Origin of the sequence: Marinobacter sp. P4B1 (assembly GCF_001447135.1) — a bacterium.
Lineage (GTDB): Bacteria > Pseudomonadota > Gammaproteobacteria > Pseudomonadales > Oleiphilaceae > Marinobacter > Marinobacter vinifirmus.
Genome location: NZ_LLXM01000005.1, coordinates 342,781 through 456,021, shown reverse-complemented (window position 1 = coordinate 456,021; position 113,241 = coordinate 342,781). Strand labels below are relative to the sequence as shown.

Below are 113,241 nucleotides of genomic sequence, written 5' to 3'. Positions count from 1 at the left end.
CGGTTTCGATGTCGGATTGCAACTGGGCATCGTACTTCACGTGATAGGTGGCGTGGTCGCCGACAATGTTCACCACCGGCACCTTGCCTTTGCGGGCGTTGTGTAGGTTGGCCAGGCCATTGCCCAGGCCGCAGCCCAGGTGCAGCAGCGTTGCTGCGGGCTTGTCGGCCATGCGGGCGTAGCCGTCGGCGGCACCGGTGGCTACGCCTTCAAACAGGGCCAGTACGGCGCGCATTTTCGGCTCGCTGTCCAGGGCGGCCACAAAGTGCATCTCGCTGGTGCCGGGGTTGGTAAAGCAGACTTCAATGCCGGCATCGACCAGTGTTTTCATCAAGGCTTGGGCGCCGTTTGGCATGTTCTCTCTCCTGATCCTGTCGGATTCTTGTTTTCGCTTGATAGTCGGTTAGTTAACGGCCACTGACGATGGACCTTGCCGCCGCCCGGGCGGTCATGATGCAGCCGGGCAGGAAGGTGCCTTCCAGTGATCGCTTGCCGTTAGCGCCACCGCCACCAAAGCCTGCGGCTTCGCCGACACAGTAAAGCCCGCTGACCGGCTGGCCGCTGGCGTCCAGCACCCGGCTTTGCAGGTCGGTACGCAGGCCGCCCAGGCTTTTTCGGGTGGTCAGCTGCATGTGGATGGCAATAAACGGCCCCGCGCCGGGCTTCTGCAGGGGGGCCGGCTTGCAGGTGCGCAGCTTGTCTGGCCCCCACTGGCGGGCATGCAGGATTTTGCGGATTTGCGGGTCGTTATTCAGTTGGCTGCCCTTGCTGAAATTGGCGTCGAAGGCATCGGCGGTGGCTTTCAGGGTGGCCGGGTTGATGTCCAGCGAGCTGGTGAGCGCGTTCATTTTTTCTGCCAGTCCTTCCAGGGTGTCGTCCACCAGGAAGTGGGGGCTTTCGTGGGCCATCTGGTTGACCAGCGGTTTGTTGCCCAACAGCAGTTCTTTCAGGAACAGCGGGAACTGCTTGTCGCGGATGCGGGCGTTGTGTTCGGCACCGGAGATGGCAAATTCTTTCAGGGCAATGCGCCGGTTCAGCAGGTGCCAGGTCCAGGGTTTTTCCTGCTCCGCTACGCGCTGGCACAGCCAGTGGGTGTCGAAACCGGTCACCAGGGGCTCCGGCCCGATGCGCTCACCACGATGGTTCAGCCACAGGGCGGATTTGCACGGAATGGTCGACAGGCCATGGCCGGGGAAGTGCGGGTAGGGGTGGGGAAAGCCTGCCGCGTAGTTCCACATTTCGCCGGCGTGGGTGATTTTCGCGCCCAGGTGGTCTTCGGCCCAGTGGTGCAGCTTGCCGTCGGCAAAGGGGTGGGCGCCATTGAGCATGGTGGCCGGTTGTGGCCGGTGTTCGGGCCAGTTGGCACGGCATTCGGCATGGCTGCCGTTAATGCCACCCATGGCCAGTACCACGGTGGGTGCGCTCAGCCGGACTTCCTCGCCAGTGGATTCCTTGATGGCCAGGGCGCCGCCGATGTTGCCCGCCTGTTGCTCCAGGGCCGTTACCTTGTGGCCGTGCAGGATGGTCAGGCCATGTTGGGTGTCGGCGTTGTGCAGGGCATTGATCATGCGGCGGGTCAGTTCCCGGGACGTGCCCCAGACTATGTGGTAGCGGGGTACGGAGTTGCCGTCACCAAACCGGCCGCGTTCTACCCAGTTGACCGCCGGCATGAATTTCAGGCCTTCGTCGATCAGCCAGTCGTGCACCTCGGTGCGGGAGTTTTCCACGTAATAGCGGGCCCACTGCATGGGCCACTCGTCGGTCGGGTCCAGCTCTCCGAAGCTTATCCAGTCTTGCAGGGCCCGCTCCGGGGAATCGGCAATTTTCATGCGCCTTTGCAGGGGAGTTTCGATCAGCGCCATGCCGCCAAAGGCCCAGAGTGCAAGCCCGCCAAGGCGCTCCGGAGTGTCCCGGTCGACAATGGTCACGGTTTTGCCGGCCCGCACGGCTTCCAGGGCGGTGACAATGCCAGCCAGGCCGCCTCCGGCAATCACGATGTCTGAGGCTATGTGTCTGGCCATTAACGCTATCCCCTTTGTTTTTTGGTGTTTTTATAGAAGAGACAATATACCGCAAGACAGGATTCTGAATTGACCTTCGAGGCCAACATGGTTGGCCTCAAATGCCATGATCAGAGGTTGGCTTCAGCGAACTCCGCCAGTACCGAGCGCGGTACGCCCTGAAGGTGGATGTGGCCGCCATGGCGGAAGCCCTTGAAGCGTTCGGTCATGTAGGTCAGGCCGGAGCTCAGGGGGCTCAGGTACGGGGTGTCAATCTGCGCCAGGTTGCCCAGGCAGATCACCTTGGAGCCGTTACCGGCCCGGGTGATGATGGTCTTGATCTGGTGCGGGGTCAGGTTCTGGGATTCATCTATGATGATCAGGCTGTGCTGGAAGCTGCGGCCCCGGATGTAGTTCATGGACTTGAAGTGCAGGGGCACCTTGCTGAGGATGTAATCCACGCTGGCGGTCATGTTCTCGTCGTCTTCGTGCAGGGCTTCAAGGTTGTCCACGATGGCGCCCAGCCAGGGCTCCATTTTTTCCGCCTCGGTGCCCGGCAAAAAGCCGATATCTTCGTCCAGCCCTTGAGTAGAGCGTGTGGCGATGATGCGCTTGTACAGCTTGCTGGCCACGGTCATTTCAATGCAGGCCGCCAGGGCCAGGATGGTTTTACCGGAGCCGGCGGAACCGGTCAGGTTCACCAGGTGGATATCCGGGTCCAGCAGCAGATGCAGGGCCATGGCCTGGTAGATGTCCCTGGGTACCAGGCCCCAGACTTCTTCGTTCATCAGGTCGTGCTGGTGCAGGTCTTTGATCACCAGCTGGTCGTCCGAGATATCCACCACCTGGCCGATAAAGCCCCGCTCATCGATCACGAATTCGTTGATGTTCAGCCTGGCCAGTTCGCCTTCGCGCTTGAGCAGGTGTTCGGTTACCCCTTCCCGCTGTACGGTTTCCACCTTGGCGATGTTGTCCCAGAAGGAATCCGGAAATTCCTTGTAGCCCCTGGGCAGCAGGTCGATGTCATCCAGCAGCTGGTCGTTGTGGTAGTCCTGGGCTTCTACGCCAAAGCCCCGGGCTTTCAGCCGCATGTTGATGTCTTTGCTGACCAGGATGATGTCGCGGGATTTGTGCCGGGCCTGCAGGGCCGCCAGGGTGTTGATGATCTTGTTGTCGTTCAGGTGTTCGGGCAGCGAATGGGTGCCGGCACCCTCGGTACTCATGATGATCGACAGGCTACCCAGTGGATCCGCCTTTTTGCCGCGCAGAATGGGTACGCCTTTTTCAATGTCCTTCGGGCTGGCATCGCCCAGCAGTTTGTCGATGTTGCGAATGGCCTGGCGGCAGTCGGCAGCAACGGTCTGTTTGCCGGACTTCAGGCTGTCGAGTTCTTCGAGGACAGTCATCGGAATGATGACATCGTGTTCTTCAAAGTTCAGGAGGGCATTCGGATCGTGGATCAGGACATTGGTGTCGAGGACGTACATCTTCTTGCGAGCTTGCGGTGCTCTGGGCATAGGGTGAGTTACCTCTCTGGTGGCTCAGTCGTTCTCGGCGCAGCGCCGGCTCAGTTCCTGGTCGGAAACCAGCTTCAGCATGTCGTAGGTAGTAATGATGCCGGTAATTTTTGAATCCCGGGTGACAAAGATCCGGTGCAGGTGCTCGCGCATCATGATGTTGGCAATGTCTCGCACCGGGGTGTCCTCGTCAACCGAGAGTACGATCGGTGTCATGATATCGCGCACTTCTACCGGCACCTTACCCATTTCTTCGAAAATCACCATGCGCAGCCGCCGGGCTTCTTCCTGCTCTTCTTCGGTGAGCTTGGGCTGGTCTCCGGAGCGGGCAGCATTCCAGCGGAATTCGGTGATGTCTTTGAGGGTGGCAATGCCGATGATGTCGCCGTTGTCGTCGGTTACCGGGCTGCCGGTAATTTCGTTGTCGGTGAGGAATCGGGCCAGCCTGTCCATGGTCCAGTGGTGGGGGACGGCTTTGATGGTGGGGGTCATGATCTCATGGGCGAGAACAGTCATTGGCAGGCGTCTTCCATTTGCGGTGCTTTTGCTGAAGCTTAGTCGTTCCGTGGCCCGCAGTCACCCCTGTTTGTGCGCCGGTTAGCGGTTGTCAGGCACAACGCCTTGCAGGTTGCCGTCTTCGGCCCATTCCAGCCGGTAGCCCTGATACTTGTCAGACTGAGCCACTGCCTCCAGCGCCTGCATGGACTTGACGGGGATATCCACCAGGAGGTTGTTCACCAGCCAGCCGGGCAGGGAGCCGTTGGGCTCGGTGTGCTGTACCCACACCAGGTGGGTGCGCTCGCCCCGGGGCGTGAACTGGTAGAGGGTATTGGATACGTCAACCCGAACCCGGCTGCTGTACTCTGCCCGCATGCCTGGAGTGGCGTTCAGGTCCATGATGACCTGGCCGGTGTCGGCATCGCCCCGGGTGCGGATGCGCAGAACATAGTCCCGGTCGGTTACCGGCCAGGGCATGTCGTTTACCGAGTAGGCGTAGCGGTCGTGGAAATCTCCCTGGCCGAAGGCATAGGATTCCGAGCAGTTGAGCACCCATTCCTCGCAGGATTCCGGGTTGATCATGACCGCCATCAGGTTTTCGACGGGGGCGTCCAGTTCGGCTACGGCTTTGAAGGCCTGGAAGCCGGAACCGGGCTGGTCCATTGTGTAGATGCGGATGTTGTCGACTTCTTTCTGCAGGGCCCATTGCGCGGCGTCGATGGCCGGCAGGTTACCCGTTTCGGCGCCTGTGGCGGGGGCGGACAGGACAATGCCGGTAACAAGGCCGGCCAGACTGATCAAGGAGGCCCTGAAGCCAAGGGCTCTGGTAAACAGCATAAGCTACACTTTGATGAGGAAGTTGGCGGCAGTCTATCACGGAGCCCTCGCGGCCTTTGGTGCCGGAACAAGGGTTTGTGAACCAGGTAACTTACTGAATCGCCCGAGGGCGCAATTGGCCTGATCTGACGGAAAATATGACAAAACAAACACTGATCGATGCAAAGGGGCGGTTTACCCCCGGGGTCCTGGACCAGCCGGTGGAAACCATCAATTACCTGGATTACGACCTGCGTACGGTGATGGACAAGCCGCGGTCCCGGCTGGCGAAGCGCTGGCGGTTCAACCAGTTCCAGTTTGTCAGTGCCATGGCGCCGGGCTGGGTGTTCGGCATGGCGATTGTGGACCTGAAGCTGCTGGGCAGCGGGTTTTTCTACCTGTTCGATTTCGAGAGCGGGCAGATGTTCGAACAATCGTTCATGCAGCCGTTGGCCCGGCACACCGTGATCGAGCCTTTTCCGGAGCATGGCGCGTCCTGCTTTCGCAAGGGCGAGGTGAGCCTTGCCATCGAGCCGACGGAGGGCGGCCGCAAGGTACATGTGACAGCACCGGGAACAATCCGGGTAGACCTGACGCTGCAGGATACCGACCAGCCCCTGCGGCTGGTGTGCCCGGCCGGCTACAACGGCTGGGTGTTTACCCGGAAATCCGCCGGGCTGGCGGTGGATGGGGAGGTACGCTGGGGCGGGCAGGCGTGGCGCTGTGACGAGCAAACCCGGGCGTCCATCGACTGGAGTTGTGGGTTTATGCGCCGGGAAACTGCCTGGAACTGGGCCTGCCTGGCCGGTGTGGCCGAAGATGGCACATCCATCGGCCTGAACCTGGCTGCCGGGGTAAACGAAACCGGTATGACAGAAAACGCCCTGTGGCTGGATGGCCAGTGTATCAAGCTGGGGGCGGCCCGCTTTGTGTTCGACCGGTATCGGGCCGGTAGTGAATGGCGGGTAACCACCGGGGACGGCCGGGTAGACCTGGCCTTTGAGCCAGCCGGCGTGCGCAAGGAGCGGTTGAATGCCTGGGTGCTGGCGTCCAACTTCCGGCAGTTTGCCGGCACCTTTAGCGGTACGGTGACGGATGAGACGGGCAAAAAAATCCCCGTAGCCGGGCTACGGGGATTGGTGGAAGATCACTTCGCCCGCTGGTAACGCGGGCGCCGCCGTTATTTTTCCGGCAGGGTGACGTTCAGTTCCAGTACCGAACAGCTTTCGTTACGGTCCACATCTACCTGGACCATGTCGTCGCTGATCTGCACGTATTTGCGAATCACATCCAGCAGTTCCTGCTGCAGCTGTGGCAGGTAATCCGGCTGTTCACGCTGGCCCCGCTCATGGGCAACAATAATCTGCAGTCGCTCCTTGGCGACACTGGCGGTGCTGTTTTTCTTGCTTCTGAAGTAATCGAAAAAACTCATCCCTTACCCCCCTTTAAACATCCGTGAGAAGAAGCCTTTTTTCTGGGACGTCATGAAACGGTGTTCCCGTTCCTCACCCAGCAGCCTCGCAACGGCATCTTCATAGGCCAGGCCGGCATCGCTGTTTTCTTCCAGGATCACCGGAAGGCCCTGGTTGGAGGCGTTCAGTACCACCTGGCTTTCCGGGATAACGCCCAGCAGGGGGATGGCCAGGATTTCTTCAACGTCTTTTACCGACAGCATTTCGCCACGGTCTACCCGGTCCGGGTTGTAGCGGGTCAGCAGCAGGTGTTCTTTCACTGGGTCCTGGCCCATTTCGGCGCGGCGGGACTTGCTCTGCAGAATGCCCAGAATGCGGTCAGAATCCCGCACCGAGGACACTTCCGGGTTGGTAACCACGATGGCCTCATCGGCATAGTACAGGGCCATCTGGGCGCCGTGCTCGATGCCGGCCGGGGAGTCGCACACGATGTAATCGAAAGTCTGCGACAGCTCGTTGATGACCTTCTCTACGCCTTCCCGGGTGAGGGCTTCTTTTTCACGGGTCTGGGAAGCCGGCAGGATGTACAGGGTTTCTACCCGCTTATCCTTGATCAACGCCTGGTTCAGGGAGGCTTCGCCCTGGATCACGTTTACGAAGTCGTAAACCACCCGGCGCTCGCAGTTCATGATCAGGTCGAGGTTACGCAGGCCCACATCGAAGTCGATTACGACGGTCTTGTGGCCGCGCTTGGCAAGGCCGGTGCTGATTGAAGCGCTGGTGGTGGTTTTACCAACGCCGCCTTTTCCTGAGGTAACGACAATGATTCTAGCCAAGGTTCAATTCCTGTTTCGCAGTGGATTCGTCATGTCTTCATATGTTGTTTTTGGCTGTCACAACATCAGGCCTTGTCCAGTGGCGTTACCACCAGCAGGTAGTCCCTGAGCTGGATCTGCACAGCGCCTTTCCAGCCATTGTCCTGAAGATCTTCGGAGATTTTATAGTGTCCGGCGACGGACACAAGCTCCGCTTCAAGTGACTGGCAGAATACCCGGGCGCTCTCGGCACCGTGGATACCGGCCAGTGCCCGCCCTCGCAGGGGGCCGTACACGTGAATATTGCCTGCGGCCAGTACTTCGGCACCTGCCTGCACCGGCGCCAGGATAATCAGGTCTCCCTCCGGAGCATACACCTGCTGGCCGGAACGCACCGGCTGGCTGATGATGCGGGCCGGGGCCGGTTCTGCGGTTGACAGCGCAGCGGCCGGCGCTTCAGCTACCGGGGCCTCTTCGGCCGCGGCTTCCGGTTCCGGGGCTGCCGTTTGTGGCTTTTCGCGCACCGTTCCGCCTGGCAGCAGGGCCAGGGAAGCGCCCCGGGCCAGCCGGCGCTGGTCTTCATTGCCGGCACGAACACCAATCACGTGGATGTTGTGGCGGCGACAGGTACCGATGATCTTGAAGAAATCCAGTTCGCTGTCCAGGCCTTCGTATTTCTCCAGGCTGATGATCAGCGGGATGTCTTTGAAGAAACCCGGTGCCTGGCTGATCTTGTCCCGCAGGTTGGCTTCGAATTCTTCGTTGTCGAAGTAGTAAAGCTCCAGGGCCGTCAGTGAGACGTTTGCGCTTTTCAGCTGGAAACTCTGTTTTACCCCGGAGGTGGCGGTATCGCTCATGAATAGCAGTCTTCCCTGGTGTTTTACGAGTTGGTTTCGTTTCTCGGGCGCAATGGCTGGCCGTCAAAGCGGATTCCGGACCAGCCGGTGCTGATGAACTGGCGGATGTTGCCGTGGCTGTCGCCGGCCGGGTCGCCCAGTACCTGCTGGTAGTGCTGGGCAAACAGCTGCAGGGTATCGGCTTCGTTCAGGTTGCAGTACTGGCCCAGGGCAAACACCCGGCAGGAACCGGCGTTCTCGCCGGCCTCGTTACGCAGCGGACCGTTGTTGAATCCGGTGGGCTGGAACTCGAAGTGCTGGTCGATCAGTGCCAGGGTGTCGTCAAAACTGGCGTGGCCGCCCTGCAGGGAGGCCAGGTGAATGCGAACGGCTTCAGCAGCGTTCATTATTTGTGGTCCTGTTTCGGGCCGATCTGATACTTCGCTTTCCAGTCTTCGTAAGGCATGCCGTAGATTTCTTCACGGGCGGCCGGGTCTGTGATCTCGAACCCGCGTTCGGCGGCTTCGGCGCGGTACCACTTGGACAAGCAGTTGCGGCAGAAGCCGGACAGGTTCATCAGGTCGATGTTCTGTACGTCGGTGCGCTCGCGCAGGTGCGCAACCAGGCGGCGGAAGGCGGCCGCTTCGATTTCAGTGCGATCGTTCTCGGGGATGGGATTAGTCATGGAGCCTCACAGTGATGTACCGGGTTATGTTCTGGGTTTCCTGACATTCTCGGCATGTTACCGTAAGATACAAGGCTGTATAAACGTACAGATTGTTAACGTGAGCCTGCCTGTATGGCCCAGCGCAAGATCATCCATGTAGATTGCGACTGTTTTTACGCCGCTGTCGAGATGCGTGACGACCCGTCTTTGCGGGACGTTCCGCTGGCTGTGGGCGGCGCCGGCGGCCGTGGTGTGGTGACTACCTGCAATTATAAGGCCCGGGCTTTTGGCGTGCGCTCGGCCATGCCGGGCAGCGAGGCCCGGCGTCTGTGCCCCGGGCTGGTGATGGTGCCACCGGACCTGGGCAAGTACCGGGCGGTTTCCCAGCAGGTGATGGCCATTCTTCGTGATATGACCGACCTGGTGGAGCCGCTGTCGCTGGATGAAGCCTTCCTGGATGTCTCCGACATTACCGACCATAAAGGCAGTGCCACCCTGATGGCCCGGCACCTGCGGGAGCGGGTGAAGCGGGAGGTGGGCATCACCATTTCCGCCGGGGTGGCACCAAACAAGTTCCTGGCCAAGATTGCCAGCGACTGGCGCAAGCCCGACGGCCTGTTTGTGATCACGCCGGAGGAGGTGCAGGCGTTTGTAAAGGCGCTGCCGGTGGAAAAACTGTTTGGTGTGGGCCAGGTAACGGCAGGCAAGTTGCACGCGCTGGGGGTCGAAACCTGTGGTGATATGCAGGCTTTAGGCGCCGATGTGCTGATCGAGAAATTTGGCAAGCAGGGCTACCGGCTGTTCGAGATGGCCCATGGCCGGGATGAGCGCCCGGTGGTGGTGTCGCGGGTGGCGAAATCGGTCAGCGTAGAGCGCACCTTCTCCCAGGATTTGCCGGGCAAGGAGGCCTGTGAATCGGTGATGCCGGCGCTGGTGGCCGATCTCAACCTGCGCCTGGCCCGCAAGGGCCGGGACAAGCCCATCCACAAACTGTTCGTGAAAATCCGTTACAGCGATTTTTCGACTCACACCCTGGAGCGGGTGCGGGACACGGTGGCGGAACCGGCTCCGGAGGATTACCAGCCGTTGCTGGATGAACTGGTCAGCAACCGGGATCGTCCGGTGCGGTTGATGGGAGTAGGGGTGCGTTTTCGCAACGACGAAGCGCCGGTTACCCAGCTGCGACTGTTTGACTGAGCGGCAGCAGATCGCCGAACAGCTGTACTGAAGCCCAGCCCATCAGGCCGCCAATCAGGGCGCCGGCCGCCACGTCACTCGGATAGTGCAGCCCCAGCACCACCCTGGAAGCAGCTACAGACAGGGTAAACGGCAGGATGGCCCAGGCCAGCGCCGGAAGGGTGGCAAACAGCATGGCCTGGAAACACACCGCGTGCAGGGTGTGGCCCGACGGGAAGCTGTAGCGGTCCAGTGGGGGTGTAGCGCAGTTGATGGCCGGGAAAGAAATAAATGGCCGCTCGCGGATCAGCCAGTGCTTGAGGCCTTTATAGCTAATAGTGCAGGTCAGCCCGGTAAACGCCATCAGTACGGCGATGTTCTGGCCGTGGGCCGGTGCCATAAAGGGTATGGCAAGAATCAGTGCGTACCAGAGCCAGCCATCACCCAGCCGGCTGACCAGCTGGAAGTAGCCTTTTACCGGCCGGAAACGAGTGGTGCGGTTGATAGACTGGCACAGGGCGTATTCACGCTGGTCGGCCAGTTCAAAGAGTCTGGATGCTTTGCTTGTTGACGCCATGGTATCGGGCCTGTGCAGGTTGGTTGAGTACCAGTTGTTCGAATTGTTCTATCTGGCTGTGCCAGCTCAGCTCCAGTGCATCCAGCCGGGCCTGGGCCCGTATCCGTTGCAGCAGGCTGGGTTGGTCTGCCAGTCGCAGGGCGTTGTTGATAAAGCTTTCGTCTTCGGTGAGCGGCGCTTTCAGGCCGTTCTCCTCGTGCCGGATGTGTTCCGCCGCAGCGGCATCGTCAAACGCCACTACCGCCAGGCCGCTGGCCATGGCTTCCAGCACCACGTTGCCGAAGGTGTCGGTTTTGCTGGGGAACAGGAACAGGTCGCCGGAGGCATAGTGCCGGGCCAGGTCGTCGCCTTGCCGGGTACCACAGAAAATGTAGTCCGGGTGTCGCTCTTCCAGCTGACGCAGCAGTGGCCCATCGCCCACCAGGATAAACCGGGCGTTGGCATGCAGGCCTTTGATGCGCTCGAAGCAGGCCACGGCTTTGCGGATGTTTTTTTCCAGTGCCAGACGCCCCACATAGAGCACGGCTTTGTCGTTTTCGCCCAGGCCCCAGCCCTTGCGCAGGCCTGCATCACGCTTGTGGGGAGTAAAGCGCTGACAATCCACACCCCGGGCCCACAGGCCGGCGTTGGTGATGCCCATGCTGCGGGTAACCGCCTGCATTTTCCGGGTTGGCACCAGGGTCAGGGCCGTGCGGTTATGGAACCAGCGGCCGTAGGCGCACAGCAGGCGTTCCAGTGCGCCCACGCCGTAGTAATGGGAGTAGCTGTGAAAGTTGGTGTGGAAGCCAGAGATGACCGGGATCTGCAGTTTTCGTGCAGCAGACACAGCGGCAATCCCGAGGGGCCCCTGGGTTGCCACGTAAACGGCATCCGGCAGGCGGTTCTGCCACAAATTCTTCAGGGTGGCGGGGCGGGAGAGGCCGAACTGCAGGTCTTTGTAGCCGGGCAGGGGCAGGCCGGAAACAATCAGCTCCCGGGAACACAGGCCGTCGCCGTTACAGTCGAACAGGCCTTTGCCTTCCCGGCGCTGACCAGGGCGAACCACCGTAACCACATGCCCACGCTGCACCAGCCCCTGGCACAGGTGCTTCATGGTGTTGGCCACGCCATTGATTTCCGGCGGAAACGTCTCGGAAACAATGGTAATGTGGTGTGCGCGCCGGTCAGTTGGCGGGAGTTCTGTCACGGCTTGTCCTGAAGGTTTTTCTGTCATGCCTCCACTATGGAAACCGGCCATGACAGTAATGCGACAGCCCTGTGACAATCCCTTTACGTATTGTGGTTACTGATCTCTCATGCAAACGAGGAGAATTCATGCAAACGCGAAAACTTGGAAACACCGACATCGATGTCAGTCTGATTTGCCTGGGCACCATGACCTGGGGCGAACAGAATACCGAGCAGGAAGCGTTTGAGCAGCTGGACTACGCCACCGGCGCCGGCATCAACTTTATCGACGCCGCCGAGATGTACCCGGTGCCGCCCCGGGCTGAAACCCAGGGCCTGACCGAAACCTACCTGGGCAACTGGCTGGCCAGCCGGGGCAAGCGGGATGACCTGGTGATTGCCAGCAAGGTGGCAGGCCCCGGCAATGGCCTGGGTTACCTGCGTGGCGGCCCCAGGCTGACCCGGGATCACATCCGTGAAGCCTGCGAAAGCAGCTTGAAGCGCCTGCAAACGGATTATATCGATTTGTACCAGGTGCACTGGCCGGATCGCAGCGCCAATTTCTTCGGCAAGCTGGGTTATGTGCGCAACCCCAGTGAAACCATGACGCCCATCGAGGAAACCCTGGGTGCCCTGGACGAGCTGGTCAAAGAGGGCAAAATACGCCACGTGGGCCTGTCGAACGAGACGCCCTGGGGCACCATGGAATACCTGCGGCTGTCACGCGAGAATGGCTGGCCCCGGGTGGTGTCTATCCAGAACCCGTACAGCCTGCTGAACCGTTCGTTCGAATCCGGACTGGCGGAGTTTGCCCACCGTGAAGGCACCGGGCTGCTGGCGTATTCGCCGCTGGCCTTCGGCATGCTTACCGGCAAGTACCTGGGTGGCAAGTGGCCGGAAAAGGCGCGGCTGACCCTGTATGAGCGTTTCAGCCGGTACACCGGAGAGCATGCTGCCGACGCCACCCGGGCCTATTGCGAACTGGCGCACCAGAATGGCCTGTCGCCAGCGCAGATGGCGCTGGCCTGGGTAAACAGCCGGGAGTTTGTTACCAGTAATATCATCGGCGCCACCAGCATGGAGCAGCTGAAGGAGAACATCGGTTCTGCCGAGATTAACCTGAGCCAGGACCTGGTCGCTGCGATTGAGGCGATCCACGCCGAGTTCACCTACCCCTGCCCGTGATCGGTGTTGCCCGGGTAACCGGGCAAATGTTACAGAATGCAAAATAACTGATCATTTCTTGACAAAAAAGTGCCGTAAATGCGCCAGATTGCTGGCGCATTTGTGTGCAAATTCACATCAATTTCGTGGATAATCACTAGACTTTCGTACAGTAGCCTTTCGGCCAATTTAACGAACCCAGGTCTGTTGTGTTGTCATGATTATCCGCCTGTTTCTGATTCTTCTGGTGCTCAACCTGGTTGCCTTCGCGGTACGCGCAGAGGCGGCAGAACCGGTTTTATCCGAGCCCATGCTGTCGGAACGCATGATGGCCGAGCGTGATGGTGCCATGTCGCCCGAAGATATCTACGAATTCCAGGAATGGATGTCTGGGGATGTTGAAGAAGACCGCAGTGATGCCTTTGCAGCCATTGGCTCCAGGCTTCTGAGCCTCGGCCTTGTGCGCTCCCGCAATTCCGGTAAATCCTACGCATCTGACGGTGCCCAGGCTGACCACGGTATCGCCCTGCTCAATGAAGGTGCGTGCCTGAACCTGCGCTGGAATTTCTGATCCCCTTTTTTACCTCCGCTTTCTGCCGTTTCTCCTGACCTGACGCATTGTCAGCCTCGTTTGCTCGTGTGATCATCACGACTGTTGAGATTCTCATCGAACGAGGAGCCGGAAATGGCCGAGCAGAACGGAATCTATTCCGATAACGCAAATGACTGTGTAGACCGCGTGATCGAGCGGGTAGGCAAGCGGATTACCCTCGGGTTGCCGCTCGGGCTGGGCAAACCGGTGCGCTTTGTGAACGCCCTCTACCAGCGCGCCAAAGACGACCCGGAAATCCAGCTGCACATTGTCACCGCTTTGTCCCTGCTTGCCCCGGAAGGCAGCTCCTCCCTTGAAAAACGCTTTATGGGCCCGTTTGCACGGCGGCTTTACGGCAACATTCCCGAGCTGGCCTACGCCCGGGATGTGACCAACAACCGGTTGCCGGCAAACGTGACCGTGTCTGAATTCTTCTTCAAGGCCGGCAGTTACCTGAATAACCGGGACCAGCAGCGCAATTACGTATGCACCAACTACACCCATGCGGTGCGTGACCTGATGGCCCAGGGCATCAATGTGATCGGCCAGTTGATGTCGCCGGGCGCCGAACACGACCGGCCCGGCGAGTTGAGCTTCAGCTGTAACCCGGACCTGACGCTGGATATCCTGCCTTTGATGCGGGAGCGGGAAGCGCAGGGCACCCCGGTGGCCATCGTGGGCGAAGTAAACAGCAACCTGCCCTGGTTCGGCCACGACGCGGCGGTGCCCGAGAACCAGTTCGATGTGGTGCTGGCAGATTCCAGAACCGATTATCCCCTGTTTTCAGCACCCCAGATGGCGGTCAGCCCCGCCGACCATATGATCGGCTTTTACGCCAGCACATTGCTTAAAGATGGTGGCACGCTTCAGGTGGGCATCGGTTCCCTGGGGGCCGCGCTGGTGCACAATGCCATTCTGCGCCACCACAGCAATGACGCCTGGCAGGCGGTGTACAAACACCTGAACGTGGCGGAAGAGTTCCCGGTGGCCAGCGAGTCTGGCGGTACCGGCCGCTTTGACGAGGGACTGTACGGCTGCAGCGAAATGATGGTGGACGGCTTTCTGTACCTGATGCAGGAAGGCATCCTGGAGCGGGAGGTGTTCGACGACGCCCGCCTGCAAGAGCTGATCAATCAGGGCGATATCAGCGGGCAGCCTTCGCTGGATACGCTGGATGTGCTGCTCAAGGAAGGGCTTATCGAGTCACCCCTTCGGGCCCGGGACCTGCAGTGGCTGATCCGCTACGGGGTGATCCGAGCCGGTGTCGAATTGCGCGGCGGGCGCCTGGTTCTGGATGAACAGCTATCGGTTCAGGCCGACCTGGCCGATGCGGAAACCCGGCAGGCACTGGCAGAGCATGCCCTGGGGGACAAACTGGCGGGCGGCATTGTCATGCACGGCGGTTTCTATGTGGGCCCGGAGAAGTTCTACCAGGCCCTGAGGGAATTGCCCCCGGAGCAGCGGGACCGCGTATGCATGACCAGCGTGAACTATATCAACCACCTGTATGACCACCGCTTCGGTAACCAGCGGCTGAAGGCCGCCCAGCGGGTTCACAGCCGGTTTATCAATTCCGCGATGATGTACACACTGAACGGCGCGGCGGTGTCTGACGGCCTGGCCGATGGCCGCGTGGTCAGCGGTGTGGGTGGCCAGTACAACTTTGTCTCCATGGCCCATGAGTTGCCGGGTGCCCGGTCTATCCTGGCCCTGCGGGCAACCCGTGTATCCCGCGGCGAAACCGTTTCCAACATCGTCTATAACTACGCCCACTGCACCATTCCCCGGCACCTCCGGGACATTGTGATCACCGAATACGGCATTGCTGACCTGAGGGGCCAGAGCGACGAGCAGGTGATGCTGCGGCTGATCCGCATTGCAGATGCCCGTTTCCAGGAAGGGCTGCTGAAACAGGCCAAGCAGGCCGGCAAGGTGCGGGCTGACTTCAAGATACCGGCACACTGGAAAGACAACACGCCGGCGGCCGTGCGTAACGCCATGAATGCGGCGGGTGAGGGCGACTGGTTCCCGGCCTTCCCGTTCGGCCGGGATTTCACCGACGAAGAACTGACACTGGGGAAAGCCCTTAAGGGGCTGAAGGCCGCAACCGGCTCCCGTCGTGGTAAACTCGCCACCCTCTGGCAGGCCCTGCGGGCCGAGGATGAGGAAGGTCGCTACCAGGCGCTGCTTGAGCGCATGGGGCTGCAGCGGCCCTCCGGGTTGCGGGAAAAGCTGGACCGCAAGCTGGTCATCCACGGCCTTGAACGCCTGGAAACTCCGACACCGACAGGAAAGCCGAAAAACTGATGCAAGCACAAACCCCGCAAGAAAAGCCGGAAGTCTTTACCGTCCACTATGTGCTGAAAAACCGCATTGGCGAACTGGTGGATACCTCGGAAGGCAGCGAGCCGCTGCACTTTCTTTATGGTTCGCCAGAGATTATCGAAGGTATCCAGGAAGCGGTGAAAGACCGCAAGGTGGGAGACTGCCTGGAAGTGACGATTCCGCCGGAGATGGCCTACGGTGAATACCGGGACGAACTGGTACGCAAGGTGCCCCGCTCGCTGTTCGAAGGGGTGGAAAACCTGGATGTGGGTATGCGCTTCCAGACCAATTCCGGTGACGAAGCCCAGGTGGTCCAGGTGGTCGCGATTGACGGCAACCTGGTGAAGGTTGACGCCAACCACCCGTTGGCAGGATTCACCCTGTATTTTGACCTGGAAATCGTCGGTCGCCGCGAGGCTACGGAAGACGAGATAGCCCAGGGCCGGCCGCTGTTCTGACCGGCAGCGGTTCGCAGGTATCGAATTCGCCGGAATGAATCCGCTTCAGGCCGGCGCTGATCTCCTGGTGGATATGACGGCTAAGGTCGTTCACCGGCTGGTCTGCCGTGACCGGCGGGTGAAACACGATCTCGATGCAGGTTGGCGGCAGGCTGAGCAAGCGCACCAGGTGCCGCTGGAAGCTGTCGTCACCCACGAAGGGTGCAACCGGGTCTGGCCGCTGGTTACGCCGGTAACCGATGGTGACCGGCTGAACAGGAACCCCGGCGTCCCGCGCCGCAGTCAGCAATAACCCGTGCATCGGCAATACCGCAAGCCCGGAACTGGTGGTGCCTTCCGGGAACACCAGGACCGATTCCCCCGCCTGCAGGTGCTCCACCATTGTTTTCTTTATTCTCCGTGCCTGGCCGCCACCGCGCCTGATAAACAGGGTGCCGGCCTGTCGGGCCAGCCAGCCGATCACCGGCCAGCTGCCAACTTCAGCCTTCGACAGAAACCGCAACGGGGTGAGGCAGCCGAGTGCCGGAATGTCTGACCAGCTGATGTGATTGGCTACGTACAGGGCATTGCCGGAGGCGGGCTGGCCATGCACCTGTACCTGCCAGCCCAGGCACCGGCAAGCCTGCCGGAAACAGAAGGTGGCCCAGGCATTCTTGTCTGTGGGCTGCTTTCTGACCCGGTCGGCCGCTAACAAAGCCAGGGTCAGCACACAGGTGCCACACAGGAACACGGCAAAGGCCAGCAACCGGGTGACCAGTCGAATCCCGCTCATCGCGGCTCAGGCCGGTTTGCGCAGGAAGTGCCGGCTGTAGCGGCCGGCCAGGTTGCTGACTTCCAGCAGTACCAGCACATCCGCACAACGGAACTCCGGGTCCCAGCAAGGCTCGCCGCAGACCTTGGCGCCCAGGCGCATATAGGCCCGGATGAGCGCGGGGATGTCTTCGGCTTTATGGGTTTCCGGATGGGTCAGGTGGGGCAGGGGGCGCAGCGGAGTAACCCGGCACTCCGGCGCAGATAAATACTGCTGCTGCAGGTGTTGGGCAATGCGCCAGGCCCGGCCGCCACCGTCCGCCATGCTGATGCTGGCACAGCCGATCAGGTAGTCGACCTGTCTTTCGGTGAGGTACTCGGCAATGGCCGCCCACAACAAGGTTATGGTGCCGCCATTGCGGTAATCCGGGTGCACACAGGTACGGCCCAGCTCGGCCATGGTGCCGGGCAACTGGCCCAGGGCGGCCAGGTCAAACTCTCCGGCTGAGTAGAATCCGCCGATGGCGGCCGCGCTCTGCTGGTGCAGGATTCGTGTGGTGGCAACGGGTTCGCCGGTGTCTTCGTCCGTGACGATCAGGTGATCGCATACGGCGTCGTAGGCATCGGCATCCAGCCCCGGAACCGTGGCGCCCAGATCGCTGCCGTATTCCTCGGAAAACACCCGGTAACGCAGGCGCTGGGCGGCATCTACCTGGTCCGGGCTGCGGGTCAGGCTGATTTTCAGGTTACGGCCGCGGCGTGGTTGCGTGCGTACAGTTTGTGCGGTCATGGCGTTGCCTCATTGTTTCTTGTTCAGGTCAAGGCTATGAACCGCGTATGACAGACCGGTGACTTACCGGTGACGTGTCTGTGACAGCCGCAGGGGTGTGGCAAAAAGCGGAACTGTGTCACAAGCTGTAACCCCTTGCCGGTTCCATGTATATTTCTGAATAGCATGTATAATTGCTGTAACTGAACGTTGCCTGTATTGTCAGGGGCTGTAACCCCGAAAAACGATCACATAACAACAGAGATGGATGGCGTGGAGCAGACAAACGAGAGTTGGCAAATCCTGATCGTAGAGGATGATGAGCGGCTGGCGGATCTCACCCGCGAGTATCTTGAGACTAATGGCCTGACGGTCTCTCTGGAAACCCACGGTGGCGCCGCCGTTGAACGTATCCGCAATGAGCAGCCGGATCTTGTGGTACTGGACCTGATGCTGCCCGGAGAAGATGGCCTGTCGATCTGCCGGCGGGTTCGGCCTTACTATTCTGGCCCGATCATCATGCTGACTGCCCGCACTGACGACCTCGACCAGGTTCTGGGCCTTGAAATGGGCGCTGATGACTACATCGGCAAGCCTGTTCAGCCCCGGGTTCTGCTGGCCCGGATCCGGGCCATGCTGCGCCGGGTAGAGAACACCCCGATGGCGGCTGAGGAAAACTCCGGCGAAGAGCCAGTGCGCCTGCAGTTCAATGACCTGGTGGTGGACCGCTCCATGCGCGAAGCCTGGCTCAATGAACAGAGCATTGACCTGACCAGTGCAGAGTTCGACCTGCTTTGGCTGCTGGCCAGCAATGCCGGCCGGGTACTGAGCCGGGAAGAGATTTTCACCGCATTGCGCGGCATTGAATACGACGGCCAGGACCGCTCCATTGACGTTCGTGTGTCCCGCATTCGCCCGAAAATCGGTGATGACCCGATACACCCGCGCCGTATCAAGACTGTGCGCAGCAAAGGCTATCTGTTCGTTAAAGAAGCCTGATCGCCCCAGGCGCCGCCCGTTCGGGGCGGTGCCGGTTACCAGGGTTTGTTTCCATGTCCCTGAAGTTCTTCCTGAAAATCTACGCCCGACTGCTGGCCATCACCGCTGCAGTGCTGGTGCTGTGTGTGCTGTTGTTCAACGGCATCAATTCCGTACGGGGCCAGTACTGGCATGAGCAGGCCGCCGAGCCGCTGATGCGCTGGCTGGCGGCGGTTCCTGACCCGGCCTGGCAATACCACTGGATGCCTTCGCTGTTCGGCTTGCACACGCTGCTGCCAGAGCAGTTGCAAGACGCCCCGGTGCTGGCTGAGCGCCTGGCCTATGGCCAGGTGGTCGCGGAGCCGGCGGGCACCGGCTACCGGTTTTTTGTGCGTGCCGGCGACGGCAGCATTCTCAGCCTGTCGCTTGAGCAAACCTACCCTGAACTTACCCGTGCGCTGGCCCTGCTGGTGCGCTGGCACCTGGATACGGCTAATCCGCAGCAGCTGAACCATGTATCCGAAGAACTGGGGCAATCGCTGAATGTGTCTATCGGGCCGTTGCAGTCAGCGGATCAGTTACCGGACCAGGCGGTGTTGCAGGACCTGGGCGACCGCGGCTTTTCGGTGTTCCATGAGGGGCGCCGTGCCAGTGTGCTGCTCCGGTTGTCGGAGGGCGACCTGGTGCGAATGACCATGCCGGCGCCGTTCAATCCCTGGGGCTGGCCAATGCTGGTGCTGCTGGCTGCGGTGATTGGTGGTGTGCTGGCTCTGGGCCTGTATCTGGGATTACGTTTTGTGGATGGTCGCCTGCGCAAGGTCGAGGCGGTGGCCGTGCGTATTGCCCGGGGCGAGATGGGCGCCCGGGTGGAATCCGAGGCCGGTACGCTGGTGTCCCGCCTGGCCTCTTCGTTCAACGGCATGGCCGAGCATATCCAGCGCCTGGTGCAGGTGCAGCGGGAAATGATCCACGCGGTGTCCCACGAGCTGAGAACGCCGGTAGCACGCATCCGTTTTGGTGTGCAGATGATCGAATCGGCAAGTTCCCCCGAGACCATGGAAAAGCAGTTGTCCGGTATCGACGGTGATATTCAGGAGCTGGATGAGCTGATTGACGAGATTCTAACCTATGCCCGGCTGGAGCAGGGTGGGCCGGTGTTCAGCCTGCGGGAAGGCTCGGTTACCGATATTACCCGGCAGGTGGTGGAGGAGCAACGACAGATCCGCGAAGGCATCAACATTGAGTGCCGTATTGATAAGGCTTCTGAACGCTGGGCGCTGGCCGACATGGAGCCCCGCTATATTCACCGCGCCATCCAGAACCTGGTTGGCAATGCTGCCCGCTACGCCGACAGTCGCGTGGTGGTGAACTGCCAGCTGGATGAAAATACCTGCCGCATCGATGTAGAAGATGATGGCCCCGGCATTCCCGAACAGGATTGGGAGAAAGTCTTCACCGCCTTCGCCCGCCTGGATGACAGCCGTACCCGAACTTCCGGCGGTTATGGCCTGGGCTTGTCGATTGTTCGCCGCATACTTTACTGGCATGGCGGGCAGGCGTTTCTGGGCCGTAGCGACGAGCTGGGCGGAGCCCGGTTCAGCCTGGTCTGGCCCCGTCGTAAGCCGGTGGACTCAGTTTTGTGAACCAGTGCTCGCGGCCTCACCAGATGTAACAAACCTCTACAGAACCGCTACTGAACCCGTGGGGCGGCTGGTCAATAATCGAAAACGTAAGGGATGACTTTTGAGGTTGTAGTTCTTACGAACTTTCCTTGTTTCATTCGTCATTTGAGGGCCGGTCTTTTCCGGCCCTTTTTTTTGCTTCCGGGTTTTGTCCCTTGTATCTGTTCCCCTCCACACAGCCCCGGCTGGTAGAATCTCCTGAAAACAACAGGAGAGTTAGATGTCCCGTTATCTCTTAGCCATTGATCAGGGCACCACCAGTTCCAGAGCGATTGTCTTTAACGAAACCGGTAACCAGGTTGCCGTGGCCCAGCAGGAATTCCATCAATACTTTCCGAAAGATGGCTGGGTAGAACACGATGCCCGGGAAATCTGGGACAGCACGCTGACGGTTTGCCGCGGGGCGCTGGACAAAGCAGGCCTGCAGGCGTCAGACCTGGCGGGAATCGGCATTACCAATCAGCGGGAAACTACCATCATCTGGGACCGGGCGACCGGAGAGCCAATCCATCACGCCATTGTCTGGCAGGACCGGCGCACAGCCTCTTTATGCACCAAGTTGCGGACCGACGGCTACGAATCGCTGGTGGTGGACCGCACCGGATTGCTGATAGACCCTTACTTCTCTGCCACCAAGATTGCCTGGTTGCTGGATAACGTGGAAGGAGCCCGGCAAAAAGCAGAGGCAGGCGAGCTGGCGTTCGGTACGGTCGACAGCTGGCTTTTGTGGAACCTGACCCGGGGCGAAGCCCATCGCACAGATGCCACCAACGCTTCCCGGACTGCCCTGTTCAATATCCACAACCAGGATTGGGATGACGAGCTCCTGAAACTGTTCCGGGTGCCTGCTGCGTTGATGCCCGAAGTGCTCGACAGCGCGGATGACTATGGCCATACCGCCGAGGAATGGCTGGGGGCAGCGGTACCGGTTGCCGGTATTGCCGGTGACCAGCATGCCGCCCTGATTGGCCAGGCCTGTTTTGAGCCGGGCATGGCCAAGAGCACCTACGGCACCGGCTGCTTCCTGATGCTCAATACCGGCGACAAGGCCCTGCGCTCGGAGAACCGCCTGCTGACGACCATGGCTTACCGGCTCAACGGCAAGCCCTGCTACGCCATTGAAGGCAGTATCTTTGTGGCTGGTGCTGCCATGCAGTGGCTGCGGGACGGCTTACAGCTGATTGCCCATGCCAGCGAATCTACCAGCCACGCCGAGGCTGTGGGCGCCGACAATGCGGTGTACCTGGTGCCAGCCTTCACCGGGCTGGGTGCGCCTCATTGGGATCCGAATGCCCGCGGTGCCATTCTGGGACTGACCCGGGATACCGGCATTGCCGAAATCGTAACCGCTGGCCTGCAATCCGTCTGTTACCAGACCAAGGACCTTGTGCGGGCTATCCGTAACGACGGTGCCCGGCTGGAGTCCTTGCGGGTGGACGGTGGCATGGCGGTGAACGACTGGGTTATGCAGTTCCTGGCCGACATCCTGAATGTACCGGTAGACCGGCCCAGGGTGACCGAAACCACGGCACTGGGGGCGGCTTACCTGGCCGGATTGCAAACCGGTGTGTTCGAGAACCTGGAGCAGATTACCGGAATGTGGGAATGCGAGCGCCAGTTCCGGCCGGATATGAAACCGGCTTTGAGAGAATCCCTCTACGCCGGCTGGCTGGATGCTGTGGAGCGGGTGTGTAATAACTGAGCGCGACCGACTCAGGCGGTGCGCTCGAAGGCGATCAGGTGGTCGGCCTCGACCCGCACCGGCACCTGCTCGCCGATGTGGAAGTCCAGGTGGCTGCGGAACAGGGCTTCAAATTCGGTGTCTTCCGAGCACCGGAAGCGGTACAGGGTAGAGGTGCCGGCAAAGGTCTTTTCCACCACTTTGGGCTTGAGGTCGGAGTGTTCATCGTAAACGATGTCGTCGGGCCGGATCAGCACGTCTACCAGGGTTCCCTCTTGCCACTTGTATGCACGGTTACCATGAATAATGCCCAGTTCGGATTCGATGGTATCCGGCCCCAGGGCCTTGCCGGGGATGAAGCCGCCCTGGCCGACAAAGCTGGCCACAAAGCGGTTGGAGGGTTCATGGTACAGGTTGTAGGGCACGTCCCACTGCTGGATCTGTCCGCTTTGCAGCACGGCAATCTGGTCACACATGGCAAAGGCTTCCTGCTGGTCGTGGGTGACCAGGATGGCGCTGATGCCCAGTGTTTTCAGGATTTCCCGCACGTCCAGGCTTAGCCTGCGGCGCAGGTCGGTGTCCAGGTTGGAGAACGGCTCATCCAGCAGGATCAGGGTAGGTTCCGGAGCCAGGGCCCGGGCCAGGGCCACCCGCTGCTGCTGGCCGCCTGACAACTGGTGCGGGTAGCTGTCGGCAAGGTCCTGCAGGTGCACCAGGTTCAAAAGTTCCATGACCTTCTGGCGGCGTTCGGGCTTTTTCAGGTCTTTCAGGCCAAAGCCGACGTTATCGGCAATGGTCAGGTGCGGGAACAGGGCATAGTCCTGGAAGACCATGCCGATCTTGCGCTTTTCCGGCGCCAGCGTGCGGCCGGGCAGGCTGATGGCCTGGCCCTGCAGCTGGATCTCGCCATGGCTGATGGGCAGAAAGCCGGCCAGGGCCCGGAGAATGGTGCTTTTGCCGCAACCGCTGGGGCCAAGCAGGCAGCCGATATCGCCGTGGCTGAGGGCAAAGCTGACGTCCCGCACCACGGAATCGCCGCCGTAACCACAGGACAGGTTGTTCACTGCCAGTAACCAGCCGGAAGCCGGTGCCGGTGTATTGACCATGGATCAGTCCAGACGGTTCAGAATGAGGAATTCGAGCAGGGCTTTCTGAGCATGCAGGCGGTTTTCGGCCTCGTCCCATACCACAGAGCCGGGATGCTCCATCATGTCGGCGGAAATCTCTTCACCCCGGTGGGCCGGCAGGCAGTGCATGAACAGCGCATCCTTGTTGGCCTGGCTCATCAGTGCAGGGTTGATCTGGTAGTCCCGGAATGCCCGTTCCCGGGCCTTCTGTTCGCCTTCCTGGCCCATGGAGGCCCAGACGTCGGTTACCAGCAGGTCGGCGCCGGTGGCCGCTTCGCCCGGTGTGCGGTAAACCGTCACCCGGTCGGCGTGGTCGGCCAGCAGTTTCGCGTCCGGCTCGTAGCCTTCAGGGCAGGCTACGTTCAGGTGGAAATCAAACTGTGCTGCCGCGTTGATGTAGGAATGGCACATATTGTTGCCATCGCCAATCCAGGCCACGGTAGCACCCTTGATGCTGCCCCGGTGTTCCCGGTAGGTCTGCATGTCGGCCAGCAACTGGCAGGGGTGGAAATCGTCTGTCAGGGCATTGATGACCGGCTTGCTGGAGGCAGCGGAAAAACGCTCCACGGTTTCATGAGCGAATGTACGTATCATCACCGCATCCACCATGCTGGAGATCACGATGGCAGAGTCTTCGATCGGCTCGCCACGGCCCAGCTGTGTATCACGGGGTGACAGGAACATGGCAGAACCGCCCAGCTGGGCCATGCCCGCTTCGAAAGACACCCGGGTACGGGTGGATGATTTTTCGAAGATCATCGCCAGGACTTTGTTTTTAAGGGAATCTCTGACGTTGCCCGCACGCCAGTCCCGGCGCAGGCGGGAGGCATGGTCCAGCAGGTCTTCAAGTTCGCTGGTGGACATGTCATTCAGTGTCAGGAAATGTCTTACTGCCATGGAAGGCCCCTTCAAGGAAACTCCGGAACGGATTGGTTCTGAAAAGGGCATCAAGTCTAGCCCTTCGCAACCGCTATGACAACGCTGCCCGGCAGGGCTTGCTCCGGATCAACCGGAGCCGCTTGGTGTGCGCTCCGGCAGGTGTGTACAATAGCCAACCAGAGCCGGAATGCGGCGCCCCCTATTTTCAATCAGAGGTGTATGTTCATGGACATCAATGAAACCATTAAAAGCCAGCTGGAAGAGAACCCGGTCATTCTGTACATGAAGGGTACTCCCCAGGCTCCGCAGTGTGGCTTTTCTTCCCGTACCGTCCAGGCCCTGATGGCGTGTGGCGAGCGTTTTGCGTTTGTAAATATCCTGGACAACCAGGAACTGCGTGAAGCCCTGAAAATCTACTCCAGCTGGCCGACCTACCCGCAGCTATACATCAATGGCGAACTGCTCGGTGGCTGCGATATCGTCCTGGAGATGGCCGAAAGCGGTGAGCTGGCCAAGGTTGTTAAAGATGCGGTAAAGCAGGCCGAAGCCTGATCTGACCCTTCAGGTCCGTTTCGGGGTGAACACCAGTTTTACCTCGAAACGGTCCGATTCCTCTCCTTTCGGCTCCGGATAGGGGCTGGCGGCCAGCGCGGCCCGATAGGCGGCCTCGTCTATTCTTTGTATCCCCGTTGATCTGATTACCCGGGCCCGGGTCAGGGCACCGTTGGGCAGTAATGTCAGCTCAAGTTCCATACTTACCTGTTCCCCAAGCTGGGAGATTGCGGGTACCCGCTGCTGGTCCAGTTGTTCGGCCAGGTGGGTGGCCAGCAAAATCAGGTAGGGATCGCGCTCAGCGGGGGAGTCGGTGATCCGGGCAATGGTGTCGGCAGACTCCTGCTCGCCGGTGCGCGGGGCTGACTCGATGCTTGGCGTACTGGCCGGTGCTGGTGCCGGTTCCGGCCTTGGCGCGGGCTGGGGCGTTGGTTCGGGAGCTTCCAGGGCCGGCTCCGGGTCCGGTTTCGGATTCGCTGCTGGCCTGGAAGGCGCGGTAGTGGTGACGGCTTCGGGTGTGGCCGGTACTTCGAACTCGGGGTGGCGCGGCGGCTGGGCTGAGGAGCTGGCCGGGGTACTGGCCCGGGTGGCCTCAGAGGGTGAGCTGGCCAGACGGAAAACAACCCGGTGGCTGACCTCGCGGACTTCCTGCAAGGGGGCAGGAAGTCCGGCAAGCAACAGGGTGTGTGCCATAAAGGCCAGGGAGAGTGCCAGGGCCAGCCGGTAATGTGCCGGAATTGCCGGGGCGGGTGGTGCTTTCTCCGGCATTACGATCAGGCGGTCTTGGAGCGCAGGCTGCCAACCATTGCGTTAAGCGCGCGATCGATGAGGGCACCCTGTTCCAGCAGTGTCAGCCGGCCTCTGCGCATTTCATGTGCCAGCTCTACCCGGGTTTTCTCGATCACCTTCAGGCCCATGCGGTTCACGAACACAAAACAGTCGGCTTCATCAATGATGGCGGACAGTTTGCAGCGGAAGCTGGTGCCGTTCACCAGGCTGAACTCTACCCAGTGGCCGATTTCCAGCTTGTCGAGCTGGGTAACGAACTCGGCGATGGCTGCGTCGTCCAGATCCTGCTGGTACTCGGCCTTGGAGTGCAGTGACACGGTGTCTTCCTGCACCGGTTCCGGCTCCTTGCGGGCCTTGATGGACGAGTTGGTGCGGAAGGCATCTGCCAGTTCGTGCTTGAGCTGGCCCATCATCTGGTCGAGCCGGTTGGCGTTGTAAGACACTTCTTCGAGCCCGGCGCGCAGGGTTTTCAGCAGGCCAGGTACAACCCGTACCCACTGGTCGCGCTCTTCGTCTTCTTCGTGGGGATGCAGGCACCAGATCAGGTCGTCGACCACCTTGGCGGTTTCCTGCCAGCGGTGCTCGGCATCGTCCCGCAGGTAGGCCAGGAACATTACCCGGCTCCAGCCGTGTACCAGGATATCGTGTACGGATTCCGGCAGGTCGTAGCGGGCAACCTTTTCCTTCAGCAGGCGGTCGACCGCTTCCTGGGCTTTCTGGGATTTGATGCGGCCGCGTTCGGATTCCCGGGTACGCTGCTCAACCAGTGAGGCTTTGCGGTTTTCCCGCTCCAGAAACTGCTCGAACTCCTGGTTCAGGGTTTCAAACAGGCTGATGTCGCCATCGAACTCGTTGAGGATACGCTGCACCACGGTGTGGATCTGGTCGTACAGTTTGTCCCGGCTTTTCTCGTCGCTGCTGCTCCAGCCGATACCGGCGCGGGCCAGGGAGTTCAGGAGCTTGCGGGCCGGATGGGTGGCCTTGCTGAAGAAGCTCTTGTCCTTGATGACGACTTTCAGGATCGGGATCTGCAGGCGGCTGATCAGCACCTGCACCGGCGACGACAGGTTGTAGTCGTCCAGAATGAATTCGAACAGCATGGACACCAGGTTGATGAGGTCTTCATCCACCTCGCTCAGGGCGGCGGTTTTCTCGCCCTGGGCAGCATTTCGGGTAATCAGGCCCTGAATAACCTGGCGCAGGTCTACCGACACCGGTTCGCCACTGCTGAGATCGCCGGACTCCGGCCACATCTGCTGCGCCGGCAGGGCGCCGAGCAGGTTCATCAGTTCCTGGCCACCGATCACCCGCACTGATGGATCGGCACGGCGGATCGGCATGCCCGAGTTGGCCCGTTGCTGGGCGAGCATTTGACGGATCTGCTCAAACAGCGCGGAATCTTCTGCGCTGGGCTGGTAGCTGCTTTGTTGTTCCGGCGTGGCGCCCGACGGTTCCCCGGCCTTGGTGGTCGCGGCTTTCTGCTGGCCGGTTTTGCCGTGGTAGCGGAAATTGGGAATGATGCCCGCCTGAATCAGGATGCGGTTGGCTTCATCCAGCAGCATGCCCAGGTTGGATACCACGTAGCGGTCAAATTGCTTGAGCACAATCAGCCGTTCACGAATCTGGATTTCCAGGGTCTGGATGGCTTCGACAAAGGCGCTGCAAAGGTGTTCCGGAGCCATGGGGTTAACCGGCGCAGTTTCGCTGGCGCCCGGATAGACTTCGGTAAACCTGGCCTGAAGCTGTAGCAAGGGGCCTTGAAAGTGTGCCTTGGCCTTGCTGACCATGGCGTTCAGTGCCACCTGTTCTTCCAGGTCGTCGTCACCCACAAGGGACAGGCTGTCGGCATTTGTTGGCCGGGAAGCCTCTTCGGTGCGGACTTGACCGGTTACCGGTGGTGTCGCAAAGAACCGGGCAACGGCATTCTGGAAGTGGCGTTCGACGCCTTTACGCTTGATACGGATTTCCCGCATCGCCTCGAAGTAACGGTTTTGTTCATTGTTACTTCTGGAATTGTTTGCCAGCTCGAACAGGGAGTCGTCGACAGCATCGAACGCTCCCTGCAGTAAATCACCCAGCCCCGCGACAACGGTGTCACGGATACGGGCGACCTCCGGTGGAACCGGGCGGGTACTTGCCGCTTCCCTGTGTTCACGGAGGTAATGTATGCCGGACTGCTTTTTCATGGCCGACTCCTGTTTACGCCTTTAACCGGATACATGACCGAGCTGGGTTCTTGCCTGTTCTGATTTTGGTTAAATTTAGCGCATTTTACGCCGGAATGACATGATTAATCATCATTCCGGGTTCCGGTTACGAGCCGGTGCCGCGCTTCTTCTTTTTTCGCGGGTGGACAATGGCGGCCTTCACCACGTTGTCCTTGATTTGCAGGACCTCCACCCGGTGGCCGTCTACTTTCAGGCAGACGTTGGTGTCCGGGATGTTCTCGAGGGTTTCGGTGATCAGGCCGTTGAGGGTTTTAGGGCCATCGGTGGGCAGTTTCCAGCCCAGGGTTTTGTTGATCGACCGGACGGCGGCGCTGCCATCGATAATAAAGGTGCCGTTGTTCTGGGGAATGATGTCCATGGAGGTGGCTGCGAAGTCAGTGGTGAATTCGCCGACGATTTCCTCGAGGATGTCTTCCAGTGTGGCCAGCCCCAGTACGTCTCCGTACTCGTCCACGACAATGCCAAACCGGCGCCGGCCCTTCTGGAAATTCAGCAGCTGGGTGTTCAGCGGTGTGCTTTCCGGGATGAAGTAGGGTTCGGCGCACAGTTGCAGGACCATGTCTTTGTCGATGTCGTCCTGCTGCAGCAGGCGAGCGACGCTGCGCAGGTGCAGAATACCCTGGATGTTGTTGATGTCGCCGCTGAACACCGGAAGCCGGGTGTGCTGGCTGGTCTTGAGTTGCCGAAGGATGACATCGGTGTCGTCTTCCAGGTCGACACCGACCACTTCATTCCGGGGCACCATGATGTCGTTCACGGTGACGTTGTCCAGGTCCAGGATGCTCACCAGCATGTCTTTGTGCTTGGCAGGAATCAGGGCGCCCGCTTCATTCACCACGGTACGCAGTTCTTCCCGGCTCAGGTGATCCTCCGAAGCCTGGGCTGATGACACTCCGAGCAGTCGCAGGATTATGCCGGTAAACAGGTTGACGGCCCATACCAGCGGGTAAAGGATTTTCAGCAGCGGCCCCAGTACGTGGCTGGCCGGAAAGGCTATTTTCTCCGGGAACAGGGCCGCCAGGGTTTTCGGCGTGACCTCGGCGAAGATCAGGATAACGATGGTCAGCAGAACGGTGGCAATAGCGATGCCCGCATCGCCCCACACGCGAATGGCAATTACCGTGGCAATGGATGAGGCGAAGATGTTGACGAAGTTGTTGCCGATCAGGATAACGCCGATCAGCTGGTCGGTCCGGTTCAGCAGGTTCTGCGCCCGGCGTGCGCCCTTGTGTCCGCTTTTTACCATGTGTTTCAGGCGATAGCGGTTCAGGGACATCATCCCGGTTTCGGAGCTGGAAAAGAAGCCGGACAGAATGATCAGGCCGACGAGGAGGATGAACAGCGCCGTGAGCGATGTTTCGTTCAAAAGAGGAGCCCTTACGTTGACGACAAGTTGCGAAAATAGGGGGTGTGAAGCGCCGGTGTCAAGCGGTTTGCGGGATTACAGGCCCCGCTGAAACAGTACTTCCAGCACGAATTTGCTGCCGTAAAAGGCCATCATCAGCAGGGCGCAGCCGGCCAGGGTCCAGCGGCTTGCAGTCATGCCGCGCCAGCCCTTGGTGTAGCGGCCCACCAGCAGGCCGACAAATACGGCCAGGGAGAGCATGGAAAACAGGGTTTTGTGGGCCAGGTCCTGGGCAAACAGGTCTTCAATAAACATGGCGCCGGTAATAATGGCGAGGGTCAGCAGGACTACGCCCGCCCAGACCAGTTCGAACAATACCGATTCCATGGTTTGCAGTGGCGGCAGGTTGCGCACCAGCAGGCTGTTGTAGTTCTGCTTCAGCTGGCGGTTCTGGAAGTACAGCAGGGCGGCCTGGATGGCGGCCAGGGTAAACAGGCTGTATGCGGTGATCGACAGGGCGATGTGGGATAGCATGCCGTAGCTTTCATCCGGCAGCAGTCGCGACGGCGTATGGGTGATCAGCGCCATGACTATGGTGGCCGCCGCCAGCGGATAAGCACCCAGGAACAGGCTGCCCACCGGCTTGGAGAGATTCAGGCCCAGGAGCAGGAAAACGATCAGCCAGGCAATCAGTACCGAGCTTTTGAAGAAGCTGAAATCGAAGCCGCCATCCAGGTGGACCGTCTGGGCAATGAGCAGGCCGTGGCCTATCAGTGCAAGTACGCCAATCAGGGTGGTCAGTGCCAGGTTGCTTTGCACCTTGCCACGAAAATGGAGGGCCTGCAGGGCAGTGCCGACGCTGTACAGGAAAAGTGCGGTAACCGCGAGGATCAGCGTTCCCATGACGTCCTTTATGTTTGCCTTTTAACGTGAAAGCGGCGTGGAGTTGTTCAGAGGCTCCGTAGTCTGGGTATAATGTCGCGATTATGCAACAGGAATCAAGCGGCCGGCGCCGGCTTCTTGATTTGTGTGAACAATTTCTCCGGGGTACGGAAGAGCAACATGTTTGAGAATCTCCAGGACCGGCTATCCGGCAGCTTGCGCAAGATCTCTGGTCAGGCGCGCCTTACCGAAGACAATATCAAGGAAACCTTGCGTGAAGTGCGCATGGCCCTGCTGGAGGCAGACGTTGCGCTGCCGGTGGTCAAGGCGTTTATCGAAGGCGTGCGCGAGCGGGCCATCGGCCAGGAAGTGCAGCGCAGCCTGACGCCGGGCCAGGTATTTGTGAAAGTTGTCCAGCAAGAGCTGGAGCGGGTGATGGGCGAGGGCAACGAGTCCCTTAACCTGTCTACCCGGCCGCCTGCCGTCATTATGATGGCGGGTCTGCAGGGTGCGGGTAAAACCACCACCGTGGCCAAGCTGTCCCGCTTCCTTAAAGAGCGGCACAAGAAATCCGTGCTGGTGGTCAGTGCCGATATCTACCGCCCGGCGGCCATTCGTCAGCTGGAAACCCTGGCGGGTGAAGTGGGTGTCGAGTTTTTCCCCAGCACCACCGACCAGGACCCGGTCGACATCGCCAACGGCGCCATCGAAGCGGCGCGCCGTAAGCACATTGATGTGGTGATCCTGGATACCGCGGGCCGCCTGCACGTTGATGAAAATATGATGGGTGAGATTGGCCGCCTGCATAAGGCGGTGAATCCGGTGGAAACCCTGTTCGTGGTCGATTCCATGACCGGTCAGGACGCCGCCAACACGGCCAAGGCCTTTAATGATGCTTTGCCGCTCACCGGTGTGGTGCTGACCAAGACTGATGGTGATGCCCGCGGTGGCGCGGCCTTGTCGGTTCGCCACATTACCGGCAAGCCGATCAAGTTCCTGGGTGTGGGCGAGAAGTCCGATGCCCTGGAGCCTTTCTATCCGGATCGGGTGGCTTCCCGCATCCTGGGTATGGGTGATGTGCTCTCCCTTATAGAGGAAGCAGAGCGCAAGCTGGACAAGAAGAAGGCCGAGAAGCTCACCAAGAAGATCAAAAAAGGTAAGGGCTTTGATCTGGAGGACTTCCGGGACCAGCTTCAGCAGATGAAGAGTATGGGTGGTATCGGCGGCCTGCTGGACAAGCTGCCGGGCATGGGTCAGATGGCCCAGATGGCGCAGCAGCAGGTCAATGACAAGTCTGTAGGCCAGATGGAGGCGATCATCTGCTCCATGACGCCGAAAGAGCGCCGTTACCCGGATGTGATCAATAATTCCCGCAAGCGGCGCATTGCAGCCGGTTCGGGTACGCAGATCCAGGATGTGAACCGTCTGCTCAAGCAGCATAAGCAGATGTCGAAGATGATGAAGAAATTTGGCAAAAAAGGCGGAATGGCCAACATGATGCGCGGTCTTGGTGGTATGATGCCGCCCGGCGGCGGTGGTGGCATGCCCCCGTTTGGCCGTATGTAAAAAGCCTTACATATAAAATGGGGAAACCACGCGTTTCCCTGTTTTCATTGGCGCGTTTTTGGCATAGAATAGCGCCCCTTTCGAGTATGGGTCTTCTCGTCAGCCGTTCTCGGCATGACGTGAATCGTACAAAGTTCGTACAACAGAACAGGATATTGGTCGAAATGGTAACAATCCGTTTGGCTCGTGGCGGCTCCAAGAAGCGCCCGTTCTACCATCTGACAGTCACTGACAGCCGTAACTCCCGTGACGGCCGTTTCATTGAGCGTGTTGGTTTCTTCAACCCGGTTGCCCGCGGTCAGGAAGAGCGTCTGCGCGTCGACCGTGATCGCGTTGAGTTCTGGCTGGGCCAGGGTGCTCAAACCAGCGATCGCGTTGCCCAGCTGCTCAAGACTGCTGAGTAATTGCAATCTGATACCGGGGTCTGACAGGCATGGCACAGCATCCACAGGAAACTGTGATCGGCCGGATCACCTCGGTGTTCGGGGTCAAGGGTTGGCTTAAGGTCTTCTCTTATACAGATCCCAAAGAAGGAATACTGAACTACCGCGACTGGACCCTGGTTCTGGACGGCAAGCGTATTCCTGCAAAGCTTGAGGAGGGTCGCCGCCAAGGGCAGGGGATCGTCGTCAGGCTTAAAGGTATTGATGATCGTGAGCTGGCCCGCAGTTATGGCGGTGCCGAGATCCGGGTTCCGACCGAGTTGCTGCCGGAGCTTCCCGAAGGGGAGTTCTACTGGCATCAGCTGGAAGGCCTGGAAGTGTTCACGGTTGACGGTGAGTGCCTGGGTAAGGTGCATCACCTGCTGGAAACAGGCTCCAACGATGTCCTGGTGGTGCACGCGACAGCGGGCTCCATTGACCAGCGCGAACGGCTCATTCCCTATCTGCCGGATCAGGTAGTTCAGGGAGTGGATCTTGAAAGCTCGCGCATGGTGGTGGACTGGGATCCGGAGTTCTGACGGGTGTGGATTGGCGCAGTCAGTCTGTTTCCCGACATGTTTTCTGCGGTGACAGATTACGGGATTACCGGCAGGGCAGTTCGTGAAGGTCTTCTGACCTTTAACAGCTGGAACCCCCGGGACTTCACGCATGATCGTCACCGTACTGTGGATGACCGGCCTTATGGCGGCGGCCCCGGGATGCTGATGAAAATCCAGCCCCTGCGGGATGCTATCCATGCGGCCCGGACATCGGCACCCGGCAAGGCCTGTGTGGTCTATCTTTCGCCCCAGGGTGAAAGGCTGGATCAGTCGGTAGTGGAGTCCCTCGCTGCCGAACAACAGCTGATTCTCGTTGCCGGTCGTTACGAGGGCGTTGATGAACGCCTGATATCGGCGGAAGTCGACCGGGAAGTGTCCCTGGGTGATTTTGTGCTCTCAGGTGGCGAACTGGCGGCGATGGCTGTGATTGATGCGGTAACACGCCTCATCCCCGGAGCGCTGGGTCATGCGCAGTCAGCAGAGCAGGACTCCTTTGCTGACGGTTTGCTGGATTGTCCGCACTACACCCGGCCCGAGGTATACGAAGGTCAGGCGGTGCCGGAAGTTCTTTTGGGCGGTCACCATGAACAGATCCGGCGTTGGCGATTGAAAGAATCGTTGAGGCGAACCCGGGAGCGACGCCCCGACCTGCTGGAACAGCGGGTGCTTACGGAAGAAGAGCGTCAGCTTCTGGATGAAATTTTGAACGAACCGGGTGCCTCTGAATCATCAGGGCATTGAAAGATTGGGTATCAGGAGCATTACGATGAGCGGCAAGAACAACATCATCAGTCAACTTGAAGCAGAACAGATGACCAAGGAAATCCCTGCGTTCGCGCCGGGTGATACCGTGGTTGTACAGGTTCGCGTAACTGAAGGTAACCGTGAGCGTCTGCAGGCGTTCGAAGGCGTTGTTATCGGCAAGCGCAACCGTGGCATGAACTCTTCCTTCACTGTTCGTAAGATCTCTTACGGCGTGGGTGTTGAGCGTACTTTCCAGACTTTCTCCAAGTTGATCGACAGCGTAAGCGTGAAGCGTCGTGGTGACGTGCGTCAGGCCAAGCTGTACTACTTGCGCGACCTGTCTGGTAAGGCAGCTCGTATCAAGGAAAAGCTTAACTGAGTTTGGCCTTCCGGCCAGCCAGTTTGAAAAAAAGCAGCCTCAAGGGGCTGCTTTTTTTGTGCTTTAATGCTGCCCAGACAGACATTAATGAGGTAATACCTTGCCGCGGCCGGATGACGAGCAGCTGATCAGCCAATTCTCGGATGCCATATGGCTCGAGGATGGTCTGGGTGAGAAAACCCGCCAGGCCTATGCCAGTGACCTGGCCCGTCTTTCCGGATGGCTGGAGCAACAGCCCGGAGCGCCCAGCTTGCGGTCCGCTAAAAGGACCGATCTTCTGGCCTGGATGTCCCGTGGGCTGGCGGAGGGCCTGAAAACCAGTACGGCAGCCCGGCGGCTTTCCGGTATCCGGCGTTTTTACCGGTATTTACTGCGAGAAGGTCTCATCGCCGAAGATCCTACCTTGCGAATCGACAGCCCGAAGTTGCCCCGGCGTTTGCCGGATACCCTTACTGAAGCCGATGTCGAGGCCCTGCTGACTGAGCCGGATCCGGAAATACCGCTGGAGTTGCGGGACCGGGCCATGCTGGAAATCCTGTATGGTTGTGGGCTGCGGGTGTCGGAGCTCACCGGGCTGACCGTAGACCGGGTGAACCTGCGCCAGGGCGTAGTGCGTATCAGCGGTAAGGGCGGCAAAGACCGGTTGGTGCCGCTGGGTGAGGAGGCTATCGACTGGCTGCTAAGCTATATGAAGGAAGCCCGGCCGGAATTGCTCAAGGGCAAGAGCAGTGATGCCTTGTTCCCCGGTAACCGGGCCAGTGCCATGACTCGCCAGACCTTCTGGTACCGGATCAAGCACTACGCGGTGCGTGCCGGTATCCGCAAGCACCTGTCGCCCCACACCCTGCGCCACGCCTTTGCCACCCATTTGCTCAACCATGGTGCAGATTTACGGGTAGTGCAGATGTTGCTCGGGCATTCTGACCTTTCGACCACCCAGATCTATACCCATGTGGCCCGTCAACGTCTGCAGGATTTGCACCAGGCCCATCATCCCCGTGGTGGTGACTGATCTCGGGGTGAACTTTTGCCGGGGCGCCCTGTCGCAAGGTTCGGGAATGATGCCGGTAGTTGCGTATGAAGGCCCCGGGCAAGCAAAATGCCTGAATCTATTAACCGGAAAAGGTAGTTTCTGATCCATGAATCTTAAAATTGCGGCCGCGGTAACCGGCCTGATGATGTCCTTGCTGGCGGCGCCTGTTGTGTTGGCCGGTGAAACCGAAGACGCCATCGCCAAGCGGCTGACTGATGCGGTGCCGGGCCTGAAGATCAGTTCCGTGCAGAAGTCCGAAGCGGAAGGCCTGTACGAAGTGCTGAGCAGCAACGGCGACACCATTTATACCACGGCCGATGGCGCCTACCTGTTCACCGGCGACCTGCTCAAGATTACCGATACCGGTATTGCCAACGTAACCGAAGAGTCCCGGGCGACCAGTCGTCAGCAGCAGATGGCAGCCTTCGGTAAGGAAGGGTTGATCTCATACCCTGCCGACGGCGAAGAAAAAGCGGTTATCGACGTCTTTACCGATATCGACTGTCCGTACTGCCGCAAGCTGCATGACGAAGTTCCCCAGCTCAACAGCTATGGCATTACCGTCAACTATTACGCCTTCCCTCGATCCGGCCCCGGCACAGCGTCGTTCCGCAAATATGAGTCGGTATGGTGTTCGGACGACCAGCAGGCGGCCATGGATGCTGCCAAGGGTGGCAAAAACGTACCTCAGCAGAGTTGCGATAACCCGGTTGCAGACCAGTACCGCCTGGGTGGCCAGGTCGGTGTAACCGGTACCCCGGCAATTCTGCTGGAAGATGGCAACATGGTTCGCGGCTATGTGCCGGCCAGGAACCTGGCCGAAGGTCTGGGTTTGCTCTGACCCGTTATCGGAGCCGCAGCGCGGCTCCGGACTTCCTGTGTGACTTGTGACCGATTCAGGGCTTATTCAGCGGGCCCTGAACCGGTATACTATCCGGCCTTATTGCAACCCATCAGCACCCCGCATCGGGATCAGAGGTGAGAGCTTGAAAGACGTAAATGTCGGAATCTGCGGATTGGGAACCGTTGGCGGCGGTACATTCAATGTCCTGAAACGCAATGCAGCGATTATTGCCGGCCGTGCAGGCTGCAACATCCGTGTTGTCCGGGTAGCCAGTCGCCGCAGCCGGGATGACCTGGCGCTGGGTGATGTGCCCTTCAGTACCGACATTTTTGATGTGGTGAATGATCCTGCCGTTGATATTGTGGTTGAGCTGATTGGCGGCTATGACGCCGCAAAAGAGCTGGTACTGGCCGCTATTGCCAACGGCAAGCATGTGGTAACCGCCAACAAGGCGCTGATTGCCGTTCACGGCAACGAGATTTTCGAAGCCGCTGAAAAGGCCGGCGTGGTTGTTGCCTACGAAGCTGGCGTGGCCGGCGGTATCCCGGTCATCAAGGCCGTGCGCGAAGGCCTGGCGGCCAACCGCATCGACACCATTGCCGGCATTATCAATGGCACCGGTAACTACATCCTGACCGAAATGCGTGCCGGACGGCCCTTTGAAGAGGTGCTGAAAGAAGCGCAGGCGCTGGGTTACGCGGAAGCTGATCCGACCTTTGATGTGGAAGGCATCGACGCCGCCCACAAACTGACCATCCTGGCCGCGTCCGGTTTTGGTGTGCCCCTGCAATTCGACAAGGCTTTCACCGAAGGCATTTCTGCGCTGACCCCGAACGATATTGCCCACGCTGAACTGCTGGGTTACCGGGTAAAGCACCTGGGTATTGCCCGCCGCCGTGAAGACGGCATCGAGCTGCGTGTGCATCCGACCCTGGTGCCCAAGAGCCACCTGATTGCCCAGGTAGACGGTGTTCTGAACGCTGTTCTGGTGGATGGCGATGCAGTCGGCCAGACCATGTATTACGGCCCCGGTGCCGGTGACGAAGCCACGGCCTCTGCGGTGATTGCCGATGTGGTCGACGTTGCCCGTGCGGTAGCCAGCAACAGCCAGCAGCGAGTGCCTTATCTGGGCTTCAGCCCGGATGCATTGGAAGACCTGCCGGTATTGCCGATGGAAGATGTCCAGTCTGCCTACTACCTGCGCATCCAGGCCTTTGACCACCCGGGCGTGCTGGCCAAGGTGGCGTCGATTCTGAGTGAGCATGGCATCAACATCGAATCCATCATGCAGAAAGAATCCGAATTCAAGGATGGCCGTATTCCGGTCATCATCCTGACCCACACGGTTCAGGAGCGCCAGATGAACCTGGCCATCGAGGAAATGGAAGCCCTGGCCGACGTTGACGGCAAGGTTGTCCGCATCCGCGCTGAAAACTTTAACTGACAGGTACGCACGTGAGATACATCAGTACACGGGGTGAAGCTCCCGCTCTGGGCTTTGAAGACGTTCTTCTGACCGGACTGGCCACCGATGGCGGCCTGTATGTGCCGGAATCCCTTCCGCACTTCAGCCTGGAAGAAATCCGAAGCTGGCGTGGCCTGCCGTATGCCGAACTGGCCTACAAGGTCATGTATCCGTTCGTGGAAGATGCCATTCCGGCCGATGACTTCCGCAAGATGCTGGACGAAACCTACAGCGTGTTCACGCACCAGGCCGTCGCGCCGCTGGTTCAGCTGGATACCAACGAGTGGGTGATGGAACTGTTCCGTGGCCCCACGCTGGCGTTCAAGGACTTCGCCCTGCAGCTTCTGGGTCGCCTGCTCGACTATGTTCTGGAAAAGCGTAACCAGCACGTGGTGATCATGGGGGCTACCTCCGGTGATACCGGCTCGGCTGCTATTGAAGGCTGCCGTCGCTGCGAGCACGTGGATATCTTTATCCTGCATCCGCACCAGCGGGTGTCTGAGGTACAGCGCCGCCAGATGACCACGGTGCAGGGTGATAACATCCACAACATCGCAGTCAAAGGTAACTTCGACGACTGCCAGCGCATGGTGAAGGAGAGCTTCGGCAACCAGTCCTTCCTGGGCGGCAAAACCCAGCTGGCGGCGGTGAACTCCATCAACTGGGCGCGGATCATGGCCCAGATCGTATACTACTTCCAGGCATCCCTGGCCCTGGGTGGCCCGGACCGCAGCATGGCGTTCTCGGTGCCCACCGGTAACTTCGGCGATATCTTTGCGGGCTACCTGGCCAAAAAAATGGGCCTGCCCATCAGCCAGCTGGTGATTGCCACCAACCGCAACGACATCCTGCATCGCTTCATGAGCGGCAACAAGTATGAGCAGCACCAGCTGGAGCATACCCTGTCGCCGAGCATGGATATCATGGTGTCCAGCAACTTCGAGCGCTTGTTGTTTGACCTGCACGGCCGTGATGGCGCTGCCGTGAAAGACCTGCTGGAGCGTGCCGCCAAGGGCCCGGTCAGCATCGAAGACTATCGCTGGAAGCATGCCCGCAAGCTGTTCGACAGCGACGCGGTGGACGACAAGACCACCTGCGACACCATCCGGGAAATCTACGAGCAGAACGAATACCTGCTGGACCCGCACACCGCCATTGGCGTGCGTGCCGCTCGCAACTGCCGTCGTGACAGTGCCGTGCCCATGATCACCCTGGGTACCGCCCACCCGGCCAAGTTCCCGGACGCCATCGCCGAATCCGGCCTGAGCGTGAAGCCCGAGCTGCCGGCCCACATGGCCGACCTGTTCGAGCGGGAAGAGCGTTATACCGTTCTGGACAACAATGTGTCCGAGGTGCAGGGCTTTATTGCCAAGCATTGGAAGAACGCCTGATCCGGCATGACTCCTAAAAAGATCCTGCGTCGCCCCCAGCCGTCCGATGTGGCGGGCTGGGGGCAAAACCTGCCCCCCATCCTTCGCCGCCTGTACGCCGCCCGCGGTGTGCACTCCGACGAGCAGCTCCAGTACACCCTGAAACACCTGGCTTCGCCCCTGCAGCTTCGCGGCATTGATCGCGCGGTTGAACTGCTGGCCGAGGCCATTGTGCAAAAGCAGCGGGTGATGGTGCTTGGGGACTTCGATGCCGATGGCGCCACCAGTACCTCGGTGGCCATGTTGGGATTGTCCATGCTGGGCGTGGCAGCCATCGACTTCCGGGTGCCGAGCCGCTTCTCCGACGGTTACGGCCTGACGCCGGGTATCATTCACCGGTTACAGGAAGAAGGTGATCTACCGGATTTGCTCGTTACGGTCGATAACGGTATTTCGGCCATCGAAGGCGTGCGAGCGGCCCGGGAGCTGGGTATCAAAGTGGTCATCACCGACCACCACCTGGCCGGTGACGAACTGCCAGACGCCGATGCCATCGTGAACCCCAACCAGCCCGGCTGCCCGTTCCTGAGCAAGAATGCCGCCGGCGTGGGGGTGATGTTCTACGTACTGACGGCACTTCGCAAACACCTGCGAGACAACAACCTGTTGCCGGACCCGGAGCCCAACCTGGGCAGCCTGCTGGACCTGGTGGCACTGGGAACCGTGGCGGACGTAGTACCGCTGGACCACAACAACCGGATTTTCGTAGAGCAGGGCATCCGCCGAATCCGCAAGGGCGAAGCCCGACCGGGCATCCTGGCCCTGCTGGAAGTCGCGGGCCGCGACTACACCGAAATCAGCGCTACCGATCTCGGCTTTGTGGTTGGCCCGCGCCTGAACGCCGCCGGCCGGCTGGACGATATGAGCATCGGCATCGCCTGCCTGCTCGCCGACAGCCGCGACGAAGCCCTGCGCCTGGCCCGGGAACTGGACAACTTCAACCGTGAACGCCGCAGCATCGAAAAAGACATGAAAGCTCAGGCCCAGGACCTGCTGGCCTCCATGTCCCTCGACATCGAAGGCCTGCCCTGGGGCCTGGCCCTGTTCGACCAGGACTGGCACCAGGGTGTGATCGGCATCCTCGCCGCCAGAATCCGCGAACAGACCCATCGCCCCACCATCGCCTTCGCGCCCGATGATGACGGCGAGCACCTCAAAGGCTCCGCCCGCTCCATCCCGGGTTTACATATCCGTGATGCCCTGGCCGCGGTAGACGCAAAGAACCCGGGCCTGATGAAAAAATACGGCGGCCACGCCATGGCCGCCGGCATGACCATCGCCCGGGACGACCTGGAGCGTTTCAGCGAAGCCTTCGACCAGGCCGTGCGCGATACCTTAAAGGCGGAAGACCTGGAAGCCGCCATCACCACCGACGGCCCCCTGGCCCCGGAAGAGTTGAACCTCGACACCGCCTACCTGCTCAAGCGGGCCGGCCCCTGGGGCCAGCATTTTCCGGAGCCGGTATTTGACGGCGAATTCCGGGTGGTGAGCCAGCGCATTGTTGGCGAAAACCACCTGAAGCTGGTGCTGCAGCCGGTTGAGGGTGGGGGCATTATTGATGGCATTGCCTTCAATACCGGGCCTGAGGTGCCGGACTTTACCCGGAGCGGGGCGCGGGTGGTTTATAAGCCGGATGCTAATACGTTTCGGGGGCGGACCAATCTTCAGCTGCTGGTGGATTATCTGGAGCCTTTGTAGTGAATTTTTTGGCCACTAAATCCACGAAAGGGCACGAAAAAATAAGGGATTGAAAGATAAGATTTTTTGCCACGGAAGACACGGAAGGACACGGAAAGATATAAAGGGCAAAGAAGTAGCCGCAGACTCCCCGAACGCAGTCTGGGCGCAGGGTGGGTGGGAACCTTTCCGGGAGTATCGAAAACATGGATGTTTTCGTTAAGCGTACATGGACGTATTCACAGCGTCTCCCGGAAAGGTTCCCGCCCACCCTGTGCTTGCACCAGAGCCGAAGCCTCAGGGCCGGGCTCGGAACTCAGATACTCCGTACTTTCCGCTTGCTGATTTAACCCGCAAATTCCGGTAGAATCCGCCCTCTGTTTTTATCGCACCATTTTCCAAAGCGAGACAAGGTTTCATGGAAATTAATCCCATAGTGACGAAGATCAAAGAGCTTCGCGAGCGCACTGAAGCGCTGAGGGGGTATCTTTGACTACGATCAGCGCAGTGAACGCCTGACCGAAGTCGAGCGCGAACTCGAACAACCCACCGTCTGGGACGATCCCGAGCGGGCCCAGGCTCTGGGCAAAGAGCGCTCAGACCTTGAACTGATCGTCAAAACCATCGACAACCTCACCAACGGCTTGGCCGATGCAGAAAGCCTGCTGGATATGGCCGTGGAAGAGGATGACGAAGGTACCGTCCAGGAAATCGAAGCCGATCTCGAAGGCCTCGATAAAGAACTCGAGAAACTCGAATTCCGCCGCATGTTTTCCGGCGAAATGGACGCCAACAACGCCTACCTGGACATCCAGGCTGGTTCCGGCGGCACCGAAGCCCAGGACTGGGCCAATATGCTGCTGCGCATGTACCTGCGCTGGGCCGAGCGTCGTGGATTCAAATCCGAGATCGTTGAACTGCAGGAAGGTGAAGTGGCGGGCATCAAGAGTGCCACCATTCACATCCAGGGCGACTACGCCTACGGCTGGCTGCGCACGGAAACCGGCGTACACCGCCTGGTGCGTAAATCCCCGTTTGATTCCGGCAACCGTCGCCACACCTCTTTCTCTTCGGTATTTGTATCGCCGGAAGTGGACGACAGCTTCGAAATCGAGATCAACCCGGCGGATCTGCGGGTGGACGTTTACCGCGCCTCCGGTGCCGGTGGTCAGCACGTTAACCGGACCGAATCTGCGGTGCGACTGACCCACAACCCGACCGGGATTGTGGTGGCCTGCCAGGCCGGCCGAAGCCAGCACCAGAACAAAGACCAGGCCATGAAGCAGCTCAAGGCCAAGCTCTTTGAGCTGGAAATGCAGAAGCGCAACGAAGAGAAACAGAAAGCCGAAGACTCCAAGTCTGACATCGGCTGGGGTAGCCAGATCCGCTCTTACGTGCTGGATGACAGCCGTATCAAGGACCTGCGCACCAAGGTGGAAACCAGCAACACCCAGTCGGTGTTGGATGGTGACATCGACAAGTTTATTGAAGCCAGTCTGAAGATGGCGCTGTAATCAGCGCCATTCACCCACACCCGGACAATCCCGACTTCTTAGTGAGCCAAAATGACTGAACACACCCAGAACGCTGCACAGCCCGAGGACAACAAGCTGATTGCCGAGCGCCGCGCCAAACTGGCAAACATGCGTGAGCAGGGCAATCCGTTCCCGAACGACTTCCGTCGCGATGCCACCGCTGCCGAGCTGCAGGAAAAATACGGTGACAAATCCAAGGAAGAGCTGGAGTCCCTGGGCATCAAGGTGGCCATTGCCGGCCGCATGATGCTCGACCGCAAGGCGTTCAAGGTGGTTCAGGACATGACCGGCCGCATCCAGATCTATGCCTCCAAGGATGTCCAGAAAGACACCAAGCACTGGGATATGGGCGACATCGTGGGCGTGCGCGGTACCCTGTCGAAGTCTGGCAAGGGCGATCTGTACGTCACCATGGAAGACTACGTGCTGCTGACCAAGTCTCTGCGCCCGCTGCCGGAGAAGCACAAGGGCCTGACCGACACCGAAGCCCGCTACCGTCACCGGTATGTGGACCTGATGGTGAACGAAGACAGCCGCCGCGTGTTCCATGCCCGCTCGAAGATCATCAACACCATGCGCCAGTACTTCACCGACCGTGACTTCATGGAGGTGGAAACCCCCATGCTGCAGGTGATCCCCGGTGGTGCTACCGCCCGTCCGTTTGTGACCCATCACAACGCCCTGGGTATCGATATGTACCTGCGGATTGCACCGGAGCTGTTCCTCAAGCGCCTGGTCGTGGGCGGTTTCGAGCGGGTGTTCGAGATCAACCGTAACTTCCGTAACGAAGGGCTGTCGACCCGGCACAACCCCGAGTTCACCATGGTCGAGTTCTATCAGGCCTACGCCGATTACAACGACCTGATGGACCTGACCGAAGACATGCTGCGCACCATCGCGCAGAAAGTACTGGGCACCACCACCGTGGTGAACACCCGGGTACTGAACGATGGCAGCGAAGAAACCATCGAATACGATTTCGGCAAGCCGTTCGAGCGCCTGACCGTGGTAGACGCCATCCTGCGCTACAACCCGGACATCACCCGCGAGCAGCTGGCAGACGACGCCCAGGCCCGCGAAGTGGCGAAGAACCTGGGTATCCACGTGAAAGATATCTGGGGCCTGGGCAAGGTGCAGATCGAAATCTTCGAGGCCACCGCCGAGCATCGCCTGATGCAGCCGACGTTCATCACCGAGTACCCGAAAGAAGTGTCGCCCCTGGCACGTTGCAAGGACAGCGACCCGTTCGTGACCGAGCGTTTCGAGTTCTTCGTGGGCGGCCGCGAGATTGCCAACGGCTTCTCCGAGCTGAATGACGCCGAAGACCAGGCCGAGCGTTTCCAGGCCCAGGTGGCCGAGAAAGACGCCGGCGACGACGAAGCCATGTTCTACGATGACGACTACGTGATGGCGCTGGAATACGGCCTGCCGCCGACCGCCGGTGAAGGCATCGGTATCGATCGCCTGGCCATGCTGCTGACCGATTCGCCGTCCATCCGCGACGTTATCCTGTTCCCGGCCATGCGCCCGGAGCACAAGGCCGAGCAGAAGCCGGAAGGCGAGTAAAGCGATGCACCCTGCCGAGGCGCTGGCTCAGCAACTGAAGCCCGGTCGCGGCTGGGATGAGTGGCTGGCGGACGAGTTCCGTCAGCCCTACATGCGGCAACTGGCCGAGTTCCTGGCCGCCGAGGAACAGGCCGGAAAGGTTCTGTTTCCACCAAGACATCTGTGTTTCAACGCCCTGAACAGCACGCCACTGGATAAGGTGAGTGTGGTGATTCTGGGGCAGGATCCATACCACGGCCCCGGCCAGGCCCATGGCCTGTGTTTTTCGGTCCGGCCGGATGTGCCTCCGCCCCCGTCCCTGGTGAATATCTTCAAGGAAATTGAAGCGGATCTTGGCCATCCGCGGCCCGATCACGGCTGCCTGCAAACCTGGGCCGGGCAGGGTGTGCTTTTGCTGAATGCGGTACTGACCGTGGAGCAGGGCAATGCCGGCGCCCATCAGGGTAAGGGCTGGGAAACCTTTACCGATAAGGTGATCGAAACCATCAATCGCGAGCGCGACGATGTGGTGTTTCTGCTCTGGGGCAGCTACGCCCGCAAGAAAGGCCGGCATATCGATCGCAACCGTCACCTGGTGCTGGAAGGGCCGCATCCGTCGCCCCTGAGTGCCTACCGGGGCTTCTTCGGCTGCAGTCACTTCTCCCGGGCCAATGACTGGCTGCTCAGCCGGAACCGGCCTGCGATCGACTGGAGCCTGCCACCGAAGGCCGAATTGCTACAGCGTTACGGCAAGCAATAATCAGCTTGCCGGATCAGCTTCCCGCTCCGGTACCGGGTAGGGCAGGTCGAGCACTTCGAATTGGCAGGCGTCGTTACCTTCCAGGCTCAGTGCCGACTTGTCCGCATCATGGCGCAGAACGGCCAGCAGCTCGCCCCCGTTGTCTGAGGTCATCACCGCATTGACCACATCCCCGGCCTTTTTGTCGCCTGCCAGCAGGTTGCTGCCAGCTTCAGGCGCCTGGGTGCAGCCGGTAAAGGCTAGCCTGTACAGGCTCTTCTTCAGCTGGCCGAGGAAGTGCATGCGGGCGATCACTTCCTGCCCGGTATAGCAGCCTTTCTTGAAGTGGACGCCCTGAAGATGCTGCAGGTTCAGCATTTGCGGTACGTAGGCTTCCACGGTGGTTGGTGTCAGCCAGGGCACGCCGGCGGCGATGCTGGCGGCGTTCCAGTCGTTTATGGTCAGCTCGGGAAGCCCTTCGGGTAATTCGGCAGCACCTTCCGGTAGCCACCATTCGTATCGGGGTAAAGCCCCGGCGCTGTCCTCAATGCGGATCAGGTAGCCGTTCTCTGTAGCCACTACATCGCCCGGGCTGCCCAGTGTGGCGGCGTTGTCTCCGGCAACCGCCACGGCGGCCTCCTGGCCCATCAGGCCGATAATCCGGGCCTGTTCAATGACATCCATGCGGGTACCGCGGAACAGCATCAGATATTTCTTCAGCTGGCCCAGGGTGGCGTCTGACAGTTCCCGGTCCAGGTCCATCAGCAGGTCCTGCTGGTCCCGCACCAGGCGGGTCAGGCAGTAGGCGCGGCCTTTTGGCGTGCTGGCTGCGGCCCGGCGTGATTGTTGGGGGGTAACGTCGTCCACGTGCTGGGAAAACTGGCCCTGAACAAACTTGTCGGTGCCCGGGCCGCTGATGCGGACCATGACCCTGTGCTCAAGCACCGCGTAACCATGTTGGTTGGCGGTGGTGGGGCGGTTGTTCATAAAGCTCTCCGCAATAGGGTGGAAAATTCGTTAAGCCGTTGTTGGCCGGCCGGCTCTCAGCCACATCCGTAACCGGCGAAAATCGGTCTCCGGGGCGTTGGCGCCAAACAGGGAGTTGGCACCGAGAACCAGTACAAACATAGTTCTGGATGTGGTGTCTGCAGGGCGAAGTTTCAAGGCCAGGAAGGAGGCGCCGAGGCTGCTCGAACCGCAGATTCTTACAGTGCGGGTTTCCCCGTTTGCCAGCTGGCAGGTGAGGGTGTCGGCGTCAGATTGCAGGGCAACAATGGCGCCAGGGCCCTGTAACAGCCCACAACGCCGGAACTGGCGAACAGCCATGATCCCTGCAGGCGCCAGCAGCAACAGCAGCCAAAGACTGCTGGCCGGGGCTGCGACGAGGCTGAACACCATCAGTACCAGCCAGGGCAGGGCAGCCAGTATGCCGGCCGCCCGTGAAGGGGAAAGTCTCAGTTCAATCCGGCTGGACACGGTTCAGGATGATCTCCACGATCCGCTGCAGATCCGGGTCCTGCGGCTTGCTGCGCTGCATGAACCACTCGAACATGTCGGTGTCTTCGCAGCTCAGCAGCTTGCGATAGCGCTCCTGGTCTTCCGGATCGAGATCCCGGTAGGCTTCTTCCAGAAACGGCAGCAGCAGTACATCCAGCTCGAGCATGCCCCGGCGGCTGTGCCACCACAGGCGGTGAAAGTCGGTATGGTCGTTGGATGCGTTGGTGTCAGACATAGTCGATTGCCTTGAAAACAGAATGGAATCTCCCGGTCAGGGAGACAGCGTGCGATAGGTGGTGGGTACCAGGACCGTGTCTTGCGGATCGTTCAGCAGGCCCGGGTAGTCCAGTGTGTAGTGCAGGCCCCGGCTTTCCTTGCGTTGGAGGGCCGAGCAGATGATCAGGTCTGCTACGGTAACCAGGTTACGCAGCTCGATCAGGTCATTGGTTACCCGGTAATTGCTGTAGAACTCGCCGATTTCCCGGGACAGCAGGTCGACCCGGTGCTTGGCCCGCTGTAATCGCTTGGTGGTGCGTACAATGCCCACGTAGTCCCACATGAAGTGGCGAAGTTCGTCCCAGTTGTGGGAGATCACAACGTCTTCATCGGAATCCCGTACCTGGCTTTCATCCCAGTCCGGTGCCGCGGGTGGTGCCGGAATATCCGATTCCCGGCGGGTGATATCGGCAGCGGCAGCGCGGCCGTACACCAGGCACTCCAGCAGGGAGTTGCTGGCCATGCGGTTGGCCCCGTGCAGGCCGGTGAAGGCTGCTTCCCCCACCACATAGAGCTGGTTGATGTCGGTGCGGGCGCGTTCGTCGCTGACAATGCCGCCACAGGTGTAGTGGGCCGCAGGCACCACCGGAATAGGCTCCTTGGTGATGTCGATGCCAAAGCCCAGGCACTTCTCGTAAATGGTCGGGAAGTGGTGCTTGATGAAGTCTGCCGGTTTGTGGCTGATGTCCAGGTACAGGTGGTCTGCACCCAGGCGCTTCATTTCATGGTCGATGGCCCGGGCGACGATGTCCCGGGGCGCCAGCTCGGCGCGCTTGTCGAAACGGTCCATAAACCGGCTGCCGTCTGGCAGCTTCAGTACACCACCTTCACCGCGAACGGCTTCGGTAATCAGGAATGACTTGGCGTGCGGGTGGTACAGGCACGTAGGGTGGAACTGGTTGAATTCCATGTTGGCGACCCGGCAGCCGGCCCGCCAGGCCATGGCAATACCATCGCCGGAAGCACCGTCCGGGTTGGTGGTGTACCGGTAAGCCTTGGAGGAGCCGCCGGTGGCAATCACGGTAAACCGGGCCCGGAACAGTTCCACGTGGTTGTCTTCCAGGTTCAGGATGTAGGCGCCCACGCAGCGGTTGCCCGGCAAGGCCAGTTTACGGTTGGTGATCAGGTCTACCGCCACCCGGCCGGATTTCAGGTCGATATTCGGGCGCGCCGCAGCCTGGCTGGCCAGAGTGGTGGATACCGCATGGCCGGTGGCATCGGCGGCATGGATGATGCGCCGGTGGCTGTGCCCGCCTTCACGGGTCAGGTGGTAGTCAGCGCCATCGTCCTGGCGGGTGAACTCCACACCGGATTCAATCAGCCACTCGATGCTTTCCTTGCTGTGCTCCACGGTAAAGCGCACGGCGTCTTCGTGGCACAGGCCACCGCCGGCGTTAAGGGTGTCCTGTATGTGGTTTTCCACCGAGTCGGTATCGTCGAGCACCGCCGCAATGCCGCCCTGGGCCCAGAGTGTGGCGCCCGAACTGATGTCGGCCTTGCTGACCACGCACACCCTGAGGTGTTCCGGCAGGTTGAGCGCTACGGTCAGGCCGGCAGCGCCGCTGCCGATAATGAGAACGTCGTATTCGTAGGACTGTGGCATTGAGTCGATGTCGCGGGCCATAATGTGGACGTGTATTGAACTAAACTTTGCGCTTGCTGTCTATTTGGCCTGAACGAACGCAGGAAAATGCCCAATGACTCAAGCAAATCTTGCCAAGGCCAGAAAGCCAGTGGCCAGCAACAGGGGACACACTGCTGTTTCGTCCATGACACCTGATAAAGACTGGAATCCCGGTGAGCAGTCCGACAGCCAGACGGACCTGCAATTGGTACGCAAGGTCCGTAACGGCGACCGTGCGGCCTTCGACCTGCTGGTGGTGAAATACCAGTCGCGGGTGGCCTCTATTATCAGCCGCTATGTCTACGACAGCCAGGAAGTCATGGATCTGGCCCAGGAAACCTTTGTCAAAGCCTACCGGGCGATTGACCGTTTCCGGGGCGACAGTGCGTTCTATACCTGGTTGTACCGGATCGCTGTTAACACCGCCAAAAACTACCTTGAAGCCCGGGGGCGCAGACCTCAGGGCTCGGCCGATGCTGCCGAAGCCGAAAACTTTGATGATGGCAGTCGCCTGCGCGACGTCGCCTCGCCAGAGCGGCTGCTGCAGCGGGAGCAATTACAGAAAGCCCTGACTGAAGCCATTGCCGGTTTGCCGGAGGAACTTCGGTCTGCGTTTCTGCTCAGAGAGTATGACGGCCTGAGCTACGAAGACATTGCCCGGATTCTGGAGTGTCCGATAGGAACCGTTCGTTCCCGGATATTCAGGGCGCGGGATGCAGTGGATCGCCAGTTGGCGCCGCTGCTGAATCATTCAGAGATATAAACGAGGTTGCACCTGATGGATGATCGTCTCAGAGAGACCCTGTCAGCGATGATGGACGACGAAGCGGATGAACTGTCGGTTCGGCGCTTGTTGTCCCATGCCAACCAGGACGAAGTTCGGGATCAATGGCAGCGCTGGCAGCAGGTCCGGGATCTGATGCACGAAAACCACGGCCCGGCGGAAGGCCTGGATATCGCCTCTGCTGTGCGTGAGCAGCTTGATGGCCGGAGCCGCCGCGAGGTGGCTGCCAGTGAGGTTGCCCGGTCGCCGCGCCGGCGCTGGCACATGCCGGTCGCTGCCATGGTAGTGATGGCGCTGGTGGTCGGCTTTGGTGCCGGGGCCGGCTGGGATTCCCGACCGGGTGACGTTCCCGCAGCCATCGCCGGGCAGGGTGCGGTTGCACCGGTTGCCTTGCCATCGGCAGTGGAAGAGGTGGCCCTGCAACGCCTGGATGAAGAACAACTGCAGCAGATGCGCCAGTATCTGCTTGAGCATGCGCAGCACAACAGCGTGGGCGCCGGGCGCGGTTCGGTAGGCTATGCCCGCCTGGTCAGTGCCAGCGGCGGTTATTGAGTTTGGAGCAGTTTCAATGATGGTTCCGGTTGGCATGAATGTCAGGTTGGTGGGTACTGCGCTGGTGACAGTGCTGGTATGGCTTTTGGCCATGCAGCCGGTAAAGGCCGGCGAGTCGCCCGCTGATCCGGACCCGGCCATGGCCTGGCTGGAGCGCATGGGCCCGGCCCTGAATATGACGTCTTATCGCGGCGTGTTTGTTTATGCCCGGGGCGACCGGGTTCACTCCATGCGCATCGCCCACCGCTACCGCAACGGCCGGGTGGAAGAGCGCCTGGTGATGCAGGACGGTGGCAGCGGAGAGATTGTCCGCAAAGGCATGAATGTAGTCTGCGTGTTGCCGGATCGTGGCCGGATCAGCCTGGAAGAAGTCATTCCCTCCGGCCCCTTTGCCGAGGCCTTTACCAGCCAGTTGATGCCCTTCGGGCAATGGTATCAGCCGGAACTGATCGGTGAAGACCGGGTAGCGGGATACGATGTGGTTACCGTGGCCCTGACCGCCCGAGACAGCGATCGTTACAGCCACCGGCTGTGGCTGGAGAAAGAAACGGCCCTGCTGGTGAAAAGCCATGTGCGCAACGCTGACGGTGAGGTGCTGGAGCATTTCCAGTTCACCAACCTGGAGATAACCGGCGATATTCCCGACGAAGAGTTCGAAGTGCAGACCCGGGGCCGGGAAATTACCCGTACGCTCGACGACACCGGCCAACCCCGGCAATCGATGATAGCGCGCATGAACGGCTGGACCCTGAACTGGCGCCCCGAGGGCTTTGAGCCCGCAGCAGCGCCTCGTTCCGGCAAGGGCAAGGCAGTTGCTTTTTCTGATGGCCTGGCGGCATTTTCGGTATTTGTTGAACCCATGGGCCGGCTGAAAATGCCCACCGGGGCGTCCAGAATCGGTGCTACCACCGTATATATGCGTGAGGTGGCGGTAAATGAACGTGCGTTCCTGATCGCGGTGGTGGGAGAGATCCCGCCAGCCACGGCACGAAAGGTGGCCGATGGTGTGAAAGTTGACGGCGCCCTTGGCCTGGTGTCTGAACGATGATCACTGAAACCGGCAAAGTGGTTGCCCTCAAGGGCGACCGGGCCTGGGTGCAGACTATCCGCACCAGCGCCTGCCAGAGTTGTTCGGCCCGCTCCGGTTGCGGCCAGCGGGCACTGGCGTCTGTATCCGGTGGGCGTGCAAACCAGATACTGGTGGCCAACACCGTGGATGCCCGGGTGGGCGATGAAGTGGTGATCGGAGTGGATGAGCAATCGGTGCTGACCGCTTCGCTGGCGGTATACGGGCTGCCCCTTGTGCTGATGGTGCTGGGCAGTATCGGGGCCTATCGGTGGCTGGGGGCGACGGACCTTGTCGCGATTACCGGCGCGCTGGCGGGCCTGGCTGCGGGCTTTGTCGCAGTCAGACACTGGCAGTCCGGCTCCGGTGACCGGTTTGAACCGCGCCTTGTGAGGGTCAACCGTATCGCAACGGTGAACTGTCTCTGAGTCCTACCGTTTTTTAAGTTGAAAATCAGAGGCCTGACCCCAGAATTAACGCTGTATCACAGTCATAACAGGGGGTTGTAGATGTCGAGAACAAACACAAAAGCTGCCCGGTTGTCCCCGGTCCTGAAGCCCTGGCCGGTGCTGGGCGCACTGCTGATGTTGTCAGCACTGGTGTCGGTATTCTGGAGTCAGGACCTGGCGGCCCGCGGCTTGCCGGACTTCACCGAGCTGGTGGAGGAAAATTCCAGTGCCGTGGTCAACATAAGCACCACAACGGATCCGCAAAGCAGCGGCTCCCGCTTCCAGGGTATGCCCTTCGACGAGCGCCAGTTCGAGCAGCTGCCCCCGTTCCTGCAGGATTTCTTCCGTGGCCCCCAGTCGCCGTTTGGCGGGTCTCCGCATTCCCAGCAGCCCAGCCGTTCCATGGGCTCCGGCTTCATTGTTTCCAAAGACGGCTACGTGCTGACCAATAACCACGTGGTGGAGGGGGCAGACGAAGTGATCGTGCGCCTGAATGATCGCCGGGAGTTCAAGGCGGTTATCGTAGGCACAGATCCACGCTCTGACATGGCAGTGCTGAAAATCGACAACGGTGATGACCTGCCGGTGGTCAGCATTGGTCGTTCTCAGGATCTCAAGGTCGGTGAGTGGGTGTTTGCCATCGGATCGCCGTTCGGGTTCGACTATACGGTAACTGCGGGCATTGTCAGCGCGCTTGGCCGCTCCCTGCCATCGGAAAACTATGTGCCGTTTATCCAGACCGACGTTGCCATCAACCCCGGCAACTCTGGCGGGCCGCTGTTCAACCTGGATGGTGAGGTTGTCGGCATCAACTCCCAGATTTACACCCGCTCCGGTGGCTTCATGGGGGTATCGTTTGCCATTCCCATTGACGATGCCATGAGCGTATTTCGCCAGATCCGGGACGAAGGCAGTGTTGCCCGGGGCTGGTTGGGTGTGTTGATCCAGGAGGTCAACCGGGACCTGGCCGAGAGTTTTGGTCTGAAGCGCCCCCGTGGTGCCCTGATCGCTGAAGTAATGGAAGGTTCTCCTGCTGAAAGCGGTGGCCTGCAGTCCGGCGATATTGTCCTCGAGTTCAATGGCGAAGCTGTCCAGCGTTCCTCAGACCTGCCGCCCATGGTGGGTCGCACTGCGGTGGGTGAGTCGGCCCGGTTGACCGTGTTGCGTGAAGGCCGGGAGATGGACCTGGATGTCGAGATCGGTCGCTTGCCGGAGGACGATGAAACCGCAGCCAGCCCGGAAGTGGGCAGCAACGAGAACAGCGGCGCCAACCCCCTGGGGCTGGCGGTCGAGTCGCTGAATGATGAAATGGCCCGGGCAGCGGGCGTCGACGGTGGGGTGCTGGTGTCCGGTGTTGGCCAGGGCGCTGCCTACGAGGCCGGAATTCGCCCACGGGATATCATCACCGAAATCAACCGCAAGCAGGTGCGTTCGGTTGACGAGTTCCGCAAGGTGGTCGCGGGCCTGCCGGATAACCGGGCCGTTTCGGTACGCATCGTGCGCCAGGGCCGGGCTATCTACCTGGTGATGAAGCCCTGACCCGAACGCCCGCGTTCGCGACAGCTCACAAAGCCCCTGACGTGGTTCACGACACGCTCAGGGGCTTTTGCTATACTTTTTCGACCGATAATAACGATGGCTATGGCACGGATCGCCGGAAATGATGACAAAAAAGGAACTCCCCCTCCGTAAGTTGCTGAAATTCCGGAACGCCTGGGTTGCCTGGGGCGTGTTCCTGGTTTCAGTCATTGCCACCATTCTGCTTTGGCAATTGTCCATCCGCCTGGTGGAAGATCGCACCGAGGCCCGCTTCCGTACCCAGTCCCTTCAGCTGAGAACCGCCATTGAAGAGCGTTTGCTCAATTACGAGCAGGTGCTGGCCGGCAGCGCCGGGCTGTTCGCCGTGAGCGGTCGGGTCACCCGTGAGCAGTGGAGCGAGTACGTCAATAAGGTGGACATCAACCGCTACTACCCGGGCATTGAGGGTATCGGGTTTGTCGAGCGCATTGGTGTGCGCCAGATGGCGGATCACATCTCTTCGGTGCGGGGGCAGGGCATATACGATTACCTGGTCCGGCCGCTGGGCAAGGGGCCCTACTATTACCCCATGGTGTATATGGAGCCGGGTACCGACAGGAACCGGCGGGCACTGGGGTACGATGCGTTCAGCGATCCGGTGCACCGGAGTGCCATGGAGCGGGCGCGGGATGCCGCGGTGCCTATGGTTACCGGCAAGGTGGTGCTGGTGCAGGAATCGGTTGATGAAGACCAGGCCGGCTTTCTCATGTATTACCCGGTTTTTCAGGGCGGTGAGGTGCCGGAAATCCGGGCCGAGCGACGCATGATGCTGGCGGGCTATGTGTTCAGTGCATTTCGCATGAACAGTCTGTTTGACGGCATTGTCGGGCTGATCTCCCCGTTCCTGGACGTTCGAATCTACGATAATGGCATAGTGTCCCGTGACACCCTGATGTACGGCTCTAACCTCGGTTCCCTGGAAAACGATTTCAGTTTTGAAATGAGCCAGACCGTGTCGCTCGGTGGCCGGGACTGGCTGCTGCAAACCCGCTCTACCCCGGCCTTTGATTACCTGGCCTCTGACGCGCGCCCGCCGATTGTGCTGGGCTCCGGCTTGGCCATCAGCCTGTTGCTCTGGCTGTTTGCACTCGCCCTGATCCGTTCGCGGATGATTGCCCAGGCCAGCGCTGGCCGTTACCGGGCCATTACCGAGGGGGCCGCCAACGTAACGCTGGTCCTGGATGAAGAGGGCCATGCCTTGTATGCCAGCCCCTCCAGCAAGGATATTCTGGGCTTTGATCCGGACGCCGTTGATGAGCTGGAGTTTGACCAGCTGGTGCATGCTGACGACTGGTCGGCCCTGAAGCGCGGTTTCAAGGATGCCATGGCAGAGCCGGGCAAGCAGATGCCGGTGGTGCGGGCCAGGATACGGGATGCCCAAAGCCGCTGGCGCGATATGGAGGGCACCTACACCGCCATGCTGACGGTTCCCGGGGTGAATGGCGTTGTACTCAGCCTGCGGGACCTTACCCAGCTGAAGGCGGCCCAGTCGGAATTGCATCGCCTGGCCTTCTACGATCCGCTGACCGGGCTGGCAAACCGGCAGCTGTTCCGGGATCGACTGGACCATGTGGTGCGCCGTTGCCGGCGCAGTGGTGAGCCGGCCGCCCTGATGTTCCTGGACCTGGACGGGTTCAAGCGAATCAACGACACCCTGGGCCATGACGCCGGTGACGAACTGCTGTGCCAGGTGGCTCAATGGCTGCAGGGCTGTGTCCGGGAAGAAGATTCGGTGGCGCGGCTGGGTGGTGACGAATTTGTGGTACTGCTTTCGCGCATCAGCGATTCTGACGCTGCAGGCCGCGTCGCCGAGTCGATTCTGCGCCGGCTTTGCCAGCGTATCCGCCTGAACGAACACGAGGTAGGAGTAACCGTCAGTATCGGGATCACCATGATTCCCGACGACAGCGAAGATGCCGGCACCCTGATGAAATACGCAGACCTGGCCATGTACCGGGCCAAGGAAGTCGGCCGCAACACCTATCAGTTCTTTACCCCGGCGATGAATATCAAGGCGGCCAGGCGGCTGTTGCAGCAGGAAGAGCTGGCAACCGCCCTGGAAGGCGACCGGTTTGTACTGCATTACCAGCCGAAACTGGACCTGGCCAGCCAGCGGGTAATCGGGGTAGAGGCCTTCCTGCGCTGGCATCATCCGGAAAAGGGGTTGGTATCGGCGCAGCAGTTTATCAGCCTGGCAGAGGAAACCGGCCTGATCATCCGTCTCGGTGAGCTCGCGCTGCGCCAGGCCTGCATCCAGGTACAGGCGCTGGAGCGGGCGGGCTTTGAATCCCTGAAAATGGCGGTGAACTTCTCGGTACGGCAGCTCACAGATTCCGGTTTCCCGGATCTGATGCGCCGGGTGATTACCGAAACCGGGGTATCACCGGACCGGCTGGAGCTGGAAATGCCCGCCGAGCTGCTCAATGAAGATCCGAGACTGGTTCGTGAGTTGCTGGTGTCGTTGAGTGATCTTGGTGTGTGCCTGATCCTGGACGACTTCGGTACCGGTTCCTGTTCGCTGGCTGCCCTGCAGCAGTTACCGCTGAACGTGATCAAGATTGATCACCGGTTTATCCGGGACATTCCCTACAATGTCAGCGCCACCGACGTAGCCTCGGCCGTTATCGCCCTGGCGCACCAGCTGCACCTGACCGTTGTGGCGGAAGGGGTGGAAACCATGCAGCAGCTTAACTTCCTGAAATCGGCCGGTTGTGCCCAGGGGCAGGGTAACCTGTTCAGCTATCCGCTGGACGAAGATGCCCTGATCGGGTTCCTGATTCGCCAGTACGAGAAGCCGCTGATTTCCTGATCATGGCAATGACGGCCGGTAACCGGTAAAATCACGCCGTTCCCGGATCCCGGTAGCGGCCCCTCCGGGCTCAATCCTACGTCTTATATGAGTAATCATTGTCTGTGACTGAACTGAGCCGAATCCGTAACTTTTCCATTATTGCCCACATCGACCACGGTAAATCCACGCTGGCGGACCGCTTTATCCAGATTTGCGGTGGCCTGACGGACCGTGAAATGGCCGAACAGGTCCTGGACTCCATGGACCTCGAACGGGAACGGGGCATCACCATCAAGGCCCAGAGCGTAACGCTCAACTACACCGCCAAAGATGGTGAAACCTACAAGCTGAATTTTATCGATACCCCTGGCCACGTGGATTTTTCCTACGAGGTGTCCCGCTCACTGTATGCGTGCGAAGGCGCGCTGCTGGTGGTGGATGCCGGGCAGGGTGTCGAGGCCCAGTCTGTGGCCAACTGTTACACCGCCATCGAGCAGGGGCTGGAAGTTGTCCCGGTCCTGAACAAGATGGACCTGCCGCAGGCCGAGCCCGACCGGGTAGCCGCCGAAATCGAGGACATTATCGGAATCGACGCCACTGACGCCGTGCGCTGCAGCGCCAAGAGCGGTCTGGGCGTTGAGGATGTGCTGGAAGACCTGATCAAGAAGATTCCGCCCCCCAAAGGGGATCGCAGTGCACCGCTGCAGGCGCTGATCATCGACTCCTGGTTTGATAACTACCTGGGTGTTGTGTCACTGGTGCGGGTTACCGAAGGGGTGCTGCGCAAGGGCGACAAGATTGTCATCAAGTCCACCAAGAAAGCGTGGAGCGCGGACAAGGTCGGTATTTTCAACCCGAAGCCTACCGACACCAATGTCCTGGAAGCCGGCGATGTGGGCTTCGTGGTGGCGGGCATCAAGGACATTCACGGGGCACCGGTGGGCGACACCATCGTGCACCAGAAGTTTGCTGAAGAAACCCCGATGCTGCCGGGCTTCCAGAAAGTGAAGCCGCAGGTGTATGCCGGTTTGTTCCCGGTCAGCGCCGATGATTACGACGATTTCCGGGATGCCCTGGAAAAGCTGACCCTGAACGATGCTTCGCTGTTTTTCGAGCCGGAAAACTCCGATGCCCTGGGCTTCGGCTTCCGCTGTGGCTTCCTGGGTATGTTGCACATGGAGATTATCCAGGAGCGACTGGAGCGGGAGTATGACATTGACCTCATTACCACCGCGCCCACGGTTATCTACGAAGTGGTCACCAAACAGGGTGAGACCCTGTCGGTGGACAACCCGTCCCGGCTGCCGGATATTGGCTCCATCGAGGAAATGCGCGAGCCGATCGTAGAGGCCAATATCCTGGTGCCCCAGGAACACCTGGGTAACGTGATTGCCCTGTGCGAGGAAAAGCGCGGCGTTCAGAAGAACATGCACTTTATGTCCACCCAGGTGCAGGTCAGCTATGAGTTGCCCATGGCGGAAGTGGTGATGGATTTCTTCGATCGCATCAAGTCGGCCAGCCGGGGCTTTGCCTCACTGGATTACCACTTTGTGCGTTTCCAGACGGCCAACCTGGTGCGGCTGGATGTGCTGATCAACGGCGAGCGGGTAGATGCCCTTGCCCTGATCGTTCACAAAGACCTGGCCCACCGCAAGGGCCGGCAGCTTATCGAAAAGATGAAAGAGCTGATTCCGCGGCAGATGTTCGATATCGCCATCCAGGCTGCGATTGGCACCCAGGTGGTGTCCCGGGTAACCGTTAAGGCCCTGCGCAAGAACGTAACGGCCAAGTGTTACGGTGGTGACGTCAGCCGTAAGAAGAAACTGCTTCAGAAGCAGAAGGAAGGTAAAAAACGTATGAAGCAGCTGGGCAATGTCGAGGTGCCTCAGGAAGCGTTTCTTGCCGTGTTGAAAGTCGATAACTAAAACTAAGGCGCCCGGATGGACATTGATTTTCCACTGGTACTGGTAGTTCTGACATTGGTAACCGGTGTGATCTGGCTTGCCGACAAACTGGTTCTGAAAAAGCGGCGCCTGGCGGCTGCCGGGGCAGAGGATGCCCCCGCCAAGGAAGCACCAGCCGAACCCTGGCTGGTGGATATCAGCCGGTCGTTCTTTCCGGTGCTGGCCGTGGTCCTGGTGCTGCGGTCGTTCCTGGTTGAGCCGTTCCAGATTCCCTCGGGTTCCATGTTGCCCACGCTGGAAGTGGGCGACTTCATCCTGGTCAACAAGTATGCCTACGGCCTGCGCCTGCCGGTTGCCGGTACCAAGGTTGTTGACATCGGCGATCCGGAGCGGGGCGATGTGATGGTCTTCCGTTACCCGGAAGACGGTTCCACCAACTACATCAAGCGGGTGATCGGCCTTCCGGGTGACCATATCCGCTACCGTAACAAGCAGCTGTTCATCAATAACGAGCCGGTGGCCCGGGACTTTGTGGCGCGTCTGCCGCCGATGGAGCGCTGGCGCGAGCAACTGGGGCCGGTTGAACACGACATTTACCTGACCATGGGCCGTGTCAGCAGCACCGGTGAGGGCGAATGGGTGGTGCCGGACGGGCATTACTTTGTAATGGGCGACAATCGCGACAACAGTAACGACAGCCGATTCTGGGGCACCGTGCCGGACGAACTGGTGGTGGGCAAGGCCTTTGCAATCTGGATGCACTGGCAATCGCTGACAAGTCTGCCATCTTTTGATCGAGTAGGCTCTATTGAGTAATCCATTGTTCCGGAGACAGAAAAGAATGAATAACAAAACTCCTGCAGGCCTGAAAAAGCAGCAAGGCGGCGCACTGGCCATGATGATCATCGCGCTGTTCTTCGGTGCGCTGCTCACCCTGGCGATCAAGATCGGGCCGGCCTACATTGATGACATTACCATCCAGGAAGCACTGGAAAGCCTGGAAGGTACCGAAGGCCTTGAGCAGATGGGGCCGGCACAGGTACGCACACTGATCAACAAACGCTTGAGCGTCAATAACGTCCGGGGCTTCGATGCCAAGAACATCACTGTGGAAAAGAACGGTGAGTTTGTGGTGATCAAGGTGGACTATGAGGTTCGCAACAATATCATCGGGAATGTGGACAGCATTGTTCATTTCCAGCACGAGTATGAGTTAGAGGGCAAGTGAGTTCACAACCAGATCTTGATCAGTTACAGCGCCGGATCGGCTACCAGTTCAGGGAACCTGAACGGTTGCTGCTGGCGCTGACCCACCGAAGCTACGGCAACCAGAACAATGAGCGGCTGGAGTTTCTGGGCGATTCTATCGTGAATATGGTGATCGCCGAACACCTGTTTCTCCACTTCGAAAAAGCCCGGGAAGGCCAGCTGAGCCGCCTCCGGGCACGCATGGTCAAAGGTGTGACCCTGGCGGAAATCGGTCGGGAGTTCCAGCTCGGCCAGTACCTGCGCCTGGGTTCCGGTGAACTCAAAAGCGGTGGTTATCGCCGGGAATCCATCCTGGCGGATGCCGTGGAATCCATCATCGGGGCCATTTACCTGGACAGTGATTTTCACACCTGCCGTGAGCAGGTGCTGCGCTGGTTCAAGGAGCGGCTGGCGAAACTGGATATCCAGGACACCCAGAAAGATCCGAAAACCCGGTTGCAGGAATACCTGCAGTCCCGGCAGTTCCCGTTACCCCGGTATGAAGTGATTTCGGTGGACGGCGAAGCCCACAACCAGACCTTCCATGTGTCCTGCGCCTTGCCATCACTGGATCGGAAAACCTCCGGCACCGGCAGCAGTCGCCGTATTGCTGAACAGCAGGCCGCCCGCAGTGCCCTGAAACAACTGGGCGTGGAGAACGACTGATGAATGATATTACCCGCCCGGAGAATCCGGACAGCCGCTGTGGCTTCGTAGCCATCGTGGGGCGCCCGAACGTGGGCAAGTCCACGTTGCTGAACCATATTCTCGGCCAGAAGCTGAGCATTACCTCCCGCAAACCCCAGACCACGCGCCACCAGGTGCTGGGCATCAAGACCGTGGGTCCGGTGCAGGCCATCTATGTAGACACCCCGGGCATGCACGAAGAAGAGCCCCGGGCCCTGAACCGCTACATGAACAAGGCCGCGACATCGGCCCTGATCGATGTAGACGTTGTGGTGTTTGTGGTGGACCAGCTGGCCTGGACCAGCGCCGACGAGATGGTGCTGGAGAAACTGAAGCGCCTGAAGTGCCCGGTCATCCTTGCGGTTAACAAGGTCGACAAGATCGAGAAACGGGATTTGCTGCTGCCACACCTGGAAACGCTGTCGAAGAAGCGGGAATTCGCCGAGATTATTCCGCTGTCGGCCCTGAAAGAGACCAACCTGAAACCACTGGAAGAAGCGGTGGGCCGGTATCTGCCGGAGAGTGTGCATTTCTACCCGGATGACCAGATTACGGATCGCAGCGAGCGTTTCATGGCTTCGGAAATGGTGCGTGAGAAAATCACCCGGCAACTGGGCGCAGAATTGCCGTATTCCGTGGCGGTCGAAATTGAAGAGTTCAAGCATCAGGGCAAAACCCTGCATATTTCGGCCCTGATCCTGGTCGAGCGTGAAGGCCAGAGGAAAATCATCATCGGTGATAAGGGCGAGCGCCTGCGCCAGATTGGCCAGGATGCCCGTATGGATATGGAGAAGATGTTCGGCTGCAAGGTGATGTTGCGGCTGTGGGTCAAGGTCAAGCGGGGCTGGGCAGACAGCGACCGGGCCCTGAAAAGTCTGGGCATGAGCGACTTCTGAGGCCGCCATGGTGGCCTCGAAGGGAGCTGTGCAGCAGGAGCCGGCGTATGTGATCCACCGCCGGCCCTGGCGGGAAACCGCCCTGCTGGTAGACCTGTTTACCCTCAACCATGGCCGCATGAGCCTGGTTGCCCGGGGTGCCAACAGTGCAAAAAGCCCCCTCAAGGCCCAGCTGCAGCCGTTTCAGCCCTTGCTGGTCGACTGGACCGGCCGCAGTGACCTGAAAACCCTGGTGCAGCTGGAAGTGCGCTCTGCACCGTTGCTCAGGCAGACCCTGTCGCTCTACAGTGGCCTTTACATCAACGAGTTGCTGCAACGGGTCTTGCCGGTTGCCGATCCTTATCCCACCCTGTTCGCCAGCTATATCGATACCCTGCAAGCCCTGACCGGCCTGGCCGGCCGGGGTGAGCTGGAGCCCTTGCTGCGTCGCTTCGAGCGGGAGTTCTGTTCCGCGCTGGGCTATGACTTTGCCTGGGACCAGGCCACCGATACCGGCTTGCCGGTCAGCGCCGGCCAGGTATACGGATACGACCCGGCCCAGGGCATTGTGTCGGCGGCCAGCCGTGATGCCCGCCTGAATCAGTTGCCCGGGGAGGTGCTGATAGCCCTCGCTGCCGGTGACTACACCAGTGAAGCCAGCCGCAAAACCGCCAAGCGGGTGATGCGTGTACTGGTAGACTACCTTCTGCAGGGAAAGCCCCTGCACAGCCGCAATCTTTTCAGCCAGACGGTTTCGTCTTCAGGGAGAACGTAATGAACCCCAGAGTGTTGCTCGGAGTGAATATCGACCACGTGGCCACCCTTCGCCAGGCCCGGGGTACCCGTTATCCGGACCCGGTGCAGGCCGCACTGGTGGCGGAGGAAGCCGGCGCAGACGGCATCACCATTCACCCCCGGGAAGACCGCCGGCATATCCAGGACCGGGACGTATTGCTGCTCAAAGAAGTGCTGCAGACCAAGATGAACCTGGAAATGGCGGTGACCGACGCCATGCTGGCCTTTGCCGAACAGGTGCGGCCGGAGTGTGTGTGCCTGGTACCGGAAAAGCGGGAAGAGCTGACCACCGAAGGCGGGCTGGATGTGGATGGCCAGGAAGACCGGGTGGCCCGGGCCTGTGAACGGCTGGCGAAAATCGGCGCAGAAGTGTCACTGTTTATTGATCCGGACCCGGTCCAGATTGACGCTGCGGTGCGCTGTGGTGCGCCGGTGGTGGAACTGCACACCGGCGAATATGCCGAGGCAGAAACCCCGGAGCAGGCGGATGCCTCTTTCCGGATTCTGGCGGATGCCGTGGCCTATGCCCGCAAGAAGGGACTGATCGTCAACGCCGGCCATGGCCTGCATTACCATAACACCGAGCGGGTGGCGGCCATTCAGGGCATCAATGAACTGAATATCGGCCACGCCATTATTGCCCGCGCCGTGTTTACCGGCCTGAAAGAGGCCGTGCGTGATATGCGGGCGATTCTGGATAGCGTACGCCGCTAGGCTTGCGGGCTGGTGGCCGGCTGGTGCTGTTCCCGGAACAGTTGCTGCCAGTCGGTCTGCTCGCTCCAGTCCTGCAGCCGGGCCATCGCGGCCAGCAGTTGGTCTTTCTGGATTTCCAGGTCCTGGGCCTGGCACTTCAGGGCGGTTTCAAACCGGTTGGTGGCTGTGCGCAACTCCGGAACGCCACAATAGCGGGTGGCGCCGTGGAGCTTGTGTACACACTCCAGCAGAACATCCAGTTGCTGCTTTTCCCATAGCTCGGGGATGGCCTTGCTGTCGGTATGCAGCTGTTCCAGTAGCATGCTGAACAGCTCCTCCGCCAGGTCAGCCTTGCCGGCGGCCAGCTGAATACTCTCGTCAATACTTACGCAATCCTGGTGCGTCCGGCGGTTAGACGGCCGCAGACCGCGCCGGGTATCCCGCACCTCGGAAATCTTGAACCGGGGCTGGCTGCCGGAGCACTCGTAGCCCGTGAATTCCCTTACCAGTTCAATCAGCTGGGCGCTGCTGATGGGCTTGGGCATGTAGCCGTCAAAGCCCTGCTTGGCCAGTTTTTCCTGTTCGTCGGCCAGGGCATGGGCGGTCAGGGCAATGATCGGCGTTTGATGGGAGCTGGAATCCAGGGCCCGGATACGGGCAGTGGTTTCCACCCCGTCCATGCCTGGCATTTGCAGGTCCATGAACACCAGGTCAAAGGGCTTCTGCCGGGCCTTGGTCAGGGCTTCGAAGCCGCTGGAGGCGCTCTCGGCATCCAGGCGGCAATCTTTCAGCAGGGTCATTACCAGCTTCAGGTTAGCCTCGTTATCATCCACCGCCAGGATGCGCGGCACCCGGCGGGCGCCGGAGGTTCTTGTGCCGGGCACGGGCTGGGGCAGGGTGCCCCTGCCGGTATGGATTCCGTGAATCAGTAGCAGTAATTCGTCATACAGGGGATCACGGCACACCGGCTTGGTCAGGTGACCGCTGGCCAGCCCGGACAGCGGCAGGTCGTGGGTCTCCAGGGTGGGTGTCAGCAGCAGGGTGCGGCAGTCCCGCTCCACCTCCAGGCTGCGCACCAGGCTGCAATACTGGCTGGAGTTCAGCAGGTGCCGGGTAATGCCGAGCAGGACAACGGCGTAGCCTTCCTGGCGGCGCTGGGCTTCTTCTACCTGTTCCATCAGGGCGCCGGGCGAGGCCACCCGGTCAACCGCCACGCCCCATTCCCGCAGCAGGTGTTCCACCGCAAGCCCGGTGGTTTTCTGGTGCTCCAGATAGATAATCCGCTCGCCTTTCAGAGCCTCCCTGGAGAAAGAGCCTTCGCCGGTGACGGACAGTTCCGGTGTCAGTGTGAACCAGAAAGTCGAGCCCCGGCCCAGTTCGCTCTCCAGGCCGATTTCACCGCCCATTTCTTCGACCAGGCGCTTGGAAATCGCCAGCCCCAGCCCGGTACCGCCATACTGCCGGGCGGTGGAGGCATCAGCCTGGCTGAAGGCGTTGAACAGGGATTGCTGCTGGGCCCGGGACAGCCCCACCCCGGAGTCGGTTACGCTCAGGCGCAGGGTGACCCGGTTGGCTTCCTTGTCTTCGTCTTCAAGGCTGGCGCGCAGCACGACTTCGCCGGTCTGGGTGAACTTGATGGCGTTGTTGACCAGGTTGGTGATCACCTGCTTGACCCGGAGCGGGTCGCCCATGATGTTGTCCGGCACGTCGTTATAGACCAGCGGAACCAGGTCCAGGTTCTTGGCGTGGGCCGCCGGTGCCAGCATGACCATTACTTCTTCCACGATATCCCGCAGCTGGAAGGGCACGCGGTCCAGGATCAGTTTGCCGGCTTCGATTTTCGAGAAGTCCAGGATGTCGTTGATGATGGTCAGCAGGATTTCCGACGACTTGCGGATGGTGTTCAGGTGGTCCCGCTGTTGGCGTGGCAGGGGGCTTTTCAGCAGTAATTCGGTGAAGCCGATAATGCCGTTCAGCGGCGTGCGGATTTCGTGGGACATGTTGGCCAGGAATTCCGATTTTATCCGGCTGGCTTCCAGGGCCTCTTTGCGGGCAAAGTCCAGTTCGATGTTCTGGATCTCGATGGTCTCCAGGGTTTCCCGAAGATCCCCGGTGGCCTGGTCGATGTTCTGCTGCATTTCTGCCTGGGCCTGGCTCAGCTCCGACGCCATCTCGTTCAGGCCGGATTCCAGCTGTTCAAACTCCGGCCCGGCCCGGGTGTATACCCGGGTATCCAGCTTGCCTTCCTTGAGCTTGGCCACAGCTTCATTCAGCTGGAATACAGGGTCGGTAAAGGCCCGGCTCAGGCGCAGGGAAACCAGCAGGCTCAGCAGCACGCCGCCAACCACCAGCATCAGGGAGATCAGCAGCGCCTGGTAGGTTTCTTTTTCGGTGCGGATATGGGACATCTCTACGGCCACCCAACCGAGGGGCTCGGCCAGCTCGGTGGCGGATTCCCGGGCGTCCGGGTCGAGCATGGTTTCGATCATCAGGTCTTGCAGGTACACCGGGGTGACGAAGCGGGTGCTGCTGTCTGAGCTCAGCTTGACCGGTCTTTCCGAGCCGAGGGCCGAGGCAGGGATGGTTTCGGTGCTGCCGGGGCCGCTGTGCAGCAGGCGTTGGCCGTCCCGGTCGAAGAAGGTGATGGAGCGGACATCCTGCTCTTCCAGCAGTGCCGTGGACAGGCTGCTCAGAAGGCTGCGGTTGGCCGTAAACAGGCCATACTCGGCACCGGCAGACAGCTGGCGGGACAGGGATTCGCCCCGGTCGTCCAGCAGGTTTTCGATGTTCTTCACCCAGCTGTAGGTAAAGAACAGGCCCAGCAACAGGGTGGTCAGAAGGGTGGGAACGAGGGTCACCACCAGAACTTTTTTTCGAATGCCCCAACGCCGCATACTGTGTTCCCGTCAGTCTTACGAGCCCGGTGCTGTGTTGGCAGCCAATACCGGGTACTTCCCTGTCAGCATAGATGATCCGGATCGGAATGACTGTGGCCGCCATCCCGCGTATGATTCAAAGCCGAAAGTGTATCACAGGGTTTGCGTATGATTTTCCCCACCATTGAAGATTATGTCGGCCACACGCCACTGGTTCGTTTGCAGCGGATACCGGGCAATACCTCCAATGTCATCCTGGCCAAGCTGGAGGGTAATAACCCGGCTGGTTCGGTGAAAGACCGGCCCGCCATCAGCATGATCCAGGAAGCCGAGCGCCGGGGTGAAGTCCAGCCGGGTGATACCCTGATCGAAGCCACCTCCGGCAACACCGGTATCGCCCTGGCCATGGCCGCAGCCATCAAGGGCTACCGGATGGTGCTGATCATGCCCGATAACCTGAGCGAAGAACGCCGGGCCTCCATGCGTGCCTATGGTGCGGAAGTGGTGAATGTTACGCGCGACCAGGGCATGGAAGGCGCCAGGGATTTGGCAATCCGTATGGAAGCCGAAGGCAAGGGCAAGGTGCTGGACCAGTTCAGCAACCCGGATAATCCCCTGGCCCACTATCGCAGCACCGGCCCGGAAATCTGGGAACAGACTCAGGGTAAGGTGACTCACTTTGTCAGCTCCATGGGCACCACCGGCACTATCATGGGCGTGTCCCGTTACCTGAAAGAGCGCAACCCGGATGTCCGGATTATCGGGCTGCAGCCGGAAGACGGCGCCTCCATTCCCGGTATCCGGCGCTGGCCGGAAGCCTATCTGCCAAAAATCTACGATGCCGCCCGGGTAGACCAGGTGCTGGACATCGGCCAGCAGGAAGCAGAAGACACCATGCGGGCCCTGGCCCGTGAAGAAGGTATCTTCTGTGGTGTGTCTTCGGGCGGGGCTATTGCGGCTGCGCTCAAGCTGTCTGGCCAGGTTGAAAACTCGGTGATCGTGGCCATTATCTGTGACCGCGGAGACCGTTACCTGTCTACCGGTGTATTCCCGGGCGCCTGAATCGTTAATCTTCAAGAGACCAGCCAATATGAGTAAGCGCCGCCGCAAGGTTCTGCCGCAAGAACCCGTGCGTTGTGAAATTGAATCCCTCGGCCATGATGGCCGTGGCATCGCCCGAACCGACGGCAAAGTCCAGTTTGTGGACGGCGCCCTGCCCGGGGAAACGGTGATGGCAAAGATGGTCAGCACCCGCAGCAAGTTCGACGAACTGCGCACCCTGGAAGTGCTGGAAGCTGCCCCTGACCGCCAGCAGCCCCCCTGCGAATTTGCCGAACTGTGCGGCGGCTGCAGCCTGCAGCATATGAGCGCCGATGCCCAGATCCGGTTCAAGGAAGACACCCTGCGGGAGCACTTTGCCCATTTCGGGGGCATAGAGCCGGAGCAGTGGATCGAGCCCATGCGTTCACCGGATACCCTGGGATACCGCCGCAAGGCCCGGCTCGGGGTACGTTACGTAAAGGCCCGGGAATCGGTGCTGGTGGGATTCCGGGAAAAGCGCAACAGCTTCCTGACCGACATTAGCGAGTGTGTGGTGCTGGACCCGCGTATCGGCAAGCGCATCACGCCGCTGCGGGAACTCCTGCACGGTATGGCCGCGTTTGACCGCATCGCCCAGGTGGAAGTGGCCTGTGGCGACGACGTTGCCGCCATGGTGTTCCGTAACATGGACGACCTGGTGCCGGAAGACCGGGAAAAGCTGATTGCCTTTGGCCAGGCCCATGACTTGCATATCTACCTGCAGCCGAAGGGCCCGGACACCGTGCACCGGATCTGGCCGGAATCGGCAGGCCGGGACGACGAACGCCTGGCCTACCGTATGGATGAATTCGACCTGACCATGCAGTTCCACCCCATGGACTTCACCCAGGTGAATGCCGGTATCAACGGGGACATGGTGCACCGGGCGGTTGAGTGGCTGGATATCCAGCCTGGCGAGCGGGCGCTGGACCTGTTCTGTGGCCTGGGTAATTTTACGCTGCCACTGGCCCGCAAGGGTGGCGAGGTTGTGGGTGTGGAAGGCGACGATGCCATGGTGGTTCGTGGCCGGGAAAATGCACGGTTGAACGGCCTGGATAATGTGGAGTTTTTCGGGGCAGACCTGCACGGCGACTTCACCGGCCAGGGCTGGGCGAAGGAAGGTTTCGACAAGATCCTGATCGATCCGCCCCGCTCCGGTGCCGAGGATATCTGCAAGTACCTGACTGCCTTTGGCGCCAACCGGATTGTCTATGTGTCCTGCAACCCGGCCACCCTGGCCCGGGATGCCGGTGTCCTGGTGCGTAACGGCTACCGGCTGGTGCGCGCCGGTGTGATGGATATGTTCCCGCACACCACCCATGTTGAGTCCATCGCCCTGTTCGAGCGCGATCCGCGCTGATCGGTATGGGGAAACCGGCCTCGCCGACGCTCCGGACGGGCGGGGGCAAGGCCGGCAATCTATCAGGTAAGTTATTGCTATGGTTAAAGTTAGGGAAGAGTACGGGGTAACCGGCGACGGTGAAGTGGATCTTGACCGTTGGGTTCAGCACATTGCCGAGCTGACGCACCTGGATAAGCCGGACCAGCTGCGACTGGCCTGCGAGAAAGCGGCCCTGATTGCACTGCAGGCGTTTCGCGAGGACCGGCTGTGGACGCCCGGCTCCAGCAGCTTCCGAACCGGGCTGGAGATGGCCCAGGTGCTGGCGGAACTGCACCTGGACCAGGCCAGCCTGGTGGCTGCCGTACTCTATCGGGCCGTTCGGGAAGAGCGGGTCGCCCTGGAAGAAATCCGAAAGGAATTCGGTGACGAAGTAGCCGGGCTGATCAACGGCGTGCAGCAGATGGCGGCGATTTCGTCGGTTCACCATCCGCTCAAGGGCAACGTGCTGGGCCAGAGTGAAGGCCAGCTGGACAACGTGCGCAAGATGCTGGTCACCATGATCGACGACGTGCGGGTGGCCCTGATCAAGCTGGCGGAGCGAACCTGCGCCATCCGGGCGGTGAAAGACGCCCCGGAAGAAAAACGTATGCGGGTGGCCCGGGAGGTGTTCGACATCTACGCGCCGCTGGCCCACCGGCTGGGTATCGGCCATATCAAGTGGGAACTGGAAGACCTCTCTTTCCGCTACCTGCATGCTTCCGCCTACAAGAAAATCGCCAAGCTGCTGGATGAAAAACGGCTTGACCGCGAAGGCTATATCCGCCGGGTGATCGATACCCTGCAGACCGAGCTGAAGGCCTCCGGCATCAAGGGCGACCTCAGTGGCCGGGCCAAGCACATCTACAGCATCTGGCGCAAAATGCGCCGCAAGGGCATTGATTTCTCCCAGGTGTACGATGTTCGGGCGGTGCGGATACTGGTGCCGGAAGTGCGGGATTGCTACGCCGCACTGGGTATTGTGCATACCCTGTGGCGGCACATCCCCAACGAGTTTGATGACTACATCGCCAACCCCAAGGAAAACGGTTACCAGTCCCTGCATACGGCGGTGATTGGCCCCGAGGGCAAGGTGATGGAAGTGCAGATCCGTACCCATGCCATGCATGAAGAAGCTGAACTGGGTGTCTGTGCCCACTGGCTGTACAAGGGTACGGACAAGAACAACAAGTCCTCCGGCTACGATGCCAAGATCAACTGGCTGCGCCAGGTACTGGAGTGGCAGGAAGAGCTGGGTGACTTGTCCGGGCTGGCAGACCACCTGAAATCCGATGTCGCCTCCGACCGCGTGTATGTGTTTACCCCGGAAGGCCATGTGGTGGACCTGCCTCAGGGCGCCACGCCGGTGGACTTCGCATACCGGGTGCACACCGAAATTGGCCATGCCTGCCGGGGTGCCCGGGTGAACAGCCGCATTGTGCCGCTGACCTACCCGCTGAAAACCGGCGACCAGGTGTTCATCCTGACTTCCAACAATCCGGCGCCCAGCCGGGACTGGCTGAACCCGAGCCTGGGTTATATCCAGACCTCCCGGGCCCGGGCCAAGGTGACCCATTGGTTCAAGCAGCAGGACCGGGAGCGCAACGTGGTCGATGGTCGCGCCATCCTGGAAGACGAATTCAAGAGGCTGTCCATCTACGATGTTGACCTGACAGAACTGGCGAAGAAGGTTAACTACCACTCCACGGAAGACATGTTTGCAGCGGTTGGCGCCGGTGATTTGCGCCCCACCCATGTAGCCAACGTGGCCCAGCAGATGCTGGAGCCGAGAACCGAGCAGCTGGATCTCAAACTCACCGGCAATCGGAAGAAAGCCTACGACACCGAGTCGGACATCCAGATTCTGGGCGTCGGCAAGCTGAAAACCCAGGTGGCCAAGTGTTGTAAACCACTGCCGGGTGACCCGATCGGTGGCTACATTACGGTGGGCCGGGGCGTTACCGTGCACCGTCAGGACTGCATGACTTTCCTGAACCTGAAGGAATTCGAACCCAACCGGATCATCGAAGTGAACTGGGGTGGCCAGCCGGCCGCGGTGTATCCGGTGGATATCGAGATCGAGGCCTACGACCGGTCCGGGTTGCTGCGGGATATCACCCAGGTGCTGTCGGCGTCCAAGAGTGATGTCATGTCGCTGCATACCCAGACCAATAAAGACGAGAACACCGCCACCATGTTGGTGACCGTGGAAATCTCCAGCCTGGAACAGTTGGCGCGGTTGCTGGCGCAGATCCGTAACCTGCCGAACATCATCGACGTAAGGCGAAAGCGCGGATGAGCTACTCCATCGACGACCTGAAAACCCTGATGGCGCGCCTGCGGGAACCGGACACTGGTTGCCCGTGGGACACAAAGCAGACCTTCGCCAGCATCGTGCCCCATACCATTGAAGAGGCCTATGAGGTGGCGGATGCTATCGAGCAGGGTGATTACCCCCATGTGAAAGACGAGCTGGGGGATCTGTTGTTCCAGGTGATCTTCTACGCCCGGATGGGGCAGGAGGAGGGCCACTTTGATTTTGATGGCATTGTCGACAACCTGGTGCGCAAACTCATCCGCCGGCATCCCCATGTGTTTCCGGAGGGCACCCTGGAAAGCCGAATAGACCCGGACAACCGGCCCACGGAAGCCTGGATCAAGGAAAGCTGGGAGCGCATCAAGGCGGAAGAGCGGGCGCAGAAACCTGCGCCGGATGCCGATACATCGGTCAGCCGCCTGGACGGTATTGCCCGCACACTGCCGGCCATGGCCCGGGCCGAGAAGTTGCAGCGCCGCGCGGCCCGCCACGGCTTTGACTGGCCGGATATCGGCCCGGTGTTCGAAAAGCTGCACGAAGAAATCGACGAGCTGAAGGAAGCCTGGCAGGCCGCCGAAGACGGCACCGGTGAGCGGGATGCGGTGGAAGACGAGCTGGGCGACCTGCTGTTTGTGTGCGTGAACCTGGCCCGGTTCATGAAAGTGAATCCGGAGCAGGCACTCAAGCGCACCAATCGCAAATTCGAAATGCGCTTCCGGGCCATTGAGGAGATCCTGGCCGCCGAGGGGCGTGACATGGACGAAGAAAGCCTGGAGGCGCTGGATGCCATCTGGCAGCGGGTCAAGGGCGTGGAAAAAGGGTAACCCCAAGGCCTGATAGACTTTCCCGGGTAATCCTTAGTATCGTAACTCTCTCCTGATTACGCCCTACAGAAGGAACCCGCTGTGACAGAACTGCATCCCGATCTGCGAGAGAACGTACGTTTACTGGGTGAATTGCTCGGCCAGAGCATTCTGCAGCATCCGGGGCAGGAGTGCTTCGACCTGATCGAGGAAATCCGGGCGGCGGCGAAAGCCGATCGCCGCCAGGAGAGCGGTTCCGGCCAGCGGCTTGAAACCCTGTTGCGCCAACTCAGTGATAATGAATTGCTGCCGGTTACCCGGGCTTTCAACCAGTTTCTCAACCTGGCCAACCTGGCCGAACAGTATCACGGTATTCGCCGCAAGCAGGGGCATCCGTCTGACCTGATGGTGGAATCCCTGAGCGAAGTCTTCGACCGGCTGAAATCCGGCGGCGTAGATGCGGAAGAGCTGCATCGCCGTGTGGCCGACCTGCGTATTGAATTTGTGCTTACCGCGCACCCCACCGAAGTGGCCCGTCGTACCCTGATCCTGAAATACGATGAAATGTCAGACTGCCTGGCCCGGCTGGACCATGATGACTTGATGCCGGCGGAGCGGGGTGAAATCACCGACCGCCTGTCGCAGCTGATCGCCGAAGCCTGGCATACCGACGAAATCCGCCACGAGCGGCCCACCGCGGTAGACGAGGCCAAGTGGGGGTTTGCGGTGATTGAAAACAGCCTGTGGCAGGCGCTGCCGAAGTTTCTGCGCAGCCTGGATGCTTCCCTGGAAGATGCCACCGGCAAGGGGCTGCCGTTGCAGGCGACACCGGTGCAGATTGCCTCCTGGATGGGCGGCGACCGGGATGGCAACCCCAACGTCACCCACGATGTGACCCGGCAGGTATTTCTGCTTGGCCGCTGGATGGCGGCCGACCTGTACCTGCGTGACATCCAGGCCTTGCGGGCGGAACTTTCGATGTGGCAGGCCAGTGATGAATTGCAGGCAGTCACCGGTGATTCCCGGGAGCCATACCGCCAGGTGCTGGCACAGTTACGGGACCGGCTGATCCGTACCCGGGACTGGGCCGAGGCCAGCGTCAAAGGCGAACCGGCCGACAGAACTGACATCCTGTTCGAAAACGAAGACCTGACTGCACCGCTGGAGCTGTGTTACCGCTCGCTGGTGCAATGCGGCCTTGAACACATCGCCAACGGGCCGCTGCTGGACACCATTCGCAGGGCCCACACCTTCGGGCTGCCTCTGATCCGGCTGGATATCCGCCAGGAAGCCACCCGTCACGCCGAGGCGGTGGCCGAGATGGTGGATTACGCGGGCCTGGGTGACTATTTATCGTGGCCAGAGCAGGAGCGCCAGGCCTTTCTGGTACGGGAACTGCAGGGCCGCCGGCCGCTGGTGCCCAGAAACTGGGAACCCTCCGAGCCGGTAAGGGAAGTGCTGGCCACCTGTGAAGTCGTGGCACAACAAACCCCGGAAGCGCTGGGCTCTTATGTGATTTCCATGGCCAGCACGCCGTCGGATGTGCTCAGTGTGATCCTGCTGCTGCGGGAAGCCGGCATGAAGTTCCCGATGCGGGTGGTGCCGCTGTTCGAAACCCTGAGCGATCTGCAGGGCGCGCCGGACAGCATGGCCGCCCTGTACGAGGTGGACTGGTATCGCGAATACTGTCAGGGCCGGCAGGAAGTGATGATCGGCTACTCGGATTCGTCCAAGGACGCAGGCCAGCTGATGGCCGCCTGGGCCCAGTACCAGGCCCAGGAAAAGCTGACCCGGGTGGCCAGCCAGTATGGCGTACACCTGACCCTGTTCCACGGCCGCGGCGGTACGGTAGGCCGGGGCGGTGGCCCTGCCAACCGGGCGATCCTGTCCCAGCCCCCGGGGTCAGTAAACGGCAGTTTCCGGATTACCGAACAGGGCGAGATGATCCGCTTCAAGTTCGGCCTGCCTCGGCTGGCGGTGCAGAGCCTGACCCTCTACACCACGGCAGTCATCGAGGCCACCCTGGCGCCGCCACCGGAGCCGGAAGACAGCTGGCGCGAAACCATGGACTGGCTGACTGAAAGGTCCCTGAAGGCCTATCGGGATGTGGTTCGGGAGAATCCGGATTTTGTGCCTTATTTCCGCCAGGTAACGCCGGAAACCGCCCTGGGCAAACTGGCCCTGGGCAGTCGCCCGGCCCGGCGCAAGCCCACGGGTGGCGTGGAAAGCCTGCGGGCAATTCCATGGATCTTTGCCTGGACCCAGATGCGCCTGATGCTGCCGAGCTGGCTGGGCAGCGATGTGGCCCTTGAAGAGGCAGCACAGGCGGATCGCCTGCCGGAACTTCGGGAAATGATGCGTGGCTGGCCGTTCTTCCGCACCTACGTGGATATGCTCGAGATGGTACTGGCCAAGGCCGACCTGCGCATTGCCAGCTATTACGAACAGACCCTGGTGGAAGACGACAAGCTCAAGGCATTGGGCGCCAGCCTTCGGGATCGGCTGACCGGATGCATTGCGCGCTTGCTGGAGCTCAAGGAGCAGCAGGATCTGCTGGAAGGCGAACCGGTGTTCGCCCACTCCATGAAAGTTCGCAACCCCTACACAGATCCGCTGCACTACCTGCAGGCGGAACTGCTGCGCCGTGACCGGGAAAGCGAAGACAAAGGCGAGGTGCCAGAGATGGTCGAGCGGGCCCTGAAAGTCACCATGGCCGGTATTGCTGCCGGCATGCGTAACACGGGCTGAAGCCCGGGAGACAAGGCGTTTGAACGTATCCGAGCGACTGGAACAATACCTCGCCCGCCGTGGGCTGGCCTGGACACCGGTGGATATTGCGCCGGTTACCAACCTGGATGAGGCGATCAAGGCGTCCGGGCAGGCGGCTGACTTTGCCGTGGCCACGGTATTGATCGATGTAAGCGGCCTGTTGATGGTGGTGCACCGTGCCGGAAATCCGCCATCACTTGCGCAGCTGCGCAAGTTCACGGGCCGGCCCTTGCAGCAGCTGGAGCCTTTGCAGGCCGCCAGCTTCTTTGACGATTGCCATCCCGGCTTTATTCCGCCGGTGGGCGCGGCCTGGGACCTGGACGTGCTGGTGGATGAAGACATCTACAGTGCCCGGCAAGTGTGTTTTACCTCGGGCAGTGAGCAGGTTCTGATACAGATGGCTGGCGAGGAATTCCAGCGTGCCCTGGACAACGCCCGGAGAATGGATTTCACCGGTAATGAAGCGGGTAACGGCGGGGATGATGAAGCCGATGCCACCCCGACCCTGAACAAGGTGGCAGACCGCCTGAAAGGCCTTACCCGGTTGCCGCCCATGCCAGCACTGGCCGGCCGGATGGCGGAACTGGCACAAGACCCGGAGCAGCACGGTGATGAACTGGCGAACCTGGTCGGGATCGACCCGGGCCTGGCAGCCCAGGTACTGAGGTACGCCCGTTCCGGATTGTTCGGGCAGACCCGCCAGAACGGATCCCTGGCAGAGGCGATAGAATTGCTGGGGGCGGACCGTCTGGCCCATGTGGCCCGCGGTGCAGTCGGTGTGCGTTCGTTCAGGGTTGCCCGGGACGGAGCGCTGGGCATCAACAGCCTGTGGCGCCATTCCCTGTATTGCGCGTTTATGTGCCGTGCACTGGCGGAGCGGCTGGAGCTTGACCAGGATATGGCCTACCTGTGTGGCCTGCTCCACAACTTCGGTTTGCTGCTGATTGCCTGGCTGTATCCGTCTGAATTCCGTGAATTGCAGGCGCTGCGGGAAATCAATCCGGAAAGCGACATGCGTTCGCTGGAGCGTGAAGTGTTTGGCTCCGGCGAGGGTGGCGACACCGTACCCATGGGGCATGCGACCCTGGGCGGATTGCTGTACCGCTTATGGCAGTTGCCGGAGCCGGTCATCAAGGCCGCAGGCCTGCACCAGAGCCCGGACTATCAGGGCGCTGATGAAGACTACGTGCGGATGGTTTTGCTGGCCAACGGCCTGCTGAAAAAGCGCGGGATCGGCGACGAACTCAGCCCGGATGATATACCGGCACTGACCGATGCCCTTGGCCTGGGGTCGGTGGCACTGGAAGAAGTGCAGCAGGAAATCAGCAGTTTGTCGGCGGATCTGGACGCCCTGATAACCCCCCTCGAACCTTGAGTTCAGTCAGTTACTCATCCAATGATACGGAGGTCGACTTTCTATGCGGGGGCTGACTTCGTATAATGCGGCCTCGATTCTGGGCAGGTGTGCCGTTAACCCACTGGAATCCTGTTGAGAGGTTGCCGCAAAGGCAGGGGTCTTTGCCGCAGTTTTTCAAACGATAATATAAGACAACGGGAGCACAACGTTATGCGAATCATTATGTTAGGCGCGCCAGGCGCGGGTAAGGGTACCCAGGCCCAGTTTATTACCGAGCGTTTCGAGATCCCCCAGATCTCCACCGGTGACATGCTGCGGGCCGCGGTCAAAGCCGAGTCCGAGCTGGGCAAGCAGGTAAAGGAAGTCATGGCTTCCGGCGGCCTGGTGTCTGACGACATCATCATCGCGCTGATCGAAGAGCGTATCCAGCAGCCGGACTGCAAGAACGGCTTCCTGCTGGACGGTTTCCCGCGCACTATTCCCCAGGCCGAAGCGCTCAAGGAACAGGGCATTGCCATTGATTACGTGGTCGAGATTGCCGTAGCAGACGAAGAAATTGTCAGCCGCCTGTCTGGCCGTCGCGTGCACGAAGGCAGTGGTCGCATCTATCACGTGAAATACGATCCGCCCAAGGTGGAAGGCAAAGACGACGAAACCGGCGAGCCGCTGGTTCAGCGTGAAGACGACAAGGAAGAAACCGTACGCAAGCGCCTGGGTATCTACCACGACCAGACCGCTCCGCTGATCGGTTTCTACCAGGACTGGGCCGGTAAGGCGCCGTCTGAAGCACCCAAGTACGTGCGCGTAGAAGGTGTTGGCAGCCTGGACAGCATCCGCGACCAGATCCTGTCCCAACTCAAGTAATATCAAGGCCGGAGCGGCCCCGGAGGCACTGATTCTGTGAAGTTACTGGCACTGGATACGTCTTCCGAAGGCTGCTCCGCCGCGCTCTGGCTGGATGGCCATATTACCGAGCGCTTTGAAGTGGCCCCCCGGGGCCACACCCGTCTTCTGATGCCCATGGTGCGCGAGTTGCTCGCGGAGCAGGGGCTCACTCCTTCTGGCCTGGATGCCCTGGCGTTTGCCCGGGGGCCGGGCTCTTTCACCGGCTTACGCATTGCCACCGGCGTGGTTCAGGGCCTGGCCTGGGGGCTGGATATCCCTGTGGTGCCGGTATCTTCCCTGGCTGCTGTTGCGCTGCAAGCCATCGACAAGCATCAATTGCCCGAAGGGGCCTGCGTAGCCGTAGCTTTCGACGCCCGCATGGGTGAAGTCTACTGGGGCACTTTCCAGTGCCGTGACGGCCTGCCGGTGTTGCTGGCAGACGAGCGGGTATGCCCGCCATCGGCAGTCAGCCTGCCGGATGTCAGTGCAGATCGCTGGATCGGTGTTGGTTCCGGCTGGGCCTTCGCCGGTGACATGCCTGCGGATGTAGCGGAAACCGTCGCTGTGGTTGATGACACCCTGGTACCCCGGGCCTGTGAAGTTGTCCGGTTGGCGGAACAGGGCTACCGCCAGGGTGAGGCGGTGCCGGCGGAGCAGGCCCAGCCGGTTTATATCCGCGATGAAGTCGCCTGGAAAAAGCTGCCAGGCCGTGACTGAGCCTTCCGTGCCAGGCACCCTTGCGGTGGCCTGCAGCCCGCTGGGTGACCAGCACCAGGCCCGAGCGCTGGCTGAGGAGCTGGCACTGCCCTGGTTGGGCGTCGTCAAGCCGCAACAGGTTCGTGATTACTCCATTCTTCTGTATTCCGACGATCAGGGCCTGGCCCTGCAGATCACCGGTAAAGGTGCGCCTGGCCCGGTACGGGCCGAGTTTGTTACCGGTAAGATGGGTTATCGCCGGGAACACGGTGGCGGTACGGGCCAGCTGGTCGCCAGGGCAGTGGGCTTGCAGAAGACCCGCGCAGGTTTACACGTTCTGGATGCCACGGCCGGGTTGGGGCAGGACGCCTTTGTACTGGCTGGCCTTGGCTGCCGCGTCACCTTGCTGGAGCGAAACCCGGTGATCCATGCCTTGCTGGCCGATGGTCTGGCCCGGGCTGCGTTGAATCCGGACTGTTCGCCAATTGTGGCCAGGATGACCCTGGAAGCCGGCAGCTCCATTGACTGGCTGGCGAAGGCTGACCCGGAATCGGTGGATGTGGTGTACCTGGACCCGATGTTCCCGCATCGGGACAAGTCGGCCCTGGTGAAAAAAGAAATGCAGGTGTTCCGGCAGGTGGTGGGCGACGACGATGATTCAGCTCAATTACTGCAAGCGGCACTGAAGGCTGCCCGTTACCGGGTGGTGGTCAAACGCCCCCGCAAGGCACCGGCCGTAGAAGGTCCGGAACCGGCTACCCGCACCGAAGGCAAGAGCAGCCGCTACGATATCTATTCCTTGAAAGCCCTGCCGGCCTGAGGCTGACCCAAACCGGCAACCGGTTTCAGGCGTCCAGCATGGTGACCTGCTGGATGGCCTGGCGTTTCTCTACACTCAATACCAGACGAGCATCCTCGGCCACCTCATCCAGGCCTTCGCCATAACACAGCAGGCCGTTGTCGTCGGTGGTCAGAACCCCTTCCTTCTGCATGTTGGCAATGAAGTTCCGGAACAGGGTCTTGTCGAAGAATTCCGGGGCATTCAGCCCGAACAGGATAGACATCCGCTCGGCCAGCAGGGTGCTCTGTTCCTCCAGTTCGGCGGCGGTCAGCTTGCCGGAACCGTATTTCCGGAGAATGCCCAGGGCAATGTGGTAACGCTCCAGGGTCTGGATAATGAACCGGGACAAAATACGCGCCCTCAGCATGGCTTCTGTGCCTTCTTCCGGCCGGCTCAGGCGTTCGTCGTCTACGGTCACCAGCAGGCCCTGGTCAACCAGCACATCAATCCAGTCGTTAATGACGGATTCGATCTCGTCCTGCGAGTATTTCAGGAACAGTTCTGATTGCAGGTAGGGGTAGGCCACGCTGGCCAGGAAGACGATTTTGTCACGGCGCAGGCTGGACTTGTTTTCGAACAGGCTGACAACCAGTGCCGGCAGGGCAAACAGGTGCTGGATGTTATTGCGGTAGTAGGTCATCAGGGTGGCGTTGGAGCCTTCCAGGCCGATGATGTCTCCCAGCTTCTGTGGCTGGCGGGACACCAGCCCCATGCCTTCACAGTAGGCCACCCAGTCCTTGCCACTGCCCTCGGGCAGGGTAACGGTGCCGGCGTAGGGCCGGGCTTTCAGCAGGCTGGCGTACTGGTCCAGCAGCCGGATCAGCTGGCCTTCGTCCATGGCCAGGCGCTCGGTGCCCAGCAGCACGGTGGCGGTCATGCCAATGGGGTTCACCGCAACCGAGGCGTTGATGTTGCTGGCAACCCGCTGGGCCAGGGCGTCAACGGCATCCGGCAGCCAGGATGGCCGGAATTCCGCATCGTAGGCCTCTTCGCGCCAGCTGTCGTGTACGTTGTCCAGAACCTCGGCTAGCGGAATCGGGTCGCCGAAGTTGACCGCTACCCGGCCAAAGGAGTTGGTGAGCTTGCGGGCAGTCTTGGCGAGCCCGAATACGCTTTCCTTCTGCTTTTTCTTGCCCCGGAGTTCGCCCAGGTAAGACCGGCCTTCCATCACTTTCTCGTAACCGATATACACCGGTACAAAGACAATCGGTTTGCGGTGATCCCGCAGGAAGCTGCGCACCGTCATCGACAGCATGCCGGGCCGTGGGGCCAGCATGCGGCCGGTGCGGGAGCGGCCGCCCTCCACGAAGTATTCCACCGAGTAACCCCGGGTGAACATCACGTGCATGTATTCGTTGAACACGGTGGCGTACAGGGGGTTGTCACGGAAACTGCGGCGCATGAAGAAGGCACCGCCACGGCGCAGGATCGGCCCGACAACGGGCATGTTCAGGTTGATGCCGGCAGCAATGTGCGGCGGCATCAGGCCGTTCTTGTACAGCACGTAGGACAGCAGCAGGTAGTCGATGTGGGAGCGGTGGCAGGGCACATAGACCACGGCATTGTCCTGTGCCGTTTCCTTGGCCACCTTGATGTTGTTGATGGCAATACCGTTGTAGATCCGGTTCCACAGCCAGGCCAGCACCAGTTCCAGGAAGCGTATGGTGACAATGGACATGCTGGCGGCGATTTCATCGGCGTACTTGTAGGCCTTGGCCCGGACTTTCTCCGGGGGAATATCGTCCTTGGCGGCGGTTTCGCGAATGGCTTCTTTTACCGCCTGGGTGCGTACCAGGCCTTCCACCAAGGTGCGGCGGTGGGACAGGTCTGGCCCCAGTACCGCCTGGCGTACCCGACGGAAATGGGTGCGCAGCAGGCGCGCCAGCTTGCGGTTGGCCTTCTGTTCGTTATCCCGGTATTCCTCAACCACCTGGTTCAGTGACAGCGGCTGGTTGAACTGCACGTAGGTGTTGCGCCCGTGGACCAGGATAATCAGGAACTTCTGTAAACGGCCGGCGACAGACCAGGTGTCAGACAGCAGCAACTTCACCAGGGATTTTTCCTTGTCCGGAGAACGACCCCAGAACAGGGAAACCGGAACAATCTGTACGTCCTGCTCGGGGTGTTCCAGCCCGAAACGGACCAGGTCACCGAATTCCCTGGTGGGAACGGGCTTGTGCCGGCCGCCGCGGAACAGGCCGCCAATCCGCTTGTACAGAAAGAAAAACGAATGGGATGGCCCGTTCTTGACGGGCAGGACCGGCGTGGCACCGGGCAGCCGGGCCTGGATGACCTCCTGCTCCAGCACCAGTCGGCTGGAAAGCGAACTGTATTGCAGCACGTAACACACCGGCTTCTGCGGATCGAGGCCGAGGGCTTCAAGGGTGTTGCCGCTGACATCCGTCCTGACCCAAAGGAACAGGATCTTGCGGAAAAGAGACAGGATCAGGCTGCGAATACCCTGATAAAGTCGCATAAGGTGCTACTCCGGTGCTGGAAACAGGCGCCAAGTTTAACGGGTTGGAGCGGGGCCGGAAAGCGCTATGCCGATTCTGGCCGGTGAATGTGATGTGGTACATTGCCACGGAACGTAATCGCTGCAGGTACAAGGCAAGGGTATGGTCGATCAAAACATGCAATGGGTACCGGGTTGGTCTGAACAGGGGCCGGAGCCGGGTGACCTGTTACTGGCGTTTGCCGGTAACAGCATTCTCAAACCCGGTGACGGCTGGTTTCTGACCTGGGGCGGCCCCGAAATGGGTGACAGCCGGCCGGAAGCCCTGATGCTTGGCACCGTCGGCGGCCGAAGGCTATATGTGACGGCATTGCCCGACACCGGCCTGCCCGGGCTGGAAACCCTGAGCCTGCGCGAGGCCATGTTGCATACGCCTGATGCCCCCTCCGAACTGCTCAGTACCGGTTTCCAGGTGTGGCAGTGGTGGCAGGACCATCGCTATTGCGGACGCTGTGGCGAGCGCACGGGGCCGCATCCCCGGGAGCGCGCCCGTTGGTGTGGCCGGTGTAACATTCCCTGGTACCCCAGGATTGCCCCTTGCATCATTACTGTGATTCGCCGGGATGACCGTTTTCTGCTGGCCCGGTCGGCCCGGGTAACCCGAAATTTCTTCAGCCTGATTGCCGGGTTTGTGGAGCCGGGCGAGAGCCTGGAGCAGGCCGTGGCCCGGGAAGTGATGGAAGAAACCGGCCTGGAAGTGACCAATATCCGCTACCAGGCTTCCCAGCACTGGCCATTTCCCCATCAGCTGATGGTGGGCTTCCTGGCAGACTATAAAAGTGGCGAGCTGAAGCTGCAGGAAGACGAGCTGGCCGAAGCAGGCTGGTTCACGCCGGAGGAGCATCCGCCGATCCCGCCGGAAACCACCATTGCCGGCCGCCTGATCAGTGCCATGAAAAAGGAAATCGCCGGTGGGTCGGGTAACTGATCATGGCTGATGCACGTCCCAGGGTATTGGTGTTCGATTCCGGCGTGGGTGGCCTGAGTGTGGCGTCCTGCATTCATCAGGCCTTGCCGGGGGCCGAGCTTGTTTACCTGGCTGACAACGCCGGCTTCCCTTATGGCGATAAACCGGAGCAGGTGGTGATCGAGCGCAGCTGTGGCCTGATCATGGAGTGCCTGGCCCGGTGGTGCTGCGATGTCATTGTGATTGCCTGTAACACCGCCAGTACCGTGGCCTTGCCCAGCCTGCGGTCCAGAACGGACATTCCGGTGGTGGGGGTGGTGCCGGCAGTGAAGCCCGCCGCCGCCTGCAGTGAAAACCGGCGCATCGGCTTGCTGGCTACCCCGGCTACGGTGCGGCGACCTTACCTGGACGACCTGGTGCGCGAGTTTGCGGTGGATTGCCAGGTGGTTCGGTTGGGGCATCCGGGCCTGGTGCTCTGGGCCGAAGCCCTGGTGTCTGGTGCCGAGCCGCCTCAACAGGAGCTGGACCGGGCTATGCAACCGCTGCGGGAAGCGGGGGTTGATACCGTGGTGCTGGGCTGCACCCATTACCCGCTGTTGCTGCCCTGGTTACGCAAAAGCCTGCCGGGCGTACGCTATTGGGTAGAGTCTGGTGAAGCGATTGCCCGAAGGGTGGCCTACTGGCTGGAGGAAGCCGGGCGTTTGCCAGAGGCGGAAACACCCAGGGAGGCAGGGCTGCCGGTTGTCCGGGAAGCCTGCTTTACCGGCGAGGTAGCGCCACAGATGGACCTGTTCCTGGCTGAGATGGGAATTCCGGTGGGGCAGGTGACTGGCCACTGGTCCGGCGTTACAGCAGCCGGGTCAGTTTGAACATGGCCAGGAATTCCAGTGCCGGAATTGCCCGCTTGTGGCAGCAGTAGGTTTTGAAGTCATCACCGCGGAAGCGTGACTTGGTGAACTCCAGCCCCTTGAAGTTATAAAGGAAGTTTCCTTTCTCGTAGACGCCGTGCAGCAGCGATTTCAGCAGCCGGCTTTCCTGGTGCTCGGTGGTTTTATCCAGCGATAGCGGAATCAGTCCCAGATCCAGGTAGGGCACGCCTTCTTCTTTGAACACGTCCATGGCATGGGCCATCAGGGTGTAAAAAATGCCCTGGCGGAAATCGGCGTTGGCCCGGGAAATATTGGGCACATAGCTGATGATTTCGTTGTTGCGATACACCGGGTCAAAGTAGATAAAGCCCACCGCCTTGTCGTCCTGGTAGGCGTAGAAGTGGCGCTCGTTCTCTCGGTACTCCATTTCCATCGGCCGGATCAGGAAACGGATTTCATTACTTTTGCACTTGCGGGTACGAATCCAGGCCTCGGAAATTTCCCGAGTGTGGTCGTCACTGAACCGCTCTTTAACGGTAATGCCGCTCTTCTCGGCCTGGTTGAGAGCGGTACGCAGAATTTGCTTCTTCTTGCCGCTCAGGCTCCATTTATGGAGGTCGATCCGGGATTCGCTGCCAAACTGGGTGCCGTAGAGGCCAAAGCGCAGGTGCAGGAAATCCACCACCGGCTTGGATACCTGGATGTAGCAGGCATTTGGGAATTTCTGGTGAAAGCGTTCCAGGATGGCAGGGAAGTGTTCGGGCGCGCTGACCGGGTCAGACAAAACAAAGGTGCCGCCCCATTTGCGCATGTAGGCAATGTAGCCCATGCCGGGCACGTCAAAGTATTGCATGCCCGGTTGCAGGGTAGAGAACGACTGGGTGTGGGCTCCGTACCTTTTCAGGTAGTTAACCCGCTCGGAGAAGGAGAACTGGCCATCGGCCAGGTCCCTGACGCTGTCGAGTGCGAGAATCTGATCGGTCATGGTGAAGCTCCCGTTATCCGGTTGTTATTGTTTTGGTCGGCGGGCAGGGGTCAGGCCTGCTTTTGCCCGAGAATCGACCAGTAACAGTCCATGTTGAGAAGCTTGAACTTTTTCTTTTCTGTTACCTGCAGGCCCAGGCGCTGCATGTGTTCGGGATAGTTGTAGATTTTGTGAAAAGCGTTGTTGGCAAACAGCCAGAAGGTGAACACCGCCATATACCAGTACATTTTCTTGAACAGGCGGGAAAGCAGGTTTCCTGTGGGGTAGCAGAAGTCACCGACAACCACTTTGGCATCGGCCTTGCCCAGCCGGATCAGGTGTTCCAGTACTTTGACCATCATGTCTTCGTCAAACACATTCAGGAAAAAGTTGGCCACCACCATGTCGTATTGCTCGAATTCATCCACCTTCATGATGTCACTGTGGATGCGGCGAATGGTCAGGTTTGGCGCCTCGCTGTGCTGGGCTTCGGCAAACTTGCGCAGCATGGTTTCGGACAGGTCGACCACGGTCACGTCGGCGCCCAGCTCGGCGGCGCGAATGGCATCGCGGCCATGGCCAACGCCGGCAAACAGGATGCGGTCGCCGGGTTTCACGGTTTCCACGTCCAGCATGGCGGTTTTGCAGCGGTGGATGTTCTTTCCGCTGTAGAGGTTGCTCAGAAAGTCGTAAACAGGGCCGATGTATTTATATTTGTCGCGCATATCACTGCAGCCTTCGTTCTTGTTCCCTGGGCCGTCACCGTTTTTATGGTTTTTGATCCGGCGTAAGCCGGTGCGGTGATCGGTTGTGATGGATCGAGCTTAGAGAAGGCTGTGGTCGAAATATGTGCAGTAGGCCGCATTTCCGGATACACAAAGTAACGCTCTGCAACGCTTTGCAAACTGCGTCAATATTTATAATAAGAGTGTCAGACAATCAATAATTGAAGTGTGAATTCTGGAATAGAGCCGTGTGCCGGCAGGGTGCAGCTGCCCTGATAATGTGCAGTCTGGTTCGTCATTTTATTGTCGGTCCGGGTTGTGTAAGTTTGCAGTCTGTCACCACCCTGTCACCTGTGGTGTGCAAGAATTGAGCGATATCGTTTTCGTGGCCCGCATTATGCAGGTACCGGTTTGCTGGCATCGTTGCCGGCTACGTGAAGATCAGAGAAGGAGTTCTACCATGACAAAACGGCAGGTCAGCGGCGGTGAAGCGTCGTCAAGGGTGCTGGAGCAGTTACGCGGAAAAAGAGTGCTGATTACCGGAACAACCGGTTTTCTCGGCAAGGTGGTACTGGAAAAGCTGATCCGGGCGGTTCCGGATATCGGTGGTATCTATCTGCTTATCCGCGGCAACAAGCGTCATCCGGATGCCCGCAGCCGCTTTCTGAACGAAATCGCCACATCCTCGGTGTTCGATCGCCTCCGCGAGGCAGATACCGAAGCATTCGATGCTTTCCTTGAAGATCGAATTCACTGTGTAACCGGTGAGGTCACCGAGCCCGGCTTTGGTCTGGGAGAGCCGGCCTGCCGCAAACTGGCCATGGAGCTGGATGCGGTCATCAACTCCGCAGCCAGTGTGAATTTCCGGGAAGAACTCGATAAGGCGCTGACCATCAACACCCTGTGCCTGGAAAACATCGCACAGCTGGCCCGCATGAATCCTGCCCTGGCGGTGTTGCAGGTATCCACCTGCTATGTGAATGGCATGAACTCCGGGCAGGTGGCCGAGGCGGTGATCAAGCCGGCAGGCGAGGCTATCCCGCAATCGCCCGAAGGTTATTACGAGATTGAAGACCTGGTGCGACTGCTGCACGACAAGATCGAGGATGTCCGCTCCCGTTACACCGGCAAAGCGCTGGAAAAGAAACTGGTGGAGCTGGGCATTCGCGAGGCCAACCGCTATGGCTGGAGCGACACCTATACCTTCACCAAGTGGCTGGGCGAGCAGCTGTTGATGAAAGCACTGCAGGGGCGGAGCCTGACCATCGTGCGGCCTTCGATTATCGAAAGTGCGCTGGAGGAACCGTCGCCCGGCTGGATTGAAGGGGTCAAGGTGGCTGATGCCATCATCCTGGCCTATGCCCGCGAAAAGGTCACCCTGTTCCCCGGCAAGCGCTCCGGCATTATTGATGTTATACCGGTCGACCTGGTGGCCAACGCCATCATTATGGGGCTGGCAGAAGCCCTGGCCGAGCCGGGTGAACAGCACATCTACCAGTGCTGCAGTGGCGGTTCCAACCCGGTTACCCTGGGCCAGTTTATCGATCACCTGATGGAAGAATCGAAAACCAACTATGCCGCCTATGACCACCTGTTCTACCGCCAGCCGAGCAAGCCCTTTGTCGCCGTAAACCGGGGCCTGTTTGACCTGGTGGTGAGCGGCGTTCGCCTGCCTCTGAGCATCACAGACCGGGTGCTGAAACTGCTGGGCAACTCCCGTGACCTGAAATGGCTGCGCAACCTGGATACTACCCAGTCCCTGGCGACCATCTTCGGTTTCTATACCGCCCCGGATTATGTGTTCCGCAACGACCGTCTGCAGGACCTTGCCGAGCGGATGGGGCAGACCGACAAAGCCCTGTTTCCGGTTGATCCCAAGGCGATTGACTGGCAGCACTACCTGCGCAAGATCCACCTTGCCGGCCTGAACCGCTATGCGCTGAAAGAGCGCAAGGTCTACAGCCTGAAATCTTCCCGCCAGCGTAAAAAAGCGGCCTGAGCCGCTACCTCACCGGGCCCGGCCAGGCACCTGTCCTGGCCCGGATTACTGCCTTATGAGAATGCCATTTGGACGTTAGTCTAATTCATTGTGTAGTGGCACACATGTTGAACTACGGGTATCTGTCTTAAGAAGGACTGATAAAGTCCCACCACCCTGAATTTTGAAAACCCATAATGACAACAGACTCTTAATAGGGGGAGCACAATGACTGATAAACAGGTATATCCGGTGAGTCCGGAAGTGGCCGATCGCGCACTGGTTACCCGCGAACAGTACGAAGCCATGTATCGCCAGTCGGTAGAAGACCCGAACACCTTCTGGGGCGAGCACGGCAAGCGCCTGGACTGGATCAAGCCCTACAGCAAGGTCAAGAACAGCACCTACGACTACAACAACCTGTCCATCAAGTGGTTTGAAGACGGCGTGCTGAACGCCTCTGCCAACTGCCTGGACCGTCACCTGAAAGACCGCGCAGACCAGACCGCCATTATTTTCGAAGGCGATGATCCCTCGGTTTCCCGCAACGTCACCTACCGCGAACTGCACGAAGAAACCTGTAAGTTTGCCAACGTACTGAAAGATCAGGGCGTCAAGAAGGGTGATGTCGTCACCATCTACATGCCGATGATTGTTGAAACTGCCGTTGCCATGCTGGCCTGTGCCCGTATCGGTGCCATCCACTCGGTGGTGTTTGGTGGTTTCTCTCCGGAAGCACTGGGAGCCCGCGTTGTTAACGGCAAATCCCGCTTTGTGATCACTGCCGACGAAGGCCTGCGTGGCGGCCGTGCCATACCGCTGAAGAAAAACGTGGATGCCGCCCTCAAGCATGAGGAAGACGCCAAGGTTGAACGCGTGATTGTGGTCACCCGCACCGGCAACGACCAGGTGCCCTGGACCGAAGGCCGCGATGCCCGCTACGAAGACCTGATGAAAAACGCCTCGGCCGAGTGCGAGCCGGAGCCGATGAACGCGGAAGACCCGCTGTTCATGCTGTACACCTCCGGTTCTACCGGCGCCCCGAAAGGCGTTCTGCACACCACCGGTGGTTACATGGTGTATGCCTCCATGACCCACCAGTACGTGTTCGATTATCACGATGGTGACGTGTACTGGTGTACCGCTGACTTCGGTTGGGTAACCGGCCACAGCTACATCCTGTACGGCCCGCTGGCCAATGGCGCCATCACCCTGCTGTTTGAAGGTGTGCCCAACTATCCGGACAGCTCCCGCATGGGGCAGGTAGTGGACAAGCACCAGGTCAACATCCTGTACACCGCACCGACCGCTATCCGTGCCCTGATGGCCGAAGGCGAGTCCTGCATGAGCGGCACCAAGCGTGACAGCCTGAAGCTGCTGGGTTCTGTGGGTGAGCCGATCAACCCGGAAGCCTGGGAGTGGTACCACCGGGTTATCGGTAACAGCAAGTGCCCGATTGTGGACACCTGGTGGCAGACCGAGACCGGCGGCATCCTGATTTCCCCGCTGCCGGGCGCAGTAGACCTGAAGCCGGGCTCCGCTACCCTGCCGTTCTTTGGCGTACAGCCGGCGCTGGTGGATAACGAAGGTAACATCCTGGAAGGCAAGACCGAGGGCAACCTGGTCATCATGGACAGCTGGCCGGGCCAGATGCGCACCATCTACGGTGACCATGAGCGCTTCATCCAGACTTACTTCAGCACCTACAAGGGCATGTACTTCACCGGTGACGGTGCCCGTCGCGACGAAGACGGTTACTACTGGATTACTGGCCGTGTGGACGACGTACTGAACGTATCCGGTCACCGCCTGGGTACTGCCGAAGTCGAAAGCGCGCTGGTTGCCCACGAAAAAGTGGCCGAGGCCGCTGTGGTAGGCTATCCGCACGAGATCAAGGGTCAGGGCATCTACGTGTACGTAACCCTGGTTCAGGGCGAAGAGCCGTCTGATGAACTGAAGAAAGAATTGGTGCAGTGGGTGCGCAAGGAAATCGGCCCGATTGCCTCTCCGGACGTGATCCAGTGGGCGCCTGGACTGCCCAAGACAAGATCGGGCAAGATTATGCGCCGGATTTTGCGTAAGATTGCCGCTAACGAGCACGATCAGTTGGGTGATACTTCTACCCTGGCTGATCCGGGCGTAGTGGATGAGCTGATCGACAGCCGGGCGTTCAGGTAACGCCGGCCCTCGACAGCCCTTAACCTGAGAGGAATCTGTTGAATGACACAAACAATTATCGTCGCTGATGATCACCCGTTGTTTCGGGCAGCATTGAAACAGGCGGTCAATCAGGCGGTGCCGGATGCCGAGACCGTAGAGGTCGACAGCATCAAGGCCCTGCAGGCGGCGGTAGAGTCGCACCCGGATGCCGATCTGATCCTGCTGGATCTGAATATGCCGGGTGCCCACGGCTTCTCGGGTCTGGTGTTCATGCGTGGCCAGTACCCGGGCTTGCCGGTGGTGGTTGTGTCAGGATCGGAAGACTTGCAGGTTATGCGCCGTTCGGTGGACTACGGTGCCTCCGGGTTCATTCCCAAGAGTGCACCGCTGCCAACCATTACCGAGGCCATTCAGGCGGTTCTGGAAGGTGATGTCTGGCTGCCGGAAGGCGTAGCGGACAAGATCGAACGCATGCAGGCTGAGACCACGGACTTCTCGGAGCGCCTGGCGTCACTGACGCCGCAGCAGTTCCGGGTGCTGGGTATGCTGGCCGAGGGGCTTCTGAACAAACAGATCGCCTATGATCTGGATGTTTCCGAGGCGACCATCAAGGCGCATATCACAGCGGTGTTCCGCAAGCTTGGGGTTCGTAACCGGACCCAGGCGGTGATTGCCATTCAGCAGATGGAGCTGGATCCTTCGGAGCAGTCGCTTTCGGGGGGCTGAGGTTTTAGCTTTTAAGTTTGTTTCAGAACGGGAGCCTTTGGGCTCCCGTTTTGTTTTGGGGCCCTTGAGTTTGGGTGCTGTGCTGCTGTTGGGGCATACCATTGGTTGCCAGGCGCTCCGGTGCCAGACAAAGGCTCCAAAGCACTAGCTCCCCGCATACCCAAGCTCCTTATTAACGAGGTTGAACAGCTCCCCTCCCTGGTGCCACCGGTCAAAGTTCTCCAGGAACTGATCGGTCAGCGCCCGCTTCCAGCCGATGAAATCGCCCGCCATGTGCGCCGTCATAATCACATTCTCCCGCTCCCACAGCGGATGATCAGACGGCAACGGCTCTTCCTCGAATACATCCAGCGCCGCCCCGGCAATCTCGCCTTCATCCAGCGCCTTCACCAGATCCCCGGTTTTCACAATCGGCCCACGGCCAATGTTGATCAGGCGGGCGGATTTTTTCATCACCGCAAAGGCCCTGGTATCAAACAGCCCCTCGGTCTGGGGCGTCAGCGGTGCCGCAATCACCACAAAATCCGCGTGCCGGAGCTGGTCATAAAGTTCGTCATTGCCGTGCACCGCTTCAAAATCCGGGTCTGTCTTTCGGGGAGTGCGGGCAATGCCGTGGGGGTGCATGCCGATGGCCTTCACCAGCCGGCCGATCTGCCGGCCGATGGAGCCCGCGCCCACCACCAGCACCTGCTTGCCTTCTGCCCGCTCGGTATCCCGGTGCTGCCACTGGTGCTGGTCCTGCAGGCGGATGGAGCGGGGAAAGTCCTTGGCGAACATCAGAATGCTGCACAATACATATTCGGCAATGGTGCGGTCGAAAATACCCCGAGCGTTGGTGACGATAACGTCGCTCTGGATCAGGGCAGGGAACATCAGGGCATCTACCCCGGCACTGGTGGCGTGGATCCATTGCAGGCGGTCTGCGGCGGGCCAGGCGGCTTCCAGTGCTTCGGTGCGGAAGTCGGTCACCATCATTACGTCTGTGCCGGGCAGGGTGTCCCGCAGGGTTTGTTCGTCCCAGGCAAAGCGTACTTCGGCCCGTGCCTTGACGGCTTCGATGCCGGCCGGGGCATCTTCGCCCGGGGCGGTCAGAACGGTGATAACCGGTTGGCGGGATTCGGTCATTTCAACTCCGGAGATTTCTGAAGGCGTTTAATCGTCTTTTTATAGTCTGGTAGCGCGGCCGGCCGGGGTCAATGTTGGCGGTTTCCTTGTACCTCTGATTTTTCGTGACTACGCTGCAATCAGGCCTTTATTTCCTGATGCGTGGAGGTGCATATGGCAGACCCGGTAAACAAGGACACAGGTGAGTCCAAGCCGCGGAAAATGAAGTACCGTAAGGCGAAGGCCAGCTGGAATCCGGCCATGCAGGCCATCCCGGTATCCGGCATTCGCCGCCTTGTGAATATGGCAGCCACCATGAAGGATGTAATCCATCTTTCCATCGGCCAGCCGGACCTGCCAACGCCGAAACACATTATCGACGCCTATGTGGATGCCCTGAATGCAGGCCAGACCGGTTACACCATGGACGCCGGCCTGCCGGAGTTGCTGGTAGCGCTGCGGGACTATTATGGCAAACGATATAACCGCAAACTCACCCGCGATAACATCCTGGTGACCAGCGGCGCCACCGAGGCCATGTACCTGGCCATTTCCGCCACGTCGGCCCCGGGGCGGCAGTTCATCGTGACGGACCCGTCGTTCCTGCTATACGCGCCACTGATCCGCATGACCGGGGGCGAGGTGAAGTTCATACCCACCCGGGCAGAGAACGACCACCAGCTGGACCCGGACGAAGTGATCCGGGCCATGGGCTCGCGCACCTTCGCGCTTATCCTGAACAACCCGAACAACCCCACCGGCGCGGTTTACCCCCGCAGTACCGTGGAGACCATCCTGGAAGAATGTGCCTACCGGGGCATCCAGGTGTACGCCGACGAGGTGTACGACCACATGCTGTTTGATGACGATGACTTTGCCAGTGTGCTCAACTGCTCCATGGACCTGGACAACATCATGTGCATCAGCAGCTTCTCCAAAACCTACAGCATGGCGGGGCTGCGGGTAGGCTGGGTGATTTCCAGCCAGGCCGCTATCAAGTCCCTGCGCCGGTATCACATGTTCACCACGTCGGTGGCCAACACACCCGCCCAGTTTGCCGGGGTGGCCGCACTGAACGGCGACCAGCAATGCGTAAAGGATATGGTGGATATATACCGGGAGCGGCGGGACAAGATTGTGGACCTGATCGACCAGACGCCATACCTCACCGGCTACAAGCCCGGCGGCGCCTTCTATGCCTTCCCGAACCTGCCGCCCCATGTGGACGGCTCTGATGTAGCCTTGCGGATGCTCAAGGAAACCGGCGTTTGTGCCGTGCCCGGGGATGCCTTTGGCGAAAGCTGCACCAACGCCTTGCGCTTCAGCTTCTCCACTCCCTGTGAGCGGCTGGATGAAGCCTTCGACCGGATCATCCCCTGGATGGCCAAGCAACAGTTCTGATACCGGAGTTTAAGTTGTCAGTGCCCCGGAGATACCGCACTATAGTGGCATTTCCGAGGAGACTGACTTATGACGGACGTATTGAAACCTTTCCTGAGACTGGCTGCGCTGTTTGCCGTGGTGCTGGCCAGCGGCTGTGCCAGCTTTTCCCCGTATTCCATTTCCGAAGGTGAAATCGAAGGCCACCTGAAAAATGCCGTGGCCAAGTACGACCGTGAGCAGCTGAACAGCGGCTCGCCGCTCAGCCTGAGCCTGAGTGATGCGGATATTACCCTGGGGCCGGACGGTCGCGATGTGGCGGTGATCGACCTGAAAGGGCAGGTGGCCCTGAATGCGTTGATGACCAGACTGCCGGTGGATCTGGCCCTGAAAGTGGAAGGCGCCCCGGTCTACGACAGTCAGGAAAAAGCCGTGTATATCCGCCGGCTGCAGTTGCTGGAAAGCTCCGTGGATTCACCCTTCTTCAAGGGCGACCTGGCGCCGGTTACCGATACCGTGATGCGGGTGGTGGCCCAGATGCTGGAAACCATGCCGGTGTATCGGCTGGATGAAACCGATACCGCCCAGCGCATGTTCGGCCTGGTGCCCATGGATATCCGGGTAGCCCCGGGTCGGCTGGAGTTTGTAATGGCGGAGTAACCTGCCTCGATTGCTGACCGGCATCCATAAAAAACGCCAGGTGGTTTCCCGCCTGGCGTTTTTCGTTGTTGCCGGTTTAAGGATCAGGCGGTGGCTTTAAGGGCTTCCTCGAAGATTCCGCACGCCTCGTCAATCTGCTGTTCGTTGACGATCAGCGGCGGCAGCCAGCGTACGATTTCCTGGTAGGGGCCGCAGCGCAGCATCAGCAGGCCCCGCTTCTCGCATTCCTTGAGAATCTTGCCGGCCCGCTCGCCGTCCGGGCATTCGCCCCGGCGCATTTCCACCCCGATCATCAGGCCCTTGCCACGCACATCGGCCATGTCCGGGTAGTCTTTCTTCAGGTTATGCAGGTTGTCCCACAGGCGTTTGCCCATGCGGTCGGCGTTCTGCACCAGGCCTTCTTCCTGGATCACCTCGATGGTTGCGATGGCCGCGGCTGCAGCCACTGCGTTACCGCCGTAGGTGCCGCCCTGGGAGCCGGGCCAGCCCTTGGCCATGGTTTCCTCAGACGCCGCCAGCGCGGAAATCGGGAAGCCGCTGGCCAGCCCCTTGGCAATCATGATGGCATCCGGCGTTACCCCGAAGTGCTCGTGGGCCCAGAACTTGCCGCTGCGGCCGAAGCCGGCCTGAACTTCATCGAATACCAGCATGATGCCGTGCTTGTCGCAGCGTTCCCGCAGCCCCTGCATAAAGCGGGCATTGGCGGGCACGTAGCCACCTTCCCCCTGAACCGGCTCGATCAGCATGGCAGCGGTTTCTTTCGGGGCGGAATAGGTGACAAAGATGCGGTCCAGTTCTTTCAGGCAGAAATCGGTGGCTTCGTCTTCACTCCAGCCGTAGTGGAAGGCGTGGGGGAAGGGGGAAACCACGACACCACCCATCATCGGGCTGACCCCGGCCCGAAGGCCGACGCTGGAGGTGGTCATGGACAGCGAGCCCATGGTGCGGCCATGGAACCCGCCATGGAACACAATGATGTTGGGCCGGCCGGTTACCTGCCGCACCAGCCGGATAGCCCCCTCGGCCACTTCGGTGCCGGCGTTGGAGAAGAAGAAGGCATTGAGCGGGTCTGGCGTGAGCGCACCGAGTTTTTCCGCCAGCTCCGGCAACCGGGGATTCATCACCGTGGTGGCCTGGGCGTGAATCATGGTGGCCACCTGTTTCTGGGCGGCCTCCACCACTTTCGGGTGGCAATGGCCGGTACTGGTTACCCCGATACCCGAGGTGAAATCCAGGTAGCGACGGCCGTCTGTATCAACAATGTAGGCGCCTTCGCCCTTGGCGGCGGTGATGCCGGTAGCCTGCTTGAGCAGGGGAGAAAGTTTGCCTTTGTGGTCGGTCATGGATACCTCCCGAAGTGAATGGAACAGCTCTCTATTGCAGCCTAGTCACGGGGCCAGCCGTTTACAAATAGCGTCGCCGATTTCACGGGTGGCGCGCCGGTCTCCGCCGTGTTTGGCCAGGTCTGCCGCCACCGCATCGAACAGTTCTTTGCCGGCCTGGGCCAGGGTCGGGTCTTTACGGCCCAGCCAGTCGAGCATGCGGGCGGTGGTGAACAGCATGGCGGTGGGGTCGGCAATGCCCTGGCCGGCGATATCCGGGGCGCTGCCGTGGGTAGGCTCGAACATCGACGGCATGTCCGGGTCTGTGGGGTTCAGGTTGCAGGAGGGGGCCACTCCCATGCCGCCGGAGATCACTGCGGCCAGGTCAGTCAGGATGTCGCCCTGCAGGTTGCTGGCCACCACCACGTCAAAGGCCCACGGGCTGGATACAAACTTCATGCAGGCGGCATCCACCAGCTCGTGGTGGGTGGCCACATCCGGGTATTCCCGGGCGATGTCCTCGAACACCTCGGTGTACATGTCGCCCCAGTAACGCAGGGCATTGCGCTTGGTTATCAGGCACACCTGGCTTTCACAGGTGGAACCGTCGCACCGGTGGAAGCTGCGGGTGCGGCCGTCCTGAACGCGCTCGGCGGCGCGCTGGCGGGCCTGCTCGAAACCGTAGCGGATAATCCGCTCGGTGGCCCGGCGGGTGAATACTTCCATCTGGGTCGCCACTTCATCCGGCGTGCCCTGGCGCAGGCGGCCACCCTGGCTGACATACTCGCCTTCACTGTTTTCGCGGATCACCAGCATGTCGATGTCCCTGGCACGGTCATCTTTCAGGTACTGGCGGGCGCCGGGCAGTAACCGGGCCGGGCGTTCGCACACCCACTGGTCAAAGCCTTTGCGCATCTCCAGCAGGGGTGCAAGGGACACGCTGTCCGAAAGCAGGTAGCGGTTGGTATCATCGATTGGCCCGGGGTCTCCCAGCGCGCCCAGCAGAATGGCGTCGTAGGCTTTCAGTTGCTGCAGGGCATCCTTCGGCCAGCTTTCGCCATATTCCTCATGCCAGGCGTGTGAGGGCCAGGGAAACCGTGTCCACTCCAGGGCCAGGTCGTGCTTTGCACGCAGGGTTTCCAGGCAGCGGACGGCTTCTGCCACCACTTCCGGGCCAATGCCGTCACCGGGGGTAACGGCGATGCGAGCGGTCTGGGCCATTCCCGAACCTCCTTCATGCTTTGCTGTAGGGTGTGATGCAACACCGTCAGTGTAGTTCCCGGCAGGTCAGATGCCAGTGGCAAAGCCGTGTTTCCGGATTTGCTGTTTTACCCCTGCAGACTTGCTGGCTATAGTGGCAGGTAATTGATTTCTGGAACGGCTTACTCAGCCGGATTGTGGCTGAGGGGGTGGAAGTTCCCGAAGAGTATTACTGGCTGCGATCTCAGGGCATTGTGCTGTATCAGGGCTATCTGTTCGCCCGGCCCGGATTCGAGTGCCTGCCGGAGCCGGTGTTCCCCGATTGATCATGTTTTAACAGGATGCCCACGTGCTGTATCGGATAATTACCCTGATTGGCGGCCTGGTGTTTGTGGCCGCATTGTTTGCCCTGGTGTGGTTCTTCTGCAAGAAGTTCCTGGAGCACCACGATGTAACCGACCAGACCTCTGACCGGGCCATGGTGCTGGCCACCTGGACCTTTGCCGGCATTGCCATCGGGCTGGTGTTTGCCGTGGTAGGTGCCTTTGTACTGGGCCCCTGGGCTTTCTATCGCACCTTGCGGGGCCATGGTGTGAACATTTCCGATGGCGCTGCCATCTGGTGGGGGTTCGGGATTGTGGCGGTGTCTCTGGGCATTACCGCCACCGGCTTCTTCGGTTTCCTGATGCTGGTGGGGGCTTACTGATTCCCCGACAGGCTCCGCAGTAGATCCCGGAACCACACCAGTGCAGGCTCTCCTTCATAGGCCTTGTGCCAGTACAGGTGCACGTCTAACGACGGCAGCTGTGCCGGCGGGCTCATCACCTGAATATCGGAACGCTCGGCGATAATCCGGGCGTAGGTTTCCGGCATGGTCAGCAGCAGGTCTGAATTTTCCACCACCCGGCAGGCGGCATAGTAATGCTGGCACCGCAGGCGGATATTGCGTTGAACGCCACGGCGTGACAGCTCGAAATCCTCAATGCCCGGCCCCTCGGTTCGGGACGACACCAGCACGTGTTTCGCCTCCAGATAGGCGTCCATATCCAGCCCCCTTGTCACCACCGGGTGCCCTTCTCGGGCCAGCACCACCAGCCTGTCCTGCCTCAGCAATTCATGGCTGGTGTGGTTGCTCACCGGCAGCAGCACATCAATGGCAAAGTCCAGCTTGCCGGCTGCCAGCTGGGTTTCCATATCCCGCCGCGGAATTCGCTGGCTGACGATTTCCATTTCCGGGTAAGGCTCCAGCCGGTTCATCAGCTGGGGCAGGAAGGTGGACTCCAGCACATCCCGCAAACCGAGCGAGTAGGTTTTACGCTGGGTGGCCGGGTCAAAGGCGTGGAACTGGTTCACCGCACTCTGGACCTGGTTCAGCCCCGGGCGCATGGACTCCAGAAACCGCCGGGCCAGCGGCGTGGGCACCATCTGGTTGCCCTGGCGGGTAAACAGCGGATCGTTGAAGTGATCCCGCAACCGGGCCAGGGAATGGCTGATGGCGGGCTGGGTCAGGTGCAGGGCCTTGGCGGCACGGGTCAGGCTGCCTTCCCGGTAGATGGTGTCGAAAACGTGCAGCAGGTTCAGGTCCAGTCGATTGAGGGCCATGTGGGAATCCGTTATCTGAATTAGTGGTGCTAATGATAAATGATAAGAACAATTCAGTCGCGTAATAGCATATGGGCTCCTAGACTGTTCGCCATCTGACTGAAAGTGCGCCCCCAACGGGGCAGGCAAGCGCGAGGAGCTGCACCATGGATTTCAACATTTCCGAGAAAGGCCAGGATTACCTCAACCGCGTGAAAAAATTCATGCGTGACGAGATCTATCCCATCGAAGAGCAGTACCACAAGGAGCTTGCCTCTCGGGACAACCGCTGGGTAGTGCTGCCGGTCATCAAAGAACTGAAGGAGAAAGCCAAGGCCCAGGGCCTGTGGAACATGTTCTTCCCGGACGACAAATACGGCTGTGGCCTGCTGAACTCCGACTACGCTCTGATTGCCGAAGAAACCGGCCGCAGCTTCATCGCCCCGGAAATTTTCAACTGCAACGCGCCGGACACCGGCAACATGGAAGTGCTGATCCACTATGGCTCTGAAGAACAGAAAGCCGAGTGGCTGCCGAAACTGCTGAGTGGCGAAATCCGCTCCGCCTTCTGCATGACCGAACCGGCCGTGGCCTCATCAGACGCCACCAACATGGAAGCCACCGCCACCGTTGAAGGCGACGAAGTCGTGCTCAACGGCCGCAAATGGTGGAGCACCGGCATCGGCCATCCGGACTGCAAAGTTGGCATCTTCATGGGCGTAACCGACCCGGACGCCCAGAAACATCGCCGTCACTCCATGGTGCTGGTGCCGCTCGACACCCCGGGCATCACCGTTGAGCGCATGCTGCCGGTCTTCGGCGCCTACGACGAGCCCTATGGCCACGGCCAGGTACTGTTCGACAACGTACGCCTGCCCAAAAGCGCCATCATCGCCGGCCCCGGCCGCGGCTTCGAAATCGCCCAGGGCCGCCTTGGCCCGGGCCGCGTACACCACTGCATGCGCGCCATCGGCGCTGCTGAACGCACTCTGGAGATCATGATCAAACGCGCCATGACCCGCGAAGCCTTCGGCCGCCCGATCGCCAAACTGGGTGGCAACCCGGACATCATCGCCAATGCCCGAATGAACATCGAACAAGCTCGGCTTCTAACCCTGAAATGCGCCTGGGCGCTGGACACCAAGGGCATCATGGGCGCCTTGCAGGAAGTCTCCATGATCAAGGCAGTGGTGCCGAAGATGCTGCAGCAGATTGTGGATGAGGCGATTCAGATTCACGGCGGTGCCGGTGTCAGCGACGATGATTTCCCGCTGACAGCGTTATTCGGTTACGCTCGGGTTCTGCGGTTGGCCGACGGTCCCGACGAAGTGCATCGGGCCATGGTGGCTCGCCTGGAGCTTCGGAAGTATAAGTCCTGATTTTGGGCTTGGGTGCTTTGGCTCTTCTGGCCTCTTGGCTCGGAGTGGGTGGCCGTTGGGGTGGCGCTTCTGAAAAGCGCTCCTTCGGCACGTCCATGTGGCGCTTGTGTTCCGCCATCCATGGCTCCACAAATTTTCAGAAGCGCCACCCCAACGGCCACATCCAACTTTTGGGGGGGACTTCCCTGAACAAATGCTGGTGGTTTTGCCAAGGTGGATCTCGAATGGGTTACCGAGCGGTGCGCCAAAGAATTTTCTTCTTTTGAACAGCATACTGGAGAGTATGGGAGTTGGTGCCAGAGGGCCCTTTCCAAAAATTTCGGAGGCCATGGATGGCCGGAGAGAAGCGCACATGGATGTGCTTGTAGCGGTTTTTGGAAAGGGCCCTCTGGCACCAACTCTTTCTCATAAGCATAAAGAACGCGAACTCCAAAATACAAAACGAACTCAAACGTAGAAACGGTGAGCACGAACATGACACAGAGGGTATTCATAACCGGCGGGGCCAGTGGCCTGGGCCGGGCGATTGCATTGCGGTACGCCAAAGAGGGCGCGAAAGTCTGCATCGGGGACATCAACCCGGAACAGGGTGTAGCCGTTGAAGCGGAGCTGAACAACGCCGGTGGCGAAGGCTACTTTGTTGAGTGTGATGTACGCCGCCTGAGCGACTTCGAGAAAGTCCGTGATGACCTGGTACAGAAATGGGGTGGTGTGGACGTTGTCGTCAACAACGCCGGCGTTGCCTCCGCAGGCTCCATTGAAGACACCACCATGGCAGACTGGGAATGGATCCTCGACATCAACGTACTGGGCGTAGTGCGTGGCTGCAAAGCCTTCACGCCACTGTTCAAGAAACAAGGCTCCGGCGCGTTTGTGAACGTAGCCTCCATGGCCGGCCTCATGCTTGCTCCCTTGATGGACAGCTACAATGTGTCTAAAGCCGGCGTGATTGCCCTTTCGGAAACCCTTAGCCAGGAACTACGGGATGCCGGTATTCACGTCAGCTGCGTGTGCCCGGCGTTTTTCCAGACCAATCTGACCAGCACCATGCGCTCGGACATTCCCGGTATCCAGCAGAACGTGAACAAGCTGATGAAGCGCTCCAGCATTACCGCCGAAGACGTGGCCGAGGATATTTTCCGCAGTGTGAAAGACAAGGATTTCTGGGTTCTGCCCCACGCCAAGGAGCGCCGTATGTGGGTGCTCAAGCGCCATGCGCCCTGGGCGTTTGACTGGTTGATGCACCAGGAAACCAAGCGCTGGATGAGCAAGATGGGTGGCAAGGCGAACGCCTGAACACATCACAGGAGAAATTGAATGACACAGATCGACCAGGCCGTAGACATCCGCGAAGGCGAGGAGCTGGATGTTGGTGCTGTTGACCGGTTCATGAAGCAGGCCATTCCGGGCCTGGAAGGCCAGCCGAGTATCAAGCAGTACCCGGGCGGTGCGTCCAACCTGACCTATCAGGTGGATTACGGCGACCAGTCCTACGTGCTGCGCCGGCCGCCGTTCGGCAAGATTGCCAAGTCTGCCCACGACATGCTGCGGGAAGCTCGCGTAATGGAGGCCTTGAAGCCGGCGTATCCCTACGTGCCCAATATTGTCGCCATCTGCGACGATCACAGCGTTCTGGGCTGTGATTTCTACGTGATGGAACGGCTCAAGGGCATCATTCTGCGCCAGGATTTCCCCAAGGATTTCGAGCTGAGCGCTGAAGACACCCGCAAGCTGTGCCTGAACGTGATCGACAAGCTGGTAGACCTGCATACCGTGGATGCCAGGGCCGCAGGCCTGGACAAGCTGGGTAAGGGCGCCGGTTACGTGCAGCGGCAGATTGGCGGCTGGAGCGATCGGTTCCGGAAGGCTCGTACGGAAGACGTGGGTGACTTTGAAGAAGTGATGGCCTGGCTCAATGACAAGATGCCGGACGACATTGCCCAGGTGGTGATCCACAACGACTACCGTTTCGACAACGTGGTACTGAATCCGGACAACCCGTTTGAAGTGATCGGCGTGCTGGACTGGGAAATGGCCACGATTGGTGATCCGCTGATGGATCTGGGCAACAGCCTGGCCTACTGGATTGAAGCGGACGATGAAGGCCCGTTCCAGATGCTTCGGCGCCAGCCCACCCACCGCCCTGGCATGCTGACCCGGAAGGAAGTGGTGGACTACTACATGGAGAAGTCCGGATTTCGTGCTGAAAAGTTCGATTTTTACGAAATCTATGGCCTGTTCAGGCTGGCGGTGATCATCCAGCAAATTTATTACCGCTTCTACCACGGCCAGACCAAGGACAAGCGCTTTGCTGCCTTCGGCCATGCCGCCAACTACCTGGAAAAGCGCTGCCAGCGGCTGATCAGCGAGAGCACCCTGTAATGGCCACCATCTATCTGGTACGCCATGGCCAGGCCAGTTTTGGCAAGGAAAACTACGATCAGTTGTCTCCCCGCGGCTGGGAGCAGGGCAAGATTCTGGGCCGTTGGCTGGCGGACAAGGTGGAGCCCGGCGCCATCTTTGGCGGCAACCTGCAGCGCCATCGTGAAACCGTGGAAGCCATCGCCACCGGCTATGGCTCGGCCTTGCCGGGGATGCAGGTGCTCGAGGGCCTGAACGAATTCGATCACCTGCAAGTGGTGGAGCGCCTGCGCCCGGAGTGGGCCGATAAACAGGTAATGGCGCGGGATCTGGCCAGCTTTCCCAAGCCAGCCAAAGCTTTCCAGCAAGCGTTCGAAAAAGCCGTGGCCCGCTGGGTCAGTGGCGAGTACGACCACGAATACGCCGAAACCTGGATCGGTTTCCGGCAGCGGGTCGGTGCAGCGCTGGATGAGTTGATCGAGCTGGCCGGCGGTGCTGATGTGATCGTCTCCACCTCCGGCGGCCCCATTGCTGTGATTGCCCAGCACCTGCTGGAGCTTTCAGACCGCAAGGCGCTGGAGATGAACAATGTAATCGCCAACACCAGCGTGTCCCGCATTCTGTATTCCGGCCCCCGGCGCAGCCTGGCCGTATTCAACAACTACAGCCACCTGGAAGCGGAGAACCCTTCCCTGGTGACATTCCGATAATTCTTTACCCGAAAACCAAGAGGGAACCCCATGAGCAACCTGAACCTGTTTGATCTGAGCGGCAAAGTCGCCCTGGTAACCGGTGCCAGTCGCGGCATTGGCGAGAGCATTGCCCGCACCCTGGCTCATTACGGCGCCCATGTGATTGTCAGCAGCCGCAAGATTGACGGTTGCGAAGCGGTGGCCAGCAGCATCCGGGAAGACGGCGGCAGCGCCGAAGCCTTCGCTTGCCACATTGGTGAGATGGACCAGATTGAAGCGGTGTGGGAACACATTGCCAAAGAGCACGGCAAGCTGGATATCCTGGTCAACAACGCTGCCGCTAACCCGTACTTTGGGCCGGTGGAAGATACCGATTTAGGTGCCTTCAACAAAACCGTAGACGTGAACATCCGCGGCTACTTCTTCATGTGTGCCCGTGGCGCTCAGATGATGAAGAAGAACGGAGGCGGTTCTATTGTGAACGTGGCGTCGGTTAACGGTGTGAACCCCGGCCACTTCCAGGGCATCTACTCGGTAACCAAGGCGGCGGTGATTTCCATGACCAAGTCCTTCGCCATGGAACTAGGCCAGCAGAATGTGCGGGTGAATGCCCTGCTGCCGGGCCTGACCGACACCAAGTTCGCCAGCGCGCTGACCACCAATGAGGCCATCAAGAAACAGGCCATGGCCCACATCCCGATGAAGCGGGTAGCGGACCCGGACGAAATGGCCGGCACTGTGCTGTACCTGGTGTCCAATGCGTCCAGTTACACCACCGGCGCCTGCATTAACGCGGACGGTGGTTACCTGACCGTTTAACGATTGCAGCGTAGCCAAACAAAAAGCCCGGATGACGGAAAATCATCCGGGCTTTTTGTTTGGCTGAATGAAAATTCAGCTACAAATGAGGGTGGTGAAGTCGCCGTTCAATTCGCCGGCCTTGGCCAGCAGATGTTCCTGGTGCCGGCTGCTGCCTGCCTGCAGCAGGTTATGCATCAGCTCTGCCATGGCTTGCTGGCTCTCATCCAGCATTGCCTGGTACTCAGGCCCCCGGGCTGTCTCCGAGTTCACCACCAGCTCCCGGATATTGGCACTGAAGCCGGGTTGGTTCCGGGTTTCCAGCGTGGCCAGAAGGGCTTTTTGCCAGTTCTCCCGACCTTGCAGCCAGATTTCGGTTTGCCGGCCCCGGTCGGCAGACCAGGCCTCAACCAACGCCTGCTGCTGCGAATTCAGTGAACCCAGCCAGCGTTCCAGCCGCTCGCTGGTTCTTTCAGCCCGGGCCCTGGCTGTTTCCTGCTCGGTGCCAGCCAGCATTTCGTCTTCCAGTTCCCGCTGATCACGGGCCATGTTCCGGGCCAGCTCCTGAACCTGGTCATCTGACAGGGTTTTCAGCAGGTTGACTGCGACCGGCACGGCCCGGTCGAGCAAGTCCGGGATAAAGGCAGTGAGCTGCTGGCGGTGGTAGTGAATAGTATCGACATCGGGCGTGCCGCGGGCCAGGTCGGCTTCCAGTTCATCCAGCCAGAGGGTATAGCGGGGAAGCTCCGCGGAGCAGTGCCACTGGCGCAGGGCATCAAGGTCCCGGTTCAGGGTGGCTTTTTGTTCACCGGTCAGGTCGACGTAGTCTTCCACCCACCAGACCACACCCCAGTCGGCATAACGGTAGGCCAGTTTGGTTGAGCTGCACCCGGCAAGTATCAGCATCAGGACTGCGAGGCCGAGGAAGCCAGGGCGTTTGCTGAGCCTTCGATGATCCATCATGAAAGTCTCTCGGTAATAAGCCGTATGGAAAAATGTTGCATGCTTACTAAGATGCAAGCCTTACCTATACAATACGCCATCGCCGGCGGAACAGATGCCGGCAGACCCGATGGAATCCTGGAGTTGGAATGTCAAAGTTTACTGTAGCCCGTGCGCGCCAGTTTATCTTCTCGCTTTATATGTCCTGCATCATGTCGCTGATGATCTCGGGCATTATCACCCTGATCAACACAGGAATGTCGGACGGGTTCTTGTCCCGGTGGATCGGCGCCTGGCTGGTGGCCTGGGCGATCGCCTTTCCGTTGGTGATTTTTATTGCGCCGCTGGCGGGCAAGATGGCCGATGCCACCGTTGCGAGGCTATCAGGCCCGAAATAACTTTCGGGCCTATTGAATAGAGGTGCTGGCGGAATCTGCCCGGGACACGGCGGTACCGGTAGGCGGCCGGTAGTGCAGGGAGTGCAGAACCCGGTCGAGTACGGCCCGGCCGTTCCAGGCCGGAGAATTATTGACCATACCAACGATTGCCCAGGTGGTGTTGTTTTCATCGCGGGCAAAGCCTGCAATGGAGCGCACGTCTGCCAGGGTGCCGGTTTTGATGCGCCCTTCACCATCCATTCCCGTGTTTCGTAACCGCCTGGCCATGGTTCCGTCCATGGCAATGATCGGTAGCGAGGCCATCAGGTCAGAGGCATACCGGCTTTCCCAGGCATGCTGCAGAATTCGGGCACCCTGCCGGGCGGTGATGCGGCCATGGCGGGTCAGGCCGGAGCCGTTGTCGATCACCATGCCAGCGGTGTTGATGCCTTTCTGCTCGAGCCAGTCATAAATGGCCCGGATACCGGCTACCCGGTCATCGTTGTCCGAGTCTTGCCGCACTTCTGCGCCAATGGCCAGAAGCATCTGCCGGGCCATTACGTTGCTGCTCCACTTGTTGATGTCCCGCACCATGGTTACCAGGTCGGGCGAGGTGGTTCGCATGACCAGCCGCAGGTCTTCCGGAGTTTGTTCAAAACGGTCGCCGCCGCTCACGATAATGCCCATTTCTGACAGTACCGTGCGAATGGTCGAGGCCGCGTAGTGATCGTGGGGTAGCAGTGACATATAGGTAGTGGTGCGGCAACCCTGAGGCAGTTCGCCGGTCACCTGCACGGTCACTCGCTGGTCGTCATGAAACACCGGTTGCCATTTGAAGTCCCGACGGGATGGGCAGGGGCCTTCCGGCACGGCGGTTACCCGGTTGTCGATGGTGACTTCGCCAAGGTTGGGGGTGGTCCAGGCCTGGGTGCCACGCTCGTCTGCCCGTACCTGGAAATGCAGCAGGTTCAGGTTGGTGAGGTAGGCCGAGGGCTCCACCAGGAAAGGCGCGTACGGGTTGTTGCCATTATCTTCAAAATGCGGGAAGCCGCCATCAACCTGAAAGTAACTGCCGTCCAGCACCAGGTCGCCGCTGATGCGGTTTATTCCCATGTCTTTGAGTTCCCTGAGCGTGCCCCACAGCCGCTCCAGGGTCAGCTTCGGGTCGCCGCCGAAGCGCACATAAAGGTTACCTTCCAGGGTATCGCCCACCATCTGGCCGTCGGTCAGAAAATCGGTATTCCAGTGGTGATTGGGGCCAAGCAGTTCCAGGGCGGCGTAGGTGGTTACCAGCTTCATGATGGAGCCGGGGTTCATCAGCTGGTCAGCGTTTACATACTGGTCGATGCCCGGGCCGTTCAGGGGCACGGCGGCAACGCTCAGGCCTTGCTCGTTGTTCAGGGATTTGGAGGCGTAGTCACGGATCTCGGAAGCCCACAGCCCGGAACTGGAGAAGCTTCTGGCCGCCTCTTCCTGGCTTTGGGCCAGTGCCGGCGCGCTGAGTGAGAAGGCTGTAGCCGCAGCAATCAACAGACGGCTGGATTTTGAAAATCTCCAGAGTGAGCATGCATTCACCCTTGAACCTTGCAGTCGCATGGCCTGAGTCCCTTGTTAGCTTCTTTTCCTACCATAGCCCATCTTACGGGTTTGCACTATGCAAAAAAGTGATACATGACGTTAAAAAATGACAGTAGCCACGTTGTTTCTATTGATGTTTTGTTTCAATTTTCCGCTGGGCTTTGTGAATCAGTGAGTTACTGTGACCCCGGGTTTGTGGCCCTGCAGCCAATGGTGAGTGCAGAATATGTGGGACAATGCCTGAAATACTCAACAACAAAGGGAAACATCCATGTTTCGAGCCCTCAAGCATCAAATTAACGTGCTGGAATCTGTGGCCACCTCTTCGTTCTCGGCCTGGCGCGGGTGTCTTGTGGTCAAGGCCGTGCCGCAACCGGAAAAGCCGCTGATCCTCTTTGATATTGAAGCCTGCCCGTTCTGCCGCAAGGTGAGGGAAGCATTGACTGCCTTGCACCTGGATGCAGAGATTCGCCCGTGCCCGAAAGGCGGCCGGATTTTCCGGGCGGAAGCCGAGGCCATTGGCGGCAAAAAGCAGTTTCCGTTGCTGGTGGACCAGAACACCGGTGAAACCCTGTATGAGTCAGACGCGATCGTGGAGTACCTGTTCCGCCAGTACGCCAATCGTCCTGTGCCTGGTTATTACAAAGGCAAATCCTGGCAAACCGCCCTTGGCGCGGCAGGCTCTGCCGCCAGTGAGTTGAGGGGCATGCGGGCGAGGCCTGCCAAGCGCCCGGCCCAGACGCTGCATTTGTGGAGTTTTGAGGGCAGTCCCTTCTCCCGTTTGGTTCGAGAACGCCTGTGCGAATTCGAAATTCCCTACACTCTGCATAACCTGGGCAAAGAGCATTGGACCGAAATCGGCCCGGCCGTTCAGCGCATCAAGCCCGGCCCCTATGAGCCCGAGGCTGGCGGCAAGCGTGATGCGTTCTTTCAGGCGCACGGTCGGGTACAGGTGCCGTACCTGGAAGACCCCAACACCGGCCAGAAGCTGTTTGAATCTGCCCGTATCCTGGCCTACCTGGAAAAAGAATACGCCATGTGACGCGCAGGCTGCTCCGGGTATGGCAATCGTGCACGGAGCAGGTATCATCGGCGCCGGTAACCTGACAGCCGATTCCGGGAGAGTGCGATGTATACGGGCCAGTGTTTGTGTGGCGAGATCAAGTTTGAATACGATGGCCCGCTTGGCCCCATCGCGTTGTGCCATTGCAGCCAGTGTCGCCGTGCCCACGGCAGTGCCTTTTCGGCCAGTGCGCCGGTTCAGAAAGTGCGTTTTCACTTTACCCGGGGCGAAGACAAGGTGACCGAATTCGAGTCTCGTCCAGGCAAGTACCGGGCCTTCTGCAGCTGCTGTGGCAGCCAGTTATACAGCCGGGTAGACGCCATTCCCGGTATTCTGCGTTTGCGCATCGGCGTGCTTGACGAACCGGTCGGCAAGAAAGCGGCCCAGCATGTTTATGTGGGTTCGAAGTCTGACTGGTTCGATATTACCGATGATCTTCCGCAGTTCGAGAAAACCGAAAGAACCAACGATCCGCACTGACCGTCTATTTCGCCGGAACCATTCGGTAAACCTTGCCCCTTGGTGAATCTGTCAGTAACCAGAGGGCACCATCTGGCCCCATGCGTACATCCCGGATGCGCTCGCCCAGCTCGGTGAGCAAATCTTCCTCTTTGGTAACCTTCCCGCCATCAAGGCTCAGGCGCACCAGTTTGCGCATTTTCAGCGCACCAACAAACACATCACCTTGCCACTGGGGAAACAGCTCTCCGGTATAGAACGCCATGCCCGATGGCGCGATGGAAGGATCCCAATAGTGCAGGGGATCAGCCACGCCCTCCATGGTGGTTCTGCTGGAAATCGGAACGCCGGAGTAATCGATGCCGTAGGTCACCTTCGGCCAGCCGTAATCGTTGCCAGCCCTGATGATGTTGATTTCATCGCCACCCCGGGGACCGTGTTCGTGGCTCCACACCTCGCGGGTGTCCGGGTGCAGGGTCATGCCCTGAATGTTGCGGTTGCCGTAGGTGAAGAAGGTGTCGTTGATGTCCGAATTGCTGAGGAAGGGATTGTCAGGTGCGGGTTCTCCGTTAATGGTGATGCGGTGCACGCCACCGGCGTCGTCCCGGGTGTCCTGGGCCCGCTCCATCTCGCCGCGGTCACCAACAGAAATGTATAGATGGCCATCCTGGCCAAACACCATGCGCCCGGCAAAATGCCGGGTGGTGTTGCCTCGCGGCGAGGCTTCGAAAATCACCTCCGCATCACTCAACGCCTTGCCGTCAAACCTGGCCCGGGCTACCCGGGTGGTCATGCCCTCACGATTTCTGTGGGCATAGCTGAGAAACAGCGTCTGGTTATCTTCAAACTCCGGATGCAGCAATACATCCAGCAGGCCGCCCTGGCCGGCAACTACTAAATCCGGCACACCGGTAACCGGCTCCTTGTGCAGCTCCCCGTCGCGAATCACCCGAAGCCGGCCGGCCCTTTCGGTGACCAGTTGCGAGCCGTCTGGCAGGAAGGCGAGGCTCCAGGGGTGTTCGAGTCCCTCGGCAACGGTTTCCAGCTGAACACGCCCATTATCGGAATCAAAGGTCTGATCCGCGGTGGCCTGGGTTGCGGCGATAAAGACTCCCAAAGCCAGTGCCAGCGGTTGGTGAAGGAACATAAAAACCTCCTAGTGTGTGCTTCCAGTCGATGCTCTGGCTTTAACCATAGTACCTGGATGCCGTTTCTTCTGAACCTAAGCTCTCTGGGGTTTGTAAAAATAATCTACCAGCTATTTCAAATCATAATGATTCGCATTAATATAATTGTGTCAGGTTTTGACCTTTAATCCTCCCACTCTTGATTCGTTAAACTACGGAGTCGTTTGATGTACCGAAATCCGGAACCCCGTTTTCGCCGCAAGGCCCTGATCACCGCTATTGTGTGCACCAGCTTGTCCGGCATGGCCGCCGCGCAGGAGAACGAACCCACGGCATTGGATGCATTAGACGTGACAGCGCCCCGGAGCCAGGTTACTTCCGAGTCGACGGGCAGTTACATCAGCGGCACAACAACGTCTTCTACCAGAATGGAGTTGACCCACCGCGAAACTCCGCAGGCTGTTACCGTGATCACCCGGGAACAGATGGACGATTTCGCCCAGAACGACATCAATGACGTTCTCGAAGGCACCACCGGTGTCACCGTCGAGTCGGTGGAAACGGACCGCACTTACTACACCTCACGCGGTTTCGACATCAACAACTTCCAGTACGACGGTGTTGGCATGCCAGCGGTATACGACAACGTGCAGGGCGAGCTGGATACCGCCTTCTTTGATCGCGTGGAAGTGGTTCGGGGCGCCAACGGTTTGATGACCGGTTCCGGCAGCCCGGCCGCCACCGTCAACTTCATCCGCAAGCGCCCAACCGCAGACACCAATGCCTCGGTTGCGGTGACTGGTGGTTCCTGGGACAAAAAACGGATTGTCGGTGATGTTTCCGGTGCCGTGTCTGAATCCGGTGCGGTGCGCGGCCGTGTGGTGGCCGGTTATGAGGACAAAGGCTCCTACCTGGACCGGTATAACAACGAAAAGCAGATGTTCTACGGGGTGCTGGAAGCAGACCTGACCAATACCACGTTGCTGACCCTCGGCCACGCCATCCAGACGTCTGATACAGACAGCCCGTTGTGGGGTGCGCTGCCTCTGTTCTACTCCGATGGCTCAGCGACGGATTTTGCGCGTTCAACCAGCACGGCTTCCGACTGGTCCTACTGGGACAACACCCAGCACAACAGCTTTGTCGAATTGCGTCAGGAGCTTGCCGGCGGCTGGAGAGCCACGGGCACGGTGTTCCGTTTGGAGAATGAAAGCGAGTCCGAGCTGTTCTATCAGTACACGCCTTCTGGAGTACAGCTTAATCCGGAAACTGGCGAGGGACTCGTTGCCTATCCCAGTCAATACGATCTTGACGTGGAACAGTGGGTGGTTGATGCATACGCTACCGGTCCGTTCCAGCTGGCTAATCGTACCCATGAGCTGGTGTTGGGTGCATCCTGGTCTCGCTCAGAGACGGTGGACGAGTCCCGCTATGGCCGCGGCATCGGGGATCCATTGCCACCGCTGAATGAGTGGGATGGCAACTATCCCAAGCCCGCTTTCGATAATGGTGTTGGCGGCTCTGACTGGACCGACCGCGAAACGTCCACCTATGCTGCCGCTCGTTGGTCGCTGACCGATCAACTCACCGCCATTACAGGGCTCCGTCTGACCTGGCTGGATAACAAGGGGGAGAGCTACGGTGCAACCAAGGAAAGCAGCTACGATGCGGTAGAAACGCCGTATGCGGGCCTGATCTACGACATCAACGATGATCATTCGGTCTACGCCAGCTATACCGAGATTTTCACTCCGCAGACTGAGGTGGACATCAATCGCGATCGACTGGATCCGATTGACGGGGTCAACTATGAGCTGGGCCTGAAAAGTGAGTTTCAGAACGACCGTGTGAACACCACTATTGCTTTGTTCCAGACTGAGCAGAAGAACGTAGCTGAGGCAGCAGGAGTGTTACCCGGGACCAATGATTCTTACTACACCGCTGTGGATGGGTTGACCAGCCGGGGTGTGGAGGCCGAAATAGTGGGTGATCTCACCGACCGAATCCAGCTTTTCGCCGGTTATACCTATGTGGATATTGAGGGCAAGGATGGTAAAGGGGCCAAGTCCTTCGTGCCGGAGCATCTAGCCCAGTTACGTGCTACCTGGAAGGTGCCTGGGGTCGAAGGGTTCAAGCTTGGTGGCAAGGTACGCTGGCAGTCTGAGATTACCCAGGAACAGGGTGTTGCTACCACCGGCCCGAATGCTGGTGAGACCATCGTCACAGAACAGGGGAGCTATGCGGTGCTGGATCTGATGGCAAGCTATGATTTCGCCCGAGACTGGAATGCAACCCTGAACGTAAACAACGTTACCGAGGAGAAGTACATCGAGAGCCTGAAGAAATTTGGTGCCTCGGCCCAGGGTTTCTACGGTGAGCCGGCCAATGCCAGCCTGACCGTTTCCTGGGTGTATTAACGAGTGTCAGGGCAGCCGGCGGTACTGGCTGCCCTTATTGTTTCAGCCCATACGTTCTTTACGATAGATCCCACACGTCCCGCAATAGCCACCTCCTGGCAGTAAATATTTGAGGCAGCACCCTTTGCGCTGAGGGATGGCGCACCGCTGTTGGCTGAATTCCGCCGGAATCCAGTCAATATAGCGGTTGGCTTCGCATTTGAACTGCGCCAGCCAGCTACCGGCCTGTTTACACAACTCCTCTGGATTAACCTGGTTCCACACCACCGAATAGGGCGCCCCCAACGCCAGCCCGACACTGCTCCAATAGGCCCCCGGGCTGACACCAAAATGCTGTCGGAACACACCGTACCAATCTTGCATCTGCCCACTCAGAGACTGTAAGAACGCCTCAGGCTCCAAGCGCTCCTGTGCACTGGCTGCATATTGCCAGCGGGACTGGCCCTCTGGCCCAGATGGTTCCCGGCACAGAAAAACACGCTCGGGATTCAGGGCCACACTGCTGCCATCCCGGAACAGCCGGATCACCAGTGGTCCGATAATCTGAAGTGCCAGGCTCTGATGCAGGACAGAAAGCCGCGCCTTGCGAAGTCGCGGATGATCAGCATCCGGATAATCCTCGCGGACCTGTTGTTGCAGAAGGTCTGGATTTGCCAGTAGCTGGGCAAGGGAAAATAACGGGGGTTGTTCGCGGTTGGCGGGTGTCAGTGCGTTGTTCAGTAGCGCATTGCCATCAAGGCCGTGGCGGGCCGACAGGTTGTGGTAATCCGCCAGCCACCGCGTTGCTGCCTCAGCCGCGACCATGACGGCTCAACCCCCAAAGAAAGTACAAGCCGCCAACCAGGGCTGCCAGCAGTCCGGCGGGGAGCTGATTGGGATACACCAGAACTCGGGCCAGATAGTCTGCCAAGGAGAGCAGTAGCCCGCCGGCCAGGGCCGCGACCAGCATTTGCCGGCCCACGGTCTGCTGTCCCAGTACCCGGGCCAGGTGCGGGGCGATCAACCCGACGAAGCTTAATGGACCGATGACCACAGTCGACGCTGCTGTAAGCACGGCAGCCAGCACCAATAGCAGAAGCCGTGCCCGCGGTACCCTCAGGCCGAGGGACGAAGCCGATGTTTCACCCAGCGGCAACAGCGTAAGCGGTCGCAGGGCAAGCAACAGCAAGGCACCGAGGCTGACCACCAGTGCCAGTAAACCGAAGGCTTCGGATTCGGAGATCAGCCAGGTTGAACCGTACATCCAGTTCAGCAGGCGAGAGGCAACGGTGCCGCCAGAGGCCATTACCAGCCTCAGGCCGGCATCCATGAATACGTACAGCGCCAGGCCGCCAAGCAACAGTTGATTGCCCGCGAAGTGGTGCTTGCGGGCCAGCAGCAGTAACAGCCCCAGGGCGCCGGCGGCACCCACCGTGGCGGCGGCCAGTTGGCCAAGACGGCCAATCTCGAGTCCGGTCAGAACCAGAACTACCATCACTAACGCTGCTCCGCCGCTGATGCCCAGCAGTTCCGGGCTGCCCATGGGGTTGCCGGTCATCCGCTGGATCAGGGTGCCGGCCATACCCAGCGCCATGCCGGCGAGGATGGCGGCCATTAATCTCGGGCCTCGCCATACCCACGCGTCTGTCCACTGTGCCACGGGCGTCCAGTTCCAGCCCTCAAGGCCCGGAGACCAGCCCATGGAGAGAGTGATGGTCAGAGCCAGTATAGAGCACAGGGCTGCGGCGACCATTGCGGGATGTCGCCGGCGGGGCAGAAACCCCGCGGGGCTGCTGTCCTGACCGGGCATATGGTGCGTGTTACGGAAGCCTTGAAGTGCAAGCAGAATGATAGGCCCGCCAATCAATGCCGTGGTGGTGCCGGTAGGCACCAGCGAGCCACCATCCCAGGTGGTGGCCCACTGCGCGAGGGTATCAGCCAGCAATAGCAGGCCCCCGCCGGCCAGAGTGCTCCACAGCAGTCGTTCAGTCAGGCTCCTGGCCCCCAGCAGTCGCGCCAATACCGGTGCAGCCAGCCCCACGAAGGCCACTACGCCCACCCGGCTGACCACCACCGAGCTCATGATCACCACCAGAAACAGCGCAACAGCACGAAGCAGTGAGACTTTCGCCCCCAGTGAGTTTGCCGATGCCTGGCCGAGCTGAAGCAGCTGTAGCGGGCGCATCAGGGCCACCATCGCAGCGGCAATAACCAATACCCGGGGGAGCAGATCAAAGAAGGGGCCCCAGTTGTTCTGTACCAGGGATCCAGCGCCCCAGATAAACAGGTTGCCGAGCCATTCACCTTTCAGCAGCAGGAATGCCATGTTGATGGCGCCCAGAAAGAAGGTGACAACCAGCCCGGCCAGAATCACGGTGACCGGCGAGAAGCCGAGTCGCCAGGTGAGCACTATGACCAGGCCGATGGCGAGCAAGCCGCCGGCCACTGCGGCAAGGTCAGGACTGAAAGCCAGCAAGCCCGGCGCAAACAGGGTGGCAACCGTGACACCAAACTGGCCCCCGGCCTCCACGCCCAGAGTGGTGGGTGAGGCTAGTGGATTACCAAGCACTTGCTGGGTAACGGCCCCGGCCAGACCCAGTGCGCAGCCAATCAGTATCGCGATGGAGACCCTCGGTGCCCAGCTGAAGTGGGCCAAAACGGAGGCGTAGTTATTGCCATCAAACGTCCAGAACGCCGATATAAGTTGTGGAAGCTGTAGCTGATCGAGCCAGGGCAAGGCGCTGGTGGCCAGTGCGGCCAGCCAGAGTAGAGCGACTGCAACGGGCAGCCTGGCGGGAATTTCTGGGCGATTGGAAACGCGCAGGGTAGACTCAACGGACATTGTCGCTGCCCCCTTCAATCAGGGCGTCGGTCAGGGCAACGGCCAGGCGTTTCACCGGGTATACGCCACCGAAAGGCCAGGCAGCAGGAATCCGGTAGATCTCCTCGTCTCGCACTGGTGGCAGGTAGGTCCAGAACGGGCTGTTGGCCAGACTGTCGGCCAGCCCTGGCACCAGAGGTTCTATTACCACGATGCGGCTGTTGCTGGCATCCGCCACAGATTCCAGGCCAATGGCCGAAAAACCCCAATAGTTGCCAGGATCTGACCGAGCATTGGTAAGCCCAAGGCTTTCCAAGGCTGTCTGGAACAGACCGTTGGGGGCATAGATGCGTACATGGCGGTCATCCAGAAAGTTCACCAGAGCAACCGGTTTGTCGGTGATGCCGGCTTGTTCCAGTCGCTTCCGCTGTTGGTTCAGGGTCTGTTCGATATCGGCCAGTACCGCCTCTGCGCGATCTTTCCGACTGGTGATTTCGCCCAGCGTTGTCAGCATTTCCCGGGCCTTGTCGTACGGTCGTGCGCCTTTTTTGTACACGCTGATCACGTAGGTGGGCGCAATTCGTTCCAACAGTTCGGCCGCCGGAGCCATTTCGGTGCTGGTGACGATCAGGTCGGGTTTCAGTTCTGCAATCGCCTCGAGGCTGGGGGCGACCCGGGTGCCGACATTGGCAACACCCTCAGGCAATTCCGGTTCCTGAACCCAGGTGGCATAGCCGGCCATGTCGGCCACGCCAACGGGTGTGATACCCAGCAACAGCAGGGTTTCGGTGGCGGCCCAGTTCAGCGCGACAATGCGCTCAGGGGGTTCGTCAAGGGTTAGCGTGCCGCCTTCGTGTTGCCAGGTCTGGGCCGCTCCTGCAATCGGCAGCAGAAGGAGCAGGGCGCCGAGCAACAGGGATTTCGGGTTAGTGGACATAGGAAACCCATTGCCCCGGTGCCCGCTCCATCACGCCCATGGGAACGCTGTAAATCGATTCCAGAATCTGGCTGTCCATGATCTCTGCCGGCGTGCCATCGGCCACCACCTGGCCGGATTTCAGGGCCACCAGCCGGTCGCAGAAACGGGAGGCCAGATCGACATCGTGCAGTACCACAATCACGGTCAGTTCTCGCTGGCTGGCAAGGCGCTGTACCAGGCGCAGCGTTTCCACCTGGTGCTTCACATCCAGGGCGGAGATAGGTTCATCCAATAGCAGGCAGCGTGTTTGCTGGGCAAGTAGCATGGCAATCCAGGCCCGTTGGCGCTCACCGCCGGAGAGGGTGTCTACAGAGCGGTGTTGAAAAGGTTTTAGATCGGTATCGGCGATAGCCTGGTCAATCAGTGAGTGATCCTTCTCGCTGTATCGGCCAAGCGGGCCGCGCCAGGGGTAACGGCCCAGTGCGACCAGCTCCCTTACCGTCAGGCCATCGGTGCCGGGCGGGTGCTGGGGCAGGTAGCCGACAATCCGTGCAAAGGCGCGGGCGCCGAGGCTTTTCGCGGTTTTACCCTCAAGCCTGACTTCACCGGCACAGGCTGGAATCTGCCTGGCCAGTGATTTCAACAACGTGGATTTGCCTGAGCCGTTGTGGCCAAGCAGGGCGGTTACCTGGCCTTCGTTAAAGGCCAGGCTAATGTTTTGAAGGATAGCCGTGCTGCCAATGTGGACGGCGAGTTCGCGGACTTCGAAAAACGCGGACATTCAGATTCCCCTGTTTCTTTGGCTGGCAGGATAATCTAAATGCGAATACCTATCAATATTATCTCTGTGGCGGTGTGGCCTACTTACGCCTGCCCGGTTTGCACGCGCCATTGTGCGGCGTAGGCGCCGTTATTGTGGATCAGGCTGTTGTGGTCGCCTTCCTCGACAATCCGGCCATTCTCAACCACGGCGATGGTATCGGCATCCACAATGGTAGACAGCCGGTGGGCAATCATGATCACCGTGCGATTATGGCCAATGCGCTTGAGCGAGCGCTGGATGGCGGCTTCGGTTTCGTTGTCCACCGCACTGGTTGCTTCGTCCAACACCAGTATGGGGGGATTCTTCAGCAGCGCCCGGGCCAGTGACAGTCTTTGACGTTGGCCTCCGGACAAGCGAATGCCCCGCTCACCAACCGGTGTGTCCAGGCCTTCCGGCAGTGCCTCAATGAAGGACCAGGCTTCGGCAGTGCGAGCAGCTTCAATGATCTCTTCTTCGGCGGCATCCGGTTTGCCATAGGCCAGGTTGTCGCGGATGCTGCCCTCAAACAGGTAGACATCCTGACTGACCAGGCCAATGGCATCGCGCAGAGACTTCAGGCTCACTTCACGAATGGGTTGGCCATCAATCCGGATGTCTCCGTGGGAGGAGTCGTAGAACCGCAATAATAGCTTGATCAATGTGGACTTGCCGGAGCCGGTGGCGCCTACCAATGCCAGGGTATTGCCTGCAGGAACGTTCAGGGTAATGTCCTGTATGCCGGCGCCGCTGCCGGCGTAACGGAAGCTCACCTGATTGAATGAGACCTTTCCACGTACTGGCTGTTCGAGTGTCTTGCCGGCTTCATCCCGAACGTTTACCGGTTCGGCGAGCAGATCGAGTATCCGCCGGGTGCTGGCCATGGCCCGTTCAAACAGATCGATCACTTCCGCCAGGCCGGTCAGGGGCCAGAGCAGGCGCTGGGTGAGGAACACCAGAACCCCGTATGCGCCCACGTTCAGGCTGCCTTCCAGTGCCATCATGCCGCCAACCGTGAAGGTAGCCAGGAAACCGGCCAGAATGGCCATGCGAATCACCGGAATGAACGCCGAGCTGATGCGAATGGCGCGGCGGTTCGCATCAACATAGGCTTCGCTCGCGTCCTTCAGGCGTTTGGCTTCCCGCTGTTCGGCGGTGAAGCTCTTGATCGTGGCGATGCCACCCAGATTGTTGCCCAGGCGGCTGGAGAAGTCGCCTACTTTCTCCCTTACGTCTGCGTACAGCGGACCGGCTTTGCGCTGGAAATAGAAGGCGCCCCAGATAATCAGGGGAATCGGTGTGAACGCCAGCAGGGCAATCAGTGGCGACAGCACAAAGAACACGGCACCCACAGCTACTACGGTAACCGCTACCTGGATCATGGCATTGGCGCCGCCATCCAGGAAACGCTCCAGCTGGTTTACATCGTCGTTCATGGTGGCGACCAGTTGCCCGGAGCTGTTCGCCTCAAAGAAACTCATGTCCAGACGCTGGGCGTGTTCATAAGCGTCTTGCCGGAGATCGGACTGTAGTCGCTGGGCCAGGTTACGCCAGAGAATCTGGAACAGGTACTCAAACAGCGACTCGCCCGCCCAGATGAAGAAGGTGAGCACCGCCAGGATGGTGATTTGCTCCTGCGCAGTCTCAAAGCCCAGGCCGGCAACGAAGCTCTCCTCCTGGTTCACCACGACGTCAATGGCAACACCAATCAAAATCTCCGGAGCAATGTCGAAGAGCTTGTTGATGATCGAACAGGTAGTGGCTGCAATGATCTGCCGGCGATAGCCCCGGGCGTATCGAAGCAGTCGGCCAAGGGCGGCGACGCTGCTGGTGTGAGGGCTGTTTGACGACATAATCCGCTTCCTTCTTGCTGTGGCTGGGCTTGCCAAAGGCAGGAAGGGTAGCGGATTCTCCGTTATTTTAAAATAGAATCATTATCACTTGTGGGTGTTGCGTTGCAGCCAACGGTCGAGTTGATCGGCGAACCCCTTTCGGTC

104 protein-coding genes (2 of these 104 cut by a window edge) are annotated in these 113,241 nt (G+C 59.9%); 63 read left to right on the top strand and 41 right to left on the bottom strand.

The genetic code is table 11. From position 1 onward, the window contains the following. From AQ621_RS03820 to AQ621_RS03800, 5 genes are all read right to left on the bottom strand, one after another. A protein-coding gene (locus AQ621_RS03820; RefSeq protein WP_058340335.1) for an acetolactate synthase large subunit crosses the window boundary here: on the bottom strand, window positions 1–355 show its 5' portion. The gene continues 1,310 nt to the left of window position 1, outside the view; the window shows 355 of its 1,665 coding nt (coding positions 1–355); the start codon lies at window positions 353–355; the stop codon falls past the left edge of the window. Window positions 356–407: 52 nt separating this feature from the next. After that, the gene (locus AQ621_RS03815) at window positions 408–2,021 is read right to left on the bottom strand and encodes an FAD-dependent oxidoreductase (RefSeq protein ID WP_058340334.1); all 1,614 of its coding nucleotides are present in this window, start codon (window positions 2,019–2,021) and stop codon (window positions 408–410) included. Between the two features lie 110 nt (window positions 2,022–2,131). Beyond that, window positions 2,132–3,517 carry a PhoH family protein gene (locus tag AQ621_RS03810; RefSeq protein ID WP_227508216.1) on the bottom strand — a complete coding sequence of 462 codons (1,386 nt, stop codon included), beginning with the start codon at window positions 3,515–3,517 and terminating at the stop codon, window positions 2,132–2,134. A 24-nt stretch (window positions 3,518–3,541) separates the two neighbouring features. Next, a complete protein-coding gene (locus AQ621_RS03805) occupies window positions 3,542–4,033 on the bottom strand; it encodes a CBS domain-containing protein (RefSeq protein ID WP_058340332.1) in 492 nt (163 codons plus the stop codon). An 81-nt stretch (window positions 4,034–4,114) separates the two neighbouring features. After that, on the bottom strand, window positions 4,115–4,852 hold the full coding sequence (locus AQ621_RS03800) for an START domain-containing protein (RefSeq protein ID WP_058340331.1): 738 nt from the start codon (window positions 4,850–4,852) through the stop codon (window positions 4,115–4,117). Between the two features lie 137 nt (window positions 4,853–4,989). Here AQ621_RS03800 and AQ621_RS03795 point away from each other — a divergent pair, with 137 nt between their 5' ends. Further along, window positions 4,990–5,997: a DUF2804 domain-containing protein gene (locus AQ621_RS03795; protein ID WP_058340330.1), complete on the top strand. Its 1,008-nt coding sequence runs from the start codon at window positions 4,990–4,992 to the stop codon at window positions 5,995–5,997. A 14-nt stretch (window positions 5,998–6,011) separates the two neighbouring features. Here the strand turns inward: AQ621_RS03795 and minE are convergent, their stop codons facing one another. The 5 genes from minE to AQ621_RS03770 form a co-directional block, all read right to left on the bottom strand. Then, entirely contained in the window at window positions 6,012–6,263 is a 252-nt protein-coding gene (gene minE, locus AQ621_RS03790) for a cell division topological specificity factor MinE (RefSeq protein WP_058340329.1), read from the bottom strand. A 3-nt stretch (window positions 6,264–6,266) separates the two neighbouring features. Then, entirely contained in the window at window positions 6,267–7,079 is an 813-nt protein-coding gene (gene minD, locus AQ621_RS03785; RefSeq protein WP_058340328.1) for a septum site-determining protein MinD, read from the bottom strand. 65 nt (window positions 7,080–7,144) lie between these two features. Further along, window positions 7,145–7,915 (bottom strand): septum site-determining protein MinC, encoded by a 771-nt coding sequence (gene minC, locus AQ621_RS03780; RefSeq protein ID WP_058340327.1) that lies wholly within the window; start codon window positions 7,913–7,915, stop codon window positions 7,145–7,147. 23 nt (window positions 7,916–7,938) lie between these two features. Beyond that, window positions 7,939–8,301 carry a HopJ type III effector protein gene (locus tag AQ621_RS03775; protein ID WP_058340326.1) on the bottom strand — a complete coding sequence of 121 codons (363 nt, stop codon included), beginning with the start codon at window positions 8,299–8,301 and terminating at the stop codon, window positions 7,939–7,941. Beyond that, window positions 8,301–8,579: a DUF1244 domain-containing protein gene (locus tag AQ621_RS03770; RefSeq protein WP_058340325.1), complete on the bottom strand. Its 279-nt coding sequence runs from the start codon at window positions 8,577–8,579 to the stop codon at window positions 8,301–8,303. The genes AQ621_RS03775 and AQ621_RS03770 overlap by 1 nt, the downstream gene beginning before the upstream one ends. Window positions 8,580–8,693: 114 nt before the next feature. Between AQ621_RS03770 and dinB the strand changes: the two genes are divergently transcribed. Next, window positions 8,694–9,758 (top strand): DNA polymerase IV, encoded by a 1,065-nt coding sequence (dinB, locus tag AQ621_RS03765; protein ID WP_058340324.1) that lies wholly within the window; start codon window positions 8,694–8,696, stop codon window positions 9,756–9,758. Here the strand turns inward: dinB and AQ621_RS03760 are convergent. Beyond that, window positions 9,733–10,314, bottom strand: a complete 582-nt coding sequence (locus AQ621_RS03760; protein WP_058340323.1) for a phosphatase PAP2 family protein — start codon at window positions 10,312–10,314, stop codon at window positions 9,733–9,735. The genes dinB and AQ621_RS03760 overlap by 26 nt on opposite strands. Further along, window positions 10,280–11,527 carry a glycosyltransferase family 4 protein gene (locus AQ621_RS03755; protein WP_058340453.1) on the bottom strand — a complete coding sequence of 416 codons (1,248 nt, stop codon included), beginning with the start codon at window positions 11,525–11,527 and terminating at the stop codon, window positions 10,280–10,282. Before AQ621_RS03755 ends, AQ621_RS03760 begins: the two co-directional genes overlap by 35 nt. A gap of 101 nt (window positions 11,528–11,628) precedes the next feature. Here AQ621_RS03755 and AQ621_RS03750 point away from each other — a divergent pair, with 101 nt between their 5' ends. The 4 genes from AQ621_RS03750 (at window position 11,629) to AQ621_RS03735 (ending at window position 16,020) form a co-directional block, all read left to right on the top strand. Continuing rightward, on the top strand, window positions 11,629–12,666 hold the full coding sequence (locus tag AQ621_RS03750) for an NADP(H)-dependent aldo-keto reductase (protein ID WP_058340322.1): 1,038 nt from the start codon (window positions 11,629–11,631) through the stop codon (window positions 12,664–12,666). Between the two features lie 196 nt (window positions 12,667–12,862). After that, a complete protein-coding gene (locus AQ621_RS03745) occupies window positions 12,863–13,216 on the top strand; it encodes a hypothetical protein (RefSeq protein WP_058340321.1) in 354 nt (117 codons plus the stop codon). Between the two features lie 114 nt (window positions 13,217–13,330). Next, window positions 13,331–15,544: an acetyl-CoA hydrolase/transferase C-terminal domain-containing protein gene (locus AQ621_RS03740; protein WP_058340320.1), complete on the top strand. Its 2,214-nt coding sequence runs from the start codon at window positions 13,331–13,333 to the stop codon at window positions 15,542–15,544. After that, window positions 15,544–16,020 (top strand): FKBP-type peptidyl-prolyl cis-trans isomerase, encoded by a 477-nt coding sequence (locus AQ621_RS03735; protein ID WP_058340319.1) that lies wholly within the window; start codon window positions 15,544–15,546, stop codon window positions 16,018–16,020. Before AQ621_RS03740 ends, AQ621_RS03735 begins: the two co-directional genes overlap by 1 nt. On the opposite strand, the gene AQ621_RS03730 is transcribed toward AQ621_RS03735, so the two are convergent. Both AQ621_RS03730 and AQ621_RS03725 read right to left on the bottom strand, forming a co-directional pair. Then, a complete protein-coding gene (locus tag AQ621_RS03730) occupies window positions 15,980–16,792 on the bottom strand; it encodes a lysophospholipid acyltransferase family protein (RefSeq protein WP_058340318.1) in 813 nt (270 codons plus the stop codon). The two genes, AQ621_RS03735 and AQ621_RS03730, sit on opposite strands and share 41 nt — an antisense overlap. Window positions 16,793–16,798: 6 nt before the next feature. After that, window positions 16,799–17,560 carry a GNAT family N-acetyltransferase gene (locus AQ621_RS03725; RefSeq protein ID WP_058340317.1) on the bottom strand — a complete coding sequence of 254 codons (762 nt, stop codon included), beginning with the start codon at window positions 17,558–17,560 and terminating at the stop codon, window positions 16,799–16,801. Window positions 17,561–17,803: 243 nt separating this feature from the next. Here AQ621_RS03725 and AQ621_RS03720 point away from each other — a divergent pair, with 243 nt between their 5' ends. The 3 genes from AQ621_RS03720 (at window position 17,804) to glpK (ending at window position 21,901) form a co-directional block, all read left to right on the top strand. Further along, entirely contained in the window at window positions 17,804–18,538 is a 735-nt protein-coding gene (locus tag AQ621_RS03720; RefSeq protein WP_058340316.1) for a response regulator, read from the top strand. A gap of 53 nt (window positions 18,539–18,591) precedes the next feature. Next, window positions 18,592–20,160 carry an ATP-binding protein gene (locus AQ621_RS03715; RefSeq protein WP_058340315.1) on the top strand — a complete coding sequence of 523 codons (1,569 nt, stop codon included), beginning with the start codon at window positions 18,592–18,594 and terminating at the stop codon, window positions 20,158–20,160. 259 nt (window positions 20,161–20,419) lie between these two features. Further along, window positions 20,420–21,901 carry a glycerol kinase GlpK gene (gene glpK / locus AQ621_RS03710; RefSeq protein WP_058340314.1) on the top strand — a complete coding sequence of 494 codons (1,482 nt, stop codon included), beginning with the start codon at window positions 20,420–20,422 and terminating at the stop codon, window positions 21,899–21,901. Window positions 21,902–21,912: 11 nt separating this feature from the next. Here the strand turns inward: glpK and AQ621_RS03705 are convergent, their stop codons facing one another. Both AQ621_RS03705 and argF read right to left on the bottom strand, forming a co-directional pair. Further along, on the bottom strand, window positions 21,913–22,986 hold the full coding sequence (locus AQ621_RS03705; RefSeq protein WP_058340313.1) for an ABC transporter ATP-binding protein: 1,074 nt from the start codon (window positions 22,984–22,986) through the stop codon (window positions 21,913–21,915). A 3-nt stretch (window positions 22,987–22,989) separates the two neighbouring features. Continuing rightward, window positions 22,990–23,904 carry an ornithine carbamoyltransferase gene (argF, locus tag AQ621_RS03700; protein ID WP_058340312.1) on the bottom strand — a complete coding sequence of 305 codons (915 nt, stop codon included), beginning with the start codon at window positions 23,902–23,904 and terminating at the stop codon, window positions 22,990–22,992. A gap of 207 nt (window positions 23,905–24,111) precedes the next feature. Here argF and grxD point away from each other — a divergent pair, with 207 nt between their 5' ends. Next, window positions 24,112–24,438 (top strand): Grx4 family monothiol glutaredoxin, encoded by a 327-nt coding sequence (gene grxD, locus AQ621_RS03695; protein WP_036219402.1) that lies wholly within the window; start codon window positions 24,112–24,114, stop codon window positions 24,436–24,438. A gap of 9 nt (window positions 24,439–24,447) precedes the next feature. Here the strand turns inward: grxD and AQ621_RS17895 are convergent, their stop codons facing one another. From AQ621_RS17895 to AQ621_RS03675, 4 genes are all read right to left on the bottom strand, one after another. Further along, complete coding sequence (locus AQ621_RS17895; RefSeq protein WP_058340311.1) at window positions 24,448–25,206, bottom strand: TonB family protein; 759 nt, start codon at window positions 25,204–25,206, stop codon at window positions 24,448–24,450. Window positions 25,207–25,211: 5 nt separating this feature from the next. After that, on the bottom strand, window positions 25,212–27,413 hold the full coding sequence (locus AQ621_RS03685) for a DUF1631 domain-containing protein (RefSeq protein WP_058340310.1): 2,202 nt from the start codon (window positions 27,411–27,413) through the stop codon (window positions 25,212–25,214). A 127-nt stretch (window positions 27,414–27,540) separates the two neighbouring features. Beyond that, window positions 27,541–28,821 carry an HlyC/CorC family transporter gene (locus AQ621_RS03680; RefSeq protein WP_058340309.1) on the bottom strand — a complete coding sequence of 427 codons (1,281 nt, stop codon included), beginning with the start codon at window positions 28,819–28,821 and terminating at the stop codon, window positions 27,541–27,543. Window positions 28,822–28,896: 75 nt separating this feature from the next. After that, window positions 28,897–29,703 carry a cytochrome C assembly family protein gene (locus AQ621_RS03675; protein WP_058340308.1) on the bottom strand — a complete coding sequence of 269 codons (807 nt, stop codon included), beginning with the start codon at window positions 29,701–29,703 and terminating at the stop codon, window positions 28,897–28,899. A 159-nt stretch (window positions 29,704–29,862) separates the two neighbouring features. Here AQ621_RS03675 and ffh point away from each other — a divergent pair, with 159 nt between their 5' ends. The 13 genes from ffh to ung all read left to right on the top strand — a co-directional run bounded on the left by ffh (window position 29,863) and on the right by ung (window position 43,642). Next, a complete protein-coding gene (ffh, locus tag AQ621_RS03670) occupies window positions 29,863–31,248 on the top strand; it encodes a signal recognition particle protein (RefSeq protein WP_058340307.1) in 1,386 nt (461 codons plus the stop codon). Between the two features lie 164 nt (window positions 31,249–31,412). Further along, window positions 31,413–31,652, top strand: coding sequence for a 30S ribosomal protein S16 (gene rpsP / locus AQ621_RS03665; RefSeq protein ID WP_058340306.1), 240 nt, complete (start codon window positions 31,413–31,415; stop codon window positions 31,650–31,652). Between the two features lie 29 nt (window positions 31,653–31,681). Then, the gene (rimM, locus tag AQ621_RS03660) at window positions 31,682–32,209 is read left to right on the top strand and encodes a ribosome maturation factor RimM (protein WP_022988901.1); all 528 of its coding nucleotides are present in this window, start codon (window positions 31,682–31,684) and stop codon (window positions 32,207–32,209) included. Window positions 32,210–32,212: 3 nt separating this feature from the next. Continuing rightward, complete coding sequence (gene trmD / locus AQ621_RS03655; protein WP_058340305.1) at window positions 32,213–32,971, top strand: tRNA (guanosine(37)-N1)-methyltransferase TrmD; 759 nt, start codon at window positions 32,213–32,215, stop codon at window positions 32,969–32,971. Between the two features lie 25 nt (window positions 32,972–32,996). Continuing rightward, a complete protein-coding gene (gene rplS, locus AQ621_RS03650; protein ID WP_022988899.1) occupies window positions 32,997–33,353 on the top strand; it encodes a 50S ribosomal protein L19 in 357 nt (118 codons plus the stop codon). 100 nt (window positions 33,354–33,453) lie between these two features. Beyond that, window positions 33,454–34,365 carry a site-specific tyrosine recombinase XerD gene (xerD, locus tag AQ621_RS03645; RefSeq protein WP_022988898.1) on the top strand — a complete coding sequence of 304 codons (912 nt, stop codon included), beginning with the start codon at window positions 33,454–33,456 and terminating at the stop codon, window positions 34,363–34,365. A 127-nt stretch (window positions 34,366–34,492) separates the two neighbouring features. Beyond that, complete coding sequence (locus tag AQ621_RS03640) at window positions 34,493–35,227, top strand: thioredoxin fold domain-containing protein (protein WP_058340304.1); 735 nt, start codon at window positions 34,493–34,495, stop codon at window positions 35,225–35,227. Window positions 35,228–35,372: 145 nt separating this feature from the next. Further along, window positions 35,373–36,674 (top strand): homoserine dehydrogenase, encoded by a 1,302-nt coding sequence (locus AQ621_RS03635; RefSeq protein ID WP_058340303.1) that lies wholly within the window; start codon window positions 35,373–35,375, stop codon window positions 36,672–36,674. A gap of 11 nt (window positions 36,675–36,685) precedes the next feature. Beyond that, window positions 36,686–38,086, top strand: a complete 1,401-nt coding sequence (gene thrC / locus AQ621_RS03630; RefSeq protein ID WP_058340302.1) for a threonine synthase — start codon at window positions 36,686–36,688, stop codon at window positions 38,084–38,086. 6 nt (window positions 38,087–38,092) lie between these two features. Beyond that, complete coding sequence (gene recJ, locus AQ621_RS03625) at window positions 38,093–39,823, top strand: single-stranded-DNA-specific exonuclease RecJ (RefSeq protein ID WP_058340301.1); 1,731 nt, start codon at window positions 38,093–38,095, stop codon at window positions 39,821–39,823. Between the two features lie 397 nt (window positions 39,824–40,220). Then, window positions 40,221–41,316, top strand: a protein-coding gene (gene prfB, locus AQ621_RS03620) for a peptide chain release factor 2 (RefSeq protein ID WP_145840241.1) whose coding sequence is annotated in 2 segments (ribosomal slippage) — window positions 40,221–40,292 and window positions 40,294–41,316 — 1,095 coding nt in all. Because the reading frame shifts where the segments join, the coding sequence is not laid out codon by codon here. A gap of 51 nt (window positions 41,317–41,367) precedes the next feature. Beyond that, window positions 41,368–42,903 carry a lysine--tRNA ligase gene (gene lysS / locus AQ621_RS03615; RefSeq protein ID WP_058340300.1) on the top strand — a complete coding sequence of 512 codons (1,536 nt, stop codon included), beginning with the start codon at window positions 41,368–41,370 and terminating at the stop codon, window positions 42,901–42,903. 4 nt (window positions 42,904–42,907) lie between these two features. Then, window positions 42,908–43,642: a uracil-DNA glycosylase gene (gene ung, locus AQ621_RS03610; protein WP_058340299.1), complete on the top strand. Its 735-nt coding sequence runs from the start codon at window positions 42,908–42,910 to the stop codon at window positions 43,640–43,642. On the opposite strand, the gene AQ621_RS03605 is transcribed toward ung, so the two are convergent. The 4 genes from AQ621_RS03605 to nadB are packed head-to-tail and all read right to left on the bottom strand — an operon-like array spanning window position 43,643 to window position 46,997. Next, a complete protein-coding gene (locus AQ621_RS03605; protein ID WP_058340298.1) occupies window positions 43,643–44,608 on the bottom strand; it encodes a CAF17-like 4Fe-4S cluster assembly/insertion protein YgfZ in 966 nt (321 codons plus the stop codon). A 30-nt stretch (window positions 44,609–44,638) separates the two neighbouring features. Next, window positions 44,639–45,097: a hypothetical protein gene (locus AQ621_RS03600; protein ID WP_058340297.1), complete on the bottom strand. Its 459-nt coding sequence runs from the start codon at window positions 45,095–45,097 to the stop codon at window positions 44,639–44,641. Then, complete coding sequence (locus AQ621_RS03595; RefSeq protein ID WP_058340296.1) at window positions 45,081–45,353, bottom strand: FAD assembly factor SdhE; 273 nt, start codon at window positions 45,351–45,353, stop codon at window positions 45,081–45,083. The genes AQ621_RS03600 and AQ621_RS03595 overlap by 17 nt, the downstream gene beginning before the upstream one ends. Window positions 45,354–45,389: 36 nt before the next feature. Then, window positions 45,390–46,997: an L-aspartate oxidase gene (gene nadB / locus AQ621_RS03590; RefSeq protein ID WP_201785314.1), complete on the bottom strand. Its 1,608-nt coding sequence runs from the start codon at window positions 46,995–46,997 to the stop codon at window positions 45,390–45,392. 94 nt (window positions 46,998–47,091) lie between these two features. On the opposite strand from nadB, the gene rpoE reads away from it, so the two are divergent. From rpoE to pdxJ, 13 genes are all read left to right on the top strand, one after another. Then, window positions 47,092–47,781, top strand: a complete 690-nt coding sequence (gene rpoE / locus AQ621_RS03585) for an RNA polymerase sigma factor RpoE (RefSeq protein WP_036219391.1) — start codon at window positions 47,092–47,094, stop codon at window positions 47,779–47,781. Window positions 47,782–47,796: 15 nt separating this feature from the next. Then, complete coding sequence (locus AQ621_RS03580) at window positions 47,797–48,354, top strand: sigma-E factor negative regulatory protein (protein WP_058340452.1); 558 nt, start codon at window positions 47,797–47,799, stop codon at window positions 48,352–48,354. A 91-nt stretch (window positions 48,355–48,445) separates the two neighbouring features. After that, entirely contained in the window at window positions 48,446–49,402 is a 957-nt protein-coding gene (locus tag AQ621_RS03575) for a MucB/RseB C-terminal domain-containing protein (RefSeq protein WP_264753802.1), read from the top strand. After that, complete coding sequence (locus AQ621_RS03570; RefSeq protein ID WP_058340294.1) at window positions 49,399–49,848, top strand: SoxR reducing system RseC family protein; 450 nt, start codon at window positions 49,399–49,401, stop codon at window positions 49,846–49,848. The genes AQ621_RS03575 and AQ621_RS03570 overlap by 4 nt, the downstream gene beginning before the upstream one ends. Before the next feature lie 156 nt (window positions 49,849–50,004). After that, window positions 50,005–51,408 (top strand): DegQ family serine endoprotease, encoded by a 1,404-nt coding sequence (locus AQ621_RS03565; protein ID WP_264753801.1) that lies wholly within the window; start codon window positions 50,005–50,007, stop codon window positions 51,406–51,408. 121 nt (window positions 51,409–51,529) lie between these two features. Beyond that, complete coding sequence (locus tag AQ621_RS03560) at window positions 51,530–54,256, top strand: bifunctional diguanylate cyclase/phosphodiesterase (protein ID WP_058340292.1); 2,727 nt, start codon at window positions 51,530–51,532, stop codon at window positions 54,254–54,256. A 104-nt stretch (window positions 54,257–54,360) separates the two neighbouring features. After that, a complete protein-coding gene (gene lepA, locus AQ621_RS03555; RefSeq protein WP_058340291.1) occupies window positions 54,361–56,163 on the top strand; it encodes a translation elongation factor 4 in 1,803 nt (600 codons plus the stop codon). 15 nt (window positions 56,164–56,178) lie between these two features. Next, window positions 56,179–56,958 carry a signal peptidase I gene (gene lepB, locus AQ621_RS03550; RefSeq protein ID WP_058340290.1) on the top strand — a complete coding sequence of 260 codons (780 nt, stop codon included), beginning with the start codon at window positions 56,179–56,181 and terminating at the stop codon, window positions 56,956–56,958. Window positions 56,959–56,983: 25 nt separating this feature from the next. Then, window positions 56,984–57,370 carry a DUF4845 domain-containing protein gene (locus AQ621_RS03545; protein ID WP_058340289.1) on the top strand — a complete coding sequence of 129 codons (387 nt, stop codon included), beginning with the start codon at window positions 56,984–56,986 and terminating at the stop codon, window positions 57,368–57,370. Next, complete coding sequence (rnc, locus tag AQ621_RS03540; protein ID WP_036219388.1) at window positions 57,367–58,056, top strand: ribonuclease III; 690 nt, start codon at window positions 57,367–57,369, stop codon at window positions 58,054–58,056. The genes AQ621_RS03545 and rnc overlap by 4 nt, the downstream gene beginning before the upstream one ends. Beyond that, a complete protein-coding gene (gene era, locus AQ621_RS03535; RefSeq protein WP_022988876.1) occupies window positions 58,056–58,973 on the top strand; it encodes a GTPase Era in 918 nt (305 codons plus the stop codon). Before rnc ends, era begins: the two co-directional genes overlap by 1 nt. Window positions 58,974–58,980: 7 nt before the next feature. Further along, on the top strand, window positions 58,981–59,727 hold the full coding sequence (recO, locus tag AQ621_RS03530; RefSeq protein WP_058340288.1) for a DNA repair protein RecO: 747 nt from the start codon (window positions 58,981–58,983) through the stop codon (window positions 59,725–59,727). Beyond that, window positions 59,727–60,461 carry a pyridoxine 5'-phosphate synthase gene (gene pdxJ / locus AQ621_RS03525; RefSeq protein ID WP_022988874.1) on the top strand — a complete coding sequence of 245 codons (735 nt, stop codon included), beginning with the start codon at window positions 59,727–59,729 and terminating at the stop codon, window positions 60,459–60,461. The genes recO and pdxJ overlap by 1 nt, the downstream gene beginning before the upstream one ends. On the opposite strand, the gene AQ621_RS03520 is transcribed toward pdxJ, so the two are convergent. Next, window positions 60,458–63,334, bottom strand: a complete 2,877-nt coding sequence (locus AQ621_RS03520) for an ATP-binding protein (RefSeq protein WP_058340287.1) — start codon at window positions 63,332–63,334, stop codon at window positions 60,458–60,460. The genes pdxJ and AQ621_RS03520 overlap by 4 nt on opposite strands. Window positions 63,335–63,484: 150 nt before the next feature. Between AQ621_RS03520 and cysM the strand changes: the two genes are divergently transcribed. The 9 genes from cysM (at window position 63,485) to AQ621_RS03475 (ending at window position 75,421) form a co-directional block, all read left to right on the top strand. Then, window positions 63,485–64,378 (top strand): cysteine synthase CysM, encoded by an 894-nt coding sequence (gene cysM / locus AQ621_RS03515; protein WP_058340286.1) that lies wholly within the window; start codon window positions 63,485–63,487, stop codon window positions 64,376–64,378. 28 nt (window positions 64,379–64,406) lie between these two features. Beyond that, window positions 64,407–65,756 (top strand): 23S rRNA (uracil(1939)-C(5))-methyltransferase RlmD, encoded by a 1,350-nt coding sequence (rlmD, locus tag AQ621_RS03510; protein WP_058340285.1) that lies wholly within the window; start codon window positions 64,407–64,409, stop codon window positions 65,754–65,756. A 79-nt stretch (window positions 65,757–65,835) separates the two neighbouring features. Beyond that, a complete protein-coding gene (relA, locus tag AQ621_RS03505; protein WP_058340284.1) occupies window positions 65,836–68,073 on the top strand; it encodes a GTP diphosphokinase in 2,238 nt (745 codons plus the stop codon). Beyond that, window positions 68,070–68,915: a nucleoside triphosphate pyrophosphohydrolase gene (gene mazG, locus AQ621_RS03500; RefSeq protein WP_058340283.1), complete on the top strand. Its 846-nt coding sequence runs from the start codon at window positions 68,070–68,072 to the stop codon at window positions 68,913–68,915. The genes relA and mazG overlap by 4 nt, the downstream gene beginning before the upstream one ends. 81 nt (window positions 68,916–68,996) lie before the next feature. Then, window positions 68,997–71,642, top strand: coding sequence for a phosphoenolpyruvate carboxylase (gene ppc, locus AQ621_RS03495; RefSeq protein WP_058340282.1), 2,646 nt, complete (start codon window positions 68,997–68,999; stop codon window positions 71,640–71,642). Between the two features lie 19 nt (window positions 71,643–71,661). Beyond that, window positions 71,662–73,038 (top strand): HDOD domain-containing protein, encoded by a 1,377-nt coding sequence (locus tag AQ621_RS03490; protein WP_058340281.1) that lies wholly within the window; start codon window positions 71,662–71,664, stop codon window positions 73,036–73,038. 192 nt (window positions 73,039–73,230) lie between these two features. Continuing rightward, window positions 73,231–73,884 (top strand): adenylate kinase, encoded by a 654-nt coding sequence (gene adk, locus AQ621_RS03485; RefSeq protein ID WP_022988866.1) that lies wholly within the window; start codon window positions 73,231–73,233, stop codon window positions 73,882–73,884. A gap of 36 nt (window positions 73,885–73,920) precedes the next feature. After that, window positions 73,921–74,622 (top strand): tRNA (adenosine(37)-N6)-threonylcarbamoyltransferase complex dimerization subunit type 1 TsaB, encoded by a 702-nt coding sequence (tsaB, locus tag AQ621_RS03480; protein ID WP_058340280.1) that lies wholly within the window; start codon window positions 73,921–73,923, stop codon window positions 74,620–74,622. Beyond that, on the top strand, window positions 74,585–75,421 hold the full coding sequence (locus AQ621_RS03475; protein WP_058340279.1) for a class I SAM-dependent methyltransferase: 837 nt from the start codon (window positions 74,585–74,587) through the stop codon (window positions 75,419–75,421). The genes tsaB and AQ621_RS03475 overlap by 38 nt, the downstream gene beginning before the upstream one ends. 25 nt (window positions 75,422–75,446) lie before the next feature. Here AQ621_RS03475 and plsB read toward each other — a convergent pair whose 3' ends face one another. Further along, window positions 75,447–77,918, bottom strand: coding sequence for a glycerol-3-phosphate 1-O-acyltransferase PlsB (gene plsB / locus AQ621_RS03470; protein ID WP_058340278.1), 2,472 nt, complete (start codon window positions 77,916–77,918; stop codon window positions 75,447–75,449). Window positions 77,919–78,060: 142 nt separating this feature from the next. Between plsB and nudC the strand changes: the two genes are divergently transcribed. Beyond that, on the top strand, window positions 78,061–78,885 hold the full coding sequence (gene nudC, locus AQ621_RS03465; protein WP_022988862.1) for an NAD(+) diphosphatase: 825 nt from the start codon (window positions 78,061–78,063) through the stop codon (window positions 78,883–78,885). 2 nt (window positions 78,886–78,887) lie between these two features. Then, a complete protein-coding gene (murI, locus tag AQ621_RS03460) occupies window positions 78,888–79,733 on the top strand; it encodes a glutamate racemase (protein WP_058340277.1) in 846 nt (281 codons plus the stop codon). On the opposite strand, the gene AQ621_RS03455 is transcribed toward murI, so the two are convergent. Continuing rightward, window positions 79,711–80,718, bottom strand: coding sequence for a DUF2156 domain-containing protein (locus tag AQ621_RS03455; RefSeq protein WP_058340276.1), 1,008 nt, complete (start codon window positions 80,716–80,718; stop codon window positions 79,711–79,713). The genes murI and AQ621_RS03455 overlap by 23 nt on opposite strands. 50 nt (window positions 80,719–80,768) lie before the next feature. Continuing rightward, window positions 80,769–81,422 (bottom strand): class I SAM-dependent methyltransferase, encoded by a 654-nt coding sequence (locus AQ621_RS03450; protein WP_058340275.1) that lies wholly within the window; start codon window positions 81,420–81,422, stop codon window positions 80,769–80,771. 460 nt (window positions 81,423–81,882) lie between these two features. Here AQ621_RS03450 and AQ621_RS03445 point away from each other — a divergent pair, with 460 nt between their 5' ends. The 3 genes from AQ621_RS03445 (at window position 81,883) to AQ621_RS03435 (ending at window position 86,286) form a co-directional block, all read left to right on the top strand. Continuing rightward, window positions 81,883–83,421 (top strand): fatty acyl-CoA reductase, encoded by a 1,539-nt coding sequence (locus tag AQ621_RS03445; protein ID WP_058340274.1) that lies wholly within the window; start codon window positions 81,883–81,885, stop codon window positions 83,419–83,421. A gap of 207 nt (window positions 83,422–83,628) precedes the next feature. Then, entirely contained in the window at window positions 83,629–85,578 is a 1,950-nt protein-coding gene (gene acs, locus AQ621_RS03440; protein ID WP_058340273.1) for an acetate--CoA ligase, read from the top strand. Between the two features lie 42 nt (window positions 85,579–85,620). Continuing rightward, window positions 85,621–86,286 carry a LuxR C-terminal-related transcriptional regulator gene (locus tag AQ621_RS03435; protein WP_022988856.1) on the top strand — a complete coding sequence of 222 codons (666 nt, stop codon included), beginning with the start codon at window positions 85,621–85,623 and terminating at the stop codon, window positions 86,284–86,286. Window positions 86,287–86,430: 144 nt separating this feature from the next. Here AQ621_RS03435 and AQ621_RS03430 read toward each other — a convergent pair whose 3' ends face one another. Further along, a complete protein-coding gene (locus tag AQ621_RS03430) occupies window positions 86,431–87,411 on the bottom strand; it encodes a D-2-hydroxyacid dehydrogenase (RefSeq protein ID WP_058340272.1) in 981 nt (326 codons plus the stop codon). Window positions 87,412–87,564: 153 nt separating this feature from the next. Here AQ621_RS03430 and AQ621_RS03425 point away from each other — a divergent pair, with 153 nt between their 5' ends. Together AQ621_RS03425 and AQ621_RS03420 are read left to right on the top strand one after the other, a co-directional pair. Then, window positions 87,565–88,791: a pyridoxal phosphate-dependent aminotransferase gene (locus AQ621_RS03425; protein ID WP_022987986.1), complete on the top strand. Its 1,227-nt coding sequence runs from the start codon at window positions 87,565–87,567 to the stop codon at window positions 88,789–88,791. A 69-nt stretch (window positions 88,792–88,860) separates the two neighbouring features. After that, window positions 88,861–89,430: a YceB family lipoprotein gene (locus AQ621_RS03420; protein ID WP_058340271.1), complete on the top strand. Its 570-nt coding sequence runs from the start codon at window positions 88,861–88,863 to the stop codon at window positions 89,428–89,430. 83 nt (window positions 89,431–89,513) lie between these two features. Here AQ621_RS03420 and AQ621_RS03415 read toward each other — a convergent pair whose 3' ends face one another. Next, on the bottom strand, window positions 89,514–90,773 hold the full coding sequence (locus tag AQ621_RS03415) for an aspartate aminotransferase family protein (RefSeq protein ID WP_022988604.1): 1,260 nt from the start codon (window positions 90,771–90,773) through the stop codon (window positions 89,514–89,516). Window positions 90,774–90,818: 45 nt separating this feature from the next. Continuing rightward, window positions 90,819–91,973 (bottom strand): isocitrate/isopropylmalate dehydrogenase family protein, encoded by a 1,155-nt coding sequence (locus AQ621_RS03410; RefSeq protein ID WP_058340270.1) that lies wholly within the window; start codon window positions 91,971–91,973, stop codon window positions 90,819–90,821. A 143-nt stretch (window positions 91,974–92,116) separates the two neighbouring features. Here AQ621_RS03410 and AQ621_RS17225 point away from each other — a divergent pair, with 143 nt between their 5' ends. Further along, window positions 92,117–92,278, top strand: coding sequence for an EAL domain-containing protein (locus tag AQ621_RS17225; RefSeq protein WP_227508232.1), 162 nt, complete (start codon window positions 92,117–92,119; stop codon window positions 92,276–92,278). A gap of 23 nt (window positions 92,279–92,301) precedes the next feature. Next, window positions 92,302–92,658, top strand: coding sequence for a hypothetical protein (locus AQ621_RS03405; RefSeq protein ID WP_058340269.1), 357 nt, complete (start codon window positions 92,302–92,304; stop codon window positions 92,656–92,658). On the opposite strand, the gene AQ621_RS03400 is transcribed toward AQ621_RS03405, so the two are convergent. Beyond that, window positions 92,652–93,554 carry a LysR family transcriptional regulator gene (locus AQ621_RS03400; protein WP_058340268.1) on the bottom strand — a complete coding sequence of 301 codons (903 nt, stop codon included), beginning with the start codon at window positions 93,552–93,554 and terminating at the stop codon, window positions 92,652–92,654. The two genes, AQ621_RS03405 and AQ621_RS03400, sit on opposite strands and share 7 nt — an antisense overlap. Window positions 93,555–93,700: 146 nt before the next feature. Between AQ621_RS03400 and AQ621_RS03395 the strand changes: the two genes are divergently transcribed. From AQ621_RS03395 to AQ621_RS03375, 5 genes are all read left to right on the top strand, one after another. Beyond that, window positions 93,701–94,912 carry an acyl-CoA dehydrogenase family protein gene (locus AQ621_RS03395; protein ID WP_058340267.1) on the top strand — a complete coding sequence of 404 codons (1,212 nt, stop codon included), beginning with the start codon at window positions 93,701–93,703 and terminating at the stop codon, window positions 94,910–94,912. Between the two features lie 474 nt (window positions 94,913–95,386). Beyond that, window positions 95,387–96,208 carry an SDR family oxidoreductase gene (locus tag AQ621_RS03390; RefSeq protein WP_058340266.1) on the top strand — a complete coding sequence of 274 codons (822 nt, stop codon included), beginning with the start codon at window positions 95,387–95,389 and terminating at the stop codon, window positions 96,206–96,208. Window positions 96,209–96,229: 21 nt separating this feature from the next. Beyond that, window positions 96,230–97,294 carry a phosphotransferase family protein gene (locus tag AQ621_RS03385; RefSeq protein WP_058340265.1) on the top strand — a complete coding sequence of 355 codons (1,065 nt, stop codon included), beginning with the start codon at window positions 96,230–96,232 and terminating at the stop codon, window positions 97,292–97,294. Beyond that, window positions 97,294–97,983, top strand: a complete 690-nt coding sequence (locus AQ621_RS03380; RefSeq protein ID WP_022988612.1) for a histidine phosphatase family protein — start codon at window positions 97,294–97,296, stop codon at window positions 97,981–97,983. The genes AQ621_RS03385 and AQ621_RS03380 overlap by 1 nt, the downstream gene beginning before the upstream one ends. Window positions 97,984–98,013: 30 nt before the next feature. Continuing rightward, window positions 98,014–98,784 carry an SDR family oxidoreductase gene (locus AQ621_RS03375; protein ID WP_022988613.1) on the top strand — a complete coding sequence of 257 codons (771 nt, stop codon included), beginning with the start codon at window positions 98,014–98,016 and terminating at the stop codon, window positions 98,782–98,784. A gap of 75 nt (window positions 98,785–98,859) precedes the next feature. Here the strand turns inward: AQ621_RS03375 and AQ621_RS03370 are convergent, their stop codons facing one another. Continuing rightward, on the bottom strand, window positions 98,860–99,726 hold the full coding sequence (locus tag AQ621_RS03370; protein WP_145840240.1) for a DUF6279 family lipoprotein: 867 nt from the start codon (window positions 99,724–99,726) through the stop codon (window positions 98,860–98,862). Between the two features lie 128 nt (window positions 99,727–99,854). Between AQ621_RS03370 and AQ621_RS03365 the strand changes: the two genes are divergently transcribed. Continuing rightward, window positions 99,855–100,103 carry a DUF2798 domain-containing protein gene (locus AQ621_RS03365; RefSeq protein WP_058340264.1) on the top strand — a complete coding sequence of 83 codons (249 nt, stop codon included), beginning with the start codon at window positions 99,855–99,857 and terminating at the stop codon, window positions 100,101–100,103. 9 nt (window positions 100,104–100,112) lie between these two features. Here AQ621_RS03365 and dacB read toward each other — a convergent pair whose 3' ends face one another. Then, the gene (gene dacB, locus AQ621_RS03360; protein WP_058340263.1) at window positions 100,113–101,678 is read right to left on the bottom strand and encodes a D-alanyl-D-alanine carboxypeptidase/D-alanyl-D-alanine endopeptidase; all 1,566 of its coding nucleotides are present in this window, start codon (window positions 101,676–101,678) and stop codon (window positions 100,113–100,115) included. Window positions 101,679–101,931: 253 nt separating this feature from the next. On the opposite strand from dacB, the gene AQ621_RS03355 reads away from it, so the two are divergent. Both AQ621_RS03355 and AQ621_RS03350 read left to right on the top strand, forming a co-directional pair. Then, window positions 101,932–102,702, top strand: coding sequence for a glutathione S-transferase N-terminal domain-containing protein (locus tag AQ621_RS03355; protein WP_058340262.1), 771 nt, complete (start codon window positions 101,932–101,934; stop codon window positions 102,700–102,702). 87 nt (window positions 102,703–102,789) lie between these two features. Further along, the gene (locus AQ621_RS03350; RefSeq protein WP_022988618.1) at window positions 102,790–103,203 is read left to right on the top strand and encodes a GFA family protein; all 414 of its coding nucleotides are present in this window, start codon (window positions 102,790–102,792) and stop codon (window positions 103,201–103,203) included. Window positions 103,204–103,207: 4 nt separating this feature from the next. On the opposite strand, the gene AQ621_RS03345 is transcribed toward AQ621_RS03350, so the two are convergent. Next, window positions 103,208–104,329 carry a PQQ-dependent sugar dehydrogenase gene (locus AQ621_RS03345; RefSeq protein ID WP_082640877.1) on the bottom strand — a complete coding sequence of 374 codons (1,122 nt, stop codon included), beginning with the start codon at window positions 104,327–104,329 and terminating at the stop codon, window positions 103,208–103,210. Window positions 104,330–104,536: 207 nt separating this feature from the next. Between AQ621_RS03345 and AQ621_RS03340 the strand changes: the two genes are divergently transcribed. After that, entirely contained in the window at window positions 104,537–106,726 is a 2,190-nt protein-coding gene (locus AQ621_RS03340; protein ID WP_058340261.1) for a TonB-dependent siderophore receptor, read from the top strand. 42 nt (window positions 106,727–106,768) lie between these two features. Here the strand turns inward: AQ621_RS03340 and AQ621_RS03335 are convergent, their stop codons facing one another. From AQ621_RS03335 to AQ621_RS03310, 6 genes are all read right to left on the bottom strand, one after another. Continuing rightward, window positions 106,769–107,530, bottom strand: coding sequence for a (2Fe-2S)-binding protein (locus tag AQ621_RS03335; protein ID WP_058340260.1), 762 nt, complete (start codon window positions 107,528–107,530; stop codon window positions 106,769–106,771). Beyond that, window positions 107,517–109,547, bottom strand: coding sequence for a Fe(3+)-hydroxamate ABC transporter permease FhuB (fhuB, locus tag AQ621_RS03330; protein WP_058340259.1), 2,031 nt, complete (start codon window positions 109,545–109,547; stop codon window positions 107,517–107,519). Before fhuB ends, AQ621_RS03335 begins: the two co-directional genes overlap by 14 nt. Further along, window positions 109,537–110,463, bottom strand: a complete 927-nt coding sequence (locus AQ621_RS03325; protein WP_058340258.1) for an iron-siderophore ABC transporter substrate-binding protein — start codon at window positions 110,461–110,463, stop codon at window positions 109,537–109,539. Before AQ621_RS03325 ends, fhuB begins: the two co-directional genes overlap by 11 nt. Further along, a complete protein-coding gene (locus AQ621_RS03320; protein ID WP_058340257.1) occupies window positions 110,453–111,226 on the bottom strand; it encodes an ABC transporter ATP-binding protein in 774 nt (257 codons plus the stop codon). The genes AQ621_RS03325 and AQ621_RS03320 overlap by 11 nt, the downstream gene beginning before the upstream one ends. 83 nt (window positions 111,227–111,309) lie before the next feature. After that, window positions 111,310–113,097, bottom strand: a complete 1,788-nt coding sequence (locus AQ621_RS03315; protein ID WP_058340256.1) for an ABC transporter ATP-binding protein — start codon at window positions 113,095–113,097, stop codon at window positions 111,310–111,312. 84 nt (window positions 113,098–113,181) lie between these two features. After that, on the bottom strand, window positions 113,182–113,241 hold the final stretch of the coding sequence (locus AQ621_RS03310; RefSeq protein WP_058340255.1) for a YaiI/YqxD family protein. 393 nt of this gene lie beyond the right edge of the window; 60 of the gene's 453 nt are visible here — the last part of the coding sequence; the start codon falls outside the window, past its right edge; the stop codon is at window positions 113,182–113,184.

What these genes read in the sequence shown, in the direction of transcription:
- AQ621_RS03815 (WP_058340334.1), bottom strand. Translation starts at nt 2,021, where the DNA reads ATGGCCAGACACATAGCCTCAGACATCGTGATTGCCGGAGGCGGCCTG.
- AQ621_RS03810 (WP_227508216.1), bottom strand. Translation starts at nt 3,517, where the DNA reads ATGCCCAGAGCACCGCAAGCTCGCAAGAAGATGTACGTCCTCGACACC.
- AQ621_RS03805 (WP_058340332.1), bottom strand. Translation starts at nt 4,033, where the DNA reads ATGACTGTTCTCGCCCATGAGATCATGACCCCCACCATCAAAGCCGTC.
- AQ621_RS03800 (WP_058340331.1), bottom strand. Translation starts at nt 4,852, where the DNA reads ATGCTGTTTACCAGAGCCCTTGGCTTCAGGGCCTCCTTGATCAGTCTG.
- AQ621_RS03795 (WP_058340330.1), top strand. Translation starts at nt 4,990, where the DNA reads ATGACAAAACAAACACTGATCGATGCAAAGGGGCGGTTTACCCCCGGG.
- minE (WP_058340329.1), bottom strand. Translation starts at nt 6,263, where the DNA reads ATGAGTTTTTTCGATTACTTCAGAAGCAAGAAAAACAGCACCGCCAGT.
- minC (WP_058340327.1), bottom strand. Translation starts at nt 7,915, where the DNA reads ATGAGCGATACCGCCACCTCCGGGGTAAAACAGAGTTTCCAGCTGAAA.
- AQ621_RS03775 (WP_058340326.1), bottom strand. Translation starts at nt 8,301, where the DNA reads ATGAACGCTGCTGAAGCCGTTCGCATTCACCTGGCCTCCCTGCAGGGC.
- AQ621_RS03770 (WP_058340325.1), bottom strand. Translation starts at nt 8,579, where the DNA reads ATGACTAATCCCATCCCCGAGAACGATCGCACTGAAATCGAAGCGGCC.
- dinB (WP_058340324.1), top strand. Translation starts at nt 8,694, where the DNA reads ATGGCCCAGCGCAAGATCATCCATGTAGATTGCGACTGTTTTTACGCC.
- AQ621_RS03760 (WP_058340323.1), bottom strand. Translation starts at nt 10,314, where the DNA reads ATGGCGTCAACAAGCAAAGCATCCAGACTCTTTGAACTGGCCGACCAG.
- AQ621_RS03755 (WP_058340453.1), bottom strand. Translation starts at nt 11,527, where the DNA reads ATGACAGAAAAACCTTCAGGACAAGCCGTGACAGAACTCCCGCCAACT.
- AQ621_RS03750 (WP_058340322.1), top strand. Translation starts at nt 11,629, where the DNA reads ATGCAAACGCGAAAACTTGGAAACACCGACATCGATGTCAGTCTGATT.
- AQ621_RS03745 (WP_058340321.1), top strand. Translation starts at nt 12,863, where the DNA reads ATGATTATCCGCCTGTTTCTGATTCTTCTGGTGCTCAACCTGGTTGCC.
- AQ621_RS03740 (WP_058340320.1), top strand. Translation starts at nt 13,331, where the DNA reads ATGGCCGAGCAGAACGGAATCTATTCCGATAACGCAAATGACTGTGTA.
- AQ621_RS03735 (WP_058340319.1), top strand. Translation starts at nt 15,544, where the DNA reads ATGCAAGCACAAACCCCGCAAGAAAAGCCGGAAGTCTTTACCGTCCAC.
- AQ621_RS03730 (WP_058340318.1), bottom strand. Translation starts at nt 16,792, where the DNA reads ATGAGCGGGATTCGACTGGTCACCCGGTTGCTGGCCTTTGCCGTGTTC.
- AQ621_RS03725 (WP_058340317.1), bottom strand. Translation starts at nt 17,560, where the DNA reads ATGACCGCACAAACTGTACGCACGCAACCACGCCGCGGCCGTAACCTG.
- AQ621_RS03720 (WP_058340316.1), top strand. Translation starts at nt 17,804, where the DNA reads ATGGATGGCGTGGAGCAGACAAACGAGAGTTGGCAAATCCTGATCGTA.
- AQ621_RS03715 (WP_058340315.1), top strand. Translation starts at nt 18,592, where the DNA reads ATGTCCCTGAAGTTCTTCCTGAAAATCTACGCCCGACTGCTGGCCATC.
- glpK (WP_058340314.1), top strand. Translation starts at nt 20,420, where the DNA reads ATGTCCCGTTATCTCTTAGCCATTGATCAGGGCACCACCAGTTCCAGA.
- AQ621_RS03705 (WP_058340313.1), bottom strand. Translation starts at nt 22,986, where the DNA reads ATGGTCAATACACCGGCACCGGCTTCCGGCTGGTTACTGGCAGTGAAC.
- argF (WP_058340312.1), bottom strand. Translation starts at nt 23,904, where the DNA reads ATGGCAGTAAGACATTTCCTGACACTGAATGACATGTCCACCAGCGAA.
- grxD (WP_036219402.1), top strand. Translation starts at nt 24,112, where the DNA reads ATGGACATCAATGAAACCATTAAAAGCCAGCTGGAAGAGAACCCGGTC.
- AQ621_RS17895 (WP_058340311.1), bottom strand. Translation starts at nt 25,206, where the DNA reads ATGCCGGAGAAAGCACCACCCGCCCCGGCAATTCCGGCACATTACCGG.
- AQ621_RS03685 (WP_058340310.1), bottom strand. Translation starts at nt 27,413, where the DNA reads ATGAAAAAGCAGTCCGGCATACATTACCTCCGTGAACACAGGGAAGCG.
- AQ621_RS03675 (WP_058340308.1), bottom strand. Translation starts at nt 29,703, where the DNA reads ATGGGAACGCTGATCCTCGCGGTTACCGCACTTTTCCTGTACAGCGTC.
- ffh (WP_058340307.1), top strand. Translation starts at nt 29,863, where the DNA reads ATGTTTGAGAATCTCCAGGACCGGCTATCCGGCAGCTTGCGCAAGATC.
- rpsP (WP_058340306.1), top strand. Translation starts at nt 31,413, where the DNA reads ATGGTAACAATCCGTTTGGCTCGTGGCGGCTCCAAGAAGCGCCCGTTC.
- rimM (WP_022988901.1), top strand. Translation starts at nt 31,682, where the DNA reads ATGGCACAGCATCCACAGGAAACTGTGATCGGCCGGATCACCTCGGTG.
- rplS (WP_022988899.1), top strand. Translation starts at nt 32,997, where the DNA reads ATGAGCGGCAAGAACAACATCATCAGTCAACTTGAAGCAGAACAGATG.
- AQ621_RS03640 (WP_058340304.1), top strand. Translation starts at nt 34,493, where the DNA reads ATGAATCTTAAAATTGCGGCCGCGGTAACCGGCCTGATGATGTCCTTG.
- recJ (WP_058340301.1), top strand. Translation starts at nt 38,093, where the DNA reads ATGACTCCTAAAAAGATCCTGCGTCGCCCCCAGCCGTCCGATGTGGCG.
- lysS (WP_058340300.1), top strand. Translation starts at nt 41,368, where the DNA reads ATGACTGAACACACCCAGAACGCTGCACAGCCCGAGGACAACAAGCTG.
- ung (WP_058340299.1), top strand. Translation starts at nt 42,908, where the DNA reads ATGCACCCTGCCGAGGCGCTGGCTCAGCAACTGAAGCCCGGTCGCGGC.
- AQ621_RS03605 (WP_058340298.1), bottom strand. Translation starts at nt 44,608, where the DNA reads ATGAACAACCGCCCCACCACCGCCAACCAACATGGTTACGCGGTGCTT.
- AQ621_RS03595 (WP_058340296.1), bottom strand. Translation starts at nt 45,353, where the DNA reads ATGTCTGACACCAACGCATCCAACGACCATACCGACTTTCACCGCCTG.
- nadB (WP_201785314.1), bottom strand. Translation starts at nt 46,997, where the DNA reads ATGCCACAGTCCTACGAATACGACGTTCTCATTATCGGCAGCGGCGCT.
- rpoE (WP_036219391.1), top strand. Translation starts at nt 47,092, where the DNA reads ATGACTCAAGCAAATCTTGCCAAGGCCAGAAAGCCAGTGGCCAGCAAC.
- AQ621_RS03580 (WP_058340452.1), top strand. Translation starts at nt 47,797, where the DNA reads ATGGATGATCGTCTCAGAGAGACCCTGTCAGCGATGATGGACGACGAA.
- AQ621_RS03575 (WP_264753802.1), top strand. Translation starts at nt 48,446, where the DNA reads ATGCAGCCGGTAAAGGCCGGCGAGTCGCCCGCTGATCCGGACCCGGCC.
- AQ621_RS03570 (WP_058340294.1), top strand. Translation starts at nt 49,399, where the DNA reads ATGATCACTGAAACCGGCAAAGTGGTTGCCCTCAAGGGCGACCGGGCC.
- AQ621_RS03565 (WP_264753801.1), top strand. Translation starts at nt 50,005, where the DNA reads ATGTTGTCAGCACTGGTGTCGGTATTCTGGAGTCAGGACCTGGCGGCC.
- AQ621_RS03560 (WP_058340292.1), top strand. Translation starts at nt 51,530, where the DNA reads ATGATGACAAAAAAGGAACTCCCCCTCCGTAAGTTGCTGAAATTCCGG.
- lepB (WP_058340290.1), top strand. Translation starts at nt 56,179, where the DNA reads ATGGACATTGATTTTCCACTGGTACTGGTAGTTCTGACATTGGTAACC.
- AQ621_RS03545 (WP_058340289.1), top strand. Translation starts at nt 56,984, where the DNA reads ATGAATAACAAAACTCCTGCAGGCCTGAAAAAGCAGCAAGGCGGCGCA.
- era (WP_022988876.1), top strand. Translation starts at nt 58,056, where the DNA reads ATGAATGATATTACCCGCCCGGAGAATCCGGACAGCCGCTGTGGCTTC.
- recO (WP_058340288.1), top strand. Translation starts at nt 58,981, where the DNA reads ATGGTGGCCTCGAAGGGAGCTGTGCAGCAGGAGCCGGCGTATGTGATC.
- pdxJ (WP_022988874.1), top strand. Translation starts at nt 59,727, where the DNA reads ATGAACCCCAGAGTGTTGCTCGGAGTGAATATCGACCACGTGGCCACC.
- AQ621_RS03520 (WP_058340287.1), bottom strand. Translation starts at nt 63,334, where the DNA reads ATGCGGCGTTGGGGCATTCGAAAAAAAGTTCTGGTGGTGACCCTCGTT.
- cysM (WP_058340286.1), top strand. Translation starts at nt 63,485, where the DNA reads ATGATTTTCCCCACCATTGAAGATTATGTCGGCCACACGCCACTGGTT.
- rlmD (WP_058340285.1), top strand. Translation starts at nt 64,407, where the DNA reads ATGAGTAAGCGCCGCCGCAAGGTTCTGCCGCAAGAACCCGTGCGTTGT.
- relA (WP_058340284.1), top strand. Translation starts at nt 65,836, where the DNA reads ATGGTTAAAGTTAGGGAAGAGTACGGGGTAACCGGCGACGGTGAAGTG.
- mazG (WP_058340283.1), top strand. Translation starts at nt 68,070, where the DNA reads ATGAGCTACTCCATCGACGACCTGAAAACCCTGATGGCGCGCCTGCGG.
- adk (WP_022988866.1), top strand. Translation starts at nt 73,231, where the DNA reads ATGCGAATCATTATGTTAGGCGCGCCAGGCGCGGGTAAGGGTACCCAG.
- AQ621_RS03475 (WP_058340279.1), top strand. Translation starts at nt 74,585, where the DNA reads ATGAAGTCGCCTGGAAAAAGCTGCCAGGCCGTGACTGAGCCTTCCGTG.
- plsB (WP_058340278.1), bottom strand. Translation starts at nt 77,918, where the DNA reads ATGCGACTTTATCAGGGTATTCGCAGCCTGATCCTGTCTCTTTTCCGC.
- nudC (WP_022988862.1), top strand. Translation starts at nt 78,061, where the DNA reads ATGGTCGATCAAAACATGCAATGGGTACCGGGTTGGTCTGAACAGGGG.
- murI (WP_058340277.1), top strand. Translation starts at nt 78,888, where the DNA reads ATGGCTGATGCACGTCCCAGGGTATTGGTGTTCGATTCCGGCGTGGGT.
- AQ621_RS03455 (WP_058340276.1), bottom strand. Translation starts at nt 80,718, where the DNA reads ATGACCGATCAGATTCTCGCACTCGACAGCGTCAGGGACCTGGCCGAT.
- AQ621_RS03450 (WP_058340275.1), bottom strand. Translation starts at nt 81,422, where the DNA reads ATGCGCGACAAATATAAATACATCGGCCCTGTTTACGACTTTCTGAGC.
- AQ621_RS03445 (WP_058340274.1), top strand. Translation starts at nt 81,883, where the DNA reads ATGACAAAACGGCAGGTCAGCGGCGGTGAAGCGTCGTCAAGGGTGCTG.
- acs (WP_058340273.1), top strand. Translation starts at nt 83,629, where the DNA reads ATGACTGATAAACAGGTATATCCGGTGAGTCCGGAAGTGGCCGATCGC.
- AQ621_RS03435 (WP_022988856.1), top strand. Translation starts at nt 85,621, where the DNA reads ATGACACAAACAATTATCGTCGCTGATGATCACCCGTTGTTTCGGGCA.
- AQ621_RS03430 (WP_058340272.1), bottom strand. Translation starts at nt 87,411, where the DNA reads ATGACCGAATCCCGCCAACCGGTTATCACCGTTCTGACCGCCCCGGGC.
- AQ621_RS03425 (WP_022987986.1), top strand. Translation starts at nt 87,565, where the DNA reads ATGGCAGACCCGGTAAACAAGGACACAGGTGAGTCCAAGCCGCGGAAA.
- AQ621_RS03420 (WP_058340271.1), top strand. Translation starts at nt 88,861, where the DNA reads ATGACGGACGTATTGAAACCTTTCCTGAGACTGGCTGCGCTGTTTGCC.
- AQ621_RS03415 (WP_022988604.1), bottom strand. Translation starts at nt 90,773, where the DNA reads ATGACCGACCACAAAGGCAAACTTTCTCCCCTGCTCAAGCAGGCTACC.
- AQ621_RS03410 (WP_058340270.1), bottom strand. Translation starts at nt 91,973, where the DNA reads ATGGCCCAGACCGCTCGCATCGCCGTTACCCCCGGTGACGGCATTGGC.
- AQ621_RS03400 (WP_058340268.1), bottom strand. Translation starts at nt 93,554, where the DNA reads ATGGCCCTCAATCGACTGGACCTGAACCTGCTGCACGTTTTCGACACC.
- AQ621_RS03395 (WP_058340267.1), top strand. Translation starts at nt 93,701, where the DNA reads ATGGATTTCAACATTTCCGAGAAAGGCCAGGATTACCTCAACCGCGTG.
- AQ621_RS03390 (WP_058340266.1), top strand. Translation starts at nt 95,387, where the DNA reads ATGACACAGAGGGTATTCATAACCGGCGGGGCCAGTGGCCTGGGCCGG.
- AQ621_RS03385 (WP_058340265.1), top strand. Translation starts at nt 96,230, where the DNA reads ATGACACAGATCGACCAGGCCGTAGACATCCGCGAAGGCGAGGAGCTG.
- AQ621_RS03380 (WP_022988612.1), top strand. Translation starts at nt 97,294, where the DNA reads ATGGCCACCATCTATCTGGTACGCCATGGCCAGGCCAGTTTTGGCAAG.
- AQ621_RS03375 (WP_022988613.1), top strand. Translation starts at nt 98,014, where the DNA reads ATGAGCAACCTGAACCTGTTTGATCTGAGCGGCAAAGTCGCCCTGGTA.
- AQ621_RS03370 (WP_145840240.1), bottom strand. Translation starts at nt 99,726, where the DNA reads ATGATGGATCATCGAAGGCTCAGCAAACGCCCTGGCTTCCTCGGCCTC.
- AQ621_RS03365 (WP_058340264.1), top strand. Translation starts at nt 99,855, where the DNA reads ATGTCAAAGTTTACTGTAGCCCGTGCGCGCCAGTTTATCTTCTCGCTT.
- dacB (WP_058340263.1), bottom strand. Translation starts at nt 101,678, where the DNA reads ATGCGACTGCAAGGTTCAAGGGTGAATGCATGCTCACTCTGGAGATTT.
- AQ621_RS03355 (WP_058340262.1), top strand. Translation starts at nt 101,932, where the DNA reads ATGTTTCGAGCCCTCAAGCATCAAATTAACGTGCTGGAATCTGTGGCC.
- AQ621_RS03350 (WP_022988618.1), top strand. Translation starts at nt 102,790, where the DNA reads ATGTATACGGGCCAGTGTTTGTGTGGCGAGATCAAGTTTGAATACGAT.
- AQ621_RS03345 (WP_082640877.1), bottom strand. Translation starts at nt 104,329, where the DNA reads ATGTTCCTTCACCAACCGCTGGCACTGGCTTTGGGAGTCTTTATCGCC.
- AQ621_RS03340 (WP_058340261.1), top strand. Translation starts at nt 104,537, where the DNA reads ATGTACCGAAATCCGGAACCCCGTTTTCGCCGCAAGGCCCTGATCACC.
- AQ621_RS03335 (WP_058340260.1), bottom strand. Translation starts at nt 107,530, where the DNA reads ATGGTCGCGGCTGAGGCAGCAACGCGGTGGCTGGCGGATTACCACAAC.
- fhuB (WP_058340259.1), bottom strand. Translation starts at nt 109,547, where the DNA reads ATGTCCGTTGAGTCTACCCTGCGCGTTTCCAATCGCCCAGAAATTCCC.
- AQ621_RS03325 (WP_058340258.1), bottom strand. Translation starts at nt 110,463, where the DNA reads ATGTCCACTAACCCGAAATCCCTGTTGCTCGGCGCCCTGCTCCTTCTG.
- AQ621_RS03320 (WP_058340257.1), bottom strand. Translation starts at nt 111,226, where the DNA reads ATGTCCGCGTTTTTCGAAGTCCGCGAACTCGCCGTCCACATTGGCAGC.
- AQ621_RS03315 (WP_058340256.1), bottom strand. Translation starts at nt 113,097, where the DNA reads ATGTCGTCAAACAGCCCTCACACCAGCAGCGTCGCCGCCCTTGGCCGA.